The sequence below is a fragment of the Pseudomonas sp. S3(2024) genome (assembly GCF_036861315.1).
In the GTDB taxonomy this organism is placed as follows: domain Bacteria; phylum Pseudomonadota; class Gammaproteobacteria; order Pseudomonadales; family Pseudomonadaceae; genus Aquipseudomonas; species Aquipseudomonas putida_A.
In genome coordinates this window covers 310,053-425,129 of the sequence record NZ_JAZAQQ010000004.1, presented here as the reverse complement: position 1 = coordinate 425,129, position 115,077 = coordinate 310,053, and the positions used below count along the sequence as shown (strand labels likewise).

103 protein-coding genes, 2 tRNA genes, 1 pseudogene and 1 riboswitch (1 of these 107 cut by a window edge) are annotated in these 115,077 nt (G+C 60.7%); of the genes and pseudogenes, 44 read left to right on the top strand and 62 right to left on the bottom strand.

The genetic code is table 11. The features are described 5' to 3' along the window. The 7 genes from VLA07_RS13665 to VLA07_RS13635 all read left to right on the top strand — a co-directional run. Nucleotides 1–37: the end of an urease accessory protein UreD gene (locus VLA07_RS13665; RefSeq protein ID WP_333989443.1), read on the top strand. Its footprint begins 803 nt before the window's first position; only the last 37 of its 840 coding nucleotides appear in the window; the start codon falls outside the window, past its left edge; its stop codon occupies nt 35–37. A gap of 147 nt (nt 38–184) precedes the next feature. Then, a complete protein-coding gene (gene ureA / locus VLA07_RS13660) occupies nt 185–487 on the top strand; it encodes an urease subunit gamma (RefSeq protein ID WP_007915951.1) in 303 nt (100 codons plus the stop codon). A gap of 9 nt (nt 488–496) precedes the next feature. Then, nucleotides 497–1,030, top strand: coding sequence for a GNAT family N-acetyltransferase (locus VLA07_RS13655; RefSeq protein WP_047600616.1), 534 nt, complete (start codon nt 497–499; stop codon nt 1,028–1,030). 6 nt (nt 1,031–1,036) lie between these two features. Continuing rightward, nucleotides 1,037–1,573, top strand: coding sequence for a GNAT family N-acetyltransferase (locus VLA07_RS13650; protein WP_027613558.1), 537 nt, complete (start codon nt 1,037–1,039; stop codon nt 1,571–1,573). After that, complete coding sequence (locus VLA07_RS13645) at nt 1,570–1,875, top strand: urease subunit beta (protein ID WP_098966985.1); 306 nt, start codon at nt 1,570–1,572, stop codon at nt 1,873–1,875. The genes VLA07_RS13650 and VLA07_RS13645 overlap by 4 nt, the downstream gene beginning before the upstream one ends. Before the next feature lie 160 nt (nt 1,876–2,035). After that, nucleotides 2,036–3,736: an urease subunit alpha gene (ureC, locus tag VLA07_RS13640; RefSeq protein ID WP_115988317.1), complete on the top strand. Its 1,701-nt coding sequence runs from the start codon at nt 2,036–2,038 to the stop codon at nt 3,734–3,736. A gap of 147 nt (nt 3,737–3,883) precedes the next feature. After that, nucleotides 3,884–5,011, top strand: coding sequence for a sensor histidine kinase (locus VLA07_RS13635; protein ID WP_333989440.1), 1,128 nt, complete (start codon nt 3,884–3,886; stop codon nt 5,009–5,011). 124 nt (nt 5,012–5,135) lie between these two features. Here VLA07_RS13635 and VLA07_RS13630 read toward each other — a convergent pair whose 3' ends face one another. Both VLA07_RS13630 and VLA07_RS13625 read right to left on the bottom strand, forming a co-directional pair. After that, nucleotides 5,136–5,441 carry a chaperone modulator CbpM gene (locus VLA07_RS13630; RefSeq protein WP_027613554.1) on the bottom strand — a complete coding sequence of 102 codons (306 nt, stop codon included), beginning with the start codon at nt 5,439–5,441 and terminating at the stop codon, nt 5,136–5,138. A 23-nt stretch (nt 5,442–5,464) separates the two neighbouring features. Beyond that, entirely contained in the window at nt 5,465–6,412 is a 948-nt protein-coding gene (locus VLA07_RS13625) for a DnaJ C-terminal domain-containing protein (protein WP_027613553.1), read from the bottom strand. A 291-nt stretch (nt 6,413–6,703) separates the two neighbouring features. On the opposite strand from VLA07_RS13625, the gene VLA07_RS13620 reads away from it, so the two are divergent. Continuing rightward, the gene (locus tag VLA07_RS13620; RefSeq protein ID WP_047600627.1) at nt 6,704–7,978 is read left to right on the top strand and encodes an Hsp70 family protein; all 1,275 of its coding nucleotides are present in this window, start codon (nt 6,704–6,706) and stop codon (nt 7,976–7,978) included. Between the two features lie 115 nt (nt 7,979–8,093). Here the strand turns inward: VLA07_RS13620 and VLA07_RS13615 are convergent, their stop codons facing one another. The 3 genes from VLA07_RS13615 to VLA07_RS13605 all read right to left on the bottom strand — a co-directional run bounded on the left by VLA07_RS13615 (nt 8,094) and on the right by VLA07_RS13605 (nt 10,470). After that, nucleotides 8,094–9,107: an AI-2E family transporter gene (locus VLA07_RS13615; protein WP_333989437.1), complete on the bottom strand. Its 1,014-nt coding sequence runs from the start codon at nt 9,105–9,107 to the stop codon at nt 8,094–8,096. 199 nt (nt 9,108–9,306) lie between these two features. Further along, nucleotides 9,307–9,612: a PsiF family protein gene (locus tag VLA07_RS13610; protein ID WP_007966973.1), complete on the bottom strand. Its 306-nt coding sequence runs from the start codon at nt 9,610–9,612 to the stop codon at nt 9,307–9,309. A gap of 63 nt (nt 9,613–9,675) precedes the next feature. Then, nucleotides 9,676–10,470, bottom strand: a complete 795-nt coding sequence (locus VLA07_RS13605) for an AraC family transcriptional regulator (protein WP_285375194.1) — start codon at nt 10,468–10,470, stop codon at nt 9,676–9,678. Between the two features lie 96 nt (nt 10,471–10,566). Between VLA07_RS13605 and VLA07_RS13600 the strand changes: the two genes are divergently transcribed. Beyond that, complete coding sequence (locus VLA07_RS13600) at nt 10,567–11,454, top strand: DMT family transporter (RefSeq protein WP_247268706.1); 888 nt, start codon at nt 10,567–10,569, stop codon at nt 11,452–11,454. A 118-nt stretch (nt 11,455–11,572) separates the two neighbouring features. On the opposite strand, the gene VLA07_RS13595 is transcribed toward VLA07_RS13600, so the two are convergent. The 3 genes and pseudogenes from VLA07_RS13595 to VLA07_RS13585 form a co-directional block, all read right to left on the bottom strand. Then, nucleotides 11,573–12,463: an esterase/lipase family protein gene (locus VLA07_RS13595; RefSeq protein ID WP_247268705.1), complete on the bottom strand. Its 891-nt coding sequence runs from the start codon at nt 12,461–12,463 to the stop codon at nt 11,573–11,575. A 91-nt stretch (nt 12,464–12,554) separates the two neighbouring features. Next, nucleotides 12,555–12,860: a DMT family transporter gene (locus VLA07_RS13590; RefSeq protein ID WP_097089887.1), complete on the bottom strand. Its 306-nt coding sequence runs from the start codon at nt 12,858–12,860 to the stop codon at nt 12,555–12,557. Then, nucleotides 12,861–13,498 (bottom strand): annotated as a pseudogene (locus VLA07_RS13585) (FMN-dependent NADH-azoreductase). Nucleotides 13,499–13,618: 120 nt separating this feature from the next. On the opposite strand from VLA07_RS13585, the gene VLA07_RS13580 reads away from it, so the two are divergent. After that, the gene (locus VLA07_RS13580; protein ID WP_150369544.1) at nt 13,619–14,536 is read left to right on the top strand and encodes a LysR substrate-binding domain-containing protein; all 918 of its coding nucleotides are present in this window, start codon (nt 13,619–13,621) and stop codon (nt 14,534–14,536) included. Between the two features lie 90 nt (nt 14,537–14,626). Next, on the top strand, nt 14,627–15,160 hold the full coding sequence (locus VLA07_RS13575) for a ferritin-like domain-containing protein (protein ID WP_027613544.1): 534 nt from the start codon (nt 14,627–14,629) through the stop codon (nt 15,158–15,160). 100 nt (nt 15,161–15,260) lie between these two features. On the opposite strand, the gene VLA07_RS13570 is transcribed toward VLA07_RS13575, so the two are convergent. Then, nucleotides 15,261–17,336, bottom strand: coding sequence for an AsmA family protein (locus VLA07_RS13570; RefSeq protein ID WP_333989431.1), 2,076 nt, complete (start codon nt 17,334–17,336; stop codon nt 15,261–15,263). Between the two features lie 386 nt (nt 17,337–17,722). Here VLA07_RS13570 and VLA07_RS13565 point away from each other — a divergent pair, with 386 nt between their 5' ends. The 7 genes from VLA07_RS13565 (at nt 17,723) to VLA07_RS13535 (ending at nt 23,057) form a co-directional block, all read left to right on the top strand. Further along, nucleotides 17,723–18,229, top strand: coding sequence for a hypothetical protein (locus VLA07_RS13565; RefSeq protein WP_247268700.1), 507 nt, complete (start codon nt 17,723–17,725; stop codon nt 18,227–18,229). 173 nt (nt 18,230–18,402) lie between these two features. Then, a complete protein-coding gene (locus VLA07_RS13560) occupies nt 18,403–19,035 on the top strand; it encodes a TetR family transcriptional regulator (protein ID WP_027613541.1) in 633 nt (210 codons plus the stop codon). 297 nt (nt 19,036–19,332) lie between these two features. Further along, on the top strand, nt 19,333–19,833 hold the full coding sequence (ureE, locus tag VLA07_RS13555) for an urease accessory protein UreE (RefSeq protein ID WP_003221180.1): 501 nt from the start codon (nt 19,333–19,335) through the stop codon (nt 19,831–19,833). Continuing rightward, nucleotides 19,830–20,504 (top strand): urease accessory protein UreF, encoded by a 675-nt coding sequence (locus VLA07_RS13550; protein WP_027613540.1) that lies wholly within the window; start codon nt 19,830–19,832, stop codon nt 20,502–20,504. Before ureE ends, VLA07_RS13550 begins: the two co-directional genes overlap by 4 nt. Nucleotides 20,505–20,527: 23 nt before the next feature. Further along, on the top strand, nt 20,528–21,142 hold the full coding sequence (gene ureG, locus VLA07_RS13545) for an urease accessory protein UreG (RefSeq protein WP_007966946.1): 615 nt from the start codon (nt 20,528–20,530) through the stop codon (nt 21,140–21,142). A 27-nt stretch (nt 21,143–21,169) separates the two neighbouring features. Beyond that, nucleotides 21,170–21,742, top strand: coding sequence for a HupE/UreJ family protein (locus VLA07_RS13540; protein ID WP_247268699.1), 573 nt, complete (start codon nt 21,170–21,172; stop codon nt 21,740–21,742). Nucleotides 21,743–21,923: 181 nt separating this feature from the next. Then, nucleotides 21,924–23,057, top strand: coding sequence for an AGE family epimerase/isomerase (locus VLA07_RS13535; protein ID WP_333989429.1), 1,134 nt, complete (start codon nt 21,924–21,926; stop codon nt 23,055–23,057). A 122-nt stretch (nt 23,058–23,179) separates the two neighbouring features. Here VLA07_RS13535 and VLA07_RS13530 read toward each other — a convergent pair whose 3' ends face one another. Both VLA07_RS13530 and VLA07_RS13525 read right to left on the bottom strand, forming a co-directional pair. Further along, nucleotides 23,180–24,085 (bottom strand): cation diffusion facilitator family transporter, encoded by a 906-nt coding sequence (locus tag VLA07_RS13530; RefSeq protein WP_027613537.1) that lies wholly within the window; start codon nt 24,083–24,085, stop codon nt 23,180–23,182. Between the two features lie 198 nt (nt 24,086–24,283). After that, nucleotides 24,284–25,048 (bottom strand): SDR family oxidoreductase, encoded by a 765-nt coding sequence (locus tag VLA07_RS13525; RefSeq protein WP_027613536.1) that lies wholly within the window; start codon nt 25,046–25,048, stop codon nt 24,284–24,286. A gap of 871 nt (nt 25,049–25,919) precedes the next feature. Between VLA07_RS13525 and VLA07_RS13520 the strand changes: the two genes are divergently transcribed. Genes VLA07_RS13520 through VLA07_RS13510 form a run of 3 tightly spaced genes read left to right on the top strand, consistent with a single transcriptional unit; the run spans nt 25,920 to nt 28,207 of the window. Beyond that, nucleotides 25,920–26,522: a hypothetical protein gene (locus VLA07_RS13520; protein ID WP_333989427.1), complete on the top strand. Its 603-nt coding sequence runs from the start codon at nt 25,920–25,922 to the stop codon at nt 26,520–26,522. Nucleotide 26,523: 1 nt separating this feature from the next. Then, nucleotides 26,524–27,225, top strand: a complete 702-nt coding sequence (locus VLA07_RS13515; protein ID WP_333989426.1) for a dCTP deaminase domain-containing protein — start codon at nt 26,524–26,526, stop codon at nt 27,223–27,225. Between the two features lie 25 nt (nt 27,226–27,250). Continuing rightward, on the top strand, nt 27,251–28,207 hold the full coding sequence (locus VLA07_RS13510) for a nucleotide kinase domain-containing protein (RefSeq protein ID WP_333989425.1): 957 nt from the start codon (nt 27,251–27,253) through the stop codon (nt 28,205–28,207). A 398-nt stretch (nt 28,208–28,605) separates the two neighbouring features. Here the strand turns inward: VLA07_RS13510 and VLA07_RS13505 are convergent, their stop codons facing one another. From VLA07_RS13505 to amaB, 7 genes are all read right to left on the bottom strand, one after another. Further along, nucleotides 28,606–29,322 carry an ABC transporter ATP-binding protein gene (locus tag VLA07_RS13505; RefSeq protein ID WP_047600666.1) on the bottom strand — a complete coding sequence of 239 codons (717 nt, stop codon included), beginning with the start codon at nt 29,320–29,322 and terminating at the stop codon, nt 28,606–28,608. Beyond that, nucleotides 29,319–30,191: an ABC transporter ATP-binding protein gene (locus tag VLA07_RS13500; protein WP_027613534.1), complete on the bottom strand. Its 873-nt coding sequence runs from the start codon at nt 30,189–30,191 to the stop codon at nt 29,319–29,321. The genes VLA07_RS13505 and VLA07_RS13500 overlap by 4 nt, the downstream gene beginning before the upstream one ends. Further along, nucleotides 30,188–31,489, bottom strand: a complete 1,302-nt coding sequence (gene livM, locus VLA07_RS13495; RefSeq protein WP_096794779.1) for a high-affinity branched-chain amino acid ABC transporter permease LivM — start codon at nt 31,487–31,489, stop codon at nt 30,188–30,190. Before livM ends, VLA07_RS13500 begins: the two co-directional genes overlap by 4 nt. A 3-nt stretch (nt 31,490–31,492) precedes the next feature. Beyond that, the gene (locus VLA07_RS13490) at nt 31,493–32,407 is read right to left on the bottom strand and encodes an ABC transporter permease subunit (RefSeq protein ID WP_027613532.1); all 915 of its coding nucleotides are present in this window, start codon (nt 32,405–32,407) and stop codon (nt 31,493–31,495) included. 238 nt (nt 32,408–32,645) lie between these two features. Continuing rightward, nucleotides 32,646–33,779: an ABC transporter substrate-binding protein gene (locus VLA07_RS13485; protein ID WP_027613531.1), complete on the bottom strand. Its 1,134-nt coding sequence runs from the start codon at nt 33,777–33,779 to the stop codon at nt 32,646–32,648. Between the two features lie 368 nt (nt 33,780–34,147). Further along, on the bottom strand, nt 34,148–35,431 hold the full coding sequence (amaA, locus tag VLA07_RS13480) for an L-pipecolate oxidase (protein ID WP_247268696.1): 1,284 nt from the start codon (nt 35,429–35,431) through the stop codon (nt 34,148–34,150). 154 nt (nt 35,432–35,585) lie between these two features. After that, a complete protein-coding gene (gene amaB / locus VLA07_RS13475; RefSeq protein WP_247268695.1) occupies nt 35,586–37,076 on the bottom strand; it encodes an L-piperidine-6-carboxylate dehydrogenase in 1,491 nt (496 codons plus the stop codon). 165 nt (nt 37,077–37,241) lie between these two features. On the opposite strand from amaB, the gene VLA07_RS13470 reads away from it, so the two are divergent. From VLA07_RS13470 to nadE, 3 genes are all read left to right on the top strand, one after another. Beyond that, nucleotides 37,242–38,153 carry a LysR family transcriptional regulator gene (locus tag VLA07_RS13470; RefSeq protein WP_247268694.1) on the top strand — a complete coding sequence of 304 codons (912 nt, stop codon included), beginning with the start codon at nt 37,242–37,244 and terminating at the stop codon, nt 38,151–38,153. Nucleotides 38,154–38,366: 213 nt separating this feature from the next. Further along, nucleotides 38,367–39,590, top strand: a complete 1,224-nt coding sequence (gene pncB, locus VLA07_RS13465; protein WP_003221154.1) for a nicotinate phosphoribosyltransferase — start codon at nt 38,367–38,369, stop codon at nt 39,588–39,590. Nucleotides 39,591–39,594: 4 nt separating this feature from the next. Next, nucleotides 39,595–40,422, top strand: a complete 828-nt coding sequence (gene nadE / locus VLA07_RS13460; RefSeq protein ID WP_098966951.1) for an ammonia-dependent NAD(+) synthetase — start codon at nt 39,595–39,597, stop codon at nt 40,420–40,422. Nucleotides 40,423–40,594: 172 nt separating this feature from the next. Here the strand turns inward: nadE and azu are convergent, their stop codons facing one another. Next, nucleotides 40,595–41,041, bottom strand: coding sequence for an azurin (gene azu / locus VLA07_RS13455; protein WP_098966950.1), 447 nt, complete (start codon nt 41,039–41,041; stop codon nt 40,595–40,597). Nucleotides 41,042–41,381: 340 nt separating this feature from the next. Between azu and VLA07_RS13450 the strand changes: the two genes are divergently transcribed. After that, the gene (locus VLA07_RS13450) at nt 41,382–41,969 is read left to right on the top strand and encodes a TIGR00730 family Rossman fold protein (protein WP_223007144.1); all 588 of its coding nucleotides are present in this window, start codon (nt 41,382–41,384) and stop codon (nt 41,967–41,969) included. A gap of 68 nt (nt 41,970–42,037) precedes the next feature. Next, nucleotides 42,038–42,223, top strand: a complete 186-nt coding sequence (locus VLA07_RS13445) for a hypothetical protein (protein WP_007967464.1) — start codon at nt 42,038–42,040, stop codon at nt 42,221–42,223. A 212-nt stretch (nt 42,224–42,435) separates the two neighbouring features. Here VLA07_RS13445 and VLA07_RS13440 read toward each other — a convergent pair whose 3' ends face one another. The 11 genes from VLA07_RS13440 to rnr all read right to left on the bottom strand — a co-directional run bounded on the left by VLA07_RS13440 (nt 42,436) and on the right by rnr (nt 59,311). Continuing rightward, entirely contained in the window at nt 42,436–43,326 is an 891-nt protein-coding gene (locus VLA07_RS13440; RefSeq protein ID WP_247268692.1) for a transglutaminase family protein, read from the bottom strand. Further along, nucleotides 43,326–45,812, bottom strand: a complete 2,487-nt coding sequence (locus tag VLA07_RS13435) for a circularly permuted type 2 ATP-grasp protein (protein WP_333989424.1) — start codon at nt 45,810–45,812, stop codon at nt 43,326–43,328. Before VLA07_RS13435 ends, VLA07_RS13440 begins: the two co-directional genes overlap by 1 nt. Nucleotides 45,813–45,900: 88 nt before the next feature. Further along, nucleotides 45,901–49,176, bottom strand: a complete 3,276-nt coding sequence (locus tag VLA07_RS13430) for a transglutaminase family protein (protein WP_333989423.1) — start codon at nt 49,174–49,176, stop codon at nt 45,901–45,903. Between the two features lie 338 nt (nt 49,177–49,514). Next, nucleotides 49,515–51,818 (bottom strand): YgiQ family radical SAM protein, encoded by a 2,304-nt coding sequence (locus VLA07_RS13425; protein WP_330207435.1) that lies wholly within the window; start codon nt 51,816–51,818, stop codon nt 49,515–49,517. Between the two features lie 192 nt (nt 51,819–52,010). Next, entirely contained in the window at nt 52,011–53,408 is a 1,398-nt protein-coding gene (gene dnaB / locus VLA07_RS13420) for a replicative DNA helicase (protein WP_003221138.1), read from the bottom strand. A 120-nt stretch (nt 53,409–53,528) separates the two neighbouring features. Next, complete coding sequence (rplI, locus tag VLA07_RS13415) at nt 53,529–53,975, bottom strand: 50S ribosomal protein L9 (RefSeq protein ID WP_003221136.1); 447 nt, start codon at nt 53,973–53,975, stop codon at nt 53,529–53,531. A 19-nt stretch (nt 53,976–53,994) separates the two neighbouring features. Next, nucleotides 53,995–54,888 carry a hypothetical protein gene (locus VLA07_RS13410; protein ID WP_333989422.1) on the bottom strand — a complete coding sequence of 298 codons (894 nt, stop codon included), beginning with the start codon at nt 54,886–54,888 and terminating at the stop codon, nt 53,995–53,997. 36 nt (nt 54,889–54,924) lie between these two features. Next, on the bottom strand, nt 54,925–55,155 hold the full coding sequence (gene rpsR, locus VLA07_RS13405) for a 30S ribosomal protein S18 (protein ID WP_002551829.1): 231 nt from the start codon (nt 55,153–55,155) through the stop codon (nt 54,925–54,927). 28 nt (nt 55,156–55,183) lie between these two features. Continuing rightward, nucleotides 55,184–55,606, bottom strand: a complete 423-nt coding sequence (rpsF, locus tag VLA07_RS13400) for a 30S ribosomal protein S6 (protein WP_003221133.1) — start codon at nt 55,604–55,606, stop codon at nt 55,184–55,186. 307 nt (nt 55,607–55,913) lie between these two features. After that, nucleotides 55,914–56,681 (bottom strand): 23S rRNA (guanosine(2251)-2'-O)-methyltransferase RlmB, encoded by a 768-nt coding sequence (rlmB, locus tag VLA07_RS13395; protein WP_007967448.1) that lies wholly within the window; start codon nt 56,679–56,681, stop codon nt 55,914–55,916. Beyond that, a complete protein-coding gene (gene rnr / locus VLA07_RS13390) occupies nt 56,678–59,311 on the bottom strand; it encodes a ribonuclease R (RefSeq protein ID WP_333989420.1) in 2,634 nt (877 codons plus the stop codon). The genes rlmB and rnr overlap by 4 nt, the downstream gene beginning before the upstream one ends. 225 nt (nt 59,312–59,536) lie before the next feature. On the opposite strand from rnr, the gene VLA07_RS13385 reads away from it, so the two are divergent. The 4 genes from VLA07_RS13385 to VLA07_RS13370 all read left to right on the top strand — a co-directional run bounded on the left by VLA07_RS13385 (nt 59,537) and on the right by VLA07_RS13370 (nt 62,795). Further along, nucleotides 59,537–59,623: transfer RNA gene (locus VLA07_RS13385), tRNA-Leu, on the top strand. Nucleotides 59,624–59,803: 180 nt separating this feature from the next. Next, a tRNA-Leu gene (locus VLA07_RS13380) sits at nt 59,804–59,890 on the top strand. A gap of 329 nt (nt 59,891–60,219) precedes the next feature. Then, entirely contained in the window at nt 60,220–61,230 is a 1,011-nt protein-coding gene (locus VLA07_RS13375; protein ID WP_003221127.1) for an iron ABC transporter substrate-binding protein, read from the top strand. Continuing rightward, entirely contained in the window at nt 61,230–62,795 is a 1,566-nt protein-coding gene (locus VLA07_RS13370) for an ABC transporter permease (RefSeq protein WP_115985404.1), read from the top strand. Before VLA07_RS13375 ends, VLA07_RS13370 begins: the two co-directional genes overlap by 1 nt. 109 nt (nt 62,796–62,904) lie before the next feature. Here VLA07_RS13370 and VLA07_RS13365 read toward each other — a convergent pair whose 3' ends face one another. The 12 genes from VLA07_RS13365 to VLA07_RS13310 all read right to left on the bottom strand — a co-directional run bounded on the left by VLA07_RS13365 (nt 62,905) and on the right by VLA07_RS13310 (nt 77,897). After that, complete coding sequence (locus VLA07_RS13365; protein ID WP_247268687.1) at nt 62,905–64,839, bottom strand: methyl-accepting chemotaxis protein; 1,935 nt, start codon at nt 64,837–64,839, stop codon at nt 62,905–62,907. A gap of 139 nt (nt 64,840–64,978) precedes the next feature. Further along, a complete protein-coding gene (locus VLA07_RS13360; protein WP_003221122.1) occupies nt 64,979–66,268 on the bottom strand; it encodes an adenylosuccinate synthase in 1,290 nt (429 codons plus the stop codon). A 54-nt stretch (nt 66,269–66,322) separates the two neighbouring features. Continuing rightward, a complete protein-coding gene (locus tag VLA07_RS13355) occupies nt 66,323–67,510 on the bottom strand; it encodes an ATP phosphoribosyltransferase regulatory subunit (RefSeq protein WP_333989418.1) in 1,188 nt (395 codons plus the stop codon). A gap of 313 nt (nt 67,511–67,823) precedes the next feature. Then, a complete protein-coding gene (gene hflC / locus VLA07_RS13350) occupies nt 67,824–68,693 on the bottom strand; it encodes a protease modulator HflC (protein WP_027611416.1) in 870 nt (289 codons plus the stop codon). Further along, nucleotides 68,693–69,868 carry an FtsH protease activity modulator HflK gene (gene hflK / locus VLA07_RS13345; RefSeq protein WP_007967435.1) on the bottom strand — a complete coding sequence of 392 codons (1,176 nt, stop codon included), beginning with the start codon at nt 69,866–69,868 and terminating at the stop codon, nt 68,693–68,695. The genes hflC and hflK overlap by 1 nt, the downstream gene beginning before the upstream one ends. Nucleotides 69,869–69,964: 96 nt before the next feature. Beyond that, nucleotides 69,965–71,266 carry a ribosome rescue GTPase HflX gene (gene hflX, locus VLA07_RS13340; RefSeq protein WP_003221114.1) on the bottom strand — a complete coding sequence of 434 codons (1,302 nt, stop codon included), beginning with the start codon at nt 71,264–71,266 and terminating at the stop codon, nt 69,965–69,967. Nucleotides 71,267–71,278: 12 nt separating this feature from the next. Beyond that, nucleotides 71,279–71,539, bottom strand: a complete 261-nt coding sequence (hfq, locus tag VLA07_RS13335; RefSeq protein ID WP_003221112.1) for an RNA chaperone Hfq — start codon at nt 71,537–71,539, stop codon at nt 71,279–71,281. A 94-nt stretch (nt 71,540–71,633) separates the two neighbouring features. Next, nucleotides 71,634–72,605, bottom strand: coding sequence for a tRNA (adenosine(37)-N6)-dimethylallyltransferase MiaA (gene miaA / locus VLA07_RS13330; protein ID WP_096794765.1), 972 nt, complete (start codon nt 72,603–72,605; stop codon nt 71,634–71,636). Next, nucleotides 72,605–74,503 carry a DNA mismatch repair endonuclease MutL gene (mutL, locus tag VLA07_RS13325; RefSeq protein ID WP_333989489.1) on the bottom strand — a complete coding sequence of 633 codons (1,899 nt, stop codon included), beginning with the start codon at nt 74,501–74,503 and terminating at the stop codon, nt 72,605–72,607. Before mutL ends, miaA begins: the two co-directional genes overlap by 1 nt. 5 nt (nt 74,504–74,508) lie before the next feature. Beyond that, on the bottom strand, nt 74,509–75,888 hold the full coding sequence (locus VLA07_RS13320; protein WP_371260346.1) for an N-acetylmuramoyl-L-alanine amidase: 1,380 nt from the start codon (nt 75,886–75,888) through the stop codon (nt 74,509–74,511). A gap of 51 nt (nt 75,889–75,939) precedes the next feature. Beyond that, the gene (tsaE, locus tag VLA07_RS13315; RefSeq protein ID WP_007967425.1) at nt 75,940–76,410 is read right to left on the bottom strand and encodes a tRNA (adenosine(37)-N6)-threonylcarbamoyltransferase complex ATPase subunit type 1 TsaE; all 471 of its coding nucleotides are present in this window, start codon (nt 76,408–76,410) and stop codon (nt 75,940–75,942) included. After that, a complete protein-coding gene (locus VLA07_RS13310) occupies nt 76,398–77,897 on the bottom strand; it encodes an NAD(P)H-hydrate dehydratase (RefSeq protein WP_247268686.1) in 1,500 nt (499 codons plus the stop codon). Before VLA07_RS13310 ends, tsaE begins: the two co-directional genes overlap by 13 nt. Nucleotides 77,898–77,960: 63 nt before the next feature. Between VLA07_RS13310 and queG the strand changes: the two genes are divergently transcribed. Then, entirely contained in the window at nt 77,961–79,031 is a 1,071-nt protein-coding gene (gene queG / locus VLA07_RS13305) for a tRNA epoxyqueuosine(34) reductase QueG (protein ID WP_247268685.1), read from the top strand. Nucleotides 79,032–79,033: 2 nt separating this feature from the next. Here the strand turns inward: queG and VLA07_RS13300 are convergent, their stop codons facing one another. From VLA07_RS13300 to orn, 3 genes are all read right to left on the bottom strand, one after another. Continuing rightward, a complete protein-coding gene (locus VLA07_RS13300; RefSeq protein WP_027611410.1) occupies nt 79,034–80,080 on the bottom strand; it encodes a Fic family protein in 1,047 nt (348 codons plus the stop codon). A gap of 154 nt (nt 80,081–80,234) precedes the next feature. After that, on the bottom strand, nt 80,235–80,846 hold the full coding sequence (locus tag VLA07_RS13295) for a trimeric intracellular cation channel family protein (RefSeq protein ID WP_003221099.1): 612 nt from the start codon (nt 80,844–80,846) through the stop codon (nt 80,235–80,237). 204 nt (nt 80,847–81,050) lie between these two features. Further along, nucleotides 81,051–81,593 (bottom strand): oligoribonuclease, encoded by a 543-nt coding sequence (gene orn, locus VLA07_RS13290; RefSeq protein ID WP_003221098.1) that lies wholly within the window; start codon nt 81,591–81,593, stop codon nt 81,051–81,053. 107 nt (nt 81,594–81,700) lie between these two features. Between orn and rsgA the strand changes: the two genes are divergently transcribed. From rsgA to VLA07_RS13270, 4 genes are all read left to right on the top strand, one after another. Next, nucleotides 81,701–82,732: a small ribosomal subunit biogenesis GTPase RsgA gene (rsgA, locus tag VLA07_RS13285; protein WP_123585491.1), complete on the top strand. Its 1,032-nt coding sequence runs from the start codon at nt 81,701–81,703 to the stop codon at nt 82,730–82,732. Between the two features lie 212 nt (nt 82,733–82,944). Next, nucleotides 82,945–83,352 (top strand): TIR domain-containing protein, encoded by a 408-nt coding sequence (locus VLA07_RS13280; protein WP_027611408.1) that lies wholly within the window; start codon nt 82,945–82,947, stop codon nt 83,350–83,352. A 2-nt stretch (nt 83,353–83,354) separates the two neighbouring features. Beyond that, nucleotides 83,355–84,314, top strand: a complete 960-nt coding sequence (locus VLA07_RS13275; RefSeq protein WP_098966926.1) for a caspase family protein — start codon at nt 83,355–83,357, stop codon at nt 84,312–84,314. Continuing rightward, nucleotides 84,314–84,799, top strand: coding sequence for a toll/interleukin-1 receptor domain-containing protein (locus tag VLA07_RS13270; RefSeq protein WP_027611406.1), 486 nt, complete (start codon nt 84,314–84,316; stop codon nt 84,797–84,799). Before VLA07_RS13275 ends, VLA07_RS13270 begins: the two co-directional genes overlap by 1 nt. Nucleotides 84,800–84,851: 52 nt before the next feature. On the opposite strand, the gene motB is transcribed toward VLA07_RS13270, so the two are convergent. Next, nucleotides 84,852–85,928, bottom strand: a complete 1,077-nt coding sequence (gene motB, locus VLA07_RS13265; RefSeq protein ID WP_098966924.1) for a flagellar motor protein MotB — start codon at nt 85,926–85,928, stop codon at nt 84,852–84,854. A 3-nt stretch (nt 85,929–85,931) separates the two neighbouring features. Further along, on the bottom strand, nt 85,932–86,783 hold the full coding sequence (gene motA / locus VLA07_RS13260; RefSeq protein ID WP_007952169.1) for a flagellar motor stator protein MotA: 852 nt from the start codon (nt 86,781–86,783) through the stop codon (nt 85,932–85,934). 166 nt (nt 86,784–86,949) lie between these two features. Here motA and VLA07_RS13255 point away from each other — a divergent pair, with 166 nt between their 5' ends. Genes VLA07_RS13255 through asd form a run of 3 tightly spaced genes read left to right on the top strand, consistent with a single transcriptional unit; the run spans nt 86,950 to nt 90,224 of the window. Further along, nucleotides 86,950–88,488, top strand: a complete 1,539-nt coding sequence (locus VLA07_RS13255) for an HDOD domain-containing protein (RefSeq protein WP_333989415.1) — start codon at nt 86,950–86,952, stop codon at nt 88,486–88,488. Between the two features lie 42 nt (nt 88,489–88,530). Further along, nucleotides 88,531–89,364 (top strand): thiosulfate sulfurtransferase, encoded by an 834-nt coding sequence (gene rhdA, locus VLA07_RS13250; RefSeq protein ID WP_027611403.1) that lies wholly within the window; start codon nt 88,531–88,533, stop codon nt 89,362–89,364. Then, nucleotides 89,364–90,224, top strand: coding sequence for an archaetidylserine decarboxylase (gene asd, locus VLA07_RS13245; protein ID WP_027611402.1), 861 nt, complete (start codon nt 89,364–89,366; stop codon nt 90,222–90,224). Before rhdA ends, asd begins: the two co-directional genes overlap by 1 nt. Before the next feature lie 60 nt (nt 90,225–90,284). Here the strand turns inward: asd and VLA07_RS13240 are convergent, their stop codons facing one another. Next, nucleotides 90,285–90,686 (bottom strand): lectin OAA family protein, encoded by a 402-nt coding sequence (locus VLA07_RS13240; RefSeq protein WP_027611401.1) that lies wholly within the window; start codon nt 90,684–90,686, stop codon nt 90,285–90,287. A gap of 220 nt (nt 90,687–90,906) precedes the next feature. On the opposite strand from VLA07_RS13240, the gene VLA07_RS13235 reads away from it, so the two are divergent. Beyond that, nucleotides 90,907–92,661, top strand: coding sequence for a molecular chaperone (locus tag VLA07_RS13235; RefSeq protein WP_333989414.1), 1,755 nt, complete (start codon nt 90,907–90,909; stop codon nt 92,659–92,661). Nucleotides 92,662–92,763: 102 nt separating this feature from the next. Here the strand turns inward: VLA07_RS13235 and serB are convergent, their stop codons facing one another. Further along, nucleotides 92,764–93,978 (bottom strand): phosphoserine phosphatase SerB, encoded by a 1,215-nt coding sequence (gene serB, locus VLA07_RS13230; protein ID WP_007967407.1) that lies wholly within the window; start codon nt 93,976–93,978, stop codon nt 92,764–92,766. Between the two features lie 134 nt (nt 93,979–94,112). Here serB and VLA07_RS13225 point away from each other — a divergent pair, with 134 nt between their 5' ends. Then, complete coding sequence (locus VLA07_RS13225; protein ID WP_027611399.1) at nt 94,113–95,621, top strand: AhpA/YtjB family protein; 1,509 nt, start codon at nt 94,113–94,115, stop codon at nt 95,619–95,621. 253 nt (nt 95,622–95,874) lie between these two features. Here VLA07_RS13225 and VLA07_RS13220 read toward each other — a convergent pair whose 3' ends face one another. The 9 genes from VLA07_RS13220 to VLA07_RS13180 form a co-directional block, all read right to left on the bottom strand. Next, nucleotides 95,875–96,585, bottom strand: a complete 711-nt coding sequence (locus VLA07_RS13220; protein ID WP_095138104.1) for a PqiC family protein — start codon at nt 96,583–96,585, stop codon at nt 95,875–95,877. A gap of 186 nt (nt 96,586–96,771) precedes the next feature. Continuing rightward, nucleotides 96,772–99,036, bottom strand: coding sequence for a DNA topoisomerase IV subunit A (gene parC, locus VLA07_RS13215; RefSeq protein ID WP_027611397.1), 2,265 nt, complete (start codon nt 99,034–99,036; stop codon nt 96,772–96,774). Between the two features lie 7 nt (nt 99,037–99,043). Continuing rightward, the gene (locus VLA07_RS13210) at nt 99,044–99,568 is read right to left on the bottom strand and encodes a retropepsin-like aspartic protease family protein (RefSeq protein ID WP_027611396.1); all 525 of its coding nucleotides are present in this window, start codon (nt 99,566–99,568) and stop codon (nt 99,044–99,046) included. Beyond that, nucleotides 99,565–100,554: an esterase-like activity of phytase family protein gene (locus VLA07_RS13205; RefSeq protein WP_333989413.1), complete on the bottom strand. Its 990-nt coding sequence runs from the start codon at nt 100,552–100,554 to the stop codon at nt 99,565–99,567. The genes VLA07_RS13210 and VLA07_RS13205 overlap by 4 nt, the downstream gene beginning before the upstream one ends. Then, nucleotides 100,554–102,461: a DNA topoisomerase IV subunit B gene (parE, locus tag VLA07_RS13200; RefSeq protein WP_095138100.1), complete on the bottom strand. Its 1,908-nt coding sequence runs from the start codon at nt 102,459–102,461 to the stop codon at nt 100,554–100,556. The genes VLA07_RS13205 and parE overlap by 1 nt, the downstream gene beginning before the upstream one ends. A gap of 42 nt (nt 102,462–102,503) precedes the next feature. Beyond that, the gene (locus tag VLA07_RS13195) at nt 102,504–103,112 is read right to left on the bottom strand and encodes a YqiA/YcfP family alpha/beta fold hydrolase (protein ID WP_096794752.1); all 609 of its coding nucleotides are present in this window, start codon (nt 103,110–103,112) and stop codon (nt 102,504–102,506) included. 170 nt (nt 103,113–103,282) lie between these two features. After that, nucleotides 103,283–104,098, bottom strand: coding sequence for a 3',5'-cyclic-AMP phosphodiesterase (cpdA, locus tag VLA07_RS13190; RefSeq protein ID WP_027611393.1), 816 nt, complete (start codon nt 104,096–104,098; stop codon nt 103,283–103,285). A gap of 99 nt (nt 104,099–104,197) precedes the next feature. After that, nucleotides 104,198–104,650 (bottom strand): DUF1249 domain-containing protein, encoded by a 453-nt coding sequence (locus VLA07_RS13185; protein ID WP_007967395.1) that lies wholly within the window; start codon nt 104,648–104,650, stop codon nt 104,198–104,200. Further along, a complete protein-coding gene (locus tag VLA07_RS13180; RefSeq protein WP_027611392.1) occupies nt 104,641–105,258 on the bottom strand; it encodes an NUDIX domain-containing protein in 618 nt (205 codons plus the stop codon). The genes VLA07_RS13185 and VLA07_RS13180 overlap by 10 nt, the downstream gene beginning before the upstream one ends. Nucleotides 105,259–105,487: 229 nt before the next feature. On the opposite strand from VLA07_RS13180, the gene VLA07_RS13175 reads away from it, so the two are divergent. Continuing rightward, on the top strand, nt 105,488–106,234 hold the full coding sequence (locus VLA07_RS13175; protein WP_027611391.1) for an RsiV family protein: 747 nt from the start codon (nt 105,488–105,490) through the stop codon (nt 106,232–106,234). Here VLA07_RS13175 and cytX read toward each other — a convergent pair. Together cytX and thiC are read right to left on the bottom strand one after the other, a co-directional pair. Then, nucleotides 106,203–107,495 carry a putative hydroxymethylpyrimidine transporter CytX gene (cytX, locus tag VLA07_RS13170; RefSeq protein WP_225137265.1) on the bottom strand — a complete coding sequence of 431 codons (1,293 nt, stop codon included), beginning with the start codon at nt 107,493–107,495 and terminating at the stop codon, nt 106,203–106,205. The two genes, VLA07_RS13175 and cytX, sit on opposite strands and share 32 nt — an antisense overlap. A gap of 186 nt (nt 107,496–107,681) precedes the next feature. Next, the gene (gene thiC / locus VLA07_RS13165) at nt 107,682–109,571 is read right to left on the bottom strand and encodes a phosphomethylpyrimidine synthase ThiC (protein WP_330207451.1); all 1,890 of its coding nucleotides are present in this window, start codon (nt 109,569–109,571) and stop codon (nt 107,682–107,684) included. Nucleotides 109,572–109,717: 146 nt separating this feature from the next. Further along, a riboswitch (TPP riboswitch) is annotated at nt 109,718–109,823 on the bottom strand. A gap of 205 nt (nt 109,824–110,028) precedes the next feature. Here thiC and VLA07_RS13160 point away from each other — a divergent pair. After that, a complete protein-coding gene (locus tag VLA07_RS13160) occupies nt 110,029–111,462 on the top strand; it encodes a TolC family outer membrane protein (RefSeq protein ID WP_333989412.1) in 1,434 nt (477 codons plus the stop codon). A 168-nt stretch (nt 111,463–111,630) separates the two neighbouring features. Here VLA07_RS13160 and waaA read toward each other — a convergent pair whose 3' ends face one another. Beyond that, nucleotides 111,631–112,905, bottom strand: a complete 1,275-nt coding sequence (waaA, locus tag VLA07_RS13155; RefSeq protein ID WP_247269725.1) for a lipid IV(A) 3-deoxy-D-manno-octulosonic acid transferase — start codon at nt 112,903–112,905, stop codon at nt 111,631–111,633. An 11-nt stretch (nt 112,906–112,916) separates the two neighbouring features. Continuing rightward, entirely contained in the window at nt 112,917–113,819 is a 903-nt protein-coding gene (locus tag VLA07_RS13150) for a LysR family transcriptional regulator (protein WP_202369967.1), read from the bottom strand. Nucleotides 113,820–113,921: 102 nt separating this feature from the next. On the opposite strand from VLA07_RS13150, the gene VLA07_RS13145 reads away from it, so the two are divergent. Further along, the gene (locus tag VLA07_RS13145) at nt 113,922–114,254 is read left to right on the top strand and encodes a DMT family transporter (protein ID WP_003221050.1); all 333 of its coding nucleotides are present in this window, start codon (nt 113,922–113,924) and stop codon (nt 114,252–114,254) included. A gap of 204 nt (nt 114,255–114,458) precedes the next feature. After that, nucleotides 114,459–115,077: FAD-dependent oxidoreductase (locus tag VLA07_RS13140; protein ID WP_333989411.1), on the top strand; the 619-nt coding region annotated here is incomplete at its 3' end.

Genomic DNA, 115,077 nt, shown 5'->3' with positions numbered 1-115,077 from the left:
CCGCGAAGCCCAGCCCCCGCGAATCTGGAACACCTGAAATGCAATCCAACTGTGGGAGCGGGCTTGCTCGCGAAAGCGGTGTGTCATTCACACAGATGCTGGCTGACCTGCCGCTTTCGCGAGCAAGCCCGCTCCCACAGGAAATTTGTGCACATTTTTCAAACTGCCCTGATGGATACCCGCAATGGACCTGACCCCACGCGAAAAAGACAAGCTGTTGATCTTCACCGCCGGCCTCGTCGCCGAACGCCGACTGGCCCGAGGTGTGAAGCTCAACTACCCGGAAGCCATGGCCTATATCTCCGCCGCCCTGCTCGAAGGCGCCCGTGATGGCCAGACCGTGGCCGAGCTGATGCACTTCGGCACCACCCTGCTCAGCCGCGAGCAGGTGATGGAAGGCATCCCGGAAATGATCCCGGAGATCCAGGTCGAAGCGACGTTTCCCGACGGCACCAAACTGGTCACCGTCCACCAACCGATCGTCTGAGGTCGCGCCATGACTTACACCATTCGCGATGCCCTGCACGCCGACCTGCCTGCAATCCGCGACATCTACAACGACGCGGTGCTCAACACGACGGCGATCTGGAACGAATCGGCGGTCGACCTCGGCAACCGCCAGGCGTGGTTCAGCGCCCGGCAGGCCCAGGCCTACCCGATTCTGGTGATCGTCGACGCCGACAACGTTGTGCTCGGCTACGCTTCCTTTGGCGACTGGCGGCCGTTCGACGGTTTCCGCCATACCGTCGAACACTCGGTCTACGTCCGTAGCGACCAGCGCGGCAATGGCCTTGGCCCGCAATTGATGAGCGTGCTGATCGAGCGGGCCAAAGCCTGCGACAAGCATGTGATGGTCGCCGCCATCGAAAGTGGCAACGCCGCTTCCATTCGTCTGCATGAACGCGCCGGTTTCAGCATCACCGGACAAATGCCGCAAGTCGGCACCAAGTTCGGCCGCTGGCTCGATCTGACCTTCATGCAACTGACCCTCAATCCTGGCGCCCAGCCGCCGGTCGCCAACAAGGAGTGACACGCGATGAACCCCGCCCAACTGCGACGCGTCAATGCGGAAAGTTTTGCGCACTATCGTCAGGGCCTGATTGATCTGCTGCTCGACGCCGTGGGTTATGGCGCCAGCGTCGGTTTCATGGCCGACCTCGATGCCGCGCAGGCCCGCGCCTATTTCGATGAAGTGCAGCAACAAGTGAACAAGGGCAGTGTGTTGCTCTGGGTGGTGGTCAAGGATGAAGAGGTGCAGGCCAGCGTGCAGTTGGGCCTGTGCCAGAAGGCCAACGGCCTCAATCGCGCCGAAGTGCAGAAGCTGCTGGTGCGCGAACAGGCGCGTCGACGCGGCCTCGGTCAGCAATTGATGAATGCGCTGGAGCTCGAAGCGGCCAAGCACAAGCGCGGCATGCTCTACCTCGACACCGAGGCCGGCTCCCCCGCCGAAGATTTCTACAAGGCCCTGGGTTACACCCGCGCCGGCGAAATTCCCGACTACGCCTGCGACCCGCACGGTACCTATCGCCCGACCGCCCTCTACTACAAGATTCTGCAAGGAGCCCGGCCATGATTCCCGGCCAGTACCAGATCCAGCCCGGCGACATCGAATTGAATGTCGGCCGCCGCACCCTCAGCCTGAAAGTCGCCAACAGCGGCGACCGACCGATCCAGGTCGGTTCGCACTATCACTTTTTCGAAACCAACGACGCGCTGACCTTTGATCGCGCGGCCAGCCGTGGCATGCGCCTGAATATCCCGGCCGGCACCGCGGTGCGCTTCGAGCCGGGGCAAAGTCGCGAGGTCGAGCTGGTGGAGTACGCCGGGCATCGGCGGGTGTTCGGCTTTGCCGGGCGGGTCATGGGTGATCTCTAAGTAATGCGGTGTCTGCTCTGGCCCCTTCGCGAGCAAGCCCGCTCCCACATTAAACCGAGTTCCTTCAGTTGAAATGCGGTCAATTGTGGGAGCGGGCTTGCTCGCGAATCTGTGAGCGCAGCGAACAGCCTCAAAGACCATTGAATTCCAAGGCGAACACATGAAGATTTCCAGACAAGCCTACGCCGACATGTTCGGCCCCACCGTCGGCGACAAGGTGCGCCTGGCGGACACCGAGTTGTGGATCGAAGTCGAAAAGGACTTCACCACCTACGGCGAAGAAGTCAAATTCGGCGGCGGCAAAGTGATCCGCGACGGCCAGGGCCAGAGCCAGTTGCTGGCCGCCGAAGTGGTCGACACGCTGATCACCAACGCGTTGATCATCGACCACTGGGGCATCGTCAAAGCCGACGTCGGCCTCAAGGACGGGCGTATCGCCGCGATCGGCAAGGCCGGTAACCCGGACGTGCAACCGAACGTGACCATCGCCATCGGCGCCAGCACCGAAGTGATCGCCGGCGAAGGCATGATCCTCACCGCCGGCGGCATCGACACGCACATTCACTTCATCTGCCCGCAGCAGATCGAAGAAGCGCTGATGAGCGGCGTCACCACCATGATCGGCGGCGGCACCGGGCCGGCGACCGGCACCAACGCCACCACCTGCACCTCCGGCCCGTGGCACCTGGCGCGCATGCTCCAGGCCGCCGACGCATTCCCGATGAACATCGGCCTCACCGGCAAGGGCAACGCCAGTCTGCCGGAGCCGCTGATCGAGCAGGTCAAGGCCGGCGCCATCGGCCTCAAGCTGCACGAAGACTGGGGCACCACCCCGGCGAGCATCGACAACTGCCTGAGCGTCGCCGACCAGTACGACGTGCAGGTGGCGATCCACACCGACACCCTCAACGAATCGGGTTTCGTCGAAACCACACTCGGCGCGTTCAAGGGCCGCACCATTCACACCTATCACACCGAAGGTGCCGGCGGCGGCCACGCGCCGGACATCATCAAGGCCTGCGGCTTTCCTAACGTGCTGCCGAGCTCGACCAACCCGACCCGGCCGTTCACCCGCAACACCATCGACGAACACCTCGACATGCTGATGGTCTGCCACCACCTCGACCCGAGCATCGCCGAAGACGTGGCGTTCGCCGAAAGCCGTATCCGCCGCGAAACCATCGCCGCCGAAGATATCCTCCACGACCTCGGCGCGTTCTCGATGATCAGCTCCGACAGCCAGGCCATGGGCCGCGTCGGCGAAGTCATCACACGCACCTGGCAGACTGCCGACAAGATGAAAAAGCAGCGCGGCCCGCTGCCCCAGGACGGCGCAGGCAACGACAACTTCCGCGCCAAGCGCTACATCGCCAAATACACGATCAACCCGGCAATCACCCATGGCATCAGCCATGAAGTGGGTTCGATCGAAGTCGGCAAATGGGCCGACCTGGTGCTCTGGCGTCCAGCGTTCTTCGGTGTGAAACCGACGCTGATCCTCAAGGGCGGCGCGATCGCCGCCAGCCTGATGGGCGACGCCAACGCGTCGATTCCAACCCCGCAACCGGTGCACTACCGCCCGATGTTCGCCAGTTACGGCGGCTCGCTGCACGCCACCAGCCTGACGTTCATCAGTCAGGCCGCGCAGGAGGCCGGGTTGCCCGAGGCATTGGGCCTGAAGAAGAAAATCGGCGTGGTCAAAGGCTGCCGCGACGTGCAGAAAACCGACCTGATCCACAACGATTACCTGCCGAACATCGACGTTGACCCGCAGACCTATCAGGTCAAGGCCGACGGCGTGCTGCTCTGGTGTGAACCGGCGGAGACTCTGCCGATGGCTCAGCGTTACTTCCTGTTCTGACGCACGGCAAAAGGCCCCGAAGCCATGTCTTGCACACGGTTCCGGGGCCTTTTTCATGGTGCTGGAAAAGCACCGTGCAAACGGTCGTGTATTTCCCGCCAAAGGGACTAATATTCGATTCGCTCCGCCTTTTTTCAGGAACTGCCCATGCGTCTTTCCGAGTTCATCGTGGCCAATATCGACCCTATCGTCGATGAGTGGGAACAGTTTGCCGCGACCATCACGCCGGCCGCCGACTATCTGGATTCCACTGCGCTGCGCGATCACGCCAGCGAGATTCTGCGGGCCGCCGCCCGCGACATGAACAAGCCGCAAAGCCCCGCCGAACAAGCTGCCAAAGCCAAGGGCGAAGGCCCGGAAAAGACCCCGAGCCTGGACGAGGCCGGCGCCAGCCATGGCGAACTGCGCCACACCGTCGGTTTCGATCTGGTGCAGATGACCAGCGAATTCCGCCATTTGCGTGCCTGCGTGATCCGTCTGTGGGTTGATAGCCTCGAATCGCCGGACGTGACCTATTTCCAGGACATGATCCGCTTCAACGAGGCCATCGACGAAGCCCTCGCCGAATCCACTGCGGCCTATGCCGAGCAGGTCAATCGCTCGCGGGACATTTTCCTCGCCATCCTCGGCCATGACCTTCGCGCACCGCTGCAGGCGGTGAGCATGTCCACCGAACTGCTGCTGCGCAAATCCAGCCTTGAAGGCGATGCCCTGGCCTGCGCCCAGCACATCAAGCGTGGCGCGCGGCACATGGCGACGATGGTCAGCGATCTGCTGGAACTGGTGCGCAGTCGTCTGGGCCGTAGCCTGCCGATCGAGCCGGCACCGATGGATCTGGCCGTTGCGGCGCGAGCGGCGATCGCCGAAGCCTGCGCCGGTCAACCGCAATCCGATCCCAGGCTCACCGTGCACGGTGACACCAGCGGCGTGTGGGACGCCGGACGGATCGACCAGTTACTGCAAAACCTGATCGGCAATGCCTTGCAGCACGGTGCCAACCAGCGCGACGTGACCGTCGATCTGCGTGGCGAGAGCGACCACGTGTGCCTGTCGGTGCACAACTACGGCACACCGATTTCCGAAGAGGCGATCGGCACCATTTTCGACCCGCTGGTGCGCAGCGCCGACGAAGAACTCGGGCAACCGTCGACCAGCCTCGGGTTGGGCTTGTTCATCGTCAAGGAAGTGGTGAACGCCCATGGCGGGACGATCGATGTCAGCTCGAGCGAGGCCGACGGCACGCTGTTCAGTGTGGTGTTGCCAAGAAAGGTTTAAGCAGGCCAACCGCGTAATCGTTCTTCGCGAGCAAGCTCGCTCCCACATTCAGATCGCGATCCACTGTGGGAGCGGGCTTGCTCGCGAAGGGGCCGGCAAAGACACTCCAGAACCAACGGTAAAACTACTCGACCACCAAACGCCCCAACCGCTGGCGCAGCATGCGATTCTCGGCTCGCAGTTCCTTCACTTCATCCAGCAGATCAAGTGCCAGCGCGACGCCCTCCCACTCAAGCTCCAGCTCGCGCCGCAACTTCGCGGCGCGCTTGGCCAGGCTCAACTCGTAGTCGGTGAACCGCCATTCCCGGGGCTGCGCGCCCTGAGGTTCGAGGATGCCGTGTTCGACGATTTCGATCACGTAGACGTCCGACAGATCGGCCGCCTCACAGAATTCTGCCATGTCCAGTTGAACGATCAGGGGGCTGCTCATGATGGGCTACTCCGTCGTCGGATTCAGAAGTTCTCTCGTGGGTTGAACGCAGCTTTCTTCGCCAGTTCCTGCCACAGCGCCTTGACCTCGTCGTCGGAGGTTTTCGGCATCACGGCCTTGAGCTGCACGAACAGGTAACCGCGCTCACCAGCCTTGTTCTTCAAGCCATGCCCCTTGGCGCGCATGCGCTGACCGTTCTGACTGCCGGCCGGAACCTTGAGGTTGATCTTGCCGGTCAGGGTCGGCACCGCCACTTCAGCGCCCAACGCCAGCTCCCACGGTGCCAATGGCAAGGTGATGATCAGGTTTTCGCCTTCGACATCGAATTTCGGGTGCGGCGCAAAGCGAATGGTCAGGTATAGATCGCCATTGGCCCCGCCACCGATGCCCGGTGCGCCCTGGCCTTTGAGGCGGATGCGCTCGCCGTCGGTGACGCCCGCCGGGATCTTCACGTTCAGGCTCTTGCTGGTGTTGCTGACGTGCTGACCGTTGGCGTTGTATTGCGGAACCTGAAAGCTGACCTTCTTCGACTCGTCCGACAAGGTCTCCTCAAGGAAGACCGGCAGTTCCATTTCCACGTCTTGCCCTCGGCGCCCTGCACTGCGTTGTTGCCGACCGTCGCCACCGAAACCGGCGCCGCGATTGCCGAAGATCGAACTGAAGAAGTCCGAAAAGTCGCCGGTGTCGCCACCGCCGCCGCCAAAACCGCCACGGCTCTGCCAGCCCGGCGGGCCCTGGAACGGCTGACCGTGCTGGCCATAACGGCGCAGCTCGTCATATTCGGCGCGTTTGTCGGCGCTTTTCAGCGCTTCATAGGCTTCCGAGGCGTCCTTGAACTTGGCCTCGGCGTCTTTTTCCTTGCTGACATCGGGGTGGTATTTGCGCGCCAGCTTGCGATAGGCAGCCTTGATCGCCTTGTCGTCCGCTGTCGGCTCCACGCCGAGTATCTTGTAATAGTCTTTGAAGTCCATCGAAGGAATCACCATCCGTTATCGATTTCGCGCCGAGGCCAGCATGCGCTCATTCGCGCGTGCCGGGTTGACCGATCTCAACTTTGTGACCGGGTGGCGCAGCAGAAGTTTATCGGCAGTGGACGACGGTTCTTGCGACCGCCGGTATGTCTGCCGGCCCATGCCAGCAAGTTTGGGGCGAAGCTGCGACTTTCAAGAAGCTTAGTCGTGAAATAGCAGATGACCGGCCTTCGAATCTGCCGCGCACTGACATACACTGCGCGGCCGTTTTTTGACCGGAACCCGAAAGACATGAACAACGCCTCTCCAGCCCGTGCCTGCGGTATCGACTTCGGCACCTCCAACTCCACCGTCGGCTGGCTGCGCCCCGGCATGGAAACGATGATCGCGCTGGAAGACGACAAGATCACCCTGCCGTCGGTGGTGTTCTTCAACATCGAGGAGCGCCGTCCGGTTTACGGTCGTCTGGCCCTGCACGAATACCTGGAAGGCTACGAAGGCCGGCTGATGCGCTCGCTCAAGAGCCTGCTCGGTTCCAAGCTGATCAAGCACGACACCAGCGTCCTCGGCACGGCGATGCCGTTCAAGGATCTGCTGGGTCTGTTCATCGGTCAGCTCAAGAGCCGTGCCGAAACGGCCGCCGGTCGCGAGTTCGAACAAGTGGTGCTGGGGCGTCCGGTGTTTTTCGTCGATGACGACCCGCTGGCTGACCAGGAAGCCGAAGACACCCTGGTCGAAGTGGCACGCAAGCTTGGTTTCAAGGACGTGTCGTTCCAGTACGAACCGATTGCCGCCGCCTTCGACTACGAGTCGACCATCGAAAAAGAAGAGCTGGTGCTGATCGTCGACATCGGCGGTGGTACCTCGGACTTCTCGCTGGTGCGCCTGTCGCCCGAGCGTCGCGGCATGGACAACCGCCACGATGACATCCTCGCCACCGGCGGCGTGCACATCGGCGGGACCGACTTCGACAAACAGCTGAGCCTGCAAGGCCTGATGCCGCTGTTCGGCTACGGCAGCCGGATGAAGAGCGGCGCCTACATGCCGACCAGCCACCACATGAACCTGGCGACCTGGCACACCATCAACTCGGTGTACTCGCAAAAATCCACCCTGGCGCTGGGCAGCATGCGCTACGACATTGAAGACACCGGCGGTATCGACCGTCTGTTCAAGCTGATCGAACAGCGCGCCGGGCACTGGCTGGCGATGGAAGTCGAAGAAACCAAGATCCAGCTGACCCACGCCGACAGCCGCCACGTACCGCTGGACCGTATTGAGCCGGGCCTGAGCGTGGAACTGAGCCGCGCGCTGTTCGAATCCTCCATCGACGCGCTGCTTGAGCGCGTACGCGGCAGCGTCACGCAGCTGTTGAACGATGCCAACGTGTCGGTGGCGCAGGTCGATACGGTGTTCTTCACCGGCGGTTCAAGCGGCATTCCGGCGCTGCGCAATAGCGTCTCGGCGATGCTGCCGAACGCGCGACATGTGGAAGGGAACATCTTTGGCAGCATTGGCAGCGGTCTGGCGATTGAGGCGATGAAGCGCTACGGTTCGATGGTCTGAATCCAGAATCAGCGGCGCGCCCTTCGCGAGCAAGCCCGCTCCCACAGGATCACACTGAACCTGTGGGAGCGGGCTTGCTCGCGAAAGGGCCCTTTCAAACGCTACAAGGCTTGAATCAAACCATCCCGCCCAGCTTCAACTCACTCTTCAGGTACGCGTAATAAATCGGCCCCGCCACCACTCCCGGCAGGCCGAACGCGGCTTCGAACACCAGCATCGCCAGCAGCAACTCCCACGACTTGGCACTGATCTGCCCGCCGACGATGCGCGCGTTGAGGAAGTATTCGAGCTTGTGGATAAAGATCAGATAGCCCAGCGCCGCCACCGCCACCCAGATCGACAGCGACAGGCCGACGATGGTGATCAGCGTGTTCGACATCAGGTTGCCGATCACCGGCAGCAGGCCGAGCAGAAAGGTCAGGACGATCAGGGTCTTGGTCAGCGGCAGCTTGATACCGAACAGCGGCAAGACCACCACGAGGAAAATCGCGGTGAAGAAAGTGTTCAGCAGGGAAATCTTGATCTGCGCGAAGACGATGTTGCGAAAGGCTTGAACCACCAGGTGCAGACGGTCGAACAGGGCGGCGGCCAGCGGTTTGCGCTTGGTCAGATCCGGTACTCGCTGCAGGGCAATGATCGCGCCGAGGACCATGCCGATCAGCAGGGTGACGAACATGTGCGCCGCGTCCTTGCCCACCAGTTGCAGCTCGGACAGGTGCTTGCTCGCCCATTCGCCGATGGCCACGCGAAATTCCGCAGCGCTGGCCGGCAGGTAGGCATCGAGAAACGGCGGCAGTTGCCCGCGCGCGCGATCGACCACGCCCATGAATTTGTCGAGCGAGGCGCCCGGGTTTTCCGCTTCGTGCAGCAGGAAACTGATGGCGCCGGCAAAGATCAGCGCCAGCACACTGACCACCAGGGTGCCCAGCAGCGCCACCGCCAGCCAGCGCGCACGCCGACCTTCGATCAGCCGTTGCAGTTGCGGGGTGAGCATGTTGACCAGCTCGAACACCAGCAAACCGGCCAGCAGGCTGGGCAACAAGCGCAGCGGCAATGCCAGCAGCAAGCCGCCGCAGATGATGATGCAACTGGCCCAAAACACAACATGACGCTCAGAAAACGTTGGCATACAGCCTCAAAACGAACGGCGTAAAAGGATTGGCAGTCTGCCAGCGATCCGGGGAGAGCACTAGGGATATGCAGGGGCTATTGTCGTGCTCAATGGCCCCTTCGCGAGCAGGCTCGCTCCCACAGGGGGGTACGCATTTCAATGTGGGAGCGAGCCTGCTCGCGAAGAGGCCGGCCCGTTCACCGCAAATCCTTGCTGATTATTTTTTCTTCAGACAATCACTCATGAAGGTCTTGCGCGCATCGCCGGTCAGCGCCTTGGTTTTCGCATCGGCGTTGCAGGTTTTCATTTTTTCCTGCTGCGGGGTCAGCACTTTGCCGTCATTGGCGGCCGGTGCTGCCTTGAGGCAAGTGCTCATGAAAGTCTTGCGCTCGTCGCCCTTGAGGCTCTTGGCGGTAGCATCAGCATTGCAGGTGGTCATTTTGTTCTGTTGCGCCGTGGCGGCGAAACCCTGGGAACACAGGAGCAGACCGATCATCAACAAAGGGACACGCAACATCTTCATGGAGTTTTCTCCTTGTCGCCGCATCGATGGATGCGGCCTCCGCTGAAGTGTAGCCAAATCTTGTTACACCTTCCTGCCTTCCAGGTGGCTACGCCGATACTGTTCCGGCGTACACCCGGCCTGCCGGGCAAACATGGCAATGAACGCCGAGCCGCTGCTGTAGCCGAGATCGAAGGCGATTTCCTGCACGCTGCGGGTACCTTCCAGCGCCTCGATGGCCGCGAGATAACGCAGGCGCTGACGCCATTCTCCGAAACTCAGTCCCAGTTCGCGCACGAACTGCCGGGCTAGCGTGCGTTCACTGACGTGCACTTGCGCCGCCCAGTGCGCCAGCGGGAGGTTATTGCCCGGATCAGCCTGCAAGGCGTCGAGGATCGCCAGCAACCCGGGATTGCTTGCGTACGGCAGATAACATTCATGCACCGGCGCCTGTTGCAATTGATCGACCAACACCTGGGCCAGACGCTGGTCGGCATCCAGTTCGGGGATTTTCACGTCGCGGGCGGCGAAGTCCTTGAGAATCGCCTTGAGAATGTCGCTGATTGCCAGCGTGCAGGCGCGCGGCGGCAGGTCGGCGCAAACCTTCGGATCGAGGCACACCGCGCGGTAGTTGACCGGTTGATGGCTGTAGAAACTGTGCTCGACCTGCGGCGGCACCCACACCGCGTAGTGCGGCGGCGACATGAAGCGGCTGCCGTCGACGTCCATGTGCAGCACACCGTGGGCCGCGTACTCCAGCGTGCCCCACGGATGACGGTGCGGCGCCGCGTATTCATGGGTGTTGAAATCGGCGTAGCGGAAGTACACCGCCGACGGCAGTTCGCTGAAATCCAGCAGATCGATATGTTTACTGTTCATGCTGTCCTGTTGCAGAGGCAGGTTGTCTGGTTCGCAGTATAGGCCTGCGTCCAGACAGGGGATAATCAGCGTTCATCAACGTTCTGGTTTTAACCCATGCAATACGCGTTTCCCCTGCTGGCGATTTTCATCTGGGCCGGCAATACCGTGATCAACAAACTGGCGGTCGGGGCGATCTTCCCCGCCGAGATCGGTTTCTATCGCTGGCTGCTGGCCGGCCTGCTGTTCACCCCGTTCATGCTCAAAGCGGTGATCGCGCACTGGCCGCAGATCCGCCCGAATCTGGGCAAGATCTTCATCCTCGGCGTGCTGGGTATGGCGGTCTATCAAAGCCTCGCCTACTTCGCCGCGACCCTGACCACGGCGACCAACATGGGAATTATTCTGTCGTTGATGCCGCTGATGTCGCTGGCCATGGCCATCATCAGCCTCGGCCAGCGTCTGACCGCCGGGGCATTGTTCGGCGCAGTGCTGTCGTTCGCCGGGGTGCTGGTGGTGGTGTCGTCAGGCAGCCTCGGCGCGCTGCTGCAACACGGAGTTAACCTGGGTGACGCGATGATGCTGATCGCCACCCTGGCCTACGCGATCTACAGCACCTTGCTGAAAAAATGGCAGCTGCGTTTGCCGCCGCTGGTGTTGTTGTACCTGCAAGTGCTGGTGGCGATTGTGGTGCTGTTTCCGCTGTACGCCGCCTCGCCGAAAACCGGCTTCACCGCGCAGAACATTCCGCTGGTGCTGTACGCGTGCCTGCTGGCCTCGATGCTCGCGCCGCTGGCGTGGATGCAGGCGGTACAGCGCCTGGGACCGAGCCGCACGACCTTGTTCTTTAACCTGCTGCCGCTGATTACCGCGCTGATTGCGGCGGTGGTGTTGAAGGAAGAGCTGGCGATGTATCACCTGGTGGGTGGGGTGTTGACGTTGGGCGGGGTGATTCTTTCCGAGCGCTGGACCACCGTGCTAGGCCGCAGAATCAGCGTTGCCTGATCTGGCCCTTTCGCGAGCAAGCCCGCTCCCACATTCGACCGGGTTCCAACAGGTGGAATGCGAACCACTGTGGGAGCGGGCTTGCTCGCGAAGAACGATAACGCGGTGTAACTGACATTCACACGCCGGCGGCCTTTAGCCGCGCCGCATGCTCGACAAACAACCGCACCGGATCCGCACCCTTCCCCACCAGCCCCAGCGACTGATTGACGATGTCGAAGTGATCCAGCGGATAGTCGTCGCCAATCACCGTGCCGAGGTGCGAGCTGTAACGCCCGACCATCCCGTCACACTGCCCCGGCTCACGCACGAAGGTTTTCGCGAACAAGCGGCAACTGCGGTTGGTGCCGTCGAACAGGTTGCCACCGCGATCAGTTTTGCCCGGTTGCAACGTCCCCGACCACGAGTAATAACGCACGCCATTGACCTCTTCCGGCCCGTGACCGCCCCATGTCTCGGGCAGGCCCTGTGGATAACGCTGATTGAACAGCGCCACGCCTTCGCTGGTCAGCGATTGATGCGAAGCGTGGATGTCCACCGGCAGTTTCGGCCCGTGGTAACCGGTTTCCAGCAACGCCATCAGCCAGCCGACAAAACGCAACAGCACCTCCAGCACGCGGCCCTTGGCGCTGTTCGCTGGGTAGTGTTTCTGCAGATAGTCGGCCAGTTCAGAACCGTGATTGGGCCCGGCCACGGAGGTTACCGAGGCGACCAGATCCGGCCGTTTCGCGGCGGCATAACGTGCGGTCAACGAGCCCTGGCTGTGGCCGAACAGATTGACCCTGGCGGCGCCGGTCTCGCGCAGAATTTCGTCGATGCGCGCCAGCAACTGCTCGCCACGCACCTCGGTGGAATTGAGCGGCGATACCTGCACCGCAATCACCGTCGCCCCGCCACGGCGCAACGCCTTAATGATCCCGTACCAGTACGGATACAGCAGCAGCCGGATGAACCCGAGCATGCCCGGCACCAGCACCAGTGGATAACGTGTCGCCGAACCTTGTGACATGGGCAAACATCCTTGTGGTCGCTGAGTGGATGCCAGACGTGCAAAACGCCCGCCAAGCCTCCTCCCTGATGATGACAACTGCACCATCAGCCTACTTCAGGCCCACCACCCCCGCCACAATCAGCCCCACCGACAGCAGTTTGACCAGGGTCAGGCTCTCGCCGAGCAGGGCAAAACCGAGAAACACCGTGCCCAGCGAGCCGATCGCCGTCCAGATCGGATAGGCGATGCTCACCGGCAACTCGCGCAGCGCCAACGTCAGGAAGTAAATCCCGCCAATCGCCGCCACCACCGTGATCAGCGACGGCCACAAGCGGGTGAAGCCTTCGGCGTACTTCATGCCCATGGCGAAAGTCACCTCGAAACCGGCGGCGATCAGCAGGCACAGCCAGGCCACTTAGAACGTCCGGGCGAGGTCGAGCAAACGCTGCTCGGCCTCGCCCACTGATACCGCGAAGGTGCGCTCGGCCGATTCCTCGCCCTCGGCCGCGACCACGCTGACGTCGTTGATGCCGATAAAGCCCAGCGCGGTGCGCAACCACGGATCGGCATGATTCAACGCTTCCAGTTCGCCGCCGGGGCGAAGCCGAAACCGCCACGGCTGGTGACAATCAGCGCTTTCTTGCCTTGCAGCAACGGCGTGTATTGAGCGATGCCGTTGTCCAAGGTGTGGTCGAACGTCAGGCCCAGACGCACGATCTGATCGACCCAGGCCTTGAGGCCGCTGGGCACGCTGAAGTTGTACATCGGCGTGGAAATCAGCAGCAGATCGTGCTCGAACAACTCGCCGACCAGTTGATCGCTGAGCGCCAGATCGGCCTGCATCGACAGCGGGCGTGCTTCGGGTTCAGGGTAAAACGCCGCCGCCACAAACGCTTCGTTGACCGCTGGAATCAGCGCCCGTCCGACTTCACGGCGGGTGACCTGCGCCTGCGGATGACGTAATTGCCAGGCACTGAGAAAGCTTTCCGCGAGGCGCCGTGAATGCGAACGCTCACCCCGTGGACTGGCATGGATCGCAAGAATCTTGCTCATCTGAATCTCCTTGGGACTAGACTTGAGTGGCTGTGTGGCGCCAGATTGGCGTCGACCCGCCGCTGTCTCAAATGAGCAAAAATCAGTCGGGATGAATTTGTTTCATCCATGGAGTATTGAATGTTCGCCTCGTTGCCGCTGACCGCCCTGCGCGCCTTCGAATCCGCTTCGCGGCTGTTGAGCTTCAAGGCCGCTGCTGAAGAGCTGTCAGTCACACCGACGGCGATTTCCCATCAGATCCGAGCGCTGGAAGACTGGCTCGGCGTGGCGCTGTTCGAGCGTTTGCCGCGTCAGGTGCGCCTGACCGAAGGGGGCGAGCGACTGTTTCGCAGCCTGCACGGCGCGCTGCTGGAAGTCGCGCAAAGCGTCGACACCCTGCGTCCGCAACGCAGCGGCAGCAACCTGACACTGTCGACCACCGCCGCGTTTGCCGCGCTGTGGCTGGTGCCGCGCCTCGGAAGGTTTTATGCGCAACACCCGAACATCAACGTGCGCCTCGATACCCACTGCGAAGTCATCGACCTGCATCAGGACGCCAGCGTCGATCTGGTGCTGCGCTATAGCCTCGACGATTACCCCAACCTTTACGGCTTGTGCCTGTTCGATGAGACCTTCGGCGTGTATGGCTCGCCGGAACAGGTGGCGCTGGCCGCCCGGCGCACGCCGGCGCTGATCAGCGTGCGCTGGCACAACTCGAAGCTGTATGCCCATGGCTGGGAAGCGTGGTGCGCTGGCTCCGGCGAGTCGTGGCTGAACCAGCATCCGGCGATCCGTGAATACGATGAGGAGCATTACGCTCTGCAAGCGGCGATTGCCGGGCAAGGTCTGGTGCTGGCGAGCAATATTCTGGTCTCGCAGAGCGTCGCCAGTGGGTTGCTGGTGCCGTACAAGGGGCAGGTGCAAGTCGATGGTGCCGGGTACAGCGCGCTGTGTGTGCCGGGACGGGAGCGGCATCCGCCGGTGCGGGCGTTTTTTGCCTGGTTGCGCGAAGAAGCGCAGTTGTCCGGGCTGGTACCAAGGTCGCCGGAAATCTCATAAAACTTTTTGCGTCGCTCAGGACTCACAACTTGGGTAATCGATCACGCCTGTAGAGCGTGGCGCCATTGGATTAGCCTCCTGGAGATCAACATGAGCGACGACCTGCACTTGTCAGATGTCAAAACCCTGCGCGAACGTGCGCGACAACACGTCGAGAACGGCGCGGTAACCGAGAGCTACAGCGCCGACCGTGACGAGGTGCTGCGCTTGCTCAACGAGTCGCTGGCCACCGAGCTGGTCTGCGTGCTGCGTTACAAGCGTCATTACTTCATGGCCAACGGCGTCAAAGCCCACGTGGCCGCGGAAGAATTCCTCGAACACGCGACCCAGGAAGCGCAACATGCCGACCGTCTGGCCGAGCGCATCGTGCAACTGGGTGGCGAACCGGAGTTCAATCCGGACCTGCTGTCGAAAATGTCCCATGCCCAATACGTGGCCGGGAACACCTTGAAGGAAATGGTCTACGAAGACCTGGTGGCCGAACGGATCGCCATCGACAGCTACCGCGAGATCATCCAGTACATCGGCGAAAAAGACCCGACCACCCGGCGCATCTTCGAAGACATCCTCGCGCAGGAAGAAGAGCATGCCGATGACATGGCCGATATCCTGAAGGACCTGTAAGCCCTTCTAAACCGCCTTCGCGAGCAAGCCCGCTCCCACAGTTTTTTCACTAAACCTGTGGGAGCGGGCTTGCTCGCGAAGGGGCCCTGTCAGTCACCGATCATTTTGTTGGCTTGACGGTCACTGGCGCCTTGCCCGCCTTCATCTGCTCAAGCAGAGGCGCGCACTGGTTCGGCTCCCCGCCACTCGGCGCCACCAGCGCCAACAACCCCGCAGCCGGTGCGGCAATCACGCCCAGTGCCACCATCCCCGCGCCACGCAACATCAACGGCACGGCCTTGACCCCGGCGTCCGGCTTGATGAACTTGCCGCGCACGTACAGCGGTGAACGCAGCGAAATCAGACGCCAGCCCTTGGACTCCGGTGTCACCGTCAGGTCCAATTGCTCGGTGGCCATGTTCGCGGTGCCGTCGATGTAGATGATCGCGTTCTCGGTATCGAACACAAACAGCCGTGTGGTCGCCAAGCCAGTCTTGATGTCGAAGTCCGCCGCCGCGCAGTTGATCTTCACTTCCTTGTCGCCAAAGATCTTGCCGACCACGTAGTTGCCGACGTTGAGCCCTGCCAGTTCCATCAGCTCACGGCTGATCGCACCGTCGTTGATCAGCATCTTCAGGTTGCCGTTGGCGCCGCCGAGCAGCTTGGCCACCGAGTTGCCGCGACCGCTGATATCAGCATCACCGTTGAGCTCACCGAAGCTGGTTTTCATCGGTTCGAAGGTCGGGAACAACTGCTTGAGCTTAAAGCCGCGCGCGGTCAGTTTGGCCCGGCCTTCCAGCGGTTCGGCGCGACCGTTGAGGCGGATCTGCGCGTCCAGATTGCCGCCGGCCACGCCGAAGCGCAGCGGTTCTAGGCTGAGTTCGCCGTCGTTGAGTTTCAGGTGGGTATAGAGGTCGGTGAACGGCAGCTTTTCGCTGTGGACGATGCGCTTGCCGGTGAACTCGACGTCGGCATCCATCGCGCGCCAGCGGTCGGTCTTGAATTCTTCCACCGGCAGCACTTTGTCGGTCGGCTGCTTGCTCTCGCCGCCGCGGGCCTTTTGCTTGTCATTGGAGTCGGCGCCGATCAGCGGCGCGAGGTCGGCGAACAGCAATTGATTGGACAGCAACGCGCCGCTGAGCTTGGGCCGTGGCTGGCTGGCGACGTAGGTCAGATCGCCGTGAATGTCACTGCCGCCGATCTTGCCGTTGAATTGTTCATAGGTGAATTTCGCACCGGCGGCATCATGCAGCTTGGCAATCAGATGGCCGTCGGTGGAGTACGGCGGCGTGTCCGGCAGGGTCACGCCGGTCAGTGGATAGAGGTTGCCGAGGCTGGCGCCGGCCAGTTTCAGACGCAGATCGAGGGCGCCAAGGTTCAGCGGGTCGGTCAAGGTGCCAGCGAGTTCGATGCTGGTGGCGCCGATCTTCGCCTGCGCCTGCAGCGGGAACGGTTTGTTCGCGTCCTGCAACGCCAGCAGCCCGCCGATCTTGCCCTGGCCGGTGAGGTTCTGGCCGTGGTATTGGCCTTTGACCTTCAGCGCGAATGCATAGTCCTGCGGCGCGGCGCCCTTGTCCTGCGCGGTTTTCGCGGCTTTGGCGCCGACGATATCGCTGAACGGAATCGGTTTGCCCAGCGGATCGATCAATACGTCGAGATTAGTCTTCAGCGTCTGGTCATCCAGGGTGACGTGGCCCTTGTCGAAGCCAATCGCACCGATGTCCACCACCCAGTTCGACGGTTCGGCATTCGGGTCTTTCGGGTCGAACTTGAAGGTCCAGTTGGCGCGGCCATCAGCCAGGCGTTGCAGTTGCGCGTTGGGTTCGGTCAGGTCGATGCGCGGGATCGTCACCCGTTGCGCCAGCAGGGCCAGCGGCGAGATGCGCAGCTCCACGCGTTTGAGTGTGACCATCTGCGGCTGCTTCGACCAATCCGGGTTGCCCAGCGTCAGGTCCTCAGCCACCACGTGCGGCCACGGCACCCAGGCCCGCCAGCCGCCCTCGTCCGGCTCACGCTGCCAGATCACCGCGAGGTTGCCATTGATGGCGAACGGACGATGCAATTCTTCCGAGACTTTGGCGTTGAGCGGCGGTTTGATCCGGTTCCAGTCGAAGAACACGATGATCAGAACCAGTACCGCCAGCAGCAGTACGAGAGTGGCGAAGGTCCAACTGAAGATTTTTCCGGTGCGCGTCATGCACAAAACTCCTGATGACGACCGCACGCCGATTTCGCGACGCACAGCTGAAACGGCGGGCCAAAGCGGCCCTCATGAATTCTACGACTGGCAAACAGTGCGCAGGTTTAATCGGAATATAGATTGCGCGGCAAAAAATCGCCCCGAATGCTGACCGATTGGTCGAACAGCGTTACCGCTGCCCGCACATTTGCGAGGCGCGAGTGAGTCGAAAATACCCACTGCGGTGCAAAACCACCGCCCGCAAACGCCCGAGCTAGAGCGCCTCGGCAGAACAATCAATTCTGTTGATTATTACCATTGCGTTTATGAACTTTTATATCGACTTATCGAGAGTAGCATTGGCTTCGTACCCACTTTATCGCCCTCCCAAGGAGCAACCCATCATGAAACGCCAATTACTGCTCAGCCTTACCCTGTCGATGCTAGCCAGCACTGCTTTCGCCCTGCCCGCTGCCGATCAGGCTACCCCACAAGTGAAAGCCAGCCACTCTGTGTTCAGCCAGACAGTGGCTGCTGACGGCGGCGACCGCACGCCACAAGGTCAGACTCTGGCTGAAAACGGTCGTCATCGTCTGGAAGAAAAAGGCCTGGTACAAGATGGCTACGACAAGACTCCACAAGGTCAAGCTGTAGCAGAAGGCGGCCGTGATCGTCTGGAAGAGAAAGGTCTGGTGCAAGACGGCTATGACAAGACTCCACAAGGTCAGACCCTGGCTTCCGATGGCGGCGACCGCACTCCACAAGGGCAAACCCTCGCTGAAGGTGGCGGCGACCGTACTCCACAAGGCCAGACCCTGGCTGAAGACGGTTTCGACAAAACCCCACTGGGACAGGCCGTTGCCGAAGGCGGTGGTGACCGTGTGATCGAACGCAACAGCGCTTTGAGCTAAGCCCATGGCGGCCTGGAAAAAAAGCCCAATCACCGGATTGGGCTTTTGACTTTTTCAGTACCGACATTCTGCGAAACCTTTTTTCCTGCTGACTTTTCCCCCTGCCGTTCGACGCCAGCAAAGCCGATTTGCTAGAGTGCGGCGCTTGTCCCGCTCAAGAAAACGCCTTTGCGATGCTGCCCCGCGCCGAACAGAAACAACAGACCCGCAACGCCCTGATGGACGCTGCCCGCCATTTGATGGAAAGCGGCCGAGGTTTCGGCAGCCTGAGCCTGCGCGAAGTGACCAAGACCGCCGGCATTGTGCCCACCGGTTTCTATCGGCATTTCGCCGACATGGACGAGTTGGGGCTGGTGCTGGTCAGTGAAGTCGGTCAGACCTTCCGCGAAACCATCCGACTGGTGCGCCACAACGAATTCGTCATGGGCGGCATCATCGATGCGTCGGTGCGGATTTTCCTCGACGTGGTCAGCGCCAACCGTTCGCAGTTCCTGTTTCTCGCTCGTGAGCAATACGGCGGCTCGCAGCCGGTGCGTCAGGCGATCGGTCGTCTGCGCGAGAACATCAGCGCCGACCTTGCGGCCGATCTGACGCTGATGCCCAAGCTGCAACATCTGGATGCAGCCGGGCTGAGCGTGATCGCCGACCTGATCGTCAAATCGGTATTCGCCACTCTGCCGGACATCATTGACCCGCCCGCCGAGGCCCTGCCGGAGCATCTGACGCCGCAGGCGAAGATCACCCAGCAATTGCGCTTCATCTTTATCGGCCTCAAGCACTGGCAAGGGTTGGGCAGTACCGAGTAATTCCCTTTCCCAAAACCTCACAAATCCCCTGTAGGAGTGAGCCTGCTCGCGATAGCGTCCGTTCAGTCAGCCGAGAATTGACTGGAAGACCGCTATCGCGAGCAGGCTCACTCCTACATTGCTTTGTGTGACAGCCACAAATTGGTGCATGTAAAAATCTTCACGCACCAAAACCTTCCAAAATTCTGCAACATCTTGAAACATCCTCTACGCTCCGACAGGGATTTCCTACATCTCGTCCGGTTGGCAAGCCCCTTGCTCTAGCCCTCCTACAAGTCCACTGCTGGAAGCTTTCCGATGCTGGTGATTCATCGCAGAATCGACCCTCAACCTGTCTGGTCCGCCGAGTTGCACCTGACCTTCGAAGCGCGGAGCAAAAGCCGTCTGCGCTGTTTCAGTGCCGATGGCGAAGACGTCGGGTTGTTTCTGGAGCGCGGTCAGGCACCGTTATATGACGGCGAATGCCTGCAGGCCGAGGACGGCCGCATCGTTCGCGTCTGCGCCCGCCCCGAGCAACTGCTGCACGTCACCTGCGCCAATGCCTTCGAACTGACCCGCGCCGCCTATCATCTGGGCAATCGCCACGTCGCCTTGCAAGTCGGCGATGGCTGGCTGCGTTTGCTCGACGATTACGTGCTCAAGGCCATGCTCGAACAGCTCGGCGCCCAGGTCGAGGCGATAGAAGCGCCGTTCCAGCCGGAACACGGTGCCTACGGCGGCGGCCATCACCATTCGCGGCATGGCGACGAAGATTTCAACTACGCGCCCAAACTCCATCAGTTCGGCGTACGCCTGTGAATCCGGCCTGGGCGCTGCTGCGCCTGGCCAGTCCGCAACTGCCGATTGGCGGCTACAGCTATTCGCAAGGCCTGGAAATGGCGGTGGATAACGGCCGCGTGAACAACCCGGACAGCGCCCGGCGCTGGATCAGCGATCAACTACTGCTCAACCTCGCCCGTTTCGAGGCGCCGCTGCTGCTCGCCCATTGTCAGGCCGCGGCCGAGGAAAACTGGCCCGAGTTGTTGCATCTCTGCGAAACCCACCGCGCCAGCCGCGAGACCCGTGAGTTGCACCTGGAGAGCCGGCAGATGGGTTACTCGCTGCAGCAATTGCTCAACGGTTTGCCGGAACTCGACGCGCCAGCCCGTAGCTTTCTTGAGCAATGCGCCGAACCGCACCTGGCTCTTGGCTGGGCACTGGCTGCTCGCGCCTGGCAAATCAGCCCACAGGATGCGCTCGCCGCGTGGCTGTGGAGCTGGCTGGAAAACCAGCTCGCGGTACTGATGAAAACCCTGCCGCTAGGCCAGCAAGCCGCCCAGCGCCTGACCAGCGAACTGCTGCCGCTGCTGCAACAGGCACAGCAGGACGCCACCCGCATCAATCCCGAACACATTGGCAGCGCCGCATTCGGCCTGTCCCTGGCGTGCATGGCGCATGAGCGCCAGTACAGCCGTCTGTTTCGCTCTTAGGGCCTGTCATCTTGGAGAAGCACATGAACACACAACCCCTGCGCGTCGGCATCGGCGGCCCGGTCGGTTCCGGCAAGACCGCATTGACCCTGGCCCTGTGCCTGGCATTGCGCGATCGCTACAACCTGGCCGTCGTCACCAACGACATCTACACCCGCGAAGACGCCGACTTTCTGGTGCGCAACGAAGCACTGGCGCCGGAGCGGATCATCGGCGTGGAAACCGGTGGCTGCCCGCACACGGCGATCCGCGAAGACGCTTCGATCAACCTCGAAGCCGTCGATCAACTGAACCGGCGCTTTCCGGGGCTGGACCTGATTCTGGTGGAATCCGGTGGCGACAACCTGTCGGCAACCTTCAGCCCGGAGCTGTCAGACCTGACCATCTACGTGATCGACGTCTCCGCCGGCGACAAGCTGCCGCGCAAGGGCGGCCCGGGGATCTGCAAGTCCGATCTGCTGGTGATCAACAAGATCGACCTGGCGCCGCTGGTCGGTGCTTCGCTGGAAATGATGGATAGCGACACCCAGCGCATGCGCAACGGCAAGCCATTCGTCTTCAGCAACCAGAAAACCGGCCAGGGCCTTGAAGAGATCATCGCCTTCATCGAGCGCCAGGGCCTGCTGAACGCCGCCTGACTTATTGACCAACAAGGAAGCTTATCCATGACACTCAAACGCATTCTCGGCGCCGTGGCGCTGCTGCTGACCCCAGCACTCGCCTTCGCCCACCCGGGCCACGGCGACAGCGGTCTGGTCGCCGGCATCAGCCACCCGATCGGTGGCCTCGACCATTTGCTGGCGATGGTCGCGGTCGGCCTGTGGGCCGCGCAGCAACAAGGCGCGGCGCGCTGGGCGCTACCGTGCACGTTTGTCGGCACCATGCTGATCGGCGGCATGCTCGGTTTTGAAGGGCTGGAGTTGCCGGCGCTGGAAAGCGGGATCGCCGCTTCGGTGCTGGCGCTGGGTCTGGCAGTGGCACTGACGGTGCGTCCACCGCTGGTGATGGCGGTGGCGGCAACGGCGCTGTTTGCGCTGTTCCATGGCGTGGCGCATGGCCTGGAGCTGCCGGACATGAGCAGCCCTTGGGCGTATGCCGCCGGCTTCGTGGCGGCGACTGCTGCCCTGCATGCGGCGGGTTATGGCCTGGTGCGCGTGTTGCCTCAGGCTGCTGCGCCATTGGTACGAGTGGCAGGGGCTGCTTCGGCGGTGACAGGCGCCTGGTTGCTGGCCGGCTGATCTCTATCGCCTGAACCGGCCTCTTCGCGAGCAAACCCGCTCCCACCCTGGATTTGCGGTGTACACAAAACCTGTGGGAGCGGGCTTGCTCGCGAAAGCGGTCTGACAGACACCGCGTCTCTAAAGGACGCCGCTCTGCTACCATGTCGCGCAATCGCCCCAGCCGTGACGACGTCCGCCAATGCCCCATGCTTGCCGCTCCACCTCCCTGCCCGAATTGACCGCCCTGTTCAGCGATGTGCAACAGCACTTTCTGAACGTGATCGTGCCGCTCTGGCAAGGCCCGGGCTGGAACGCCGACATGGCGCTGCCCTACGAGGCACTCGACGCGGCGCATCAACCTTTGCCACCGCAACGCTATCGGGCGATGGCCTGCGCACGGCAGCTGTACCTGTTTTCCAGCCTGATCGGGATTGTGGATAACGCCGAGGTGCGCGCCGCGGCGCTGTTCCGCTCGCTGCAACGGCATTTCCACGATGCCGAGCACGGCGGCTGGTTCTACAGCATCGACGCGCAAGGCAAGCCGCTGGATCAGCGCAAAGATCTCTATACCCACGCCTTCATCCTGTTCGCCTGCGCCCATTACTGGGCCAAGTCCCGGGAGCCGCTGGTGGAATCCACGCTGAACGCCGCGCTGGAAGTCATCGGCCGACGCTTCGCCACCGGCGATGGCTTGTACGAAGCCTGCCTGGACCGCGACTGGATCACCCTGCAAACCGGGCCACTGCAAAACCCGCTGATGCACCTGGCCGAAGCGTTCCTCGCCACCTTGGCGGTGCGTGAAGACGCGCCGACGCAGCAAGCGCTGCTCGAGTTATGCACAGCTATGCACAAGCAGTTCGTCGACCCGCAACATGGCGTGTTGATGGAAAAACCACTGGGGGCTGTGGATAACTGGTACGAGCCAGGGCATCAGTTCGAATGGTATTTCCTGCTTGAATCTTCAGCCCTGCTGCGCGGCTCGAAACTGCACGCGGCGCTGGAGCGAGCCTTTGCTTTCACCGAGCAATTCGGTGTTGAACAGCCTTCAGGGGCGGTGCGGGCGATGCTCGATCTGCAACTGGACGGTCGCCCGAAAGATTCGACGCAACGGATCTGGGCTCAGGCGGAATACCTGCGCGCCCTGACCTTGCGCCCGGACAGCGAAGCCACCGTGCTGCGCCAGTTGCGGGCGTTGCAGCAGCGGTTTCTGCACGCGGGCGGGTGGCATGAATGCCGAGATGAGCTGGGAGAGGTCAGCCGCAAGGACATGCCTTCAACGACGCCTTATCACTTGGCGACGTGCTACAGCGGGCTGGCTGAATACCTGCGTTGATTGAAAAATAGCTTTCGCGAGCAAGCCCGCTCCCACATGGGAATTTCGGCGAACACATAATCTGTGAACAGCCTGGATCCCTGTGGGAGCGGGCTTGCTCGCGAATAGCCGTTACACGGTCTCTAGGCAATCCACTTCTTGTCACCGGTAAAGCTGATCGTCAACCAGCGTGCCGCATCCGGCTCGCCGAGCTGCGCCGAAATTTCCTCACGCAACGCATCCAGTTGCCCCACGCTTTGCAGCCGGTAATCCGCCGGCAACACCACATGAATCTCGATAAACCGCGCCCGCCCGTGCTTCTGCACGTAGGTCACGTAATCATCGAAACCATGCTCGACCTTCGCCGCTTCCATGACCTGACGCACCTGATCATCCAGGGTGTCCGGTGCAATACCCAGTACATCACGCAGTGCCGGGCCGAGGATCTTGAACGCCGGTGGCAACATGGTCAGCGCCAGCACGATCAGGATCAGCGGGTCGACAAATTTCGCCCACTCGTCAAAGCCCTGGGCCTTGAGCAGCAACGCGGCGAGAAAACTGATCAACAGGCCGACCGAGAGCATCGCGTCCACCAGCCAACTGATGTTGTCGAACTGGATTAGGCTGGACTTGAGCTTGCGATTGCGCCGACGCACGTAGAAGAAATAGGCGAATTCGACGACGGTGAACACCGCCGCATAAATGATCACCAGCCCCAGCTCGATCTCGCGGCCGCCGTTGATGATGCCGAATACACCGTTTAGAAACGCATAGATGGCGATCAACAGCAGGAAGCTGCCTTCGATCAGCAGCACCATTGGCTCCAGATGCCAGAAACCGAACTGGAAGCGGTGATTGCTCTCTTTAGCGATCAGCCTGGCGGTGATCAGCATCAGTACTTTGATGAACGTTGCGATCAGCGAGAAAAAACCATCGAAAAGGATGGATTGCGAACCTGAAACAAAACCGGTGACGATCCCGGCAATCGACACCGCGAACATCAGGATGGTCGATTGTTTGAGCAGTGACTGCTCACCTCGGTTACTCACTTTAACTCCTCGAAAACCTTAAAAACCGCAGGGTGCGGTGGGGTTATTGGGGGATGAGTTTACCTTATCGCCGGTTATGCCCGGTTTTGTGGCGAGGGAGCTTGCTCCCGCTGGGGTGCGGAGCGCCCCCGCTCTTCAGTTCAAAAAAGCGGGCCTGCTGCGCAGTCCAGCGGGAGCAAGCTCCCTCGCCACAGGGTCTTACGCCTTGTTACGCTCGATCGCAAACCCCGCCCAGGTCTGGCTCACCGGCATCAGCTCCAGGCTGTTGATGTTGATGTGCGCCGGGGCGTTGAGCACCCAGAAGATGGTCTCGGCGATGTCCTGCGGCTGGATCGGCTCGGCACCGGCGTAAGTGGCGTTGTAGCGTTCCTGGTCACCGGCAAAGCGCACCAGCGAGAACTCGCTTTCGCACAGACCCGGCTCGATGTTGCTGACACGCACGCCGGTGCCCTGCAGGTCGCAACGCAGGTTCAGCGAGAATTGCTTAACGAACGCCTTGGTGGCGCCATACACGTGGCTGCCCGGGTACGGGTAGTTGCCGGCGATGGAGCCGAGGTTGACGATACCGGCGCCACGGCCGTGAGCGATCAACCGCGGCAGCAGCAGACGAGTGCTGTACATCAGGCCCTTGACGTTGGTATCGACCATGGTGTCCCAGTCGTCGAGGTCGCATTTCGGTGCGGGGTCAACGCCCAGTGCCAGCCCGGCGTTGTTGATCAGGCCACGCAATTTGGCGAACGACGGCGGCAGATTGGCAATTGCCTCTTCCATCGCCTTGCGGTCACGCACGTCGAGCACCAGGCCATGCACTTCGGTCTGCTTCGACAACTCGGCGCACAGCGCGTCGAGACGTTCTGCACGACGGCCGGTCAACACCAGTTTCCAGCCAGCCTCGGCGAAACGACGGGCACAAGCTTCACCAAAACCGGAGGTTGCGCCGGTAATAAACAGGGTGTTGGACATCGTGTTCTCCTTGCGTCGGCCGCCAGCGCAGCCATTGGAATAGAAAATCAGCAGCCAGCATGCCCGGCCCGGCATTTACGAGCAACACCCGCACCGGGACATCTTCCGATCAAAATTTGATCAATCGTCGCTACACCGTATGTGGCTTGGCCTGTAGCCATGTGCACGCACGTTATCCACAGTCCCTTCCACAGTTTCCGGGGGCAAGTGGAAACGCGCAAAGCCGCGCCATACAAGGCTTTGCGCGGGAAACAGAAAGTTTTTTGCTTGACCCTGAAGCCGCTGTTGTGCCGGAGATGGCATTTTGCACGACCGACCGGTCAGCGCAGTGATTGCGCGAGGCCAGTAATTACGGCCCTCAGCGGAGTCTTTCCAGAGTTTAGTCACAGACTTATCCACAGGCTTGCTCACACGTAATTGTCTCCACAGCACACCCTAGAAAAAGGTTGACAACAGCGTCTTCAGCTCCAGCAAAAACGCCTGATCAAAAAGCGATCACCAGCCTGCAAGCCACGGAAAACAAGGGCTTCAGCCAGCTACTCCCACGTTATTCACAGCCAGCTCCACAGTAAACGGGGACAAGTCAAAACTGTGGAAAAACAGCCATTTGCAGCGTCTATATGTCGCGCTTTGGCAGCTATGGGAATTTGTTTTCCACAGCGACTGCCGCCGGGCGCATCCACCAGTCGCCTGAATACCTTGAATCAGAATATTCGGCTACATTTAGGCCAAATGCTCTCTCATTTATTCAGCTTACCGATAGCTCTATCTGAACAGTTTGGGTATAATTTTTTTATTTTATTTGACTAATACTACAATTGTGATAGGTGCTTGAAAGTCGCAATTGAACGCTAAACTATAGGAAATGACCATGTCACTTCTCATCCAGCTAGAAGAACTTCAGTGGAAACAGTTGCAGCACGATGAAAAGTACCATAAGGAAATTTGGATACTTAATGTGCAGCAACGTATTACCCATATGGTTTTACATCTGTCAAAATATAGCGCAAAGTTAACTCTTTCCGCGCTTGAGCACAACATTGAAGAACTAAGAAAAGCAACGATTGATTCACTAATAATCGTCACATCATCAACGAATATATTTAACAAACTATTAAGCGACATTTCCATTGAAGAGTCAGAAAAAACACTACCGTGCATTAATACGCTTGCAGCTAAGCTATTGAAAGAGGAGAAATTTGACGGCTACGAGCCAAACATATCTATGGCAATAAAAATCAATAGCTTGACCGGGAAAATGTGCAAAGCAGTCGAATCTTTAGACCATCTCGAAGCCTATCCATTTAAAGAGGTCATCCTCTCTTCTTTAGCATCTATCTTCAGGATATTGCTTGCGCTAGCCTGCCATTTAAAGGTCGAAGACATTGAGACTCCAATTGGAGACCGGCTCTACTCCGTAGAAAAAAACAATATATTTTTCAATAGGTTAGGTAATTACAAATCAGGATATTAAAATGTTTTGGAGCGGTGACAAACTCAAGGAAAATCTTGCTGATCTAATAGAAAACGCTGAAGGCAACACGGTGGGAATCGAAGTTGACTGTGCAGCCATATCCCTCACTGTTGGAAATGAAGTCTATATTACACCAAGCAATGAAAAAGACCCGAATGTCAAACAGATACTAGATGATAAAAAGCCTCAGTTCGTAATTCCCAAAGGCCAGTTTGCTCTTCTTCTGACATCAGAAGTACTGTATGTCCCTACCACTGCGCTGGCCTTCATCTCCTTCAAGGCAAAGTATAAATTCAAAGGTCTTATCAACGTATCAGGCTTCCATGTAGACCCAGGATGGAAAGGGCAGCTAACTTTCTCCGTATACAATGCCGGACCAACTGACATTGTATTGGAGCGGGGAAAGCCATTTGCACTGATTTGGTATGCTGACCTTGATCCCTCAGCAACAGACGAAAACGCAAAAAAATATAAATCCCCAATAAAAAAGTTAAACAGCGATAAAATCTCTGATATGACTGGTGAGGTTTTCTCCCCTTTCAAGTTGAAGCAGGAAATAGACGACCTTAAAAAAGAGCTTCTTACATTAGAAAGTAAAATAATCGCGAGATACTCAACGGTAATTTTTGCAGTTTTTACTGCCATTCTGGGTTTCGCAATAAAGGATCATGTGATCAAATTTTTTAACAATCTAATCGGCTAACTTAAACATTCCGAGTCGCGCGCCTTTGAGCAACTTAAATTTCAAGCCTAATTACGCCTATGACGACTACTGGGTATTTGCTCATGCGCGACAAGAGGCCTTCCTTTCAAGGCTCTCCCCGACAAAACCTCAAGACTCTATCATTTCAAAATACAAATTCACCAACTGCTACAGAGTTCTTGACCGCACATCTCAATATCTAATAAAAAACGTAATCTACGATACAGACCATAGTGCAGAAGACACTTTTTTCAGAATAATACTTTTCAAGCTATTCAATAGAATTGAAACATGGGAGCAGCTAGAAAAACAATTAGGAACAATATCAGTTGAAGATTTCTCGATCAAAAACTATTGCGATGCCATAGCCAAAATAAAGCTGCAAGACGTGAAAATCTACTCTGCCGCATACATCATGCCTTCTGGAAAAGCTGAATACGGACATGCTTCCAAACACATGAACAATCTGGAAATGATACAGCTCATGTTAAATCAGGAAATGCATAAATCCATCTGGGACAGAAAAAATCTATCTAACATATATCAGTCTCTTCTTACTCTCCCATCAGTGGGTAAGTTCCTAGCGTACCAATATGCAATTGACCTTGCATACAGCAACCATTGCAACGCTGACGAAAGCCAATTCGTAGTCGCCGGACCTGGCGCAGAGCGCGGAATTAAAAAGATTTTCCCAAACGCAAAAAAAACCGAATACGAACACATAATAAAACACATGACCGAGATTCAGGAGCAAGAATTTAGTAGGCTCAATTTACCATTCAGCTACCTCCCCAATAGAAATCTTCAGCTTATAGACTGCCAAAATTTATTCTGTGAGCTAGACAAATTTTTGAGAGTAAAACGCCCGGAGTTAGGAAAACCCGGATCACGAATTAAGCAAAAGTACTCACAAAACAAGACTCCTATAGACTACGTTTTCCCTCCAAAATGGAACGTACCTGAATTCAGAGAAAAATTCTAAACATGAAAATTTACTTCGAAAGAAGCTTTACAAAAAAAGAAAAGCGCAGAATTGCTTGGTCCGCACTATTCTTCCTCCTATCTTCAATAATAATTTTCTGCACACTTCCACAAAAAAACAAAGCAAAGGACTGTTTTCTTATTCCCAACTCTCAGAACACAGCAGATCTAAGCTACACCTTAAACAAGGAGTGCGTGGAGTACATTATAAATTCAATCACTCTATTCGATCAATTTATGCACATTGTCAAACTCACCACTATATTCATCCCCATATTTCTCGCTGCATGGCTAACGATTCACTTCATAGGCTGGATCAATGAAAACCCATAACTTAAATTTACCTTAAGACGAACGGGTTGTAGTTGCAGCCGCTACTTATGTAGCGGCCGTGACATTTCAATGACCGCCGAGGTAAGCGTTACGCACCTCCTCATTCACCAACAACTCCTTGCCGGTACCGGTCAGACGAATCTCGCCGTTGACCATCACATACGCCCGGTCCGACAGCTTCAACGCATGGTTGGCGTTCTGCTCGACGAGGAAAATGGTCATGCCGGTTTTCGCCAGTTCCCGCAGGGTGGCGAAGATCTGTTTCACCACGATCGGCGCCAACCCCAGGCTTGGCTCATCGAGCAGCAGCAATTTCGGCCGGCTCATCAATGCGCGGGCAATGGCGAGCATCTGCTGCTCGCCGCCGGACATGGTCATCGCCCGCTGGGTACGGCGCTCTTCGAGCCGCGGGAACAGCTCGAACATGCGCTGCATATCCTCCTTGGCATATTTGTCGCCGATCGGGATGGTGCCCATCAGCAGGTTCTCCTCGACGGTCATGTCGGGGAACACCCGCCGCCCTTCCGGCGACTGTGCGATGCCGTTGGAGGCGATGTAGTGCGAGGACTTGTGGGTGATGTCGACGCCTTGATAGAGGATCTGCCCACCCGCCGCGCGCGGCTGGCCGAAGATCGACATCAGCAGCGTCGATTTACCCGCGCCGTTGGAGCCGATCAGGCTGACGGTCTCGCCTTCGTTGATCTGCAGCGACACGCCCTTGAGGGCCTGGATCGGGCCGTAGAACACGTCCAGGTCTTTCAGTTCGAGGATCGGTTTGCTCATACCAGCTCCTCTTCGTCGGCGCCCAGGTAGGCGGCAATCACTTTCGGATCGTTGCGAATGGCTTCAGGCCCGCCTTCGGCGATGACCACGCCGTGATCCAGCACCACGATGTGGTCGGAAATGCTCATGACCATGCCCATGTCGTGTTCGATCAGCACCACGGTCAGATCGTGCTCGTCGCGCAGCAGCCGGATCATCGCGCTCAGTGCTTCGGTTTCCTGAGGGTTGAGGCCGGCGGCCGGTTCGTCGAGGCAGATGATCTGCGGCCGCGTGCACATGGCCCGGGCGATTTCCAGACGGCGTTGCTGGCCGTAGGACAGTTCACCGGCCAGACGGTTGGCGCAGTCCACCAGATCCACCACTTCCAGCCAGTAGAACGCGCAGTCCAGCGCATCACTTTCGGCCTTGCGGTAGCCCTTGGTGTTGAGGATGCCGGCGAGCATGTTGCGGTTGACCCACATGTGCTGCGCCACCAGCAGGTTCTCCAGCACCGACATTTCCTTGAACAGGCGAATGTTCTGGAATGTCCGGGCCAGGCCGGCGCGGTTCACCAAGTGGGTGCCGCCGAACATCTTGTAGTACAGGCGACTGAGGAAGCTTTTCGGCGAGACGAAGTCGGTCGGTTTGAACGACTCGCCCAGCAACTGGATGACGTTGGTCTGCTTGCCGCGCACGTTGAGTTCGATCTTGCCGCCGGAGGCCTTGTAGAACCCGGTCAGACAGTTGAACACCGTGGTCTTGCCGGCGCCGTTCGGCCCGATCAGGGCGAAGATCGAGTTGCGTTTGACCTTGAGGCTGACATCGCTCAGGGCCTTGATGCCACCGAAGTGCATCATCAGTTTTTCCACAGAGAGTACGACTTCACTCATGGCGCAGTCCTCTCATAGTGAATAGCACCTTTGCGTGGAGTGACCCCGGTACGGCTGATGCGAATCAGCCCGCGTGGTCGCCAGATCATCATCAACACCATCAGGATGCCGAACAGCAGCACGCGGTATTCAGCGAAGCCGCGCAGCAGTTCCGGAGCAACCGTCAACACGAATGCCGCAATCACCACGCCGATGGTCGAGCCCATGCCGCCGAGCACGACGATGGCGAGGATCAGCGCCGATTCGAAGAAGGTGAACGAGGTCGGGTTGACGAAGCCTTGATAGGTGGCGAAAAACACCCCGGCCAGCCCGGCGGTGGATGCACCGATAGTGAACGCCGAGAGCTTGACCAGCACATGGTTGAGGCCCATCGAGCGGCAGGCGATTTCATCTTCGCGCAGCGCTTCCCAGGCGCGACCCACCGGCATTTTCACCAGACGATGCTTGATGTACAGCACGGCCAGTACCACCAGGAACAACACCGTGTAGATGAAGTAATACTTCACATCGGGGTTGTAGGCGATGCCGAAGAACTCGTGGAACGGCACCCCGCCATCCTTGGCCCGCTTGCCGAATTCCAGACCGAAGAATGTCGGCAGTGGCGCCGGCATGCCGTTCGGCCCGCCGGTCAGCGACAGCCAGTTGTTGAGGATCAGGCGGATGATTTCACCGAAGCCCAGAGTCACGATCGCCAGATAGTCACCGTGCAGACGCAGCACCGGGAAACCGAGGATGCAGCCGGCCAAACCGGCAGTGATTGCCGCCAGTGGCAATACGGTCCAGAAGCCCAGCCCGAGATATTGATAACCGAGCGCGAGACCGTAGGCACCGATGGCGTAGAACGCCACGTAACCGAGATCGAGCAGACCGGCCAGCCCGACCACAATGTTCAGCCCCAGACCCAGCAGCACGTAGATCAGCCCGAGGATGACCACGCCCAGCAGGTACGAGTTGGAGACAAACGGCACGATGACCGCGAGCACGATCAGCAGCGGAATGATCCAGCGCAAGCGTGATTTGTGATCGGCAGGCAGCACATGCACACCGGAGCCGGTGCTCTCGAATCCGTCGAGAATCTTCAGGCCCTTGGGCGTCTGCAGAAACAGACTCAAGGCAAAGCGGCCGATCATCACGATGCCGATAAGCCACGCCACGCGGGTTGGTTCGAGGTTGAAGCTGTAGCCTTCGAGCACGACGCCGACAATCGGGCCGAACACGATCAGGGCAATCAGGCCGGCCAGAATCGCCTCAACCAGGCTTTTTTTGATATCGATATTTTTTTGAGTGGTTGAAGACATCGCTTACACCTTCGACACAAGAGGACGGCCCAACAGGCCCTGAGGCCGGAAGACCAGAACAAGTACGAGCAGCGAGAAGCTGAACACGTCTTTGTAGTCGGAGTTGACCAGGCCCGAGAACAGCGACTCGGAGATCCCGAGAATGATCCCGCCGAGCATCGCGCCGGGCAGTGAGCCGATCCCGCCAAGCACGGCGGCGGTGAACGCCTTGATGCCGATGACGAAGCCTGCGTAGAAGTCGAACGTGCCGTAGTTCATGGTGATCAGCACGCCGGCCAGCGCCGCCATTGCTGCACCGATGATGAACACGTAGGAAATCACCCGGTCGGTGTTGATCCCGAGGATCGAAGCCATCTTGCGGTCTTGCTGGGTGGCGCGGCACATGCGGCCGAGCTTGGTGTACTTGATCACGTAGGTCAGCAGGCCCATGCCGACAAATGCGGCGACCAGAATGAAGATCTTGGTGTAGGTCAGTTGGACGAAACCGCTGCCGACGTCGATGCGCCAGGCACCGGTGAGCAGCGTCGGAACACCCTGTTGACGGGCGCCCTGGCTGATCTGGGCGTAGTTCTGCAGGATCAGCGAGATACCGATAGCACTGATCAGCGGTGCCAGTCGAGTGGAGTTGCGCAGAGGTTTGTAAGCGACGCGTTCGATTACCCAGCCATAAACGCCGGTGACGACGATAGTGAAAACCAGCGTGCCAAGCATCAACAGCGGGAAGGATTCGATACCGAAGTAAGCCAGCAGAGCCAGACTGATTGCCGCGAGGTACGCGGAAATCATGTAAACCTCGCCGTGGGCGAAGTTGATCATGCCGATGATGCCGTAGACCATTGTGTAGCCGATGGCGATCAGGCCATAGACCGACCCGAGGGTCAGGCCGTTGACCAGTTGCTGCAGGAAAATACCATCCATAACGCAATCTCACGCAATGAGAACCTGCCCACCGGAGCGGGCGGCTCTTCTAGGAAAAATACAGATTTACGTCGGAGCAATGCAGACACGTTCCCCCGGAACACCATCGCCTCCTGTGGGAGCGGGCTTGCTCGCGAAAGCGGTGTATCAGCTACCGTTGATGGCGACTGACATCCCGCATTCGCGAGCAAGCCCGCTCCCACAGGGGTTCATGGTGTTCGGATGATCACGTCAGCCCTTACTTCTGTTTTTCCAGCTGATGGTATTTGCCGTCCTTGTCCCACTGGTAAACCACATAGTCAGAGACTTTCAGGTCGCCCTTCTTGTCCCAGGCTTTCTCGCCCATGACGGTTTTCACCGGGTTGGCCTTGAGCCACTCGGCGGCTTTTTCGCCACTGTTGGACTTGGCGCCGTTGAAGGCAGCCGCCAGGGTCTGAACCGACGCGTAGGCGTACAGGGTGTAGCCTTCAGGCTCGGTGCCGGCCTTGCGGAACGCGTCCACTACCGTCTTGCTGTCTGGCAGCAGGCGAGGGTCGGCGCCGAAGGTCATCAGCACGCCGTCAACGTATTGCGGGCCACCGGCGGTGGTCACCAGTTCGTCGGTGACGATGCCGTCATCAGACATGAACTTGACGTCTTTCAGGCCTTCGGTACGCAGTTGCTTGACCAGCGGGCCGGCTTCCGGGTGCAGGCCGCCGAAGTAGACCACGTCGGCACCGGCTGCACGAATCTTGGTGACCACGGCGCTGAAGTCTTTCTCGCCGCGGGTCAGGCCTTCATACAGCACCGGCTTCACGCCACGTTTTTCCAGTTGAGCCTTGGTCGCATCGGCCAGGCCCTGACCGTAGGTGTCCTTGTCGTGCAGCACGGCGACTTTCTTGCCCTTGAGCACGTCGACGATGTAATCGCCCGCGACGATGCCTTGCTGGTCGTCACGCCCGCACATACGGAACATGGCGCTCAGGCCGCGCTCGGTCACTTGCGGGTTGGTGGAACCCGGGGTGATCGCGATAACGCCGGCTTCGTCGTAGATTTCCGAGGCGGGAATGGTGGAAGAGGAGCAGAAGTGACCGACCACGCCGGCTACCTTCTGGTTGACCAGATCCTTGGCGACTGTCACTGCCTGTTTCGGTTCGCAGGCGTCATCGCCCTTGACCAGTACGATTTTCTCGCCGTTGACGCCGCCCGCCGCATTGACCGCGTCCGCCGCTGCCTGTGCACCCTTCATGTACTGCTCGCCAAATGCCGCGTTGGCGCCAGTCATTGGACCCGCTACACCGATTTTCACATCGGCTTGAGCAAACGCAGAAACACCCAACGCAGTAGCTACTGCGAGGGCCAGAAAGCCTTTCTTGTAAAACGTCTGGGACATGAGGTGGTGCTCCAAGGTTTTTTTTAGTTGGCACTGCGACTTCACTTCACTGAATGCTCTGAGCAAGCGCCGTGCCATCGGTTTTTTATTCTTCAAAAAGTCGCTGCTTTCTTGTTATTTCGACTGTTTCGTTCCCATTTTCATTGGGCGTGCAACCGTCTAAACCGCGGAAGGTGAAACCTTTTTAAATCTGAGGCGCAACCCGCTTGCGCCATCATTGCAACCGCGGCACCAAACGACGTGCAACCAGCCTGTAACAGCTCGCGTCACCGAACTGCACACTGCTGGTGCGGGACTGCTACAACCCGCACCATTAGAGGCTAGTCGCTACGCCGAAAAGCGCCGCTTCCGGCAACATATTTCAACACTCAAATGACGATGCGCAGGCACTGGCCCGCGTGATACAGCGAGAAGCCGGCCTCGTACAGGCAACTGCGCAGGCCGACGCCGGCCAGGGGCTGCATCGGTGCGAAGGGGATCGGCAGGGCTTGAGGATTTCCGTCACACAGGTAGTCGGCGAAGGCTTTGCCGACCACAGTGCCGGTGGTCACGCCACGACCGTTGTAACCGGTGACGGCCACCAGTCCCGGCGCCGGTTCGAACAGGCGCATCAGGTGATCGGGGGTGAAGGCGATGCGCCCGGTCCAGGTGCATTCCCATTCCACCGGTTTCAGGTTGGGGAAGTAGTGTTGCTGCACCCGGTCGGCCCAGGCCTTGAGGAACCAGGTGGGTTTCTGATTGCCGTTGCCCAGACTGCCGAGCAACAACCGGCCGTCCTTGTCACGACGGATGCTGCTCAGCACTTGGCGCGTGTCCCACGAGCCCTGCCCGCCGGGGAGGATGTCATGGGCGGCGTCTTCGGTCAGCGGCACCGAAGCGACCTGATAGTAGTAACCGGGGAAGAAGTTGCGCTTGAGTTCGGTCCAGTCGCCCTCGGTGTAGGCGTTCGAGGCTATCACCACTTGCTCGGCGAGTACCGAACCTAGCTCGGTCTGCACCGACCATAGCTGGCCCACGCGTTCGAGACGGGTCACTGCCGAGTGATCGAACATCTGCCCGCCCAGGCCCTTCACCGCGTTGGCCAGGCCGGTGACATAGGCCATCGGGTTGAGCGTACCGGCGCGGCGATCGAGCAGCGCGGCGGCAATCTTCTGCGTGCCGGTGGCTTGCTCGCAGGCCTTGCCGGTGAGCAACTCGACCGGCGCCCCGCGGCGCTTCCATTGTTGCTCGCGACTGCGCAGATCCGCTTCGCCCTTGGCGTTGTGCGCCATGTGCAGGGTGCCTTCGCGGCGCAACTGGCAATCGATGTTGTATTTATCCACAAGGCTGAACACCAGCGCCGGCGCCGCCCCGAGCATGCGGTTGAGTTGACTGCCGACCGCTTCGCCGAATCCGGCCTCGATCTCGTCCGGCGGGATCCACATGCCGGCGTTGACCAGCCCGACGTTGCGTCCGGAACCGCCATGCCCGGCACGATGCGCTTCGAGCACGCAGACGCTTTTGCCTTTTTCCAACAGATGCAGCGCCGCCGACAACCCGGTAAACCCGGCGCCGATCATGCAGACATCGACTTTGACCTCACTCTTGAGCGCGGTGTTATCCGGGCGCTGCGGCGTGAGCTTTTCCCACAGACATTCTTCGCGTAACGGCATTGCCAGACTCCAACAGAAACCTGCCAAACACACTGTTGATCCTGTGGGAGCGGGCTTGCTCGCGAAAGCGGTGTTTCAGCCAACATCTGTGTCGACTGACCCACCGCTTTCGCGAGCAAGCCCGCTCCCACAGGGGATCTGCTTCATTCCAAACTCAGTCGAAGGTAATGCCCTGCGCCAGCGGCAACTCCAGCGAGTAGTTCACGGTATTGGTCTGGCGGCGCATGTACGCGCGCCAGGCGTCGGAGCCCGACTCACGACCGCCGCCTGTCTCCTTCTCGCCACCAAACGCGCCGCCAATTTCCGCGCCGCTCGGGCCGATGTTGACGTTGGCGATGCCGCAGTCGCTGCCAACCGCCGACATGAACTGCTCGGCCTCGCGCACGTCGGTAGTGAAGATGCACGACGACAGGCCCTGCGGCACCGCATTGTTCAAGCGCAGCGCTTCCTGGAAGTCGCTGTAGCCGACCACGTAGAGGATCGGCGCAAAGGTTTCGCTGCAGACCACGTCGCTCTGCTCTGGCATTTCGACAATGGCCGGCGACACGTAGTAGGCGTTGGGGAACTGCTCTTCGAGCTGACGCTTGCCGCCGAACACCCGACCGCCCTCGCTCAGTGCCTGCTCCAGCGCGTCCTGCATGTTTTCGAAGCTGTGTTTGTCGATCAGCGGGCCGACCAGATTGCCTTCCAGCGGATGACCGATGCGCACTTTGGCGTACGCGGCTTTGAGGCGGGTGACGATTTCTTCCTTCACTGATTCATGGGCAATCAGCCGCCGCAGGGTGGTGCAACGCTGCCCGGCAGTACCGACCGCACTGAACAGAATGGCGCGTACAGCCATGTCTAGGTCGGCGCTCGGGCCGAGGATCATCGCGTTGTTGCCGCCCAGTTCGAGAATGCTGCGGGCGAAACGTGCGGCGACTTTCGGCGCCACTTCGCGGCCCATGCGGGTGCTGCCGGTGGCGCTGATCAGCGCAACACGCGGGTCATCCACCAGCGCTTCGCCAGCGTCACGGCCACCGATGATCACTTGGCACAGGTGCGCCGGCGCATCGCTGAAATTCTTCACCACACGGTCGAACAGCGCCTGACAGGCCAGTGCGGTCAGCGGGGTTTTCTCCGACGGCTTCCACACCACCGGGTTACCGCAGACCAGCGCCAACGTGGTGTTCCACGCCCACACCGCGACCGGGAAGTTGAACGCGCTGATCACGCCGACCACGCCCAGCGGATGCCAGGTTTCACGCATGTGGTGGCCCGGGCGCTCGGAGGCGATGGTCAAACCGTACAACTGACGCGACAGGCCGACGGCGAAGTCGCAGATGTCGATCATCTCCTGCACTTCACCGAGGCCTTCCTGAGTGATCTTGCCCGCCTCCCACGACACCAGTTCGCCGAGGTCAGCCTTGTACTCACGCAGCACTTCGCCGAACTGACGCACCAGTTCGCCGCGACGCGGGGCCGGCACCTTGCGCCACAGCTCGAAAGCATGATCTGCGCGACTGATGTGCTGCTCGACTTCGGCCGGGCCTTCCCAGTTCACGGCGGCGATGCGGCTGCCGTCGATGGGCGAATGCACCGGCACTTTGCCGTTCTGGTACAGGGCCGGGTTCACACCAAGACGATCAAGCAATGCGGCAACCATGGGTCACTCCTCAAGCGAAAAACAGAATGTGTGCGGACGCATTTTCGCGACCGGGCAGGCCTTTAGTTGTAGCTTCCCGAAGGCGAGGCAACAAACGACCTTTACGCGAGATATCATTCCGTTTATTCATGCTGCGCACAGAAAGACAAGAAAAAGGGATCACCCATGCTGAATAAACGCCACCTGCCATCGATCACCGCGTTGCAGTGCTTCGAGGCCGTGACCCGGCACCTGAGCTTCACCCGGGCCGCCGAAGAGCTGAACCTGACGCAGAGTGCCGTCAGCAAACAGGTCGCGCAGCTTGAGGAATTGTTGCAGCACTTGTTGTTCCGTCGGGTGCGTCGGCGTTTGCAGATGACCCCGGCCGGGGATTTGTACCTGGTGGAAGTCCGAAAAATCCTCACTCAGGTGGAAATGTCCACGCATTACCTGCGTTCCTACGGCGGCGAGACCGAAGTCCTGCGTGTCTCTACACCCTCGACCTTCGGCGCTCGTTGGCTGGTACCGCGTCTGAAGGGCTGGCGTCTGCGCCATCCGTCGATCCATCTCGACTTGTGCAACGAGCAGGAGGCCGATGACTTGCTGCAGGGTCGCAGCGATCTGGCGTTCTATTTCGGCCAGAGCTCACGGCCCGGCACCGAATGCCTGAAGCTGTTCGGCGAAGAGCTGGTACCGGTCTGTGCGCCCGGCAGCCTGCCGGATCAGCCCTTCACCGACCCGACGCAACTGACCGATCTGGTGCTGCTGCAAAACGCCTCGCGCCCACAGGCCTGGCATGACTGGTTCGACAGTCAGGGTTACCACACCGAACACAGCTATCACGGCCCGCGTTTCGAAACCTTTTACATGTGCATCCGCGCCGCTCAGGTCGGCTGCGGCGTCGCGTTGTTGCCACGGTTTCTGGTGGAAGAGGAATTGGCCGACGGCAAACTGGTCATTCCCTGGCAGCATGCAATGCCCAGTTCCGACGCCTATTACCTGGCCTACCCGGAACATGCGGCGGAAGTGCCGAAGGTGCGGGATTTTGTGAAGTGGATGCTGGAGCAGATCGACAGCCCGGATCTGACGCCGATATAGAGTTTTCACGACCCTGTGGGAGCGGGCTTGCTCGCGAATGCGGTGGGTCAGTCAATTCAAATGGGACTGATGCACCGCATTCGCGAGCAAGCCCGCTCCCACAGTTGATCTCGACGCTCTTAAAAAATGCTGGCAATCCCCACCGCTGATATGCGCCACTAGCGTCATTGATTGATCCCGCGCAACCGCGCGGTGCACCTGGAGACCCCGTTTATGAGCGAGAGTGTGTTTGCCGATCGCATCGTGCAGAACCTGCTCGACACCGACTTCTACAAACTGACGATGATGCAGGCGGTGCTGCACAACTACCCCAACGTCGAAGTCGAATGGGAGTTTCGTTGCCGTAACAGCGAAGATCTGCGGCCGTATCTGGCCGAGATTCGCTACCAGATCGAGCGGCTGGCCGAGCTGAGCCTGAGTGCCGACCAGTTGAGCTTTCTCGAGCGCATCACCTTCCTCAAACCGGATTTCCTGCGCTTTCTCGGCCTGTTCCGCTTCAACCTGCGCTACCTGCACACCGGCATCGAGAACGGCGAACTGTTCATCCGTCTGCGTGGCCCGTGGCTGCATGTGATCCTCTACGAAGTGCCGCTGCTGGCGATCGTCAGCGAAGTGCGCAACCGCTATCGCTACCGGGAAATCGAACTGGTGCAGGCGCGGGAACAGCTGTATCGCAAGTTCGACTGGCTCAGCGCCAATGCCTCGGCCGACGAACTGGCGCAATTGCAGGTCGCCGATTTCGGCACCCGCCGGCGCTTCTCGTACCGCGTGCAGGAAGAAGTGGTCAACGTGCTCAAGCACGATTTCCCCGGGCGCTTTGTCGGCACCAGCAATGTGCACTTGTCCCGCGAGCTGGACATGAAACCGCTGGGTACCATGGCCCATGAATGGATCATGGCCCACCAGCAACTCGGCCCACGCTTGATCGACAGCCAGATCGCCGCGCTCGACTGCTGGGTGCGCGAATACCGTGGCCTGCTGGGGATTGCTCTCACCGATTGCATCACCACCGACGCGTTTCTCGGCGACTTCGACCTGTTCTTCGCCAAGCTCTTCGATGGTCTGCGCCACGATTCAGGGGATCCGGTGCAGTGGGGCGAAAAATGCATCGCCCACTATCACAAGCTCGGCATCGACCCGATGAGCAAGACCCTGGTGTTCTCCGACAGCCTGACCCTGCCGAAGTCGCTGGAGATCTTCCGCGCGCTGCACGGGCGGATCAACGTCAGCTTTGGCATCGGCACCAACCTGACCTGTGACATTCCGGGTGTCGAACCGATGAGCATCGTGCTTAAAATGACCGCCTGCAACGGCCAGCCGGTGGCGAAGATCTCCGACGAGCCCGGCAAGACCCACTGCAAAGACCCGAATTTCGTCGCCTATTTGCGACATGTGTTCCAGGTTCCTGCCGATTCCAGTCTATCTAGCAAGGAGTGAATTCATGCAAGCCGTACAGCGTGAGATTGCTGAACAGCTCAAGGTGCAACCGCCATTCGCCGGGCATCAGGCCCTCGAAGCGGAAGTCGCCCGGCGCATCACCTTTATCCAGGATTGCCTGGTCAATTCCGGCCTCAAAACCCTTGTGCTGGGCATCAGCGGCGGTGTCGACTCGCTGACCGCCGGCCTGCTGGCCCAGCGCGCCATGCGTGAGCTGCGCGAGCGCACCGGCGACGACGCCTACAAGTTCATCGCCGTGCGCCTGCCGTACGAAACCCAGTTCGACGAGCACGACGCCCAGGCGTCGGTGGACTTCATCGCTCCGGACGAACGCCACACGGTGAACATCGGCCCGGCGGTCAAATCACTGGCCAAGGAAGTGGCGGCGTTCGAAGGCAAACATGCGGTGTCGGTGGATTTCGTCCTCGGCAACACCAAGGCGCGGATGCGCATGGTCGCCCAGTACACCATCGCCGGCGCCGCGCACGGTCTGGTGATCGGCACCGACCACGCGGCGGAAGCGGTGATGGGCTTCTTCACCAAGTTCGGTGACGGCGCCTGCGACCTGGCCCCGCTCAGCGGTCTGGTGAAAAACCAGGTCCGGGCGATCGCCCGCAGCTTTGGCGCACCGGAATCGCTGGTGGAAAAAGTGCCGACCGCGGATCTGGAAGACCTGTCGCCGGGCAAACCGGACGAAGCCTCGCACGGCGTAACCTACGCCGAGATTGATGCCTTCCTGCACGGCGAGCCGGTGCGTCAGGAAGCGTTCGACATCATCGTCAGCACCTACAACAAGACCCATCACAAGCGGGTCATGCCGTTCGCGCCTTGATCGGCGACCGAATGAAAAAGCCCGCTGAGGAGCGATCCTCAGCGGGCTTTTCTTTGGCCAGTTCACCTGTCGATGCTCATGGCCTCTTCGCGAGCAGGCTCGCTCCCACATTGACGGCGCGAACCTGTGGGAGCGAGCCTGCTCGCGAAGAACGATAACGCGGTGAACCTGCTTACTTCACAGCAATGGTGCCTTTCATCATCGAGATGTGGCCCGGGAAGGAGCAGAAGAAGCCGTAATCGGTACCGGCAGTCAGCTTCGATACATCAATGGTCAGCGTGTCTTTCTCGCCGGCACCGATGATCTTGGTGTGAGCGATAACGCGCTCGTCGCCGTCTTTCAGGTAGTTCTTGTCGATGCCAGCGGCCAGGCCGTCGGTGGCGATCGGCTGCATGTCAGCGGTTTTGCTGACCACCAGGTTATGACCCATGACGTTCTTCGGCAGGCTGCCAGAGTGGGTCAGTTCGACGGTGAAGGTCTTGCAGCTCTTGTCGATCACGATCTCCTTGGTGTTGAAGGACATCTGGTCGGTGGAATCAACGGTGGTTTTGCACTCGGCAGCCATCAATTGGCTGCTGGCCAGCGCCAGCAGGGATACCGCAACAACTTTGGAAAACATGGTGAATCTCCAAGGCAGGGTTAACAAAAACACTAATGGTGGAAAGACTGCCTGAAATCTTCGCAAGTTCCTATGACTTGAGTCAAAAATTGTATACAACTTTCAGGCTATGACACTCATCGAAACAATCTACCGGCGATAATCCCGGGTCGGGCCTATGATCGGCGCATCTACTGAAACGGAGTGCCTGTCATGTTCTTTAACGGTCTGTTGTGCAGTTTGCTCGCCGCCTACGCCTGTGGCGCAAGCGGTACCTTTGAATCGCCAGAACGCGAAGCTTAGCCCTTGGATCAAGACGTGCCAGCCATTACCCTGTGACGGATTGACCCAGGAGGAAGGCATGTCTCTCAAATCCGTTTGTGTATTTTGCGGTGCCAACGCCGGCACTGATCCGGCTTATACCGAAGCCGCCCAAGCCCTTGGCCGGGCACTCGCCGAGCGCCAGCTGACGCTGGTTTACGGCGGTGGTGCCGTGGGCCTGATGGGCCTGGTGGCGGACGCCGCACTGGCCGCCGGCGGCGAGGTGATCGGGATCATCCCGCAAAGCCTGATGGACAAGGAAATCGGCCACAAAAGCCTGACCCGTCTCGAAGTCGTCGATGGCATGCACGCGCGCAAGGCGCGCATGGCCGAGTTGAGCGATGCGTTCATCGCGTTGCCCGGCGGCCTCGGCACGCTGGAAGAGCTGTTCGAAGTCTGGACCTGGGGCCAGCTCGGCTACCACGGCAAACCGCTGGGGCTGCTTGAGGTGAACGGTTTCTACAGCAAACTCACGGCTTTTCTTGACCATATCGTCGGCGAAGGCTTCGTTCGCGCCCCACACCGTGACATGCTGCAAGTGAGCGAATCAGCACAATCGCTGCTCGACGCCCTGGATAACTGGAAGCCGACCGTCACGCCCAAGTGGGTCGACCAAAAACCCGGCTAACCGCCGGGCACCGATACAGGGCAGAATACGCGCCGCTCAACCTCACCTTCGACCCCAGAGGATCGCCCATGGCCAAACCCAATTACTCCTTCGCCAAACGTCAACGAGACCTGGAAAAGGAAAAGAAGAAAGAGGAAAAGCTTCAGCGCAAGAAACAGCAGGCTGAAGAAGCGGCACTGAACCCTGACGGGGAAGTGGCGACTGATGACGATGTTGATGTTGATGCACCGAAAGACCAGGCGCCCGACGCCTGAGCCCCACCGGGTTTGATGATCGAGTCAGACCCTGCGGATTTGTGACGGGGCTGGCGGCTCAGCCGCTGGCTCTCACAGCCCTCCCCGTTTTCCGAACACGATACGACCTCCTGTGGGAGCGGGCTTGCTCGCGAAGGCGTCTTCACCTTCAACATTGATGTAACTGACACATCGCCTTCGCGAGCAAGCCCGCTCCCACATGGGGTGCTGTGTTATTCCAATGGCATCACCGTGACGCGGACCTCCGGGTCGTGACTGCCGCCCCCCAGAATCACCCCGCGCAACGGCGACACATCGGAAAAATCCCGACCCCACGCCAGGGTGATGTGCTCCAGCGCCGGCTGCACATTGTTGGTCGGATCGAAATCCACCCACCCGAGTACCGGACAGAACACCGACACCCAGGCATGCGACGCGTCGGCGCCGATCAGCCGTGGCTGTCCCGGCGGCGGTTGGGTCAGCAGATAACCACTGATGTAGCGCGCTGCCAGCCCTCGCGAGCGCACGCAAGCGAGCATCAGATGCGCGAAGTCCTGACACACGCCACGCCGGCGCTCCAGCACCTCGACCAGCGGCGTCGCCACTTGCGTGGCCTCGGCATCGAAGGTGAATTCGCTGAAAATCTTCTGCATCAACGCCTGCACGCCCAGCAACAAGGGCCTTCCCGGTGGAAAACAGCTTTCCGAAAATTCGACGAAACTGCGTTTCAAATGCACGTAGGGTGACTGAAACCGATAGCGACAAGCCTCGAGCATTTCGGCGGACAACGGCTGACTGCTGTAGGTCAGCGCGTTGCGCGTCTGCTCCCACGCCGGGGACAGACTGAAATCCGCCAGTGGCCGCGCCAGCACCTCAACCGTGAGCCGGGCGTTGACCTGCAACTCATCATGCGGGCGCTCGAAGGCCAGTCGGGTCAGCGGATTGCCGAACACGTCCAGCTCATCCCGCCGCGTCGTCGGCTGCGGGCTGATCAGCAATTGCTGCTCGATGCAGCGTTGCCACGTGCACTCACGCGGCCATAGGTGCGCCAATTGCTGTGCCAGCGAAACCGGGCTGTCGTAGTGGTAACAGGTGTCGTGGAAGATCTGGTAATGGGCGCTCATCAGACGGACACCGTGCGCTGGCTGACATCATCGACATGGGCAAAATGGCGCAGCGCCAGACGATCGGACACCTGACCGCTGGCTTCGGCAATCTCTTGCAGCAGATCCGCCAGACCATCGAGCGCGGCACGCACGCTGTTTTCCCCGAACAGCGGGTTCTCCAGACAGCCCAGATCGAACCGCGCCAGACGCTCGACCAATTGCGGCAGCCCGGCCTCGCGAGGTACGCCGAAATCATCGTTCAAGCGTTTCAAAGTGCGGGTCACCAGTTTCAACTGGAACAACACCGCGTGCGGGTTCTGCTCATCCAGCAGCAACAGGTCGAGCACCGGAACCAACTGCGCCACCGCCAGATACCGCGAACGGTAGGTGATGCTGCTGTTGCCCAGCTCCAGCAGCCATTCCAGCCCCGCCTGATCGAACGCCCCGGCGCCGCGCAGAAACGCCGCCAGACTGCTGCTGAGAAACTGCAACCGCTCGATGCGCCGGCCGATCATCAAAAAGCGCCAGCCTTCGTCGCGAGTCATGTCGTCGAGCGCGAAACCCGAGAGCGCCGCCAGCGACATCACCAGCCGATTGAGGAAATCCAGCAACTCACCGAAATCCGGCTCTTCGGTGTCCAGCTCCATTGCCTCGCGCTGCAACTCGACCAACGCCTGCCAGTTTTCCCGTGAAAGCTTGCCGCGCACCTGCGAGGCCGCCCACTGCAAGCGCTGCAGGTTGGAGCGCAGGCTGAACGACCAGTCCTCGCCGAGCAGCGCCGCCAGCAGCCGCTCCGGCAGCTCACCCTCCTCCGGCAGCAACATCAGCCGCTCGCCCAGCTCCACGGCCGCCTGCAAGGCTTGCGGATCATCGCCATCGACATACCGCGCGAGCATGATCCGCAGCAGTCGCGCACTGTCGTCACAACGCTCGCAGTAACGACCGAACCAGAACAGGTTTTCCACCACCCTCGAGGGCAGATAAGGATCGCGGCGCACCAGATCGTGTACGCCGACGTTGCGCTGGGTTTTCCATTGTTCGCCGCTCGGCGCACGCTCGCCCAGCACCCAAGTGTCCTTGCTCGCGCCACCGCGCTGCATCGACACCACTTCGGCATCGGCATCGGCGGCGACCCGGGTCAGCCCACCGGGCAATACGCGATAGCCGTCACCACTGGCCACCGCGTACACGCGCATGCCGATCGCTCGCGGTTGCAGTTGGCCGTCTTCGGCCTGCCAGATCGGCGCCTGGGACAGCTGCGCCAACTCTTGCGCGACATACGCGTATGGCCGCGCCTGCATGCGCTCGGCGAGTGCCTGGCGCTGTTGTTCACTCAGATCGCGGCCGAATACCGGGGCGAAGCTTTGCGAGGGAAAAGCCGGTTTGATCAGCAGCTCGGGAAGCTTTTCCAACGCCTGCGCCAGCACTGGCGCCTCGCCGCACCACCAGGTGGCGATGGACGGCAGCAGCAGTTCTTCGCCGAACAGGTACTGATTGATCTTCGGCAGAAATCCAAGCAACCCCGGCGACTCCAGCACGCCGCTGCCCAACGCATTGGCCACCAGCACCCGGCCCTGACGCACCGCTTCCAGCAGGCCAGGCACACCAAGTGCCGAATCGGTGCGCAGCTCCAGCGGGTCGCAGAAGTCATCGTCGAGCCGGCGCATGATCGCGTGCACCCGGCGCAGACCACTGAGGGTTTTCAGGTACACCGTGGCATCGCGCACGGTGAGGTCGCCGCCCTCCACCAGCGGGTATCCGAGCTGGCGTGCCAGATAAAGGTGTTCGAAATAGCTTTCGTTGAAGCGCCCGGGCGTGAGCAACACCACCAGCGGCGCGTCGTCAGCACACGGTGCCTGACGCGCGAGGGTTTCCTGCAGGGTGCGGAAGAACCCAGCCAGATGCTGCACTTTCAGATCGCGGTACAACTCGGGAAAGGCGCGCGACACAATGGTGCGATTTTCCAACGCATACCCCGCGCCCGACGGCGCCTGAGTACGATCCGCCGTGACCCACCAGCGCCCGTCCGGTGTGCGCGCCAGATCCACGGCGTATAGATGCAGAAAGGCATCTTCCGGTGGCGCGATGCCCTGACACGGCCAGAGAAAATTGTTGTGGCCGAACACCAGCTCCGCCGGTAACAACCCTTCGCTGATCAGCCGCTGCGGCCCGTACAGATCGGCCAGTACCGCATTGAGCAGGCGTGCTCGCTGGGCAATCCCCGTCGACAGTTGCTGCCACTCGTCAGCAGCGATCACGTGCGGCAGAAGGTCCAGCTCCCACGGACGGTCGGCGCCCTTGGGATCGGCATAGACGTTGTAGGTCACGCCGTTTTCCTGAATCTGCCGGGCCAGCAACGCCTGCCGCTGCACCAGTTGCGCCGGGGTGCTGCGCTGCAATTGATCGAACAGCCGCCGCCAGTGCGGGCGCACTTCCCCGCTGTCATTCAGCAGTTCGTGATAAGTGCCCGCGGTCAGCGGGTAGCGGTCTAGCAGGTCAGGCATGGAAAGCTCGGCAGACAGCAGGGAACGGTCAGACTAACGCAGGCACATGACGTGCGGATATACGAAAAATCCGCATGTCGTGCAGGACTTAGAAACGTCGCAAATCGAGCGTCATCGGCAGCTCGTCGGAGATTGCCAGGTTCGGTATCGGAAGTTTCCCCGGCGTGTGTCCGATGCGGAAAAACCGCGCCATGCGCCGGCTCTCAGCTTCGTTGGCATTGACCGGTAACGTCTCGTAATTGCGCCCGCCCGGGTGCGCCACGTGGTACTGGCAACCGCCCAGCGAACGCTGCATCCAGGTGTCGAGCAGGTCGAACACCAGCGGCGCGTGCACCGGGATGGTCGGTTGCAGGCAGTTGGCCGGTTGCCAGGCCCGAAAGCGCACGCCGGCGACGAACTCACCGATGCGCCCGGTCGGTTGCAGCGGCAGCGGAATACCGTTGCAGGTCAGCAGATAGCGCTGCGGCGGCAAGCCGCTGAGCTTGATCTGCAAACGCTCCAGCGACGAATCGACATAACGCACCGTGCCGCCCGCCGTACCCTCCTCGCCCAGTACATGCCAAGGTTCCAGCGCCTGGCGCAGCTCCATCTCGATGCCGCTGACCGCGTAATCGCCGACCTTGGGAAAACGGAACTCCAGATGCGCAGCGAACCACTCGGCGCGCAATGGATAACCGGCGTTGTTCAGTTCAACGATGACGTCGGCGAAATCCTGCTCGATAAAGTGCGGCAGCATGAAGCGGTCGTGCAGCTCGGTGCCCCAGCGCGCCAGTTTCGGCGGCGCATAGGGCTCGCGCCAGAATCGCGCAACCAGCGCACGCAGCAACAACTGCTGAGCCAGGCTCATCCGCGCATGCGGCGGCATTTCGAAGGCGCGCAGCTCCAACAGGCCAAGGCGCCCGGTAGCGCCATCCGGCGAATACAGTTTGTCGATGCAGAACTCGGCACGATGGGTGTTGCCGGTGACGTCGATCAGCAGATTGCGCAGCAGGCGATCCACCAGCCACGGCGCACACGCTTCGCCCGGTTCAGGCATCTGCGCGAAGGCGATTTCCAGTTCGTACAAGGCGTCGTTGCGCGCTTCATCGACCCGCGGCGCCTGCGAGGTCGGGCCGATGAACAAGCCGGAAAACAGGTAGGACAGCGACGGGTGGTTGTGCCAGTAACTGATCAGGCTGCGCAGCAGGTCCGGGCGGCGCAGGAATGGTGAGTCTGCCGGGGTCGCGCCACCGAGGACGAAATGGTTGCCGCCGCCGGTGCCGGTATGGCGCCCGTCGATCATGAATTTCTCGGTGGTCAGGCGGGTCTGCCGCGCCTGTTCATAGAGAAACTCGGTGCGTTCGACCAGTTCGTCCCAAGTCGCCGACGGCTGCACGTTGACCTCGATCACGCCCGGGTCCGGGGTGATGCGGAAGTTGCTCAGGCGCGGATCGCTCGGCGGCTCGTAACCTTCCAGCAGCACCGGGCAATGCAGCTCTTCGGCGGTGGCTTCGATGGCCGCCACCAGTTCCAGATAGTCCTCGACCCGCTCCAGCGGCGGCATGAATAGATACAGACGCCCTTCGCGGGCCTCGGCACAGAAGGCGGTGCGGGTCAGCCAGTCGGCGGACTCGTCGATTTTCGGCGCACGTTCGGCGGCTGCGGCGGGTTCGGCATGACTGTTGAGCTGCGCGGTGTCCGGCAGCTCGGGAAAGTCCTGATTCGGATCGTTGGGATGAATGAACGGATACTCGGCGGCCTTCACCCACGGCTGTGAACCGAGTGGCAAGCGATAACCCAACGGCGAATCCCCCGGCACCAGTCGGCAATGCTCGTCGCGCAGATACCAGCGCCCGCTCTGCCATTGATCACCCTTGGCAGTGCGGGCCAGCGGTAGCACCTTGCCGATTACTTTATCCAGCCCCTGAGCGAAAACCTTGCGCAGACGCGCACGCTCCAGCGGTTCTTCAAGACGCGAGTCTTCAGCGCTGACGTTGCTCGGCAATGCGCCCTCACGCCAGAGGTAATAAAAATTGTCTTCGTAGGCTGGAAACACGAAACGAGCAGGCAGTTTCAGGCGTTCGGCAACACTCGCGAGAAAGCGTCCCGCCAGTTCGCCATCGGCGCCGTAGTCCTGCTGCTCATCGGCGATCAGCGCGCTGTTGTGCCAGATCGGCACGCCATCGCGGCGCCAATAGCAGTTGAGCGACCAGCGCGGCAATTGCTCGCCCGGGTACCACTTGCCCTGACCGAAATGCACCAGACCTTTCGGCGCATAGTGCTGGCGCATGCGCTGGAACAGTTCGGCGGAGAGGCGGCGCTTGTCCGGGCCCAGCGCGGCGGTGTTCCACTCGGCGCCATCGGGGTCGTCGATGGAGACGAAGGTCGGCTCGCCGCCCATGGTCAGGCGCACATCGTCTTTGAGCAGGTCGGCATCGATCTGTCGGCCCAGCGCCTGAATCGCCAGCCACTGCTCATCGGTATAGGGCTTGGTCACCCGTGGCGCTTCCCAGATGCGCTCCACCGACATTTCGTGGCTGAACTGGCATTCGCACGGCTCGACCAGACCACTGATCGGCGCGGCTGAGGATGGATCGGGGCTGCAGGCCAGCGGGATATGCCCTTCGCCGGCGAACAATCCGGACGTAGCATCCAGACCGATCCAGCCAGCGCCCGGCAAGTACACCTCGCACCACGCGTGCAGATCAGTGAAGTCCACTTCGGTACCGGACGGACCGTCGAGGCTCTTCACGTCGGCGGTCAGTTGAATCAGATAACCGGAGACGAACCGCGCGGCCAGCCCGAGGTTGCGCAGCAGTTGCACCAGCAGCCACGCCGAGTCGCGGCAGGAGCCGGACGCATGTTCGAGGGTGTGTTCCGGGGTCTGCACGCCCGGCTCCATGCGAATCAGGTAGCGAATGTCTTCGCTGAGACGCTGGTTGAGCATCACCAGGAAATCCACGGCGGGCAGCGGCGTACGGTCGATCCCGTCCAGATAGGCTTTGAATGCCGGGGTCAGCGGCAGAGTTTCGAGGTACGGCGCCAATTCCTTGCGTTCATCTGCGGCGTAAGTGAAGGGGATTTTCTCGGCATAGGGTTCGAGGAAGAAGTCGAACGGATTGAACACCGCCATCTCGGCCAGCAGGTCGACCTCGATGCGCAACTCGTCGGTTTTCTCGGGGAACACCAGACGCGCGAGGTAGTTACCCTGCGGGTCTTGCTGCCAGTTGATGAAATGCTGCTCGGGCGAGACCTTCAGCGCATACGAAAGAATCCGCGTGCGGCTGTGGGCGGCCGGACGCAGGCGTACGATCTGCGGGCCGAGTTCGACAGCGCGGTCGTAGCGGTAATGCGTGACGTGATGCAATGCGACATGAATCGACACGGCGTGCCTCCTGCGAGCCTAAGCGTATTCGAAAGCGCGCAAGACTTATGCCATGCAAGGGCTTGGGCGCTTTCCCGGAATGCTCAGGGCAGTACAGCACCAAAATCGGGCGATGCGGGGAAATGGTTCGAGGAAGTTGCGCCTAAATGTGGCGGCAGTGGTAGATGCGGCGCCTGAGATGACGCCTTCGCGAGCAAGCTCGCTCCCACAGGAGACCGCATTCCAACTGTGGGAGCGGGCTTGCTCGCGAAAGGGCCAGTCGTTTCAGCACACTTCTTGAACCCTGAAATGCAAAACGCCAACCCGAAGGTTGGCGTTCTGTTGAAACAAAAAGCGACTTAGCGCGGAACGACTGGCTTGCGAGCCGGTTTCGGCCCCTTGCCCTTGGCTGCTTCCTTGCGCTCCTTGGCCGCCTGCTGGTTGCGGGCGAATGCCGCAGCCTTGGCTTGTTCACGCTTGTCCCAAGGATTGCCACCGTCGCTGGCACGCGGCGGCAGGCCGTTGTGCTGGGTGAGAATCCTGGTGGTCTTCTCTTTCGCGACCTTGTGGCTGCCGGCCGGCGTCGAGTTCTTGCGACGGGCGCTCTGGTAGCTGTCGGTGGCCGGTTGATGCAGCGGAATCAACTGATCCTTGCCCGGACCGATCAGGTCACCACGTCCCATGCGAATCAACGCTTCGCGCAGCATCGGCCAGCCTTTCGGGTCGTGATAACGCAAGAACGCCTTGTGCAGACGACGCTGCTCTTCGCTCTTGACGATGGTCACGCCGTCGCTCTTGTAGGTGACCTTGCGCAGCGGGTTCTTGCCCGAGTGGTACATCGCGGTGGCGGTGGCCATCGGCGACGGGTAGAACGCCTGCACCTGGTCGGCACGGAAACCATTGCCCTTGAGCCACAGCGCCAGGTTCATCATGTCTTCGTCGGTGGTGCCCGGGTGCGCGGCGATGAAGTACGGGATCAGGTACTGCTCTTTGCCTGCTTCCTTGGTGTACTTCTCGAACATGCGCTTGAACTTGTCATAGCTACCAATGCCCGGTTTCATCATCTGGTTGAGCGGACCTTCCTCGGTGTGTTCCGGGGCGATCTTCAGGTAACCGCCGACGTGGTGGGTCACCAGCTCTTTGACGTACTCCGGCGATTCAACCGCGAGGTCGTAACGCAGGCCGGAGGCGATCAGGATCTTCTTCACACCCGGCAGGGCACGGGCACTGCGGTACAGCTGAATCAGCGACGAGTGGTCGGTGTTCAGGTTCGGGCAGATGCCCGGGAACACGCAGGACGGCTTGCGGCACGCGGATTCGATTTCCGGGCTCTTGCAGGCGATGCGGTACATGTTCGCGGTCGGGCCACCGAGGTCGGAGATGACGCCGGTGAAGCCCGGGACCTTGTCGCGGATCTCTTCGATTTCGCGAATGATCGACTCTTCGGATCGGTTCTGGATGATCCGGCCTTCGTGCTCGGTGATCGAGCAGAAGGTACAGCCGCCGAAGCAGCCACGCATGATGTTCACCGAGAAACGGATCATGTCGTAGGCCGGAATCTTCTCCTTGCCGTACGCCGGGTGCGGAACCCGTGCGTAAGGCATGCCGAACACGTAGTCCATTTCTTCAGTGGTCATCGGAATCGGCGGCGGGTTGAACCAGACGTCGATCTCGCCATGTTTCTGCACCAGCGCGCGGGCGTTACCCGGGTTGGTTTCCAGGTGCAGCACGCGGTTGGCGTGGGCGTACAGGACCGGGTCGTTACGCACCTTTTCCATCGACGGCAGGCGGATCACGGTCTTGTCGCGGGTCATGCGCGGGCTGGCCAGGATCTGTACGACCTTGGCTTCCTCGGGATCATCCACCGGGCCCTTCTCTTGCTCGATGGCGCAGGCCTGGGTGTCCTGGGTGTTGACGTACGGGTTGATGATCTTGTCGACCTTGCCCGGACGGTCGATGCGCGTGGAATCGACTTCGTACCAGCCCTGCGGCGTGTCACGACGGATGAACGCGGTGCCGCGCACGTCGGTGATGTCTTCGATCTTGTGCCCGTAGGACAGACGCTGGGCCACTTCGACGATGGCGCGCTCGGCGTTGCCGTACAGCAGAATGTCGGCGCTGGCGTCGATCAGGATCGAGTTGCGTACACGATCCTGCCAGTAGTCGTAGTGGGCGATGCGGCGCAGCGAAGCTTCGATGCCGCCGAGGACGATCGGCACGTGTTTGTAGGCTTCCTTGCAGCGCTGGCTGTAGACCAGACTCGCGCGATCCGGACGTTTGCCCGCCATGCCACCCGGGGTATAGGCGTCGTCGGAACGGATTTTCTTGTCCGCGGTGTAGCGGTTGATCATCGAGTCCATGTTGCCGGCCGCGACGCCGAAGAACAGGTTCGGCTCGCCGAGCTTCATGAAGTCGTCTTTGGACTGCCAGTTCGGCTGGGCAATGATCCCGACGCGGAAGCCCTGGGACTCCAGCAGCCGGCCGATGATCGCCATGCCGAACGACGGGTGATCGACGTAGGCATCACCAGTGACGATGATGATGTCGCAGGAATCCCAGCCGAGCTGATCCATCTCCTCCCTGCTCATCGGCAGGAATGGCGCTGGCCCGAAACATTCGGCCCAGTACTTTGGATAGTCAAATAACGGCTTGGCTGCTTGCATGTCGATAACCGGTGTTGGCTTTCATTGAATTTCGCGGGCGCGGAATATAGCACAAATTTTGACCAATTCCGACGGCTGTGGTCGGAAATTGCGCCACGCCCATTCGCGAGCAAGCCCGCTCCCACATTTGAATGCATTCCAGGTGTGGGAGCGGGCTTGCTCGCGAAGGCGTCAGCTCAAACGATGAAGAATTTACTCGTCGTCGTCGAAGTTGTAACTGCCCGGCGCAAGGTTTTCGAAGCGGGTGTACTTACCGATAAAGGCCAGGCGGATAAAGCCGATCGGGCCGTTCCGCTGCTTGCCGATGATGATTTCGGCGATGCCCTTGTGCTCGGTCTCCGGGTGATACACCTCGTCCCGGTACACGAACATGATGACGTCGGCGTCCTGCTCGATCGCTCCGGATTCCCGCAAGTCGGAGTTCACCGGGCGCTTGTTGGGACGTTGTTCCAGGGAACGGTTGAGCTGCGACAGCGCCACCACCGGGCAGTTGAATTCCTTGGCCAGGGCTTTCAGGGATCGGGAGATCTCGGAAATCTCGTTGGTCCGGTTGTCACCGCTCGAACCCGGAATCTGCATCAACTGCAGATAGTCGATCATGATCAGACCGATGTCGCCGTGCTCGCGCACCAGGCGCCGGGTCCGCGCACGCATTTCCGACGGGCTGATGCCGGCGGTGTCGTCGATGAACAGCTTGCGATCGTTGAGCAGGTTGACCGCTGAGGTCAGGCGCGGCCAGTCGTCGTCTTCGAGTTGGCCGGAACGCACCTTGGTCTGATCGATACGACCGAGGGACGAGAGCATACGCATGATCAGCGATTCACCTGGCATCTCGAGGGAGTACACCAGCACCGCCTTGTCGCTGCGCAGTACGGCGTTTTCCACCAGGTTCATGGCGAAGGTGGTTTTACCCATCGACGGACGGCCGGCGACGATGATCAGGTCGGACGGCTGAAGGCCACTGGTCTTCTCGTCGAGGTCGGTATAACCGGTGGACAGACCGGTGATTGCGTCGGCGGTGTTGAACAAGGTGTCGATGCGATCGATGGCCTTGGTCAACAGTTCGTTGACCCCCACCGGGCCGCCGGTCTTCGGCCGCGCCTCGGCGATCTGGAAGATCTGCCGTTCGGCTTCGTCGAGGATCTCTTCGGCTGTACGGCCTTCAGGGTTGAAGGCGGCGTCGGCAATTTCGGTGCTGATACCGATCAACTGGCGCAACGTCGCCCGCTGGCGAACGATCTGCGCATAGGCCTTGATGTTGGCGACGGACGGCGTGTTTTTCGCCAGCTCGCCGAGGTAACCGAGGCCGCCGACCTGAGACGTCTGACCTTCCTTGTCCAATTGCTCGGCCAGGGTCACGACGTCGATCGGCATGTTCTGATCGGCCAGTTTGGCGATCGCACGGAAGATCAGACGGTGGTCATGTCGGTAAAAATCGCCATCGGAGACTTGATCGAGCACGCGTTCCCAGGCGTTGTTGTCCAGCATCAGACCACCGAGTACGGCCTGTTCGGCCTCGATGGAATGCGGCGGCACTTTCAGCGCGGCGGTTTGCAGATCGTATTGCTCGGGAGCGGTGATTTCGTTCATGGCCACTTGGAGTCAGGTTTGAAAACGGGATTACCAGAAAGACAAAGGGCACGACCTGTAAACAGGATCGTGCCCGATGTTACCGGCAAGCACCCGAGGGTGCCAGCCGACAAGTATTGCTTAAGCTGCTACCACGACAACGCGTACGGTGGCTTCAACTTCGGCGTGCAGGTGCACAGCCACGTCGAATTCACCCACGTTGCGGATGGTGCCGTTCGGCAGACGAACTTCGCTCTTCTGCACTTCAACGCCGGAAGCGGTCAGTGCGTCAGCGATGTCGTGAGTACCGATCGAACCGAACAGCTTGCCTTCGTCGCCAGCGGTGGCAGTGATGGTCACTTCCAGCTCGGCCAGTTGGGCAGCACGGCTTTCAGCCGATGCTTTACGGTCTGCGGCAGCTTTTTCCAGCTCGGCACGACGCTCTTCGAACGCAGCCAGGTTGGCAGCGGTCGCAGCGGTAGCCTTGCCGAAAGGCAGCAGGTAGTTACGGCCGTAACCGGCCTTAACGTTTACTTTGTCGCCCAGGTTGCCCAGGTTGGCGATTTTTTCCAGAAGGATCAGTTGCATGTGGAAATCCTCTTAACTTTTAACCTTCACCGTTCGCGTTATCGGTGTCTTTCGACGCGTGACGACCGCGAAAATCAATCAGGCTGTCGACAATGGCCAGAACCACGAGCAACGGATAGAGCAGCTGCATGAACAACAGCAGCGTGACGTACAACCCCACCAGCCAGAAACCGGCCAGTCGCTTCTGCCCGACCAGCCCGTGAATCAGGGCGAGTCCGGCGAACACCAGCGGTACACTGCACAACGGCGTCAACATGGCCATCTGTGCACCGAGATTCGGGCCCAGAAGCATCAACGCCAGCAGCAACATCGCCGGCCCCAGCGGGATCCGGATGGCGCGAAACTCGCGACCAAAACCACCCGGGTTGTACAACAACGCCTGCCAATGCCGCCCGACAATCAGGCTCAGCACGCTGACGATCTGCAACAGAGCCGCAATCAGTCCGGTCAGGACTGGTGCAATCAGGGACGCGAAGCGCGCTTGCTCATCGACCGACAATTGCTTGTAGGTTTCACCAAGAAGCGCCGGCATGACCTTTATCAAGGCCTGCGCGAGCATCTCGATCTGGGCCGCAAACGCTGCCCCGAGCACCACTGAAAACACCACTCCAATCACTACGCTGACCAGCAGCGTGCGAACCCAGGATTCGCTTGCGCGCAACACCAACGCAAGCCCCGAAGACCCCAGCAGCACCAGAAGTGCCCGTGGATCATCGGCATACAGCCACCAGATCAATGCCGGCAGCAGCCCTAGGGACAGGACGCCAATGGCGTCCGTCAGTCCGCGCCGCAGAAGCACCAGGCTCCCGGCGGCAGCACCCAACCAATACAACAACGGCAATGTTGCACATCCGGCCACCACGAGAGTGGCCTGCATACGGCCTCGCATGATGAACTCAGCTAAGGCACGCATGCATTCAATCCTTTGCTACTTGTCGACTGCCCGGTCTCAGCGGCCGTGGCTGTCGGTGTAGGCCAGCAGGGCCAGGAAGCGGGCGCGCTTGATAGCGGTGGCCAGCTGACGCTGATAACGAGCTTTGGTACCGGTGATGCGGCTTGGAACGATTTTGCCGGTCTCGGATACGTAGGCTTTCAGAGTGTTGAGATCTTTGTAATCGATCTCTTTCACGTCTTCAGCGGTGAAGCGGCAGAATTTACGACGACGGAAGAAACGTGCCATTTGATAGGCTCCTTAAAAGGTCCGTGGATTACTCGTCAGCGTTATCGCTGTTGTCGCTGTCATCACCCTCAACGCCATCAGCGTCGGAGTGCTCAGGACGGTCGCGACGCTCACGGCGCTCACTGCGGTTTTCTTCAGCCTTGAGCATCTCGGACTGGCCGGTAACGGCTTCGTCGCGACGGATGACCAGGTTACGGATCACTGCATCGTTGTAGCGGAAGTTGTCTTCCAGCTCGGCCAGGGCCTTGCCAGTGCACTCAACGTTCAGCATCACGTAGTGAGCCTTGTGAACATTGTTGATTGCGTAGGCCAGTTGACGACGGCCCCAGTCTTCCAGACGGTGGATTTTGCCGCCGTCTTCTTCGATCAGCTTGGTGTAACGCTCAACCATGCCGCCGACTTGCTCGCTCTGGTCAGGGTGGACCAGAAAGATGATTTCGTAATGACGCATGAATGCTCCTTACGGGTTGTAGCCTGCCGCTCAAAAACGGTCAGACAAGGAGTGAATGACACTTATGGACTTGCTGGCGCGGGGCACATGCGTGCCTGCCGTCACAGCAAGGGGCGCAATTGTAGAGAAGGGACTGCGCAGGTGCAAGGCAATTGGTGATTATTTGAACAATCACCGGATACAGGCCACACCACAAAACAATGTAGGAGTGAGCCTGCTCGCGATGAGGGCGCAACATTCAACTTTGATGCTGAATGTAACTCCGCTATCGCGAGCAGGCTCACTCCTACAGGGGATTTGCAACAGGTCAGGCTTTCTTGGCAGCAGCCTTGGCCTTGGCGCCGCGTTGACGCTGTGCTTCGAACAGGCACACACCGGTGGCCACGGACACGTTGAGACTGCTGACGCTGCCGGCCATCGGCAGGTTCACCAGATAGTCGCAGTGCTCGCGAGTCAGGCGACGCATGCCTTTGCCTTCGGCGCCCATGATCAGGATGGTCGGGCCGGTCAGGTCCTGGTCATAAATGCTGACCTCGGCCTCACCCGCCGTGCCGACCACCCACAGACCGCGCTGCTGAAGCTTTTCCAGAGTGCGCGCCAGGTTGGTCACCGCCACCAGCGGAATCACTTCCGCCGCGCCGCAGGCCACTTTACGCACCACCGGCGTCAGGGTTGCCGATTTGTCCTTGGGCACGATCACCGCCAGCGCGCCGGCAGCATCCGCCGAACGCAGGCAGGCGCCGAGGTTGTGCGGGTCGGTCACGCCGTCGAGCACCAGCAACAGCGGTGCGCCTTCGGTACGGTCGAGCAGCTCATCGAGCATCGCCTCGCCCCAGACCTGGCTCGGACTGACGTCCGCCACCACGCCCTGGTGTACGCCTTCAACCCAGGCGTCCATTTCGCGGCGCTCGGCCTGACCGATCTGCACACGATTTTCGTTGGCCAGCTCGATCAGGGTCTGCACACGCGGATCGTTGCGGCTTTCGGCCAGCCAGATCTGCTTGACGCGTTTCGGGTGGTGACGCAGCAACGCTTCTACCGCGTGAACGCCGTAGATTTTTTCCAACTGACTCATGACTTCGCCTTCGGTTTACGCGACCCGCCACTTTTGGCTGGAGCCGAACCCGCTTTTGGCGGGCCTTTACGGTGTTTGCTCGGTTTGGCTGGCTTGCCGCCGACGGCCTTCTCAGGCGCCGACCGTCCGGTCTTTCCCCCAGACGCCGCTTTACCACCGCTTTTGGCTTCGGCCAGCAAGGCCTTCTTCAATTCACGGCTTTTGCGCAGCTCGGCGTTTTTCGCCACAGCATCGCTCGGGCGATAGGCCTCGACGGCTTTCTCTTTGGCTGGACGACGGCTGGCGGTTTTCGCCGGAGCCTTGTCTTCCACAGCCTTGATCGCTGCCGGAGCAGTGCTTTCGCTGCCGCGCTTCTTGCGACCAATCGGCGCGCTGATGGTTTTTTCGGCCATCTCGAAGTCGATCTTGCGCTCGTCGAGGTCGACGCGCATCACGCGCACTTCAACGGTATCGCCAAGACGGAAGCTGCGACCGGTGCGCTCGCCCGCCAGGCGGTGATGCACAGGATCGAAGTGGTAGTAATCGCCCGGCAGCGCGGTAACGTGCACCAGGCCTTCGACGTAGATATCGGTCAGCTCGACGAACAGGCCAAAACCGGTCACGGCGGTGATCACACCCGGGAACGATTCGCCGACGCGATCCTTCATGAACTCGCACTTGAGCCAGTTCACCACGTCGCGAGTGGCTTCGTCGGCACGGCGCTCGCTCATCGAGCACTGCTCGCCGAGTTGCTCCAGCGCCGCTTCGTCGTAGGGATAGATGCGCGCCTTCGGAATGGTCATCGCCCCGGCACGACGAACGTGCGGAGTGTCCTGTTTCGAATGGATCACGCTGCGGATGGCGCGGTGCGTGAGCAGGTCCGGGTAACGACGGATCGGCGAGGTGAAGTGGGTATAGGCTTCGTAATTCAGGCCGAAGTGGCCTTCGTTCTGGGCGCTGTACACCGCCTGGCTCAGGGAGCGCAGCATCACGGTCTGGATCAGATGGAAATCCGGACGATCCTTGATGCTTGCCAACAGGGCCTGATAGTCCTTTGGCGACGGGCCGTCCTTGCCTTTGTGCAGGGACAGGCCGAGCTCGCCGAGGAACGCGCGCAGTTTTTCCAGACGCTCCGGTGGCGGGCCGTCGTGGACACGATACAGCGCTGGGATTTCGTGCTTCTTGAGGAATTCGGCGGTGGCCACGTTGGCCGCCAGCATGCATTCCTCGATCAGCTTGTGCGCATCGTTACGGGTGGTCGGACGGATTTCGGCAATCTTGCGCTCGGAACCGAAGATGATCCGGGTTTCCTGGGTTTCGAAATCGATCGCGCCACGCACGTGACGGGCAGCCAGCAACACTTTGTACAGCGCATAGAGCTGCTTGAGGTGCGGCACCACGTCGGTGTATTCGCCGCGAAGCTTGCGCGCTTCGGTGGCTTTCGGGGTTTCCAGCATCGCGCTGACCTTGTTGTAGGTCAGGCGGGCGTGGGAATGGATCACCGCTTCATAGAAGCAGTAGTCGGTCATTTCGCCGGACTTGGAGATGGTCATCTCGCAAACCATGGCCAGACGATCGACGTGCGGGTTCAGCGAGCACAGGCCGTTGGAGAGCTGCTCAGGCAGCATCGGCACCACGCGCTCGGGGAAATACACCGAGTTGCCGCGTACCTGGGCTTCGTTGTCCAGCGCCGAACCGATCTTCACGTAGCTGGAAACGTCGGCAATCGCCACGTACAACTTCCAGCCGCCAGAGAACAGGCGCAACTTGCCCGGCTTGGCTTCGCAGTAGACCGCGTCGTCGAAGTCGCGGGCATCTTCGCCGTCGATGGTGACGAACGGCAGATGGCGCAGGTCGACACGCTTCTCTTTGTCTTTCTCTTCGACTTCCGGCTTGAGCTTGGCGGCTTCTTTGAGCACCGCTTCAGGCCAGACGTGCGGAATGTCGTAGGTACGCAGCGCGACATCGATTTCCATGCCCGGCGCCATGTAGTTGCCGACCACTTCGACCACATCGCCTTGCGGCTGGAAGCGCGGCGTCGGCCAGTGGGTGATTTTCACCTCGACGAACTGACCGATCTGCGCGTTGGCGTTGCGGCCTGGCGTAACCAGCACTTCCTGCTGGATCTTCGGATTGTCGGCAACAACGAAACCGATACCGCCCTCTTCGAAGTAGCGACCAACAATCGTTTCGTGGGCACGGGACACCACTTCGACGATCACGCCTTCACGGCGGCCACGACGGTCGAGACCGGAAACACGGGCCAGCGCACGGTCGCCATCGAACACCAGACGCATCTGCGCCGGGCTCATGAACAGGTCATCGCTGCCGTCGTCCGGCACCAGGAAGCCGAAACCGTCACGGTGACCGCTAATGCGGCCGAGGATCAGGTCGAGCTTGTCCACCGGCGCATAGGTGCCACGGCGGGTGTAGATCAATTGAGCGTCGCGCTCCATGGCACGCAGGCGGCGGCGCAGGGCTTCGATCTGGTCTTCTGTGGTCAGACCAAACTCTTCGACCAGTTGCTCGCGGGCAGCAGGCGAACCCCGATCGGCGAGATGCGCCAGGATCAGTTCGCGGCTGGGAATAGGGTTTTCATATTTTTCCGCTTCACGAGCGGCCTCGGGATCGAGGGACTGCCAATCGGCCATTAGAGAGTTTTCACCTTGTCTATATGCGGGTTAGTTTGGCATAGGCGCCATCAAACGGGAAATTTCCGACTATATAAGGCCCTTCTGGAGCCTTGTATCGACGCCTGAAAGCCCTTTTGAACACCGCTGGTAAAAAAATTCATTTTTTTTGCTGACAGGGGTTTACAGTTAAAAAGGCGCTCCGTATAGTGCGCGCCATCGACGACGTACACACGTTGACGAGATGCCCAGGTGGTGAAATTGGTAGACACGCCAGCTTCAGGTGCTGGTGACCTTACGGTCGTGGAAGTTCGAGTCTTCTCCTGGGCACCAATTTCGAGTTTGAGACTAGATCAGTTTCAAGGCTCACACAAAACCCGCGAAAGCGGGTTTTTTGCATTCTAAGGAACGGGTTTGTTAAAACTGATTAATTAAAATTAAATCAGGGGTTTACAGATCAAAAAGCGCTCCGTATAGTGCGCCACATCAACAGCGGCAACGCTCGCGATGAATGCCCAGATGGTGAAATTGGTAGACACGCCAGCTTCAGGTGCTGGTGACCTTACGGTCGTGGAAGTTCGAGTCTTCTTCTGGGCACCAATTCAAACTCAAGGTTACGACGTTGAGTTTCCCAAAAAACCCGCGAAAGCGGGTTTTTGTGTTTCTGGCGTTTGAAAACCTGCAAGCCTCTGTGGCGAGGGAGCTTGCTCCCGCTGGGATGCGCAGCATTCCTCGCTTTTACATCAGTCATGCCCTCTCTCAGGATTAACGACTGCTATGCAGCCGAGCGGGAGCAAGCTCCCTCGCCACAAATGATCACCAGATCATGCTCTAGCAAACCTCCGCCCTCCTCGCAAGGCGCACTTGAGAAACAATATCGTTTATCATTGTTGCAAGTTTTTGCAATGCGACAGTGAGGAACCCTGCGAATGATGTTTCGAAATACCCTGCGCCGCGGCTTGACCTTCACCCTGCTCGGCCTGGCACTCGCCACTCCCCTCACCCAGGCAGCCGATGCGGTTTCCCTGACGCTCTACAACGGTCAACACAAGGAAGTCGGCGATGCGATCGCCAAGGCTTTCGAGGCCAAGACCGGCATTCACGTCAACGTACGCAAGGGCAGCAGCAACCAGCTCGCCAGCCAGGTCATCGAAGAAGGCGACCGCTCCCCCGCCGACGTGATCTACACCGAAGAATCTCCCCCACTGAACAACCTCGGCGAACAAGGTCTGCTGGCCAAGACTGACGACGCCACGCTGGCCGTGCTGCCCAAGCAATACGTCGCTGGCAACGGCACCTGGATCGGTGTCACCGCGCGGGTTCGCGTGGTTGCCTACAACCCGAAACTGGTCGATGAGAAAGACCTGCCGAAGTCGGTGATGGAATTCTCCGATCCGAAGTGGCAAGGCAAAGTCGGATTCGTCCCGACCAGCGGCGCATTCCAGGAACAAGCCGTGGCGATCATCAAGATGCACGGTCGCGACGCCGCTGAGGAATGGCTGACCGGGCTGCGCGCTTTCGGTAAAACCTACAGCAACAACATGGTCGCCCTCAAAGCCGTGGAAAACGGCGAAGTCGCCACAGTGCTGGTGAACAACTACTACTGGTTCGCCCTGCAGCGTGAGAAAGGCAAACTCGACTCGAAACTGCATTACTTCACCGGCGGCGACGTCGGCGGACTGATCACCGTATCCAGTGCTGCCGTGCTGAAATCCAGCAAACATCCAAAAGAAGCCCAGCAATTCCTTGCCTACATGGCCAGTGAGGAAGGCCAGCGCGTGATCACTCAGACCACCGCCGAATACCCGCTGCACAAAGGTATGGAATCGGATCGCGGGCTCAAGCCGTTCAGCGAACTGCAAGCGCCAAACGTGACCCCGGCCGATCTGGGCAACGCCGAAGAAGCCTTGGACCTGGAACGTGAAGTTGGCCTGAACTGATGGCCACATCGTTATCCGCCCCCGCCGCGCGCGGGGGTTACGTGCCACGGCGCAAACGACCGTCGATCTGGCTGGTGCTGCCGGTGTTATTGCTGGTGGTCATGAGCCTGTTGCCACTGGCCTATGTCGGCCTGAAAGCCTGGCAGGCCGGCTGGGCCGAAGCGCTGCACCTGTTGTGGCGCCCTTACGTATTCGGTCTGCTGCGCAACACCCTGGCGTTGATGGTCGGCGTAACGCTGACTTGCGGCGTGATCGGCCTGTCACTGGCGTGGCTGCTGGAGCGCAGCAATCTGCCGGGACGACGCCTGTGGGGGGTGATTCTGTGCCTGCCGTTTGCGGTGCCGGCGTTTGTCAGCAGCTTCACCTGGGTATCGTTGAGCGCGCAGTTCGAAGGCCTCGGCGGGGCGATTCTGGTGATGAGCCTGTCGAAGTATCCGCTGATCTTTCTGCCGGTCGCGGCGACCCTGCGCAACCTCGATCCGTCCCTTGAAGAATCCGCCCGCACCTTGGGACAGAATCGCTGGGGCGTGTTCTTCCGCGTCACCCTGCCGCTGCTCTGGCCGTCGCTGCTGGCCGGTTCGCTGCTGATTGCCCTGCACATGCTGGTCGAGTTCGGCGCGCTGTCGATCATCGGCCTGCAAACCTTCACCACCGCGATCTATCAGCAATTCGAACTGGAATTCAGCAACGCCAATGCAGCGATGCTTTCGGCGGTGCTGCTCGCGCTGTGTCTGATGCTGCTGTGGCTGGAGCTGCGGGTGCGCGGTAAAGGGCGCCATGTGCGCACCGGCCAGGGTGCAGCGCGTCAGGCCGAGCAAGTGCGGTTGGGGCCGTGGGCGGTTGCCGGTCAGTTGTATTGCCTGTTGCTGGCGATCGTCGGCAGCGGGATTCCGTTGGGCATGCTGGCGTACTGGCTGGCGGTCGGCTCATCGGCAGCCTTCCCGGTCGCGGCGATCACTGAGGCCCTGCTGTCGTCGCTGGCCTTGTCGCTGGGTGGCGCGGCGCTGTGCCTGCTGCTGGCGGTGCCGGTCGGGCTGCTGGTGGTGCGTTACAAGGGCCAACTGGCGATCTGGGCCGAACGCTTGCCGTATCTGCTCCACGCCTTGCCGGGCCTGGTAATCGCGCTGACGCTGGTGTATTTCGCCCTGCACTACGTGCCGGCGCTGTACCAGACCTCGGCGTTGCTGCTGATCGCTTATGCGCTGCTGTTCCTGCCATTGGCACAGGCGCCGATTCGCACGGCACTGAACAAGGCTGCGCCGCAGCTGGAGGAAGCGGCACGCACGTTGGGGGCATCGTCATTCACCGCGTTTTGCCGGGTGACCCTGCCGATCATCTTCCCGGCACTGGGTGCGGCGTTTGCGCTGGTGTTTCTGGATGCGATGAAGGAATTGACGGCGACGCTGCTGCTCAGTCCGACCGGGCTGAACACGCTGGCGACCGAGGTCTGGGCGCATACGGCAAATGTCGAGTTCGCGGCGGCAGCGCCTTATGCGGCGTTGTTGATTGTGGTGTCGGGGTTGCCGGTGTATCTGCTGACGACGCGGATGTATCTGAGCCGCTGAAATCGCCTTCGCGAGCAAGCCCGCTCCCACAGTTTGACCGAGCTCCCACCTGGGAATGCGATCGAATGTGGGAGCGGGCTTGCTCGCGAAGAGGTCCGCCCGGACACCTTTAAGCCCTGAACTGCCCCAGGCTGGCTTTCAACTGCGCCGCCAGCCCATCCAGCACCTTGCCACTGGCCGTGGTTTCCACCACCGCCTGCGCCGCTTTCTCGGCCTGGGCATGAATCGTTTCGACCCGCCCACGCACTGCCTGCGCGCCCTGCGCCTGATGCGCCGCTGCCTGCGTTGCCAGACCGATCGCCGCATGCACCTGCTCGACCGAGGCCTGCACTGACTGCTGCAACCGTGCGCTGTCGCGTAACACCAGCAAACCTTCGCTGGCCTGACGCCCCGCCTGGCCGATCGCTTCTACCGCTTCACGCGCGCCCTGCTGCAACGCGACGATGTGCGCCTGAATGTCACCGGTCGAGCTTTGCGTCTTGCTCGCCAAGGCGCGCACCTCGTCCGCGACCACGGCAAAACCGCGTCCCGTCTCACCGGCCCGCGCCGCTTCGATCGCCGCATTCAGGGCCAGCAGGTTGGTCTGCTCGGCTATGCCGTGAATCACCGTCAGCACCACTTCAATCTGTTCGCTCTGCTGCGCCAGTCGCTCGATGACTTTCGCCCCGGTATCAACCTGCCCTGCCAGCGCCTCGATCAGGCTGCCGACTTTCGCCGAGGTACGAGTGTTTTCATCGGTGGCCTGACGAATATCCACCACCTGCTTCAACGCCGCCTGCATGGCATGGCTTTCCGACTGCGCCTCATCAGCCATTTGCGACAGCGCGCGCAGGCTTTCCGCCACTTCGTCACGCTGCATCCCGGCCGCTGCGTCGGCACCGGCATTGCGCAGGGTCATGGCGCCGATTTCCACTCCGGTCCGCTGGGCCACGTCGCCCGCCTCGCGCACGATCGGCTGCAACTTATCCACAAAGCGATTGACCGCCGAGGCCATGTCGCCGATCTCGTCCTTGCTGTGGATCTGCACGCGCTTGGTCAGATCGCCCTCGCCTGCCGCCAGATCGTCCATCGCCGCATTGAGCATCTTCAAGCGATTGACCACCCGGTGCCCCAGCACCACCGCCAGCAACAGCAGCACGCCGCAACCGACGAGTGCCAGGCCCATGCCGATGCGCCAGCGCAAGGTCGCGGCGGCTTCCTGCACGGTGCTGCTGGTATTGGCTTTCATCTCGGTCGCGGTGGATTGCGCCGACTGCAGGCGCGCCTGCATTGCCGTCGCGCTATCGGCAGCGGCACCCTTGAGGCTATCGCCGACCAGTTGATCGCTGCTGGCGATCAGCGCCGAGAAGCGCTGGTCGAGCGCCGCCAGATCGGTGTCCACCGAAGCCGTCGATACGCCCATCAGCACCTTGCCGATTTCCACGCCGTTGGGATTGATCGAGGCCTCGAGGTAGTAGACCGACGGATCGTTTTTCGCCGCGTCCAGCACCTTGTCCAGCGCGCGCTCGCCCTGGCCTTTTTCCAGCAAGGCCTTGTTGATCGGATTTTCGCGGTTGAGGTAACGCGTCAGGTGTTGACCGGTGGCATCGTCGTAAACCACGAACAACACGTTGGGATTGCGCTGGGCGCGACGAGCAAATTCGGACAGGGTCGGCACGTCGCTGTCCCACATGGCGCGCGGCGCCACCGAGGCGAGCAACTGAGCCATGTCATTGGCCGAGTCCTTGAGATCTTTTTCCAGTGTCGTACGCAGTTGCGCCTGCTCGTCCTTCAGACGCGCGGACAGGCCGGCGGTCAGACGCTGCCGGGTACTGGAGGAAAGGTTATCGAGGCTTGAGGTGACTTCACGCCCGGCCTGCTCCAGCTCGCTGGAGAGCTTTTGGCTGTCAGCGCCCAGACGAGTGCCGAGATCGGCTTCCAGCGCCGTGACCGTGCTTCGTGTCAGGGCGACTGCCACCAGCACTTGCACCAAAAGGGCGATACCAAGGGTAACGAACACGGGCCGCAACAAACGGCTTTGTAACAGTGAGAGAACGGCCGACACTGTGAATCCCTCTACTTCTGACGCCATTAATTTGATGGCACTCTTGTAGGAAGATTTACAGCAAAGGTCATGCCGTCCAACAGGCATAAACGACAAAGGCCCCGATTAAGGGGCCTTTGTTTTTTACATCAACGACTTATCAAGCGAACGGATGACGCAGCACGATGGTTTCGTTGCGATCCGGGCCCGTCGAAATAATGTCGATCGGCGCGCCGATCAACTCTTCAACGCGTTTGATGTAGGCACGAGCGTTAGCTGGCAGCTCTTCCAGGGTTTTGGCACCCACGGTCGATTCGGTCCAGCCCGGCACTTCTTCGTACACAGGCTGCAGGCCCACGTAGCTGTCAGCGTCAGTCGGCGCCACGGCATTGCCTTGCGCGTCCTTGTAGCCGGTGCAGATGTTGATGGTTTCCAGACCATCGAGTACGTCCAGCTTGGTCAGGCAGATGCCCGAGATGCTGTTCACATCGATAGCGCGACGCAGGATGACGGCGTCGAACCAGCCGCAACGACGGGCACGGCCGGTGGTAGCGCCGAACTCGTGACCTTGCTTGGCCAGGTGCGCACCCACGTCGTCGAACAGCTCAGTCGGGAATGGACCCGAACCGACGCGAGTGGTGTAAGCCTTGGTGATGCCCAGGATGTAGTCGAGGAACATCGGGCCAACGCCCGAACCGGTCGCCACGCCACCTGCGGTGGTGTTGGAACTGGTCACGTACGGGTAGGTACCGTGGTCGATGTCGAGCAACGAACCCTGAGCGCCTTCGAACATGATGTCTTTGCCGGCGCGACGCAGGTCGTGCAGCTCGGCAGTCACGTCGAGCATCAGCGGCTTGAGCAGCTCGGCGTATTCCTTGCACTCGGCCAAGGTCTTTTCGAACTCGATGGCCGGCTCTTTGTAGTAACCGACCAGCATGAAGTTGTGGTAATCCACCAGTTCACGCAGCTTGTCTTCGAAGCGCGGCATGTTCAGCAGGTCGCCCACGCGCAGGCCACGACGGGCAACCTTGTCTTCGTAAGCCGGGCCGATGCCGCGACCGGTGGTACCGATCTTCAGCTCGCCACGGGCTTTTTCACGGGCCTGGTCCAGCGCCACGTGGAAGGACAGGATCAGCGGGCAGGACGGGCTGATACGCAGGCGCTCGCGCACCGGTACGCCTTTCTCTTCCAGCTTGGTGATCTCACGCAGCAGGGCGTCAGGTGCAACCACCACGCCGTTGCCGATCAGGCACTGCACGCCTTCGCGCAGCACGCCCGACGGGATCAGGTGCAAGACGGTTTTCTCGCCGTCGATCACCAGGGTGTGGCCAGCGTTGTGGCCACCTTGGTAGCGCACTACGGCGGCAGCATGTTCGGTCAGCAGATCAACGATCTTGCCTTTGCCCTCATCACCCCATTGGGTGCCCAGGACTACGACATTCTTACCCATAACACTTGTCCTCATTCGCGCAAACTTGGTGCCGGCGATGGCCGGCAGGAAAACTCAAGAAGCCAGTGGCGATACTTGCCAAAGCCCGTTCTGCTGAATCAATTGCCGGTCGCAGTCCGCATCACGGGCGGCGGCCAAAGGTTGTCCAGGCAATGCCTGAACGACACGCTGACCCTCACTGCGCAACTGGCAAACCTGCTGCCAGAGTGCCGCATCCGTACTGTCAGGCATCCAGATACCGCCAGACGGTAGCTCGATCTCAGCACGCCCCAGGGTCACCAGGGTTTTCAAATCGGTAGAGAAGCCGGTCGCCGGACGGGCACGACCGAAGTCGGCGCCGATGTCGTCGTAGCGACCGCCCTGAGCGATGGACTGGCCCACGCCCGGGACAAACACCGCGAACACCACACCGGTGTGGTAGTGGTAGCCGCGCAGCTCGCCCAGGTCGAAGTACAGCGGCAACTCCGGGAAACGCGTCGCCAGACGATCGGCGATCTCCAGCAAATCTTCCAGCGCCGCCAGCACCGGCGGCGGTGCATTGGCCAGACGCTCACGGGCCGCACTCAGTACTTCACGTCCGCCACACAGATCGACCAGCGCCCGCAGCATGCGGGACAGATCGGCCGGCAGGCCTTCGGTCAAGGTAATGACCTCGTCGATGGCCTTGCGTTGCAACGCATCGAACAACTGCTGCTCGACTTCACCGGACAGACCGGCGGCACGCGCCAGACCACGGTAGATGCCGACATGGCCAAGGTCCATGTGTACATCCGGCACATCGGCCAGTTGCAGCATGGCCAGCATCAGGCTGATCACTTCAACGTCGCTGCTCGGGCTGGCATCGCCGTACAGCTCGGCACCCAACTGGATCGGGCTGCGCGAGGACGACAGTGCACGCGGCTGGGCATGCAGCACGCTGCCGGCGTAGCACAGACGGCTCGGACCTTCGCGACGCAGGGTGTGCGCATCGATCCGCGCCACTTGCGGCGTGATGTCGGCACGGAACCCCATCTGCCGACCCGATTGCGGGTCGATGACCTTGAAGGTACGCAGATCCAGGTCCTGGCCCGCACCGGTCAGCAGGGATTCCAGGTACTCGATATGGGGAGTCACGACAAACTCGTAACCCCAGCTCTGGAACAGATCCAACACCTGACGACGCGCGACTTCAATGCGCGCCGCTTCCGGTGGCAGTACTTCTTCGATGCCATCTGGCAGCAGCCAGCGGTCTACCGTTGCCATTACGCCATTCCCCTTTGATCCGGGCGGCCAGCCTGCGGGCGAGCCTTGAGTGAAGCAGAAAATGACCGATCCGTTCAAAACGCACGCGCATGAACGACGCGGCGAAAGGCCTGTTACCGGCTTCGCCCATCACTTTCCTCGAAAAACGCTCGGGCCATTCAACCCGATGCCTGCAACAAAAAACAGCAATCAAACGTGCAGACGCAAAAAAGCCGGGAATTTCCCGGCTGCCGCATCATACACACGTTTTCCCAAAGGATCACCCCGCCCGAGGTTTTAGCCGCCGGGCGGAATGATTCAGGTCAACGTCGTATCAAGGCTTGGACTTTTCCAGGTAACGGAAGAAGTCGCTGCTTGGGTCGAGAACCATGACGTCGGATTTGTTCGCGAAGCTTTCACGGTAGGCACGCAGGCTACGGTAGAAACCGTAGAACTCCTGATCCTGGCCGTAGGCCTTGGAGTAGATCGCAGCGGCCTGGGCATCGCCATCACCGCGAATCTCTTCGGACTCACGATAGGCTTCAGCCAGCAGCACGCGGCGTTGACGATCGGCGTCGGCACGGATGCCTTCGGCCAGCTCGTTACCCTTGGCGCGGTGCTCGCGAGCTTCACGCTCACGCTCGGTGCTCATACGTTCGAACACGCTGCGGTTCACTTCTTTCGGCAGATCGATGGCCTTGACCCGGACATCGACGACTTCGATACCCAGCTCTTTTTCCGCCATCTTGTTCAGCGACGCGGTGATGTCAGCCATCAGCGCATCACGCTCACCCGACACCACTTCGTGCAGGGTGCGCTTGCCGAACTGGTCACGCAGACCGGATTCCAGACGACGGGACAGACGCTCGTCGGCGATCTGCTTGAGGCCGGAAGTCGCGGTGTAGAAGCGCTCGGCATCTTTCACCCGCCACTTGGCGTAGGCATCGACCATCACGGCTTTCTTTTCCAGGGTCAGGAAGCGCTGTGTCGGTGCATCCAGCGTCATCAGACGTGCGTCGAATTTACGCACCTGGTTAACGTAAGGCACTTTCACATGCAGGCCCGGCTGGACATCGGCCTGAACCACACGACCGAATTGCAGCAGCACCGCGCGCTCGGTCTGAGCCACGATATAGAAGCAGTTCCAGCCCACCAGCACCACGACAACGCCAACGATCAGGGCGATCAGCGATTTATTGCTCATCAGCGGGTCTCCCTTGTACGTGTCTGCGGCAGGTCAGTGACATGCGGCGCGACGTCCGTGTTGTTGCTGGCGGCGGCAGAACCGGTGACCGGTGCATTGCTGCCCGAACTGTTCTGGATCATTTTGTCCAACGGCAGGTAAAGCAGGTTGCTCTGGCCGTTTTTGTTGCCGGTCACGAGTACCTTGCTGGTATTGCTGAAGACTTCCTGCATGGTGTCCAGGTACAGACGCTGGCGGGTGACTTCAGGGGCCTTGCGATACTCGGCGACCAGTTTGGTAAAGCGATCCGCCTCACCCTTGGCGCGCGAGACCGTTTCGTCGCGGTAACCGTTGGCATCCTCGAGGATACGCTGGGCCTGACCACGGGCTTCCGGCACGACGCCGTTGGCGTAGGTTTCCGCCTGGTTGCGCGAACGCTGCTCGTCTTCACGGGCGCGGATCACGTCGTCGAAGGCTTCCTGCACTTCACGCGGTGCCGCTGCGCTCTGTACGTTGACCTGGGTGACGGTGATACCGGTGCGATAGGTATCGAGGAAACGTTGCAGACGCTCCTTGATTTCGCTGGCCATCAATTCACGACCTTCGGTCAGCACCTGATCCATGGCGGTCGAACCCACCACGTGGCGCAGGGCGCTGTCGGTCGCATGCTGCAGACTGATTTCCGGCTGATCAACGTTCAGCACGAAGTCCTGCAGGTTGCTGATCTTGTACTGCACGGTCAGCGGCACTTCGACGATGTTCTCGTCTTCAGTCAGCATCTGGCCCTGCTTGGTGTAGGCACGCTCACGCGTGACGTTTTCCATGTACTTCTTGTCGATCGGCGGGAAGTAGATGTTCAGGCCGGGGCCGACGGTCTCGTAGTACTTGCCGAAGCGCAGCACCACGGCTTGCTCCTGCTCGTCGACCACATAGACCGCGCTGTACAGCCAGACAGCCGCCAGCACGACAAGGCCGATGCCGAGCAGACCGCCAAAGCCGCCACCACTCCTGCCCGAACCACCGCCGTCATCACCACCGCGTTTCTTACCACCACCGAACAACCCGTTCAGGCTTTCCTGCAGCTTTCGGAAGGCCTCGTCGAGATCCGGTGGCCCCTTGCGGTCGCCGTTATTGCGGCGCTTGCCACCCCAAGGATCCTGATTATTCGAGTTGCCACCCGGCTCATTCCAAGCCATAGCGCTCTCCATCTGATAAAGCAAAGACGCACCCACGGCGCGCCGACCAATGCTACAGAATGCCTGCCGTTGCGGCACAACCGCTTTGCCAGGCTTTTATTGCAAAGTGTGTTGCTCGATGAATTCCATCGGCTGCAATCCTTCGCGGCTTACCAGTCGATTCAACTCGACACGGGGCAAACGAACGGCCAGCAGGCAGATGCCTTCTTCGTCATGCTCTTCTTTCTGTACCGCACCAAGTTCGAAGAACTGCGCACGCAGTCGAGCGAACCGTTGCGGCAAGCGCAATGTCCCCACAAACAAATCACTGCCCAGCAACTCGGCAATGGCTTGCTCAAGCAATTCCAGCCCCGTGCCATCGCGCGCCGACAGCCAGACCCGCTGCGGTTTGCCATCGGCATCGCGCTGGATCTGAGGCTCAACGCCTTCAAGCAAATCGAGTTTGTTGTATACCTCGAGGATCGGCAAGTCCTGGGCTCCGATCTCGCCCAGTACCACCATCACCTGCTCGATCTGCAACATGCGATCCGGTTCGGCCGCATCGATCACGTGCAACAGCAGGTCGGAATTGCTCGACTCTTCGAGCGTAGACCGAAATGCCTCGACCAGCTTGTGCGGCAAGTGCCGAATGAAACCTACCGTGTCCGCCAGAACGATCGGCCCCAGGTCGTCCAGTTCCAGACGGCGCAGGGTCGGGTCCAGCGTGGCGAACAATTGGTCGGCCGCGTACACCTCGGACTTGGTCACGTTATTGAACAGCGTGGATTTGCCGGCGTTGGTGTAGCCCACCAGAGAAACGGTAGGGATATCCGCACGGGAGCGGCCGCGTCGCGATTGCTCGCGCTGGCTGCGCACTTTTTCCAGACGACCCTTGATCTGACGCAGACGAACCCGCAGCAGACGCCGGTCGGTTTCGAGCTGGGTTTCACCCGGGCCACGCATGCCGATACCGCCACCCTGACGCTCAAGGTGAGTCCAGCCGCGAACCAGGCGGGTGCTCATGTGATCAAGCTGGGCCAGTTCTACCTGGAGCTTGCCTTCATGGGTACGGGCGCGCTGAGCGAAGATATCGAGAATCAGGCCGGTACGGTCGATCACGCGACACTCGAAAACACGTTCGAGGTTACGTTCCTGACTGGGCGTGAGGATGTGATTGAAAATCACCAGATCGGCCTTTTCGGCATGGACCAGGTCGCGTAATTCCTCGACCTTGCCGCTGCCAATCAGGAATTTGGCGGTTGGCCGATGACGCGGTACGTTAAAAAACGCAACGGTCTCGGCGCCCGCCGAATTAGCCAATTCCTGAAACTCCTGCGGATCTTCGCGCGCCTCAGGGTCCTGACCTTCCAAGTGAACGAGAATGACTCGCTCACCACCACCGTGGCGCTCAAAGAACAAAGGAGACTCCTATCAGGCGTTACCTGGCTCAGCGTCACCCGCATCGGATTCGGTTGCGCTAGGCAGACGAATTGGACGTACTGGCACGACTGTCGAGATAGCGTGTTTGTAAACCATCTGGCTGACGGTGTTTTTCAGCAGGATAACGAACTGGTCGAACGACTCGATCGTGCCTTGCAGTTTGATACCGTTGACCAGGTAGATGGAAACCCCAACTTTCTCTTTACGTAAAGTATTCAAGTAAGGGTCTTGTAGCGAATGCCCTTTTGACATGTGCCGCACTCCTTTAAGGATTCAATAATAAAAATAGGTAATTCAGATGGCTTTGGCCGCCACACCCCCAAGGATAGACGGCAATTGCAAGGACTCAGCTCAATATGGAGATGGTCCCAAGGTATTTCAAGGCGCGTGGCAGATTGTCGCAATCAAGACTGTCCAGCCAGTGCAGTTCTTCCCAGCTGCGCAGCCAGGTGAACTGGCGCTTGGCCAATTGACGCGTGGCAATGATGCCGCGTTCCTGCATTTCAGCTAACGACAGCTTGCCATCCAGGTAGTCCCAGACTTGGCGGTAGCCTACCGCACGTATAGACGGCAACCCGGAATGCAGGTCACTTCTTTTACGCAGGGCTACGACCTCGTCGATGAACCCCTGTTCCAGCATATTTGTGAATCTTTGTTTAATGCGCTCATGCAGTACCTGGCGATTTGCCGGAGCAATGGCCAAGTTCGCGACAGTATAGGGCAATTGTTGCCGTCCCGAAGCGGCTGCTTCAGTACTTTGCGCAGATTGTTGCTGACGCAGGGCAGTCATGCTCTGACCGCTGACCCGATAAACCTCCAGCGCCCGACTCAGGCGCTGCGGATCGTTCGGATGAATGCGTGCCGCCGATACCGGATCGATGCTCGCCAGTTGATCATGCAAGGCTTGCCAGCCAAGGCGTGCAGCCTCTTCTTCGATCTGCGCACGGACCTCGGGATCCGCCGCCGGCATGTCGGCCAAGCCATCAACCAACGCCTTGTAATAGAGCATGGTGCCGCCAACCAGCAGCGGAATTTTCCCGCGTGCGGTGATTTCAGCCATGGCTTGCAGGGCATCGCGGCGGAAATCCGCAGCCGAATAGGCCTCGGCCGGATCAAGAATGTCGATCAACCGGTGCGGAAACTCGGCCAGCAATTCTTTGGAAGGTTTGGCGGTGCCGATGTCCATGCCGCGATAGACCAGCGCCGAGTCGACGCTGATCAGCTCGCACGGCAGCACCTTGGTCAGCTCTATGGCCAGGTCGGTCTTGCCCGCAGCGGTCGGGCCCATCAGAAAAATCGCTGGAGGAAGCTGGCTCATCAACGACCGCGCAGGAACAGTTTGTCCAGATCGTCCAGGCCCAGTTGGGTCCAGGTCGGTCGGCCATGGTTGCATTGACCGCTGCGTTCGGTGTTTTCCATGTCGCGCAGCAGGCCGTTCATTTCCGGCAGGGCCAGGCGCCGGTTGGCACGGATCGCGCCGTGGCAGGCCATGGTCCCGAGCAGTTCGTTCAGGTGCGCCTGAATCCGGTCGCTGGTGCCGTATTCCATCAGGTCCGACAGCACGTCACCCACCAGACGATTGGCCTCGGCCTGCTTGAGCAGCGCCGGAATCTGGCGGATTGCCAATGTTTCCGGGCCCAGACGCTGCAGCTCGAAGCCCAGTTTCTGGAACCATGCAGCGTGTTCTTCAGCGCAATCGGCCTCTCGCTGACTGACCGCCAGCGACTCCGGCACCAACAGCGGCTGACCGCTGAGACCTTCGCTGGCCATGGCGATTTTCAGGCGTTCGTACATGATCCGCTCGTGCGCGGCATGCATGTCCACCAGCACCAAACCCTGAGCATTCTCGGAGAGAATGTAGATGCCCTTGAGCTGCGCCAGCGCGTAACCGAGCGGCGGAATGTCTTCCTGGCCGGCTGGCAGCGCGTTGGCATTCGCTTCCGGCAACGGTGCGAAGAACTCGCGGTAAGCAGCTTGTGCCTCGGCGGCCGGCACAGCCGACTGCGGACGCGGCGTGTACTGATATTGATAAGCGCCGCCAGCGCTGGCGCCCGACGAAGTATTGAACGCCGGTTGCGCCTGCGGCTGTTCCAGCAGCGCGTTGGCCGCCAGACGCATTTCGCCCTGTGGGCCGAACTCGCCGGCCTCGATGCCGCTTGGACGGACCACAGCGGTGGTGACAGAGCCGGCCAACTGATCTTCCGGACGCACATCGCCCAACGCGCGGTGCAACGTGCCGTAAAGGAAGTCATGCACCATGCGCCCGTCACGGAAGCGCACTTCGTGCTTGGTCGGGTGCACATTGACGTCCACCGCCGCCGGATCGACTTCGAAAAACAGCACAAAAGTCGGATGACGACCGTTGAACAGCACATCGCGATAAGCCTGACGCACCGCGTGGGCCACCAGTTTGTCGCGCACCGCACGGCCGTTTACGAAGAAATACTGCAAGTCCGCCTGGCTGCGGTTGAAGGTCGGCAACCCGACCCAGCCCCACAAGTGCAGGCCATTGCGCTCGATCTCGATCGGCAGCGCCTGCTCGAGGAAGCCCGAACCACAGATCGCCGCCACACGCCGAGCGCGGGCTGCATCATCGTGGGCCTCGTGCAGGCTGAGGATGGTCTTGCCGTTGTGGCGCAGATGGAAGGCCACGTCGAAACGCGCCAGCGCCAGACGCTTGATCACTTCTTGCAGGTGATCGAATTCGGTTTTTTCGGTCTTGAGAAACTTGCGCCGCGCCGGCGTATTGAAAAACAGGTCGCGCACTTCCACCGAGGTACCGACCGGATGCGCCGCCGGCTGCACCCGAGGCGCCATGTCGCGACCTTCGGTTTCAACCTGCCAGGCCTGATCAGCATCGCGTGTGCGCGAGGTCAGGGTCAGGCGCGCCACGGAGCTGATCGACGCCAGCGCCTCACCACGGAAGCCCAGGCTCATCACCTGCTCCAGGTCTTCAAGATTGCGAATCTTGCTGGTGGCGTGACGGGCCAGGGCCAGCGGCAGGTCATCGGCGGAAATGCCGCTGCCATCGTCACGCACCCGCAGCAGCTTGACGCCACCCTGCTCGACATCGACATCGATGCGCTTGGCACCGGAGTCGAGACTGTTTTCCAGCAACTCCTTGATCACCGAAGCCGGGCGCTCGACCACCTCGCCGGCGGCGATCTGGTTCGCCAGCCGCGGGCTGAGCAGTTCGATGCGTGCGGCGTTCAACACCTGATTCATTCTTTGGACGCCAGTTCGGTGCCGGGAATGGTCAGGTGCTGGCCGATCTTCAGCTCATCGCTACTGAGGTTGTTGGCACTGCGCAGCGTCGCGGGGGACACCTGATAACGCACGGCGATCATCGCCAGCGTCTCGCCCGGGCTCACGCGGTGATCGCGCGGGCCTTGGGCGATCTTGCCGGAATCACGCAGCCAGGCAATATAGGTGCCCGGTGGCGGATTCTGCTGGAAGAACTGGCGCACGCCGCTGCTGATCGAACGCGCCAGCGCCTGCTGGTGGCTCGATGCCGAGAGCTTGTTCGCCTCGTTGGCGTTGGAGATAAATCCGGTTTCGACGAGGATCGACGGGATGTCCGGCGACTTCAGCACCATGAATCCGGCCTGCTCCACGCGCTGTTTGTGCAGCGGGGTCACGCGGCCGATGTTGGTCAGGACTTTCTGGCCGACGTTGAGGCTGGAGGTCAGCGAAGCGGTCATCGACAGGTCAAGCAGTACGCCGGCGAGCATGCGGTCCTTGTCGTCGAGGCTGACGTTGCCGGCACCACCGATCAGGTCGGAACGGTTTTCGCTGTCGGCCAGCCAACGGGCGGTTTCCGATGTCGCGCCGCGATCAGACAGGGCAAACACCGAGGCACCGAAGGCTGCCGCAGACGGCGCAGCGTCGGCGTGGATCGAAACGAACAGGTCAGCGCCCTTCTTGCGGGCAATTTCGGTACGGCCGCGCAACGGGATGAAGTAGTCACCGGTACGGGTCAGCTCGGCGCGGAAACCTTTCATGCCGTTGACCTGACGCTGCAGCTCGCGGGCGATCTGCAGCACCACGTCTTTCTCACGCTGGCCGCGCGAGCCGGACGCACCCGGGTCTTCGCCGCCGTGACCGGCGTCGATCACCACAATGATGTCGCGCTTGCCGGCCGGGGCCGGTGGCAACTTGATCGCCGGTTCAGACGGTGTCACAGGCACTGCCGGCACGGTGGCGACCGATGGCGTTGGCGCAGGCGGCGGCGCGGCATCGGCCGGGTTGTCGAACAGGTCGACCACCAGACGGTTGCCATATTGCGCGTTCGGCGCCAGCGAGAAACTTTTCGGGGTGACGGCTTTTTTCAGGTCGATGACCACTCGCAGATCGGTCGGCGTGCGCTGGGCCGAGCGCATCGCGGTGATCGGCGTGTTAGCAGTCGAGACCTTTAACGGCGCCCCCAGGGTGGCGCCATTGATGTCGATCACCAGCCGATCCGGTGCGGTCAGGGTGAAGACGCTGTGCTGCACCGGACCGCTCAGGTCGAAGACCAGTCGCGTGTTGTCCGGCGCCCGCCACAGGCGCACGCTGTTGACCTTTGTCTCGGCCACAGCGTTGACGGTTACTGCCATCAACATCAGTCCAACGGCAGCCACCAACGCGCGAAAGCGCATACCTAACCCCATCATTTAATTGGATTCCAATGCCAAAGCGGCACACCAGGCCTCGCCACGCGAGCCCTGGGATAAAATTTTCAGCGAACGCCCGCTGTCTTGCGGGCTAATGGTAATGGTCAGGTCAGGCTTTGGCAAAAAGCCTGCACCTTTATCGGGCCACTCGATCAGGCACAGTGCGTCGTCTTCGAAATAGTCGCGGATGCCGAGGAACTCCAGCTCCTCCGGATCGACCAGGCGATACAGGTCGAAGTGGAAGGCGCGCACGTCGCCGATCTCGTAGGGTTCGACCAGGGTGAAGGTCGGACTTTTTACCGCGCCAACGTGCCCCAGCCCACGAATGATGCCCCGCGACAGGGTGGTTTTGCCCATGCCCAGATTGCCTTCCAGGAAAATCAGGCCGTGACCCTGGGTAACGCGGGCGATCCGTGCGCCAAAGTCGCTCATGGCCTGTTCATCGGCCAGGTACAGGGTTACTTCAGACACGGTGCATGCTCCTCCAACAACTGACGAATGACTGGAATCAGATCACTGGCCGCCAGTCCACGGCCGAATTTACCTTGTTGCGCGCCGGCATTGGCGTGCAGCCAGACTGCCAGGCACGCGGCATCGAAGCCATCCATGCCTTGGGCCAACAACGCGCCAGTCAAGCCGGCGAGTACGTCGCCCAGGCCGGCGGTGGCCATGGCCGGATGGCCTTGATGACACAGCGCCAGACGCCCATCGGGGTGGGCGATCAGGCTGCCGGCGCCTTTGAGCACGACGACGGCCGAGTATTTTTTGCTCAACGCCCGCGCGGCGGCCGGGCGATCTGCCTGCACCTCAGCGGTACTCACACCCAGCAGGCGTGCCGCCTCGCCCGGATGCGGGGTGATCACGCATTCCTTGGGCAGACTGACAAATCCGCTCGCCAGCAGATTCAATGCGTCGGCGTCCCAAACCTGTGGCAGCGGCGCATTGGCGGCAGCGGACAACAGTGCCCGCCCCCAACTCGCCTGTCCGAGTCCCGGACCAACCACCAGCACCGAAACCTTTTCCAGCAGCCCCATCAACTGATTGGCCGACGACGTGCCGAGCACCATGACTTCCGGCATCCGCGTCAGCGCTGCCGGGACATGTTCCGCACGGGTTGCCAGCGACACCATGCCCGCGCCGCTGCGCAAGGCCGTTTCGCTACTGAGCAGAATCGCCCCGCCAAAACCCTGATCGCCACCGATCAGCAGCAAATGCCCGAAGCGCCCTTTGTGTGCCGCGGGCGCACGCGGGGCCAATCGTGGAAGATTAGCCGCCGAGAGACGCAGAGCGCTGACAGGAATGTCACGGTAGATGTCGGCGGCGGCTTGTAGATCGTTAAACACCAACGCCCCGACCTGATCCGCCGCATCCCCGGTGAACAGGCCGAGCTTCAAGCCGATGAAAGTCACGGTAAGGTCAGCGTGAACCGCAATGCCGAGGACATGTCCAGTATCGGCAGACAGCCCGGAAGGAATATCCACCGCCACCACCGGCAGGCCACTGGCATTGATCGCCTTGATCGCAGCGGCATACGGCTCACGGACATCGCCGGCCAGCCCGGTGCCGAGCAAGGCATCGACAATCACCCCGCGCAGCTCGCTTTGCGAAGTCCAACCCTGCACGGCGACGCCATCGTTGATGGCCTGCGCGTAAGCCTGTGCTGCATCGCCCTGCAAACGTTGCGGATCACCGACGGCCAGCACCCGCACCGCCCACCCGGCCCGGTGCGCCAGTGTGGCGATCAGAAAACCATCACCGGCGTTGTTGCCATGCCCGGCAAGCACAGTCATTTCGCTCGCCGACGGCCATTGCCGCACCAATGCACGCCAGGTCGCGTGCGCGGCGCGCTGCATCAATTCGAAGCCCGGCGTGCCCGCAGCGATCAGCCGCGCATCGAGTGCTCGCACCTGTGCGGCGCCATACAGCGCGTCGGGTAATTGATCTTTCGTGTGCGGCATGCGTCTTCGGGCTCCGATGTCTGGCAGAATTATACGCACCTCAGCTCCGGTTTCTCTCGCCTCATGTCCGCCATCACCACAGATCTGCCCGCCCTCGCCCAATCGATCAAGGATTGGGGCCGCGAGCTGGGCTTCCAGCAAGTCGGCATCAGCGGTCTGGACCTGGCCGAGCATGAGCAGCACCTGGAGCGCTGGCTCGCCGCCGGCTACCACGGCGAAATGGATTACATGGGCGCCCACGGCAGCAAACGCTCGCATCCGGAGCAACTGGTTCCGGGTACGTTACGCGTGGTTTCGCTGCGCATGGACTACCTGCCCGGCGACACGCAAATGGCGCAAATGCTCGCCCAACCGGAGAAAGCCTACGTTTCGCGTTATGCCTTGGGCCGCGATTACCACAAATTGATCCGTAAACGTGTGCAGCAATTGGCCGACAGGATTCAATCGGAGATCGGCCCGTTCGGTTTTCGCGCTTTCGTCGACAGCGCCCCGGTGCTGGAAAAAGCCATCGCCGAGCAGGCCGGGCTGGGCTGGATCGGCAAAAATACCCTGGTGCTGAACCGCAAGGCCGGCAGCTATTTCTTCTTGAGCGAACTGTTCGTCGATCTGCCGCTGCCGGTGGACGAACCGCACAGCAGCGAACATTGCGGGCGCTGCACGGCGTGCCTGGACATCTGCCCGACCAACGCCTTCGTCGGCCCGTATGTGCTGGACGCCCGACGCTGCATCTCCTACCTGACCATCGAACTGAAAAACGCCATCCCCGAAGACCTGCGCCCGCTGATCGGCAACCGCGTGTTCGGCTGCGACGACTGCCAGATCGTCTGCCCGTGGAACCGCTTCGCCAAGCCATCCGGGGAAAGCGATTTCAAGCCACGGCACAACCTGGACAACGCCGAACTGGCGGAACTGTTTCTGTGGGACGAGGATAAATTTCTCAGCAGCACCGAAGGCTCACCGCTGCGCCGTGCCGGTTACGAGCGCTGGCTACGCAATCTGGCGGTCGGGCTGGGCAACGCGCCGTCGAGCATTCCGGTGCTGGAGGCCTTGAAGGCGCGCCGTGACTACCCATCAGAGCTGGTGCGTGAACATGTTGAGTGGGCGCTGAAACAGCACGCTGAACGCCGTACTTGAGGCTATGCCGGCTTTCTCCACTTGGCTGTGCGCCCCTTACCTGTCGGCTCAATCAGCCCTTCTGCTTTCAGTGATCGTAAAACCAGGCGCACTGTATCGCGACTGACTCCCGGACAGGACTCTTCAATTTCCGAGATGGAAAAAGGGAGGACTCGCTTCAAGGCTTCGTCTCTGATTCGGTCGCTTTTACCCCCTCGACGCTTCTCAATCGTACCCACTCGCTCTTCGAACTCTTTGTACGCTCTAAGCAATGCCCCCCAAAAATAATCCATCCATGGCCGAACATCATGCGTGCCCTCGTGCCATCCCTGAGAACTCAGTTCGAGTGTTGCGTAATAGCCCTCCTTTGACTCCTCGAATATCCGTTCAAGACTGATAAATCGCCCGACTCGGTAATCAAATTGATAGAGCAGCAGCAATGTCAGCAGACGAGCGACGCGACCATTTCCGTCAGAGAAGGGGTGTATGCAAAGGAAGTCGAGGACCGTAAGCGGCACTAAAACCAAAGGGTCAGCCAGATTCAATGCCAGCGCCCGGTGGTAATGCCCCAGGGTTTCAGTCACCGCAATAGGGGTCATATGAGCAGGAACAGGTTGGAAGCGAATCCGCGATGAACCATCGGCATGACGCTCGATGATGTCGTTGTTCATCGCCTTCCATTCACCACCATCCTGAGGTAGATAGCGGTAAAGAAGACTGTGTAATTGTCTAAGAACACCTTCGGAAAATGGCATCCCATCGGCAGATTCATGGATGAGTGACAGTGCGTCCCGATAGCCAGCAATTTCCTGTTCGGATCGGCTCTTGGGATCAGTGTTTTTGCTCATCAGTGACTTCAGCCGCGCTGGCGCGACAGTTACACCCTCCAGTCGGTTAGATGACTCCGTGGATTCGATTACGGCTATCTGCGTAAGCCCTTGGAGGACCTGCGGCGATTGAGCAACGAACAGTTGTTGCTTACCCCGAAACTCTCCCAATGCACGAAGCGTCGCAATCTGAAGACCGTCGAAGCGCAAGGCGTCAAGAAATTCCGGGGTGAGTGAGTGCATGATTCAGGCAGCCGTCTAAATGAGGTAAAAAGACTTAAATAGGGTATTTCAGGACAAAATACCCCTTTTAGGCTTTATTTTTTACCCTATTTAGAGGCGCGGCATCTATTCAACATTCCCGACAGAATATTTCCACTCGCCCGCCAGCGTGAGGTCAAGGTGCGTCGTTATAAACGAACTTGGGCATTTCCCAGTGGAAACGGATTGCCAGCAACCGCAACAGAAAACCGCCGAACAAGGTAATCAGAATCGCCTGTTCGCTCGGCACATTCAGGTACAGGCAGAGCATGTAGCACCACGCGGCGGCGAACGAGACGCTGGCGTACAGTTCGCGGCGGAAGATCAGCGGGATGTCGTTGCAGAAGATGTCACGCAGGATGCCGCCGAAGACGCCGGTGATCACACCGCTGACCGAGGCCACCAGCATGCCGTGGCCCATTTCCAGAGCGGTCATGCAGCCGATCAGGGTGAACGCCACCAGGCCGACCGCATCGAGCACCAGAAACAATGAGCGCAGGTGACGCATCCAGCGTGCGGTGAACACAGTGAGCATCGCGGCGGCCGAGGTCAGCACCAGGTATTCCGGGTGCTTGACCCACGTCAGCGGATAGTGCCCGAGCAACACGTCACGTACCGAACCGCCGCCCAATGCCGTGACGCAGGCGATCAACACCACCCCGAACCAGTCCATGCCGCGCCGCCCGGCAGACAGCGCGCCGGTCATGGCTTCAGCGGTAATGGCGATCAGATAGAGCATCAGCAACATGGCGGCGGTCCTGGCAGGAAGGCGCGCAGTCTAGCCATTTCAGCGCCGCACCAGAAGGGGGCGCGCTCCGGGATGCATTTCTGACTTGAATCTTACGGGACTCTGACGCCCTCTTCGCGAGCAAGCCCGCTCCCACAGGGGGAACGCATTCCAAATGGTGGGAGCGGGCTTGCTCGCGAAGACGTCAGGGCAGACACCCCTCAATCAGAACTTGATGAAATGCTTGCGGTAGTGCTGCAGCTCGGCGATCGACTCGCGGATGTCGTCCAGCGCCAGGTGAGTGCTGCCCTTCTTGAAGCTGTCGCGCACGTCCGGTGCCCAGCGTGCGGCCAGCTCTTTGAGCGTCGACACGTCGAGGTTGCGGTAGTGGAAGTAGCTTTCCAGTGCCTTCATGTGGGTATAAAGGAAGCGACGATCCTGGCAGATGCTGTTGCCGCAGATCGGCGACTTGCCTTTTGGCACCCACTTTTCCAGGAAAGCGATGGTTTCGGCCTCGGCCTCGGCCATGCTGATACGGCTGTCACGCACGCGCTGGGTCAGGCCCGAGTTGCCGTGGGTGCGGGTGTTCCACTCGTCCATGCGGGCGAGCACTTCGTCACTGTGGTGAATGGCGATCACCGGGCCTTCGGCCAGGGTGTTCAGGTCACTGTCGGTGACGATGGTGGCCATTTCGATGATGACGTCGTTTTCCGGATCCAGACCGGTCATTTCCAGGTCGATCCAGATCAGGTTCTGCGGGTTTTGCATATTCGGGCTCCTAGGCAATGCTGCGCAGTTTAGCCTAGGCCGGTGCCCGGGCGTGCTAAACTCGCGGCCGTTTTACCTAATCGCTGCATTCTTCAGACGGAACACCCATGGCCAAACGCCAACTCAATCGTCGTCAAAACTGGCGCATCGAAAAGATTCAGGGCGAGCGCGCCGCCCGCGCCGCCAAACGCGAGTCCTCGGCGGTCGAAGCCCTCGAGGGCGGCGACCTCGGCCCCGAGCAGCACGGTCTGGTGATCGCCCACTTCGGTGTGCAGGTCGAAGTCGAGGCCGTGGACGGCGAACAGGCCGGCCAGGTTTTCCGTTGCCACCTGCGCGCCAACCTGCCGGCGCTGGTAACCGGTGATCGGGTGGTCTGGCGCGCCGGCAACCAAGGCATCGGGGTGATCGTCGCGCAACTGCCGCGCACCACCGAACTCTGCCGCCCCGACAGCCGAGGCCAGCTCAAGCCAGTGGCCGCCAACGTCGACATGATCGTCATCGTCTTCGCACCGCTGCCCGAGCCGCATGCCAACCTGATCGACCGCTACCTGGTCGCTGCCGAACACGCCGGCATCCGCCCGTTGCTGTTGCTGAACAAGTTCGACCTGATCGACGAGCAGAACGCCCCGGCACTCAACGCCCTGCTGGCGGTGTACCGCACGCTGGGTTATCCGGTGCTGGAAGTCTCGGCGCATCACGGCAATGGCATGGAACAGTTGCAGAAGCAGCTCGACGGGCGCATCAGCGTGTTCGTCGGCCAGTCCGGCGTCGGCAAGTCGTCGCTGGTCAACAGCCTGCTGCCGGAAGTCGAAACCCGCGTCGGCCCGTTGTCGGAGCTGTCCGGTCAGGGCACGCACACCACGACCACCGCACGCCTGTTCCACTTCCCGGGCGGCGGCGAGTTGATCGACTCCCCGGGTATCCGTGAGTTCGGTCTGGGCCACGTCAGCCGCGCCGACGTCGAAGCCGGTTTCATCGAGTTCAACGACCTGCTCGGCACCTGCCGCTTCCGCGACTGCAAACACGATCGCGAACCCGGTTGCGCACTGCTCAAGGCCCTGGAAGACGGCCGCGTGCAGCAGCAGCGGATGAACAGCTACCGCTCGATCATCGCCAGCCTGCCGGAAAACGGCTACTAAACATCTGCACCGGCAGCCTCTCGCCCGAGGGCTGCCGGATGTCGGACCGCGCCTGACAAATCCTCGATTCCGTTAAACGTCAGACTCTTCTGACAGACTCGTTCGCACCTGTTTGCAGGACATTTCTCTTTCACCGCCCAGCCCTTGTAGGCTCGCGTCAGATGCCTAGATTGGGGTCCTCCTTCGTACCTTCGCGACCTTCGAGGAACCCCATGCAGACCTACCATTTGTTCATCAGCCATTCGTGGAACTACGCCCACGCTCACGACAATCTGGTACGCCTGCTCGGCGCCAGACCGGATTTCAGTTTCAAGAATTTTTCCGTGCCGCCGCACAACCCGATCATGGGCGCGCAGACCGACAAGCAACTCGAAGAAGCCATCGAGAACAAGATTCGTCCGTGCTCGGCGGTGCTGATCATGGCCGGGATGTATTCGACTTACAGCAAGTGGATCAACAAGGAAATCGAGATCGCCAAGCGCATGGGCAAAGTGATCATCGCGATCAAGCCGTTCGGCGCCGAGCGTATTTCCAGCGTCGTGCGTGAGGCGGCGCACGCCGAGTGCGCGTGGAACACCAACAGCATCATCGGTGCGATCCGTCAGCACACGGCGGTGTAACCATGCGCAAGGGACTGTTTATCGGCATCAACCACTACGACCACGTCTCGCCCTTGAGCGGCTGTAACAACGACGCCATGGCCATGGCGTCGGTGCTGGAGCGTCATGCCAACGGGCGACCGAACTTCAGCAGCAAAGTGCTGACTTCAGCCGAAGAAAAACTCACGCTCAGCCACATGAAACAGCAGATCCAGAGCCTGTTCTCAGGCGATTGTGACGTAGCACTGCTGTACTTCGCCGGCCATGGTCAGTTTGACACCAGCATCGACGAAGGGCTCCTGATTCCCCAGGACTATCAGCCTGGCGGAGACGGGATCCGCATCAGCGACATTCTGGAGTGGGCGGACAAGGCCCCGCACATCAAGAACAAAATCATCATTCTCGATTGCTGCCAGGCCGGCGCAGCAGGCGCCATGCGCAATCTGCGTGGCGGCAGCAGTGTGATCGGCGAAGGCGTGACCATTCTCACGGCCTGCAAAAAAGAACAGTACGCCCTGGAAAGTCGCGGTCATGGCGTATTCACGGATCTGTTGCTGCAAGCGCTGCACGGTGGCGCTGCCAACGTACTCGGCAAGGTCACCCCCGGTAGCGTTTACTCATTTGTCGACAATGCGCTGGGCGCCTGGGAACAGCGTCCGGTATTCAAGACCAATGTCTCGCAGTTCGTACCGCTGCGCGAGGTCGCGCCGCTGATTGCCGAGGAAACCCTGCGCAAACTCAAGGACTGGTTCCCGGAGCCGAGCTTCGTTTTCAGACTCGATCCCAGCTACGAGCCCACCGAAGCGCTGTTCGACCCCGAGCACGGCGACATTTTCAAGCAACTGCAAATGTGCAATCGCCACAGCCTGATCGAACCGGTGGATGCCGAGCACATGTACTACGCCGCCATTCACTCCACTGGCTGCCGCCTCACGGCGCTCGGCGCCTATTACCGTGAACTCGCCCTCAAAGGACACTTCTGATGCCCGTATTCATCAGCTACCGCCACATGGATCGCCCGCAGGCCATGGCGATCAATGCGCAATTGATGCAGGCCAACATCAAGACTTACCTCGACGTACTCGACCCGGAGTCGCAGACCACCGACGACATCACCGGGGTGATCACCCGCAACATCACCGAATGCACGCACCTGCTCGCGGTGGTTTCAGAGAAAACCGCTCTGTCGTGGTGGGTGCCGTTCGAAATCGGCGAAGCGACGATCAGCAACCGCCGGATCTGCTCGTTCCGCACCGGACCGGCAAAGCTGCCGGAGTATCTGGACAAGTGGCCGAAGCTGAGCACGGCCAGTGATTTGAATTTCTTCATCGATGCCTATCGTGAAGAAGTATCGAGCAAGCGCTCGATGACGCTGGATTCGAGCAACGAATCCTTCAGCGGCACCTATAAGCGCAACGCCGATCTTTTCCATGAACAACTGAAGAACCGGATTCGGCGCGGTTTCTGAGGCCAATCGACAGCCACAAAAAAGCCGACATCACTGTCGGCTTTTTTGTCGCTCACTGCTTCGGCGCAGGGGCCGGTGCAGCGGCTGGCGGAGCTGTTGGCGCTGGCGCCGCAGTCCCCGGCACTGCCGGTTTTGGTGCAGCGTCATCGAACAGGTTCAAACGTTCGCGCAACTCGTGGGCCGGCACAGGTTGCTGATCCGCCGGCAGCGCGTTCGGATCGACCGGCGTCGCCGGAGCGGCGCCGTTCTGACCTTCGGCGGCTGGCTTGGCCGCGTCGGCACCTTGCGAACCTTCGATGGCGGCCTGGGCCTTTTTGGTCAGGACCACGATGTCGATGCGGCGGTTGACCGGGTTGAACGGGTTTTCCTTGTCGAACAGCGCCGACGAGGCATAACCGACAACCCGCGCCACCTGCGAATCCGGATAGCTCCCGGCCACCAGCGCACGCCGCGCGGCGTTGGCACGGTTGGCCGAGAGCTCCCAGTTGCCGAAATCGCCGGTGCCGATGTACGGCTTGGCGTCGGTGTGGCCGCTGATGCTGATCTTGTTCGGCACCGCTTTGATGGTGTCGGCCATGGCCAGCAGGATGTCTTCGAAGTACGGCTTCAGACGTGCCGAGCCCGAGTCGAACATCGGCCGGTTTTCCGCGTCCATGATCTGGATGCGCAAGCCGTTCGGGGTGATCTCGAACAGGATCTGATCCTTGAACTTCTGCAACTGCGGGTTCTCGTCGACCTTGTTCTGCAGTTCTTGCAGCAACAGCTCCAGGCGTTCTTTCTCGACCTGTTCGGCCATGCCTTCGACCTGCTCGGTGTCGACCGTGACCTTGTCCGGTTGCGGCTGGGATTTCACCTCAGGGTTGAGGGTGTTTTCCGGTGCCAGGGTCGGCGTGCCGCCCAGATCAATGATGTACGGCGTGCCGCTTTCGGAGAAGCCGACCGGATCCTTGAAGTAACCGGCGATGGCGATCTTCTGCTCCGGTGTCGCGGTGGACAGCAGCCACAACACCAGGAAGAACGCCATCATCGCCGTGGCGAAGTCGGCGAAGGCGATTTTCCACGCCCCGCCGTGGTGCCCACCGGCTATGCGCTTGACGCGCTTGATGATTATCGGCTGATTATTTTCCATGGCTTAGCGACCGCGAACGGCTTGTTCCAGCTCGGCAAAGCTTGGACGGTGCGCCGGATACAGAACCTTGCGCCCGAACTCCACGGCCAGCGATGGCGGCATGCCGGAAGCCGAAGCCACCAGCGAGGCCTTGATGGCTTCGTAGACGTTCAGTTCTTCCTTGGCATCGTGCGCCAGGGAATGCGCCAACGGCCCGAAGAAACCGTAGGCCGCGAGAATACCGAAGAAGGTACCGACCAGTGCCGCACCCACGTGCAGGCCGATGGATTTCTGATCGCCTTCACCCAGGGACGCCATGGTCACCACGATACCCAGTACCGCCGCGACGATACCGAAACCGGGCATGGCGTCGGCGATGCCGTTCACCGCATGGGACGGGTGCTCGAGGTCTTCCTTGAGGCTGTAGAGTTCCATGTCGAACAGACCTTCCAGCTCATGCGGAGCCATGTTGCCGGAGGACATGATGCGCAGGTAATCGCAGATGAACGCGGTCATGCGCTCGTCTTTGAGTACCGCCGGATACTTGGCGAAAATCGGGCTCGCGGCAGCGTCTTCGATGTCGCCTTCGATGGCCATCATGCCTTCGCGGCGGCTCTTGTTGAGGATCTCGTAGATCAGGCCAAGCACTTCCAGATAGAACGTGTGGCTGAAGCGCGAACTGAACATGCTCAGGGATTTCTTGAGCACGTGCATCGTCATGTAACCGGGGTTGGCCTGGAGGAATGCACCGAGGGCCGCACCACCGATGATCATCACCTCGAAGGGCTGGATCAGGGCGGCAATTTTGCCGTGGGAGAGCACGTATCCGCCGAGCACGCTCGCGAATACGACGATGATGCCGATAATTTTAGCCATAGGTAGAAAGTACTTATTTAAGTCGGGTTCAAGGTCATATTCGGAAGTTAAAAAATCTCTTCTTCTACTTATCGGCAAAACTGCGCCAGACTATAGCCAGTTCAGGCGAAAAGCCAATTTAGCCCATGCCGGGCGCGTCTACAGTCAGTGAAGATCTCGTCCAGACATGGCTAATGAAACGAACGTCCCACACGCAAAACCGACCACGCTCGAGGGCTGGGTCAAACTGCTCGATGGCGTGCGCCTGCCCGTGCCGCAAGAGGCTCACGACAAGGTTTGTCGGGCGATCCGCGACAACCGCAGCTCGTTGCGCGATATCGCCGACCTGATGCAGGACAGCCCGGCGCTGGCCTTGAGCATCATCCGTGAGGCAAATCGTCACACCCACGGCACCATGGCCGCTCCGGCGGAAAATCTCGAGGTGGCGATCAACCGTCTGGGCCTGGCGCGTACCGAAGAATTGCTCGCGCGTCTACCGGTGGAACCGCAGATGCAGATCCCCAAAGCGTTGCGCCAACTGCAGATGATCAGCCAGCACGCGACACAACAGGCCAACGGTTTTTTCGCCAGCCGCCTCGCACGCCTGTGGCAGGACATTCACTGGGGCAGCCTGTTGTTTCTGTCGCCGTTATGGCCGCTGGCGCTGACGTTTCCCGAATTGCTCGAAGAGTGGGAGCTGCGGGTTATCCACAAGGGCGAATCGGCGCGCACAGTCGAGAAGCAACTGTTTGGCGTGCGCCTGCTGAAGATCGCCGAAGCGCTGGTACAAGTCTGGCACCTGCCGATCTGGGTGCAGCAGGGTTATAAACTGCTGCTCAGCGAACAGCGCGAACTGGTGAAAGTTCTGCGCATCGCCCGCGACAGCGAACATCCGTTGCGCCAGCAGAATCGCCTCGACGACGATCCGACCCTGCGCCGCTGGCTCAACCAGCCGGCCAACACCGTGTTGCTGGCCAACGGCCTGGCGCTGTCGGCACAACAGGCCTGGGACAGTCCGCACAGCGAGCGCTGGCAGTACCTGACCAGCCTTTATCTGCAAATCTCGATGGACGAAGTGCAGCAGCAACTGCACCAGCAAGCCGCCAACAGCGCGCGCCAGCATGCCATGCCCGATCTGTGGCACCCGGCCGTTTCATTATTATGGCCATGGGGCACCCATCGCTTGCCGGCCGGGATGCTGCCGGCGGCGGCGCCGAATGCCGAGGATCTGACTCAATGGCGCCGGCAATGCGCCGAACTGCTGGCCGAGCCGAGCCGCTTCACCAATGCCATGAGCCTGACCGTCGCCGCCCGTGATGCGCTGGTCGCCAGCGGCATGCGCCGGGTGATGATTCTGATGGCCGACCGCACGCAATCGAATCTGCGAGTGAACCAGACCTTCGGTTTGCCGAAGGAAGCCGGCGCGCTGAACTTTGTCGTCAGTCAGAGCAAAGTCTTGCAGCGCCTGCTCGCACAACAGGCACAGGTGCGGATCAACCCCGAGAACAACGCACAATTTTCCGCATTGTTGCCGCCGGGCCTGCGTGCGCTGTTCCGTGGCGAGCATCTGTTCCTGCGTTCGCTGGTCAATAACGGCCGGGTGATCATGATCGTCGTCGCCGACCAGGGCGGTGGGCCGTTCGCCGACATCAGCGTGCAGGCTTTCGGCAAAACCGCGCAGTGCATCGAAAAGGCCCTGCACAGCTTTAGCAGCCGTAGCCGATGAGGCTGCGCTACAATCCCCCCCTTTGTGCTCTGGAGACCTCACATGTCTGACTTCTCTGGCTTGCCGCTCGTCATCGAGCCGAGCGACCTGCTCCCGCGTCTCGATTCCCCTGAACTGATTCTGGTGGATCTGACCAGCCCTGCCCGTTATGCCGAAGGTCACCTTCCCGGCGCACGCTTTGTCGACCCCAAGCGCACCCAGCTCGGCCAGCCACCGGCGCCGGGGCTGCTGCCGGCCAAAGCCGATCTGGAGGCGTTGTTCGGTGAGCTGGGGCATCGTCCGGACGCGGTTTACGTGGTCTACGACGACGAGGGTGGTGGCTGGGCCGGGCGTTTCATCTGGCTGCTCGACGTGATCGGTCATGACAAATACCACTACATCGACGGCGGTTTGCCGGCATGGCTGAAAGCGGGCATGCCGATGTCGATCCAGGTACCGCCTGCAGTGGGCGGCCCGGTGGCGCTGACCCTGCACGACGAGCCGACGGCAACCCGTGAATATCTGCAAAGTCGTCTCGGCGCCACCGATCTGGCGATCTGGGATGCCCGTGGGCCACTGGAATATTCCGGTGAGAAAGTGCTGGCCGCCAAGGGTGGACACATCCCCGGTGCGGTGAACTTCGAGTGGACCGCCGGCATGGACAAGGCGCGTCAATTGCGAATCCGCACGGACATGCCGCAGATCCTCGAAGACCTCGGGATCACCAAGGACAAAGAAATCATTACCCACTGCCAGACCCATCACCGGTCGGGCTTCACTTATCTGGTGGCCAAGTCCCTCGGTTATCCGCGGGTCAAGGGCTACGCCGGTTCCTGGGGCGAATGGGGCAACCACCCTGACACGCCTGTCGAGATTCAAGGTTCTAAGGACAACTAATGAAAGAGCGTCTGTTTATCCTCAGCCAGTACCTGCTGCCTCATCACCTGCTGTCGCGCCTGGCCGGCTGCGTCGCCGAGTGCCGCGTGCGCTGGTTCAAGAATGCCTTCACCCAGTGGTTCGCCAAGCGTTATCAGGTGGACATGTCGCAAGCGCTGGTCGAAGACCTGACCGCCTACGAGCATTTCAACGCGTTCTTCACCCGAGCCCTGAAAGACGGCGCGCGACCACTGGATCAGACGCCGGGCGCGATCCTCAGCCCGGCCGACGGTGCGGTCAGCCAGCTCGGCCCGATCGAACACGGTCGGGTGTTCCAGGCCAAGGGCCACAGCTTCAGCGTGCTGGAACTGCTGGGCGGTGACACGGCGAATGCCGCGCCGTTCATGGGCGGCGACTTCGCCACCATTTACCTGTCGCCGAAGGATTATCACCGCGTGCACATGCCGCTGGCCGGCACTCTGCGCGAGATGGTCTACATCCCGGGCCGAATCTTTTCGGTCAACCAGACCACCGCGGAAAACGTTCCGGAGCTGTTCGCCCGCAACGAGCGTGTGGCGTGCATTTTCGACACCGAACGCGGGCCGATGGCCGTGGTGCTGGTCGGCGCGATGATCGTCGCTTCGATCGAAACCGTGTGGGCCGGTCTGGTCACCCCACCGAAGCGCGAACTGAAAACCTTCCGCTACGACGAAGCCGCCCGTGCGCCGATTCATCTGGAAAAAGGTGCGGAACTGGGGCGCTTCAAACTGGGTTCGACGGCGATCGTGCTGTTTGGCCCGGATCAAGTGAAATGGGCTGAAGAACTGGTGGCGGGTTCGCCAGTGCAAATGGGCCAGGCCCTGGCCCTGCCGACGGCCTGAGCCGGCTGATCCGCCCTTTCACACGTCTGTGAAGGGGCGGACACGACCTGGGAGGCGCCGTTACTCTATCTGCCCACGGAAGCCGATCGGCCCTTCGTTGGCGTAGGTATTGGTGCCACTGAGGTTTTTCCCTCCATCGCTGGAAGTGACGCTCAACGCGACAACGTTCTGATTGTCCCGGCCACCGATCACCCACTTGCCGCCCGGATGCCATGGGGCATCATTGCCACCCCACTGGTTCTCGACGTTGTATTGATTCTGACCGGTGCGCTGCGCCTTGAAGCCAATCGGGCCTTCGCCGGCGTAAGTCATGGTGCCGGTGAAGCTTTTGCCGCCATCGCCCGACTTGATCTCGATGGCGACGACTTGCTGGTTGTCCCGCCCGCCCAGCACCCAGGTTCCACCCGGATGCCACGGTGCCGAACTACCGCCCCATTGATTTGCCACTGCATATTTAGACATGAACCTCATCTCCTTGAAGTTTCGGGAGACCTGCCCGAGGTTGACGGCAGGCCGTGCAACCGTGCGTTTCCGATCGCACGTCTGAGAGACTAGTAGGGCTTGTTGAATGGCATCCGGCCAGTAGACCAGCGGTCAAAAAGCCTGACGCCATCCGGCGAAACAGACCACAGCTGCTAGAGTTCTTGGTGTTGCCAATTTCGCCGCTGGAGCCAGTCACGGCATGAGTGAGTCACGCCCCCAACCCTCCCTGCGCGCCCCGATCCCGACGCAAACGCGCCTGTCGTTCTGTGAAGCCACCCCGCGCGACCTCAAGCGCTGGATCGCCGGCCTGCCCAAGGCCAACATCGGCGAAACCGCCCGCCAGTTGTACCAAGGCCTGGGCGAACTTAACCAATTGCTCACCCCTAGTGACAATCGCCTGCAACTCCTCGAACTGCTGCGCCCTGAGGTTTACTTCGTCTGCCAGCATCTGGAGCGGCACTTCCTGCATCAGGCGATCATGCTCGATGACCGTTCGCGCAAGATCAGCAACCTGTGTCAGGCGCTGCAAAGTCATCTGGCTATCGGCTACAAGCAGATCGTTCTGCGCATTGTCCCCAAGTATCACAAGGATCGTGCGGCGCTGGTCAGTCAGGCCCTGCAACGGGCCGCGCATGCGCTCAAGGGGCAACTGCTGCGGGCGACGCAGCTGTACAGTCCGCCGCCGGAACATCTGTGGTTCGAGCTGCATCAGTTGTATCGCTGCGCTTGCGCCTTGCAGTTGCAACAGCGTCGGGTGCATGACGATCTGGCGAGCCTGAGCAGCGAACTGAGCCTGGAACAGACCTACATCGCCGCCCTGCTGCTGGGCAGCGCCCGTTGCAATCAACTGCGCCAGAACCAGATCGCCCGGCTGGCCGAAGTGCTGGAGCCGTGGAGTGCCCTGCTCAAGCTGCATCCCGGCAGCCCGCAGGATGGACTGTTCGCCATCAGCGCTGAACTGGACGCCGGCCCGCGCTACCGCAGCATGTTTCGCAAAGAACAACAGGGCGCATTGCTGGGCTTAGATCCGCAACCGCTGGTGAACATGATCGAAGCGCATTTACTGCAGCAAGAGACGTCGACGCCGCTGCCGGTCCCGGCAGGACTGAGCCTCGACACCCTGCAACATGTGCACGCCAGTTGGGGCCAGGCCGCTGAGCGCAGTTTTCAGCGCACCGCCGGTCAAGGCAGCCTGACCGTGTGCGTCGGCATGAGCGCCCTGCACTTTTACCTGGGCGGCGAACGCAGCTTCAGCGAACTGCTGAAACATCCCGGTGCTCGCGCGGCCAATTTCAGTCGCGTGGTGGTCCAGGGCGAAAAGGACAGCTGGAGCCAGGCCTTCTACGCCGCACCGCAGGGCGCAACTGAAGAGTTGCTGCCCTACGAGGAAATCCAGTACGACCATCTGGGCGAGGACGAAAGCAACACGGACAGCCCTCCACACTATCCGACCTACAGTTTGCCGGTGATCAACCACAGTCCCGGCGGCTATTGTCTGGCGTGGCCAAGCGAAGTACCCGTCGAATTGCAGGCCGGGGAAATGCTCGGGATTCAGGACAGTGCGAATCAGGGCTGGAGCATCGCGGTGGTGCGCTGGATTCGTCAGGTACGCGGCAGCGGGCCGCAAATGGGCATAGAACTGGTGGCGCCACACGCCGAACCCTGCGGCTTGCAACTGGTGCGCTCGCGAGATGATCACAGTCAGTATTTGCGCGGTCTGCTGCTACCGGAGATCAGCGCCATCGACTTGCCCGCGACCTTGCTCGCCCCGCGCCTGCCGTTTCAGGAAGGCAATAAAGTGCTGATCAACACCCACGGCGAAGAACACCGCGCCGGGCTGGATCGACGGGTGGCGAGTACGCACAGTTTCAATCAGTTTGCCTATCGCTCGCTGGAGGCCGCGCAGAATGGCGGGGGCGAGGAGGATTTCGATTCGTTGTGGAAATCGCTTTAGATCGGGTTGAGCCCTTCGCGAGCAAGCCCGCTCCCACAGGAGACCGAGTTCAATGTGGGAGCGGGCTTGCTCGCGAAAGGGCCCGCTCAGACAACCGAGATTTCAGAGCTGCCCATCGCGATCGCGAAAGCCCAGCAGATACAGCACACCATCCAGCCCAAGGGTGGAAATCGCCTGCTTCGCCGACTGCTTGACCAGCGGCTTGGCGCGGAACGCCACACCCAGCCCGGCAATCGCCAGCATTGGCAGGTCATTCGCGCCGTCGCCCACAGCGATGGTCTGCTCCAGACGCAAGCCTTCCTTGTGCGCCAGTTCCTTCAGCAGATCCGCTTTACGCTGCGCATCGACGATCGGCTCGATGGCCACGCCGGTGCACTTGCCGTCGACCACTTCCAGTTCGTTGGCGAACACGTAGTCGATGCCGAGTTTGGCCTGCAACTGCTTGGCGAAGTAAGTGAAGCCGCCGGACAGGATCGCGGTCTTGTAGCCCAGGCGCTTGAGTTCGGCGAACAGGGTTTCCGCGCCTTCGGTCAGGCGCAGCGAAGCGCCGATCGAGTCCAGCACGCTGACATCCAGACCTTTGAGCAACGCCAGGCGCTCTTTGAAGCTGGCGCGGAAGTCCAGTTCGCCGGCCATCGCGCGCTCGGTGATGGCCGAGACCTGCTCACCGACACCGGCGGCCTTGGCCAGTTCGTCGATGACTTCGGCTTCGATCAGCGTGGAGTCCATGTCGAACACCGCCAGACGCCGGTTGCGGCGGAACAGCGAATCTTCCTGGAAGGCGATGTCGACGTTCAGCTCCTGCGCAACGCTGAGGAATTCGGCACGCAGCGCCTGCGGATCAGCCGCTTCACCACGCACGGAGAACTCGATGCAGCCCTTGCCCTTGTCCGCCGGAGTGTCCAGCGGCATGCGACCCGACAGACGGTCGATATGGTCGATGTTCAGGCCATATTTGGCGGTGATCGAGCTGACCGCCTGCAATTGGCCGGCGGTTACTTTGCGGGTCAACAGGGTGACGATGTGGCGTTTTTTGCCCTGATTGCCCACCCATTGCTGGTAATCCTCTTCGGACACCGGGGTGAAGCGCACCTGCTGGTCGAGCTCGTAGCCCTTGAACAGGATGTCCTTGAGCACGGCTTTGCCTTGCTCGGAGTCGGGAATCTCGACCAGGATGCCGAACGACAGGGTGTCGTGGATCACCGCCTGACCAATGTCGAGAATGTTCACACCACCTTGTGCCAGAACGCCGGTAATGGCCGCAGTCAGACCCGGACGGTCGACTCCCGTGATGTTAATCAGGACGATTTCGCGCAACGCGCACCCCCGCAACTGGAAAAAAACCGCATTCTACCCACTTTCAGTGACCATCGGGCACCGCGAGCGCTTTGCCGGTCTAGGGCCTGTCGCTATACTGCGCGTCAACTTCACGGACAAAAGAGCCGAGCTCAGTGAACCGGCCCACGCCAGTTAAAACCGATAACTTCTTCCTGCTGATCTTCCGTGCACTGCGCCACCGCCGTGTGCCGATTGCATTGCGCATTGCCAGCCATAACGTGATCCTGGTCGCTCTGGCCCTGGTGATCTATGCCGGGGTGATGGGCTTGCAGTTCAAGCAGGCCATGCACGAGCAGGCCGATGCGCTGGGCGAAAGCCTGACCACGCAGACTGCCACCTCCGCCACTGAACTGTTGGTGTCCAACGACATCCTCAGCCTCAACGTGCTGCTCAACAACCTGACCAAGAACAAGCTGGTGGCACACGCCGCTATCTATAGCGTGGACAACCGCATCCTCGCCGAATCCGGTCAGCGTCCCAAGCACAGCCTGCTGGGCGAAGCCGAGGGCATGTACGAGAGCAAGATCACCTTCCAGGACGTGACTGCCGGGCAACTGCGCATCAGCCTGGACATGGATCAGTTCCAGCAGCCGATGACCATCAGCCTGCAGAGCATGGGCATTCTCAGTGCGATTCTGCTGGCCCTGTCGCTGGCCCTGAGCCTGCGCATGGGGCGCTATCTATCGACGCCGTTGCTGCAATTGCGCGTCTGGCTGCGGCGCATCGACGAACACACGCCGGGCATAGATCGTCAGGACGAAATCGGCGATCTGGCGCGTCAGCTGCACGCCAACTACGCTCCGGAGCCTGCGCCTGAACCTGAGCCAGAACCCGAGTTCGAGGAAGAGGATGAGCCAGAGTTCGAAGTGCGCAACCTGCGTGACCCGAGCTTTGACGAAACCCGCCCGATGGCCGCGCAAAAACCGGCGCCGCGCCACGTGGTCAGCACCGTTGAAGACGATGATGACGACGAAGACCCGTTTGCCGATCTGCGCGACGAGTCGCTGACCGAAGCTGTTCCGGCTCCGCGTAAAGCGACACCAAGCGTGCCGCAGCACAGCGCGGTGCTGGCGATTCAGCTGGGTTCGCAAGAGCAACTGCGGCGCCTGCCGCGCGCCCGTCTGGAAGAGTTGCTGGAGCGCTATCGCGATTGTCTCGATCAGGCCGCTTCGCTGTATCAGGGCGAAATCGAAACCCTGAACGATGGCAGCACACTGATGCTGTTCCACACCGAAGACAGCGGTGACGACTACCTGACCAACGCCATCTGCTGCGGCGAGTTGCTGCGGGCGCTGGGCCATCAGTTGCAGATCGAAGTCGCCGACAGCGGCATCACCCTGCAATTGCAACTGGGCCTGACCCTGGGCGACGAGCTGTTCGGCCTGAGCCAGATCGACCTGCTGCTGACCGATTCGGCTCAGGATGCCCTGGCCCTGTCGCAACACAGTCGCAACCTGCTGCTGGTCGAGCGCAAGATCGGAGACGATGCGCTGATTCGTCAGCGTGCGCGGATCCGCCCGATCGCCAGCCCTGAGGGGGCCTGCTGTGTCGAGCGGTTGATGGAGCCTTATCCGTCGATGCTCGAGCGGCAACTGGCGCGGATGCATGAGCGCCGGGCGTAAGCCTTAGGCCAGATGCACAGAAGCCCGCAGACAAGTGATTGTCTGCGGGCTTTTTTGTTGCCTGCGATCTTTTATGGCGCCTGTTCCGGCCCCTTCGCGAGCAAGCCCGCTCCCACAGGGTACGTGCCCGCCGCTGATCAAATGTGGGAGCGAGCTTGCTCGCGAAGGCGTCAGCACTGACGACAACTGTCCTCCAGCCCCCGGACACAACAAAGCCCGCACAAGGCGGGCTTTGTTTTGACTCAAACCACACTCAGAAGCGGAACACTTCCATATCGGTACGAATCGGCGAAGCCATCGGAATCTTCGGCTGCTTCTCTGCATCCGCCGCCGGCGCTGCCGGTTTAGGCGCTGCCTTACGCGGTGCTTCGGCCACCGGAGGCTGGTTGGCCAATGGCTTGAGCGCCACCGACAACTGCTCGGCCAGACGCTGCAGCAGAATCCCCTGCGCCTGCACCTGCGAAGCCGTGGTGCCGGCATGCAGCTCCTGCAGATGAACGATGCGGTTATCGCGCACCTGACCACGACGGTCGATCAGGCGCCATTGTGCATCGAGGATCGCCGGTTGCTTCTCACCGGAGTCCAGACGCGTGATGGTCAGCAATACCTGCACATCCGGGGCAAATCCCAGAGTGGCGGGTGCCAATACCACACGCTGGCTGTCCAGATGACCGGCCACCTGACGCATCAGCAATTGATCGATATCCGACGAAAGGCTGCCCGCCCAGCGACCGTCGGTCGAGGCTTGCAGGCTGCCGTCCGGTTGACGTTGCAGCAAAGTTTCACGTTGCAGGTAATCAGCAATGACTACCGGACCCAACAAAACCGCCATGCCTGTGCTTTGCGCAGGCTGAGCCGGACTTCCGCTGTCCAGCTGATACAGCGACACCGGCTGGTGAACGCTGCAACCCGCCAGGCCCAAAACGCCGGCGAGCAGGAAAATAAGGGGGCGCAGAGCAGTCATCATCCCGTCCAGGTGGCCGCCACAAGGCTGACCACAGTGAAAATACTCAATAAATATGAAGAACGCTCGGCCACGCCGGCGCTTGGAAAGGCCATATCATCCGTGAATATGCGTTCCGACTCCAGCGCCAAAGCGTCGATCTACGCGTTAAATCGTAGATCGACGCCTCTAGATGGGCGTTTTCGCCTAATTGAGGTTTTCGACGAGCAGTGCATCGACCCGCTGGAAGCCACGTGGAAGCTTGTTGCCACGCCGTCCACGCTCACCTTTGTAGTGTTCGAGGTCTTCAGCTTTCAGTTTATACGGACGTTTGCCTGCTTGCAGGATCAAGGTTGCACCCGCGGGAATCACAGCAATGTCCGTGACAAACTCTTCACGGCTGGCGACACGGTCACCCGGTACACCGATGATCTTGTTGCCCTTGCCCTTCGCCAACTGCGGCAAATCGCTGATATTGAAGACCAGCATCCGCCCCTCGCTTGTCACGGCGGCAAGCAAGTCATTCTCGCGATCAGTCACCGGACGCGGCGCGATCACCTTGGCGTTGTTCGGCAAGCTCAACAGGGCTTTACCGGCCTTGTTCTTGGCTTGCAGGTCTTCGCCCTTGACCACGAAACCGTAACCGGCGTCGGAGGCGATCACGTACAGCGCATCGTCTTCCGGCATCAGCACGCACTCGAAGGTCGCGCCCGGTGGCGGGGTTAGACGCCCGGTCAACGGTTCGCCCTGGCCACGCGCTGACGGCAACGTATGCGCGGCGACCGAATAGCTGCGGCCAGTGGAGTCAATTACCACGGCAGACTGGTTGGAACGTCCCGCCGCCGAGGTTTTGAAGCCGTCACCCGCCTTGTACGACAGGCCGGTGGCATCGATGTCATGGCCTTTGGCCGAACGGATCCAGCCTTTTTCCGACAGCACGACGGTAACTTTCTCGTTCGGCAGCAGATCGTGTTCGGTCAGCGCCTTCGCTTCAGCACGTTCGACGATCGGCGAACGACGGTCATCGCCATAGGTTTCAGCGTCTTTCAGCAGCTCGGTGCGCACCAGCTTCTTCAGCTTGGCTTCGCTGCCCAGCAGGGCTTGCAGCTTGGCTTGTTCCTTGAGCAGTTCGTCCTGCTCGTCGCGCAGCTTCATCTCTTCCAGACGCGCCAACTGCCGCAGGCGGGTGTCGAGGATGTAGTCGGCCTGGATCTCGCTGAGGGCAAATCGCTCGATCAGCTTGGCTTTCGGGTGCTCCTCGGTGCGGATGATGTGGATCACTTCATCCAGGTTGAGGTAGGCGATCAGCAAACCGTCCAACAGGTGCAGGCGACGCTCGACCTTGTCGAGGCGGAATTGCAGGCGGCGGCGCACGGTCAGCACGCGGAACTCCAGCCATTCGACCAGCAATGCACGCAGGTTCTTCAGTTGCGGCTTGCCATCCAGACCGATGATGTTGACGTTGACCCGGTAGGTCGACTCCAGCTCGGTGCTGGCGAACAGGTGCTGCATCAGCGCTTCGTGATCGACGCGGCTGTTGACCGGAATGATTACGATGCGGCACGGGTTTTCGTGGTCGGATTCATCACGAAGGTCAGCGATCTGCGGTGCTTTCGACGGCTTGGCCTGCATCAGCGCGGCGATCTGCTCCAGCACTTTGGCCCCGGAGACCTGGTGCGGCAGCGCGGTGACGATGATGTCGCCGTCCTCGACGTGGTACACGGCGCGCATGCGCACCGAGCCCTTGCCGGTTTCGTACATTTTCAGCAGGTCGGCACGCGGCGTGATGATTTCCGCTTCGGTCGGATAGTCCGGGCCTTGAATGTGTTCGCAGAGCTGTTCGACCGTGGCTTTCGGCTCATCGAGCAAGCGCACACAAGCGGTGGCAACTTCGCGCAGGTTGTGCGGCGGCACGTCGGTGGCCATACCGACAGCGATGCCGGTGGTGCCGTTGAGCAGGATGTTCGGCAAACGTGCCGGCAACACCAGCGGTTCCTGCAGGGTGCCGTCGAAATTCGGGCCCCAGTCAGCGGTGCCTTGGCCCAGTTCGCTGAGCAGCACTTCGGAATAGCGCGACAGGCGTGCTTCGGTGTAACGCATGGCGGCGAAGGATTTCGGATCGTCCGGCGCACCCCAGTTACCCTGGCCGTCGACCAGCGTGTAGCGATAGCTGAACGGCTGGGCCATCAACACCATCGCTTCGTAACACGCCGAATCGCCATGCGGATGGAACTTGCCGAGCACGTCACCGACGGTACGCGCCGATTTCTTGTGCTTGGAATCGGCGTCCAGCCCCAACTCGCTCATCGCATAAATGATGCGCCGCTGTACCGGTTTCAGGCCGTCGCCGATATGCGGCAGGGCACGGTCCATGATCACGTACATGGAGTAGTTGAGGTAGGCATTTTCGGTGAAGTCAGCCAGCGAGCGGCGTTCTACACCGTCCAGGCTGAGATCAAGGGAGTCGCTCATGCGGGCCTCATCGGTTCGTTGTCTGGCGCAGCAGCATGGTGCCACCGCGCTGGGTAAATTCAAGTTTGTTCAGGGCGCTCATGCCGAGCAGCACCTGATCGCCATGCAGCCCCGGCGCCACCAGCGCGCGGACATCCCGCAGCACAATGTCGCCCAGTTGCAGACGGTCGATCTTTGTCCGGTAGCCCTGGCTCAGGCCGTTGGCCGTGCTCAGGGTCACACCGAAACCCTCTTCCAGTTTCAAGCGCTTGGCCAGATCCGCCGGGATCGCCACATCGGTCGCGCCGGTGTCGAGCATGAACTCCACCGGCTCACCGTTGATCTGACCGCTGGCGACAAAATGCCCTTGGGCGTTGCCGGCCAGCTTCACTTCGATCACGCCACCATGCTGCTCGGACGTGACCACCACGTTCGGATTCTGCTGACGTTCTTCCCACTGGCCGAAAAACCGCGTGGCCAGAAACAGCCCCGCGCACCAGGCCAGAATCATCAACACCCGGCCGGCGCGCTTGCCCGGCGGTTGCTGACTCACGGTTTGGCGCTCCAGCCACCTTCAGGCGCGGCGAAGCGCCAGACGATCGGCCGAACCTCACCGTCGGCGCGGGGGCCGAAATTATTGTCGACGCCGACCCACGCACCCTCAGCGTCAACGATCAATGCTTCTTCCAACCCGAAGTTCTGCGAGTAACGGCGGTTGGCCTGTAACAGTTCAGCGGCGTACGACCAGCAGCGCTCGACCTTGGCAGTCTGCGCGTCGCGCCGACAAATCTGGAAGGCGTTGCGTTCAAGGGTAAACAATTTGCCGTTGAACAACGAAAGGTCGGAAAAGTCGCGGTCGACCGCTTTGGCGTGCGGAAACTGCGGCGGCTGCATCTCCTTGCCGCCCTCGCTGAGCAGCACGCAACGACCGTCGCAATCCCACACCGTCTGCTGACGCTTGATCAGCAGCAGGCCGCGGTTTTGCCGTTCGCCGGCCAGCCACATCTGATCGCCCGCCGGGTTGATCGCCAGACCTTCGAAGATCGCATTGAAATGCAGGAGCATGCCACTGGCCCGCGCTTCGCGAACCATCATCGGCGAAATCTTCAGCCAGTTGACCGGGCCGCTGACGGGCACCTGCAAGACCGCCGCGTGGCCCTCGCTGACAATGTAGCGATTGCCGGCGCTGTCGCAGCTGATGCCTTCGAAATCGAGGTCGCCACCGCGCACGAACGACGCGGCCCAATTGCGCGAGCGCAATCCCCACGGCAAACCGGTCTCTGGCACCAGCGGCACGTCGATGTGCAAGGCCTCGGCCTGCCAGACCTGATCGGCGGTATTGAGCCGATAGATCAGATCGTCATCGCGGTCCGACACCGTCCACAACTCGCTGCCACACTTGGCCAGTCCCGACAGGTTGCCGCCACGCATGCCTTCGACCGGGTGTTCGGAGAGCACGCGCAACTCCTGCAGCGGCTCCGCCGACACGCCCATCGCACTCAGCAGCAACGCACCCGCCAAGGCCCAGCCAAACCGCATCAGGCCAGCACCTCGGCAAGGTTGCCCTTGGATTCGAGCCAGGTCTTGCGATCACCGGCGCGTTTCTTCGCCAGCAGCATGTCCATCATTTCCGAGGTTTCGGCAAAATCCTCGCCCAGCGTCAACTGCACCAGGCGCCGGGTGTTCGGGTCCATGGTGGTTTCACGCAGTTGCGGCGGGTTCATTTCACCCAGACCTTTGAATCGGGTGACCTGCGGTTTGCCGCGTTTCTTCTCGGCCACCAGACGGTCGAGAATCCCGTCGCGCTCGGCTTCGTCGAGGGCGTAGTAGATCTCTTTGCCGAGATCGATGCGGTACAGCGGCGGCATCGCCACGTAGACGTGACCGGCGTCCACCAGCGGGCGGAAATGCTGGACGAACAACGCGCACAGCAGCGTCGCGATGTGCAGACCGTCGGAGTCGGCGTCGGCGAGGATGCAGATTTTGCCGTAGCGCAGCTGGCTCATGTCTGCAGCGCCCGGATCGACCCCGATGGCCACGGCGATGTTGTGCACTTCCTGGCTGGCCAGCACTTCGCTGCCATCGACTTCCCAGGTGTTGAGGATCTTGCCGCGCAACGGCAGGATCGCCTGGAATTCCTTGTCCCGCGCTTGCTTGGCGGAACCACCGGCGGAATCACCTTCGACCAGGAACAGCTCGGACCGCATCGGATCCTGCCCGGCGCAGTCAGCCAGTTTGCCCGGTAACGCAGGGCCCTGGGTGACGCGCTTGCGCTCGACTTTCTTGCTCGCTTTCAGGCGGCGACCGGCGTTGTTGATCGCCAGTTCGGCCAGCGCCAGACCGGTTTCCGGGTTGGCGTTGAGCCACAGGCTGAATGCATCTTTCACGACGCCGGAAACGAACGCCGCCGCTTCACGGGACGACAGACGCTCTTTGGTCTGGCCGGAGAATTGCGGCTCCTGCATCTTCATCGACAGCACGAAAGCGATGCGTTCCCAGACGTCTTCCGGCGCCAGCTTCACGCCGCGTGGCAGCAGGCTGCGGAATTCGCAGAACTCGCGCATCGCGTCGAGCAGGCCCTGACGCAGACCGTTGACGTGGGTCCCGCCCTGCGCCGTCGGGATCAGGTTGACGTAGCTTTCCTGCACCGCGTCGCCACCTTCCGGCAACCACAGTAGCGCCCAGTCGACCGCTTCTTTATTACCGGCGAGGCTGCCGCAGAATGGCTCGTCCGGCAGGCGTTCGAATTCGCTGACCGCGTCTACCAGATAGGAGCGCAGACCGTCTTCGTAATGCCACTCGACCTTTTCGCCGGTGCCTTTGTCTTCGAAGCTGACCAGCAGCCCCGGGCACAACACAGCTTTGGCCTTGAGCACGTGCTTGAGGCGGCTGATGGAGAATTTCGGTGAATCGAAGTATTTCGGATCCGGCGCGAAGTACACGCTGGTGCCGGTGTTGCGCTTGCCAACGGTGCCGACGATTTCCAGCTCGGTGGCCTTGAAGCCATCCTTGAAGGTCATCTGGTATTCGTTGCCGTCACGCTTCACGCGCACCCGGACTTCGGTCGACAAGGCGTTGACCACGGAAATACCCACCCCGTGCAAACCGCCGGAGAACTGGTAGTTCTTGTTGGAAAACTTGCCGCCCGCATGCAGCTTGGTGAGGATCAGCTCGACACCCGACACACCCTCTTCCGGGTGAATGTCGACCGGCATGCCGCGACCGTCGTCGCTGACTTCCAGCGAGTGATCGGCGTGCAGAATGACCTGCACCGATTTGGCGTGGCCGGCCAGGGCTTCGTCGACACTGTTGTCGATGACTTCCTGGGCGAGGTGGTTCGGCCGACTGGTGTCGGTGTACATGCCGGGGCGTTTGCGCACCGGGTCGAGGCCCGAGAGGACTTCGATGGCGTCGGCGTTATAAGAGCTAGCGCTGGGAGTGGCCATAGGGTCTCGTCGTCAGTGATTCAATGAAAAAGGGGCAAGACTTCACAGTGCGGTGAAATCGATTGCCTGATACAAATCGGCGCCAATGCCGGCAAAACTCAACAACGCCGGTAATTGTTCGGCAAAACCCTGGTAACCATGGTCGCCGCCGGCCTGAATGCGCAAGGCGCAGGCCCGGTAATACTGCTGGGCGAGGCGATAATCCAGTGTTTCATCGCCGGTCTGCAACCACACCTGATAACGCTGTGCATCCACGGGTGCCGGCACTTCCAGCTCGGCCAGGGCCGTCACATGGTCGTGGGTCAATTCCCAGGTCTCATCGGTATACAGGTTTTTCTGTGTGCCCAGGTAGCCGTCGAACATCCGGTGCGGGCTGACCGCCGGGTTGACCAGCAGGGCTTTCAAGCCGTGGCGCTCAGCCAGGTGAGTCGCATAGTAGCCGCCGAGTGAGCTTCCCACCAGCAACGGCCGGCCCAGCTCGGCAATCGCCTGCTGCAACTGACCGATGGCTTCACGCGGGTGGTGATGCAGCGCCGGGACACGCAATTGGTCGCTCAAACCCAGCCGTTCCATCACCTCGACCAGCTGACAGGCCTTTTTCGAGGCCGGCGCGCTGTTGAAACCGTGGATATAGAGGATCGAACCGGACATTTGAGCTCCCTGGGTGTCGGCGAAAGATAGCGGAGTTTACAGGGAGTCAGGGAAGTCGTGGGTGTTTGTAGGGACGCCTTCGCGAGCAAGCCCGCTCCCACAAGGGATTTGCGAACGGCACAGATCCTTTGTGGGAGCGGGCTTGCTCGCGAAGGGGCGCAACTCGGTTTTCAGTAGCCTTCGGAGCCGTAATCGACGGTGAATTGGAAGTCGGTAACGCGCTCGACACCGGTTTCCAGCCGCCCGTCCGGCAACAGCCGCAACCAGCGATAGCCCGGCGCCTGCTCACCGACCTTGAAGTCGTGACTGCCCGGCTCGAACTGAATGCAGGTCGAAGGCGAGGCCATCAGCCGTACGCCGTTGCGTTCGCGGTCGATCTCCTGATGCACATGCCCCCACAGCACCGCGCGAGCCTGAGGAAAACGATCGAGCACGTCGAAGAATGCTTCGGGATTGCGCAAACCGATCGGCTCCGCCCAGGCACAACCCACCGGCACCGGATGATGGTGGAAACACACCAGATGATGGCGCTCCGGCGCTTCGCTCAGCGAGCGCGCCAGCAGTTGCAACTGATCATCCTGCAGATACCCCGGCACAGAGCCCGGCACCGCCGAGTCGAGCAAGGTCACGCGCCAGTTGCCGACATCGACCACTGACTCCAGCAACGCACTTTGCACCGCGGCCTGAGCCATGATTTGCGGCTCATCGTGATTGCCGGGAATCCAGCGCGCCGGCGCATCGATCTGAGCCGTCATCTCACGAAACTGTTGATACGACTCCAGAGTGCCATCCTGGGAAAGGTCCCCCGTGGCCAGAATCAAGTCGATCCGAGGTTGCTGCCCCAGCACCAACTCGATGACCTTTTGCAGGCTCTCGCGGGTGTTCATGCCCAGCAGTGTGCCGTCCGCCTCGGCGAACAGATGACTGTCGGATAACTGCACCAGCAGCGCCGGATCGGCGGTGGTCAATGTGGATACGCTCGGCAAGGCGTTCTCCCAGGGCAAAAGCACGGAATCGGTTGAGTGCCGCAATTATGCTGGGGGATGACGCAAAGGGGAAACCGGCGAACCGGACGCAGTTCACAACTAGCGTACGACTTCGTACTCGTGCCCCAGGGCCAGACAATGGCTCAGCCATTCCCCCAGGAACAGATTGAGCTGGGCCTTTTCATCCGGCTGATGCATCGCGGCGTTCGGGTAAGGATAGATGCCGCGAAAGCGTCGTGCATGTTCGGCGCTGATCACCTCGGCCATGCGCGCGTCGTGATAGACCTGCACTTCCAGTTGCGGCACCGGCAGCCACGGCAAACTGTGTTCCTGACGCACCTGCAAAGTGGTGGTGTAGGGGCAGGTCTGCAGCACTTCGAGGGCCAGCACGCCGAGCATCTGCTCGCCCTGGGTCACGGCGATCCGCCGCGCCTCGGGGTCGTTGCGCATGTCCGGCACCAGTCGCATCAGGCGCGCGTAGTTGGCCTCGCAGGCGGCTTGCAGCCCGGCGAGGTCGACTCGATAGCGATCGCGCAGCTTGTTTACGACCATAACCCCCTCACTTCGGCGCGGTTCAGCGCCAGCCATTGCAAGGCGATGATGCTCGCCGCGTTGGCAATGCGTCCGTCACGGACGGCCTGCAAGGCATCTTCAAAGGCCCAGACCGTGACACGGATGTCTTCTGCTTCTTCCTCCAGCCCATGCAGGCCGCCTACGCCTTCGGTGCTGCAGTGCCCCAGGTACAAATGCACGAATTCGTTGCTGCCGCCCGGCGACGGGAAATATTTGGTCATCGGCCACAGGGCCTTGATGTCCAGCCCAGCTTCCTCCTGCGCCTCGCGGTGAGCAACTTCTTCCGGCACTTCGGCCTTGTCGATCAGACCGGCGACCAGCTCAACCAGCCACGGGTTGTCGGTCTTGCCCATGGCACCGACGCGAAACTGCTCGAGCAGCACCACTTCATCGCGCTTTGGATCGTAAGGCAGCAGGCACACGGCATCGTGACGCACGAAGACTTCGCGGTTGATCTCGCGGCTCATGCCCCCGGCGAACAGTTCATGGCGCAGGTGCAAACGGTCGAGCTTGTAGAAGCCCTCGTAGCAGCGCTCGCGCTTTACGACATCGACGGTGGCCGGAGTGGCGTTGGCAAAATCTGTCATGAGCATCCTCTCTTGCTGCAAATCCAATACGAGGCTGCTTTTGGTTACTGGCGACCTCGACTTCGCGCCATCCTAACGCGCCCGCGATGATTGATGCAGCCCCTTTACCGTCAGCGGGATGGACGGTGGCGGCGAAACCCACTCTAATTAGCTTAGTGGCGAACTGACTGCTTCGGCGAGAGTCGAAGCGGATAACTTTTTGCCTTCCCCTGTTTCAGAAAGGACGCCCATGTCGCTTTTCAAAATTGCCTCCGTGGCCGCCATCGCCCTGACCCTGGGCGCCTGCGCCAACCTGTTCCAGCCCAACTACCGCACGCCGCTGGAAACCACTCGCGATGCGTCGGAAACCCTGAAACCCGGCTGTTCCAACCCGGACTGCCCGCTGGTGAATATCGATACCGTGCACTTCGCGGCCGAGCCTGCGCTGGACGGCATTATCGAAAAACGCCTGCTGCAAATGACCCGCACCGAGCAGAACGCAGCGGTGGCGCCAACCCTGGCTGCCTATCGTGATCAATTCCTGCGCAACGCCGGCCCGCGCAACAGCAGCTATTTGCAGGCCAAGGTACGCGAGCAGCATGACGGCTTGGTGATCATCGAACTGTCGAGCTACCTCGACACCGGCGGCGCCCATGGCACGCCGGGCCGCGGTTTCATCAACTATTCGCGTCAGCAGCATAAAGTGCTGAACCTGTCGGACATGTTGCTGCCGGGTCAGGAAGAGGCGTTCTGGAAAGCGGCGCAAGTGGCGCATAACAGCTGGCTGATCAGCACCAAGCTCGATCAGGAAGCGGATTTCGTGAAGAGCTGGCCGTTCGTCAAAACCCCGAACGTGGCGCTGACCTACGGTGGCGTGATCCTCAAGTACGACGTGAGCACCATCGCGCCTTACGCGCTGGGCCACGTCGAACTGAAGATCCCTTACCCGCGTCTGAACGGCATTCTCAAACCCGAGCTGTTTCCCGGCCGTAACTGAACGCCCGACCGAGCACCAGTTGCAACAGCCCTGCCAGCACCAGTGCCGGCAGGGTCGCGCCGACATCCGGATACAGATTCGCCAGCAAGTGGTAGGTGCTGATCCCGCCCAGCCACGCCAACAGCGCCGGCCAGCGCAATGCGGCTGACGCCACCTGAGCGCTGCGCTTGCGCAGGATGAAGTGATCCACCAGCACCACGCCGAACAGCGGCGCAAACACCGAGCCGATCAGCAACAGGAAGTTCTGGTACTGCGCCAATGGCGCCAGCAGTGCAATCAGGGTGCAGATCACGCCGATGGCCAAGGCCAGATGCTCGACTTTCAAGCGCAACAGAATCCCGCTCGACACCGCTGCCGAATGAATGTCGGCGAAAGCGTTTTCCGACTCATCCAGCAGAATCAGCAACAGCGGAATGCCCAGACCGGCCCCGGCCAGTGCCAGCAGTAACGCATTGACTTCACCGCTCGGCGCAAAGGCCAGGGTGTAAGCCACGCCGAGGCTCATCAGCCAGAAATTGCCGATGAAGAAACCGATGGCGGTGCCGCCGAAGACGTTCTTCGCACGCTTGCCGAAACGCGAGTAATCGGCGATCAGCGGCAGCCACGACAACGGCATGGCGATGGCAATATCGAAGCCCACGGCGAACGGCATCGAACCGTCCCCGGCACGCGCCCAGAGTGCCGCCAGATCAGCCTTGGCGAACAGATTCCAGGTCAGCCAGATGCACGCGGCCAAGATCAGCCAGATACCCCATTTACGCAGGATCTTGCGCACGAACGTCAGCGGCCCGCTGACTGCGAGCAAAGTCGCCAGTGCGCCGAAGCACAAGGTCCAGAGCATCGGGCTGGCCCACAGCGAACCTTCGCTGAACGCACGGCTGCCGAGCAGGCTGGCAGCGTCACGCATGACGATGATTTCGAACGAGCCCCAACCGATCAGTTGCAGCAGGTTGAGCAGCGCCGGCAGGCTCGCGCCTTTGTGGCCGAGGCTCAGTTTGAGTGCGGCCATCGACGACAGACCGGTATCGCTGCCGATCACGCCGACCGCGGCCAACAGCAGCACGCCAACCAGTGTGCCGAGGAAAATCGCCAGCAGCGAACCGGAAAGGCCCAGACCCGGCGCGAGCAAGGCACCGGTTTGCAATACCATCAGGCCGATGCCGAGGGAAAACCACAGGGAAAACAGATCGCGACCGCCGAATACTCGCTTGTCGGCGGGTACGGCGAGGTCGGGGGAATAAGTGCCGGGTTGAATGCTCAAGGTGTTATCTCAGAGGAGTATTTTTGTCATTGAGATCCCTGGCGCCTGTTCTGACGCCTTCGCGAGCAAGCCCGCTCCCACACTGGATCGCCTGTGAACACAAGTTTTGTGAACAGCTGGATTCAAATGTGAGAGCGGGCTTGCTCGCGAAGGGGCCAGCACAGACACCGCAGACTTCAGGTCAGATCAAACCTTCTTGTACAGCTGACTGCCTTCCTTCTTGAACCGCTCGGCCTGCTCCGCAAGACCCTGGGCGACGTCCACGTCGACCGCGTCGATCCGCTGGTTGGCCGCGTATTCACGGACTTCCTGAGTGATCTTCATCGAGCAGAATTTCGGCCCGCACATCGAGCAGAAGTGCGCGACCTTGGCCGAGTCCTTCGGCAAGGTTTCGTCGTGATACGAACGCGCGGTGTCCGGATCGAGACCAAGGTTGAACTGGTCTTCCCAACGGAATTCGAAACGCGCCTTGCTCAAGGCGTTGTCGCGAATCTGCGCGCCCGGATGCCCTTTGGCCAAGTCCGCTGCGTGGGCGGCGATCTTGTAGGTGATGATCCCGGTCTTCACGTCATCCTTGTTCGGCAAGCCGAGGTGTTCCTTCGGCGTCACGTAGCAGAGCATGGCGCAACCGAACCAGCCGATCATCGCCGCACCGATACCCGAGGTGATGTGGTCGTAACCCGGCGCGATGTCGGTGGTCAGCGGGCCGAGGGTGTAGAACGGCGCCTCGTCGCAGCACTCCAGCTGCTTGTCCATGTTCTCTTTGATCAACTGCATCGGCACGTGGCCCGGGCCTTCGATCATGCACTGCACGTCGTGTTTCCAGGCGATCTTGGTCAGCTCGCCGAGGGTCTCCAGCTCGCCGAATTGCGCTTCGTCGTTGGCGTCGGCAATCGAGCCCGGACGCAGGCCATCGCCCAGCGAGAAGCTGACGTCGTAGGCCTTCATGATTTCGCAGATTTCGTCGAAGTGGGTGTAGAGGAAGTTCTCTTTGTGGTGCGCCAGGCACCACTTGGCCATGATCGAACCGCCACGGGAAACGATGCCGGTCACGCGCTTGGCGGTCAGCGGCACGTAGCGCAGCAGCACGCCGGCGTGGATGGTGAAGTAGTCGACGCCCTGCTCGGCCTGTTCGATCAGCGTGTCGCGGAACAGCTCCCAGGTCAGGTCTTCAGCGACGCCGTTGACCTTCTCCAGCGCCTGATAGATCGGCACGGTACCGATCGGCACCGGCGAGTTGCGGATGATCCACTCGCGGGTTTCGTGAATATGTTTGCCGGTGGACAGGTCCATCACCGTGTCCGAACCCCAGCGAATGCCCCACGTCAGTTTCGCCACTTCTTCTTCGATGGACGAACCCAGGGCGCTGTTGCCGATGTTGCCGTTGATCTTCACCAGGAAGTTACGGCCGATGATCATCGGTTCCAGTTCGACGTGGTTGATGTTGGCCGGAATGATCGCGCGACCACGGGCGATTTCTTCGCGGACGAACTCGGGGGTGATTTCTTTCGGAATGCTCGCGCCGAAGCTGTGGCCGGCGTGTTGCTGGGTCAACAGGCCGGCGGCGCGGGCCTCTTGCAGCTTCATGTTTTCGCGGATGGCGACGTATTCCATCTCGGCGGTGATGATGCCTTTGCGCGCGTAGTGCATCTGGCTGACGTTGGCCCCGGCCTTGGCCCGGCGCGGGTTGTTGACGTGGGCAAAACGCAGTTTGGTCAGCTCAGGGTCGGCGAGGCGCTCCTGGCCGAAATTGGAACTCAGGCCAGGCAAACGTTCGGTGTCGCCACGGTCGTCGATCCACGCCGAACGCACGTCGCCCAGACCTTTGCGCACGTCGATCACCACGTTCGGATCGGTGTACGGGCCGGAGGTGTCGTAGACGGTGACCGGCGCGTTGATTTCGCCACCGAAATCGGTCGGCGTCACATCGAGGGTGATTTCGCGCATCGGCACGCGGATGTCCGGGCGCGAGCCCTGAACGTAGACTTTTTGCGAACGGGTGAACGGCTGAACCGACTGCTCATCGACCTTGGCCGAGTCACTCAGGTTGATCGCGTTTTTTGCTTTTGTAGTCATCACGGGCTCTCCAGACAGCATCCAGGCAATGGATTGTCGGAGCAGAACCTGAAAGGCACGGACGCACCAGGACTGGTGCTGTGCATCGTCGTCGAGCGTTCGATTGTCGAACAATATCCCGGACGAAGCACAAGAGGACTCGCCGGGTGACGAGAAATCTTGTTCCCTACGCAGGCGCTAACCTGATCAGGTTCAACGGGATCCGAAATTATTCGATCTCAGCCTCATAGCAAGGCACCCCGACAAGAACCCGGCCAGTCTAGACACAACCGGCAAAGAACGCCAACACCGCGGCAAACACCATGATGAATGGCGCAATTACCGGGACTTGCAGGATTGTTGCCGCACGATTGCGCAACTACACTCGCTGTGCCCTGCGCGCCTTGACGCTGCCGGGGCCGCGCCGTAGCCTTGGCGCGCACATTATTTCCGTAATATTTTTGCTAGGGATCGCCTCATGCTGCGCAAACTTTCACTGGCTCTTGCCGTGTCTTGTGCGTCCAACGCAATGGCCTGGGCAGCAGAAGCGCCCTTGTCGACCAAGACCGATCTGGTCAGCGTCTATCAGGAAGCCGTCGACAACAACGCCGATCTGGCCGCCGCCCGCGCCCAGTACGGCGCCCAGAAAGAAGTGGTGCCGCAGGCCCGCGCGGGGTTGCTGCCTAACCTGTCCGGCGGCGCCGAAGTGGCGGACGTGCGCACCTCGATAGACCAGCCTTCAGCCATTGCCAATCGCAGCGCGCATTCCTATCAGGCGACTCTCGCCCAGCCGTTGTTTCGCGCCGACCGCTGGTTCCAGTACCAGGCCGCCAAGGACGTCAACGAACAAGCCGCCCTGCAACTGTCGGCCACCGAGCAGAACCTGATCCTGCAATCGGCTGAAAGCTACTTCAACGTGCTGCGCAGTCAGGACAACCTGGCCTCGACCAAGGCTGAAGAAGACGCGTTCAAGCGTCAGCTCGACCAGTCCAACGAGCGTTTCGATGTCGGCCTGTCGGACAAGACCGATGTCCTGCAATCGCAGGCCAGTTACGACACCGCGCGCGCCAACCGCATCGTTGCGCAGCGTCAGGTTGACGATGCGTTCGAAGCGCTGATCACCCTGACCAACCGTCAGTACAACTCGATTCAGGGCATCGTCCACACGCTGCCGATCCTGCCGCCGGCGCCAAACGACGCCAAGGCCTGGGTCGACACCGCGGGCAAGCAGAACCTCAATCTGCTGGCGAGCAACTTTGCGGTCAGCTCCGCCGAACAGACCCTAAAACAGCGCAAGGCCGGTCACCTGCCGACCCTCGATGCCGTGGCCAAATATGAAAAGGGGGACAACGACGCCCTCGGTTTCGCCAACCCGAACGCCTTCGGCACGCCGTACAGTGGCAACGTCGAGCAAAGCACCCTGGGCCTGCAACTGAACATCCCGATCTACAGTGGCGGGCTGACCAGTTCGCAAGTGCGCCAGTCCTATGCGCAACTGGATCAGAGCGAGCAACAGCGCGAATCCCTGCGTCGGCAGGTGGTGGAAAACACCCGCAACCTGCACCGCGCGGTGAACACCGATGTCGAGCAGGTACAGGCGCGCCGCCAGTCGATCATCTCCAACCAGAGCGCGGTGGAAGCCACGGAAATCGGTTATCAGGTGGGTACGCGCAACATCGTCGACGTGCTCGACGCGCAGCGTCAGCTGTACACCTCGGTGCGCAACTACAACAACACCCGCTACGACTACATCCTCGACAACCTGCGCTTGAAGCAGGCGGCAGGGACGTTGAATCCGGGTGACTTGCAGGACCTGGCGCGCTATCTGAAGGCCGACTACAACCCGGACAAGGACTTCCTGCCGCCGGATCTGGCCAAGGCAGCGGAAGCACAGCTCAAGGCGCGGCCCTAAACAATCTGGAAAATCCCCTGTGGCGAGGGGATTTATCCCCGATGGGGTGCGTAGCAGCCCCAAAACCATTCACCGCGGTGATTCAGTCTGATATGGCAAGCAGGGTTAACGACTGCTGCGCAGCCGATCGGGGATGAATCCCCTCACCACAATAAATGTTCCAGGCAACTACTTGATCAATCGGCCCAGCCCATCCAGCAACCGCTGCAGCGCACCCTGATTACGCCGCATCACCGCCAGCCCCGCCTCGGCCATGCGCTGGGCATCGCGCGGCAATTCGAACAAGCGCTGCACTTCCACCGCCAGCCCTTCGGCATCATCCACTTCGGCCAGCGCGCCGGCTTCGCGCAACTGCGCGGCGATGTCGAGGAAGTTGAACAGGTGCGGGCCGCTGAGTACCGGTTTGGCCAGGGCCGCCGGCTCCAGCAGATTGTGCCCGCCGTTGGGCACCAGGCTGCCGCCGACGAAAGCACTGTCAGCCAACGCATAGAGAAACAGTAGCTCGCCCATGGTGTCGCCGAGCAGCACTGAAGTGTCCGCTTCGACGTTGGCACCGGTGGAACGGCGCACCGTGGCAAAGCCTTCACGCTGGCACAATTCGAACACCGAGTTGAAGCGCTCGGGATGGCGCGGCACCAGGATCAGCAATGCATTCGGGTAGTTCGCCAACAGTCGGCGATGGGCGTCGAGCACCACTTCGTCTTCGCCTTCGTGGGTACTCGCAGCGATCCACACCGGGCGCTCCAGCGCCTGCCATTGGCCGCGCAACTCATGGGCGCGCTGCAGCAATTGCGGGTCGATGGTCAGGTCGAACTTGATCGAGCCAGTGACCTCGACCGTCTGCGGGCGCGCGCCGAGATCGCGGAAGCGCTGGGCTTCAGCCTCGGTCTGCACCGCGAAAAAACTCATTTCAGCGAGCATCGGCGCGGTCAGCTTAGTGAAACGGCCATAGCCCCGGGCCGATCGTTCGGACAACCGGCCGTTGGCCAGCGCCACCGGAATCCCGCGCTTGGCGCACTGATGGATGTGGTTGGGCCACAGTTCGGTTTCCATGATCACCGCCAGTTTCGGTTTGGCGTGATCAAGAAAACGCGCCGCTGCGCACGGCAAGTCGTAGGGCAGATAACAATGCTGGATGCGCGGTTCGCCGGCGAACAACGCCTGAATCCGTTCCGATCCGGTCGGGGTCATGCAGGTCACGGTGATCGGCAGCTGTGGATAACGCTGCAGCAAGGCGCGAATCATCGGCGCGGCGGCAATGCTTTCGCCCACAGACACCGCGTGCACCCAGATCCCGCCGGGTTGCAGTGGTGGCATCCCGTAGGAGAAGCGCTCGCCAATCCGTTTGGCATACGCCGGGGCCTTGCGCGAGCGCAGCCACAGCCGAATCGCCACCAATGGCAGCCCCAGGTAAAACAGCGCGGTGTAGAGAGTTCTATTCATGGCGGCGGAGTTTATCGACTTTTGTCGCCAATCGCCCGCAAGTGCACGGCAAAACGTTCAGCCAGCCAGCGCGCAGCCGGGCCGAGGGGTTCATCCCGGCGCCAGACCAGCTCCACCACCAACGCCGGCGGGGTCCATTCGCTGTCCAGTTCGACCATCAACCCCTGATAGGCCGAATACTGCACCACATGCCGGGGCAGCCAGGCCCAGCCCAGATCCCGCACCAGCCATTCGGCCATCACATAGAAACTGTCAGCGCGCCACACCTGCGGACTGGCCGGTTCGTTGCCGGGGTATACGCTGGTTTGCGTCGACATCAGCAATTGCCGATGCTGCGCCAGTTGCTGGCAGGTGACGTAGGACTGCGTTGCCAGCGGATGGTTGATCCCGCAGACCGTGACCATTTCCACCCGGCCCAATACCCGGCGCTCCAGTGCCTCGGGAATTTCATCGTGATAGAACAGCAGGCCGAGATCGGCGCGACGCTCCACCAGTTTGCGTGCGACTTCACCTTGGGCGGCGCTGGTCAGCTGCACTTCGAGGCTGGGAAATTGCTCGGCCAGCGCGTCGAAGCTTTCCACCAGTGCCTGATAGGGCATCGCCTCATCCTGAGCAACTCGAAGCTGCGCTTCCTGGCCGCGCATCATCGCCATTGCCCGACCATTGAGGCGCTCGCATTGGCGCAACACTTCCCGCGCCTCTTCGAGCAGCGCTTCACCGGCTTCGGTGAGCCGCGGCTGGCGACCACTGCTACGCTCGAACAGGCTGACGCCCAAATCGTCCTCCAGCATGGCAATCGCACTGCTGATCGCCGACTGCGCCTTGCGCTGCTGGCGCGCCACGGCAGAAAACGAGCGCTGTTCGGCGACGCTGACGAAGGCGCGCAGTTGTTCCAGATTCCACAGGGTATTCATGCTGCAACCCATCTTCAAAACAGATAGGTAATGACTTTACCCCATCTGGCGAGCGACTAGAATGCCGCCTCAGCAAGCAACGTTTTACATGAGGATCTACACATGAACGCCTACGCCTTTCTGGCCATCGCCATCTGCGCCGAAGTGATCGCCACCGTTTCGATGAAAGCGGTCAAAGGCTTGAGCACCCCGCTGCCGCTGATTCTGGTGATCGTCGGCTACGGGATTGCTTTCTGGATGCTGACGCTGGTGGTACGCACTGTGCCGGTGGGAGTCGCCTACGCCGTGTGGGCGGGCATGGGTATCGTCATGGTCAGCGTCGCAGCGCTGTTCATTTATGGGCAGAAGCTGGACGTGCCGGCGATGCTCGGGATGGCGCTGATCGTGCTCGGCGTGGTGGTCATCCAGCTGTTCTCCAAGACTGCCGGGCACTGATTTACAGTAACGCAAATCCCCTGTGGGAGCGGGCTTGCTCGCGAAGGCGGTGTGGCAACAATATTTCTGTTAACTGACACACCGCATTCGCGAGCAAGCCCGCTCCCACATTTGGTTTTGCATCTGCCCTGTTGATCATCGACAAATCCCGCTCTTTCCCGAGTCTGTATACTGCGCCCTCGTCTTGAACACTGAGGTCGTTGCATGCCATCCGTTATTTCCACCGACGTTCTGATTGTCGGCGCTGGTGTCGCCGGCCTCTGGCTGAACGCGCGTCTGCGCCGTCAGGGTTTTTCGACCGTGCTGGTGGAAAGCGCCAGTCTCGGCGGCGGGCAGAGCGTGAAGTCCCAGGGCATCATTCACGGCGGCGCCAAATATGCGTTGCACGGTGCGCTGACCGGCGCCTCGGAAGCCATCGCCGACATGCCGCGCCGCTGGCGTGAAGCGCTGGCCGGCAACGGCGAGCTGGACCTGTCCGGCGTGCGCCTGTTGTCCGAAGCGCATTACCTGTGGTCGCCCGGCACCCTCGCCGGCAACCTCACCAGTTTCTTCGCCAGCAAAGCCGTGCGTGGCCGGGTCGATCAGGTCAAGGGCGATCAACTGCCGCCGGCCCTGCAAGACAAGCGCTTCAAGGGCAAGGTCTATCGCCTCGCCGAACTGGTGGTTGACGTGCCGAGCCTGATCCAGCGCCTGGCCGATCTGGCCGGTGACGGCCTGCTCGCCGGGCAAACCATCGAGCCGCTGCTGGAAGCCGGTGTGCTGGTCGGCCTGAAGGTCGACGGTCGCGAAATCCACGCCCAACGCATCGTCCTCAGTGCCGGCG

Bases quoted from the DNA above. Each gene is read 5' to 3' on its own strand.
- ureA (WP_007915951.1), top strand. From the start codon at position 185: ATGGACCTGACCCCACGCGAAAAAGACAAGCTGTTGATCTTCACCGCC.
- VLA07_RS13655 (WP_047600616.1), top strand. From the start codon at position 497: ATGACTTACACCATTCGCGATGCCCTGCACGCCGACCTGCCTGCAATC.
- VLA07_RS13650 (WP_027613558.1), top strand. From the start codon at position 1,037: ATGAACCCCGCCCAACTGCGACGCGTCAATGCGGAAAGTTTTGCGCAC.
- VLA07_RS13645 (WP_098966985.1), top strand. From the start codon at position 1,570: ATGATTCCCGGCCAGTACCAGATCCAGCCCGGCGACATCGAATTGAAT.
- ureC (WP_115988317.1), top strand. From the start codon at position 2,036: ATGAAGATTTCCAGACAAGCCTACGCCGACATGTTCGGCCCCACCGTC.
- VLA07_RS13635 (WP_333989440.1), top strand. From the start codon at position 3,884: ATGCGTCTTTCCGAGTTCATCGTGGCCAATATCGACCCTATCGTCGAT.
- VLA07_RS13630 (WP_027613554.1), bottom strand. From the start codon at position 5,441: ATGAGCAGCCCCCTGATCGTTCAACTGGACATGGCAGAATTCTGTGAG.
- VLA07_RS13625 (WP_027613553.1), bottom strand. From the start codon at position 6,412: ATGGACTTCAAAGACTATTACAAGATACTCGGCGTGGAGCCGACAGCG.
- VLA07_RS13620 (WP_047600627.1), top strand. From the start codon at position 6,704: ATGAACAACGCCTCTCCAGCCCGTGCCTGCGGTATCGACTTCGGCACC.
- VLA07_RS13615 (WP_333989437.1), bottom strand. From the start codon at position 9,107: ATGCCAACGTTTTCTGAGCGTCATGTTGTGTTTTGGGCCAGTTGCATC.
- VLA07_RS13610 (WP_007966973.1), bottom strand. From the start codon at position 9,612: ATGAAGATGTTGCGTGTCCCTTTGTTGATGATCGGTCTGCTCCTGTGT.
- VLA07_RS13605 (WP_285375194.1), bottom strand. From the start codon at position 10,470: ATGAACAGTAAACATATCGATCTGCTGGATTTCAGCGAACTGCCGTCG.
- VLA07_RS13600 (WP_247268706.1), top strand. From the start codon at position 10,567: ATGCAATACGCGTTTCCCCTGCTGGCGATTTTCATCTGGGCCGGCAAT.
- VLA07_RS13595 (WP_247268705.1), bottom strand. From the start codon at position 12,463: ATGTCACAAGGTTCGGCGACACGTTATCCACTGGTGCTGGTGCCGGGC.
- VLA07_RS13580 (WP_150369544.1), top strand. From the start codon at position 13,619: ATGTTCGCCTCGTTGCCGCTGACCGCCCTGCGCGCCTTCGAATCCGCT.
- VLA07_RS13575 (WP_027613544.1), top strand. From the start codon at position 14,627: ATGAGCGACGACCTGCACTTGTCAGATGTCAAAACCCTGCGCGAACGT.
- VLA07_RS13570 (WP_333989431.1), bottom strand. From the start codon at position 17,336: ATGACGCGCACCGGAAAAATCTTCAGTTGGACCTTCGCCACTCTCGTA.
- VLA07_RS13565 (WP_247268700.1), top strand. From the start codon at position 17,723: ATGAAACGCCAATTACTGCTCAGCCTTACCCTGTCGATGCTAGCCAGC.
- VLA07_RS13560 (WP_027613541.1), top strand. From the start codon at position 18,403: ATGCTGCCCCGCGCCGAACAGAAACAACAGACCCGCAACGCCCTGATG.
- ureE (WP_003221180.1), top strand. From the start codon at position 19,333: ATGCTGGTGATTCATCGCAGAATCGACCCTCAACCTGTCTGGTCCGCC.
- ureG (WP_007966946.1), top strand. From the start codon at position 20,528: ATGAACACACAACCCCTGCGCGTCGGCATCGGCGGCCCGGTCGGTTCC.
- VLA07_RS13540 (WP_247268699.1), top strand. From the start codon at position 21,170: ATGACACTCAAACGCATTCTCGGCGCCGTGGCGCTGCTGCTGACCCCA.
- VLA07_RS13535 (WP_333989429.1), top strand. From the start codon at position 21,924: ATGCCCCATGCTTGCCGCTCCACCTCCCTGCCCGAATTGACCGCCCTG.
- VLA07_RS13525 (WP_027613536.1), bottom strand. From the start codon at position 25,048: ATGTCCAACACCCTGTTTATTACCGGCGCAACCTCCGGTTTTGGTGAA.
- VLA07_RS13520 (WP_333989427.1), top strand. From the start codon at position 25,920: ATGTCACTTCTCATCCAGCTAGAAGAACTTCAGTGGAAACAGTTGCAG.
- VLA07_RS13515 (WP_333989426.1), top strand. From the start codon at position 26,524: ATGTTTTGGAGCGGTGACAAACTCAAGGAAAATCTTGCTGATCTAATA.
- VLA07_RS13505 (WP_047600666.1), bottom strand. From the start codon at position 29,322: ATGAGCAAACCGATCCTCGAACTGAAAGACCTGGACGTGTTCTACGGC.
- VLA07_RS13500 (WP_027613534.1), bottom strand. From the start codon at position 30,191: ATGAGTGAAGTCGTACTCTCTGTGGAAAAACTGATGATGCACTTCGGT.
- livM (WP_096794779.1), bottom strand. From the start codon at position 31,489: ATGTCTTCAACCACTCAAAAAAATATCGATATCAAAAAAAGCCTGGTT.
- VLA07_RS13490 (WP_027613532.1), bottom strand. From the start codon at position 32,407: ATGGATGGTATTTTCCTGCAGCAACTGGTCAACGGCCTGACCCTCGGG.
- VLA07_RS13485 (WP_027613531.1), bottom strand. From the start codon at position 33,779: ATGTCCCAGACGTTTTACAAGAAAGGCTTTCTGGCCCTCGCAGTAGCT.
- amaA (WP_247268696.1), bottom strand. From the start codon at position 35,431: ATGCCGTTACGCGAAGAATGTCTGTGGGAAAAGCTCACGCCGCAGCGC.
- amaB (WP_247268695.1), bottom strand. From the start codon at position 37,076: ATGGTTGCCGCATTGCTTGATCGTCTTGGTGTGAACCCGGCCCTGTAC.
- VLA07_RS13470 (WP_247268694.1), top strand. From the start codon at position 37,242: ATGCTGAATAAACGCCACCTGCCATCGATCACCGCGTTGCAGTGCTTC.
- pncB (WP_003221154.1), top strand. From the start codon at position 38,367: ATGAGCGAGAGTGTGTTTGCCGATCGCATCGTGCAGAACCTGCTCGAC.
- nadE (WP_098966951.1), top strand. From the start codon at position 39,595: ATGCAAGCCGTACAGCGTGAGATTGCTGAACAGCTCAAGGTGCAACCG.
- azu (WP_098966950.1), bottom strand. From the start codon at position 41,041: ATGTTTTCCAAAGTTGTTGCGGTATCCCTGCTGGCGCTGGCCAGCAGC.
- VLA07_RS13450 (WP_223007144.1), top strand. From the start codon at position 41,382: ATGTCTCTCAAATCCGTTTGTGTATTTTGCGGTGCCAACGCCGGCACT.
- VLA07_RS13445 (WP_007967464.1), top strand. From the start codon at position 42,038: ATGGCCAAACCCAATTACTCCTTCGCCAAACGTCAACGAGACCTGGAA.
- VLA07_RS13440 (WP_247268692.1), bottom strand. From the start codon at position 43,326: ATGAGCGCCCATTACCAGATCTTCCACGACACCTGTTACCACTACGAC.
- VLA07_RS13435 (WP_333989424.1), bottom strand. From the start codon at position 45,812: ATGCCTGACCTGCTAGACCGCTACCCGCTGACCGCGGGCACTTATCAC.
- VLA07_RS13425 (WP_330207435.1), bottom strand. From the start codon at position 51,818: ATGCAAGCAGCCAAGCCGTTATTTGACTATCCAAAGTACTGGGCCGAA.
- dnaB (WP_003221138.1), bottom strand. From the start codon at position 53,408: ATGAACGAAATCACCGCTCCCGAGCAATACGATCTGCAAACCGCCGCG.
- rplI (WP_003221136.1), bottom strand. From the start codon at position 53,975: ATGCAACTGATCCTTCTGGAAAAAATCGCCAACCTGGGCAACCTGGGC.
- VLA07_RS13410 (WP_333989422.1), bottom strand. From the start codon at position 54,888: ATGCGTGCCTTAGCTGAGTTCATCATGCGAGGCCGTATGCAGGCCACT.
- rpsR (WP_002551829.1), bottom strand. From the start codon at position 55,155: ATGGCACGTTTCTTCCGTCGTCGTAAATTCTGCCGCTTCACCGCTGAA.
- rpsF (WP_003221133.1), bottom strand. From the start codon at position 55,606: ATGCGTCATTACGAAATCATCTTTCTGGTCCACCCTGACCAGAGCGAG.
- rlmB (WP_007967448.1), bottom strand. From the start codon at position 56,681: ATGAGTCAGTTGGAAAAAATCTACGGCGTTCACGCGGTAGAAGCGTTG.
- rnr (WP_333989420.1), bottom strand. From the start codon at position 59,311: ATGGCCGATTGGCAGTCCCTCGATCCCGAGGCCGCTCGTGAAGCGGAA.
- VLA07_RS13375 (WP_003221127.1), top strand. From the start codon at position 60,220: ATGATGTTTCGAAATACCCTGCGCCGCGGCTTGACCTTCACCCTGCTC.
- VLA07_RS13370 (WP_115985404.1), top strand. From the start codon at position 61,230: ATGGCCACATCGTTATCCGCCCCCGCCGCGCGCGGGGGTTACGTGCCA.
- VLA07_RS13360 (WP_003221122.1), bottom strand. From the start codon at position 66,268: ATGGGTAAGAATGTCGTAGTCCTGGGCACCCAATGGGGTGATGAGGGC.
- VLA07_RS13355 (WP_333989418.1), bottom strand. From the start codon at position 67,510: ATGGCAACGGTAGACCGCTGGCTGCTGCCAGATGGCATCGAAGAAGTA.
- hflC (WP_027611416.1), bottom strand. From the start codon at position 68,693: ATGAGCAATAAATCGCTGATCGCCCTGATCGTTGGCGTTGTCGTGGTG.
- hflK (WP_007967435.1), bottom strand. From the start codon at position 69,868: ATGGCTTGGAATGAGCCGGGTGGCAACTCGAATAATCAGGATCCTTGG.
- hfq (WP_003221112.1), bottom strand. From the start codon at position 71,539: ATGTCAAAAGGGCATTCGCTACAAGACCCTTACTTGAATACTTTACGT.
- miaA (WP_096794765.1), bottom strand. From the start codon at position 72,605: ATGAGCCAGCTTCCTCCAGCGATTTTTCTGATGGGCCCGACCGCTGCG.
- VLA07_RS13320 (WP_371260346.1), bottom strand. From the start codon at position 75,888: ATGTTGATGGCAGTAACCGTCAACGCTGTGGCCGAGACAAAGGTCAAC.
- VLA07_RS13310 (WP_247268686.1), bottom strand. From the start codon at position 77,897: ATGCCGCACACGAAAGATCAATTACCCGACGCGCTGTATGGCGCCGCA.
- queG (WP_247268685.1), top strand. From the start codon at position 77,961: ATGTCCGCCATCACCACAGATCTGCCCGCCCTCGCCCAATCGATCAAG.
- VLA07_RS13300 (WP_027611410.1), bottom strand. From the start codon at position 80,080: ATGCACTCACTCACCCCGGAATTTCTTGACGCCTTGCGCTTCGACGGT.
- VLA07_RS13295 (WP_003221099.1), bottom strand. From the start codon at position 80,846: ATGTTGCTGATGCTCTATCTGATCGCCATTACCGCTGAAGCCATGACC.
- orn (WP_003221098.1), bottom strand. From the start codon at position 81,593: ATGCAAAACCCGCAGAACCTGATCTGGATCGACCTGGAAATGACCGGT.
- rsgA (WP_123585491.1), top strand. From the start codon at position 81,701: ATGGCCAAACGCCAACTCAATCGTCGTCAAAACTGGCGCATCGAAAAG.
- VLA07_RS13280 (WP_027611408.1), top strand. From the start codon at position 82,945: ATGCAGACCTACCATTTGTTCATCAGCCATTCGTGGAACTACGCCCAC.
- VLA07_RS13275 (WP_098966926.1), top strand. From the start codon at position 83,355: ATGCGCAAGGGACTGTTTATCGGCATCAACCACTACGACCACGTCTCG.
- VLA07_RS13270 (WP_027611406.1), top strand. From the start codon at position 84,314: ATGCCCGTATTCATCAGCTACCGCCACATGGATCGCCCGCAGGCCATG.
- motB (WP_098966924.1), bottom strand. From the start codon at position 85,928: ATGGAAAATAATCAGCCGATAATCATCAAGCGCGTCAAGCGCATAGCC.
- motA (WP_007952169.1), bottom strand. From the start codon at position 86,783: ATGGCTAAAATTATCGGCATCATCGTCGTATTCGCGAGCGTGCTCGGC.
- VLA07_RS13255 (WP_333989415.1), top strand. From the start codon at position 86,950: ATGGCTAATGAAACGAACGTCCCACACGCAAAACCGACCACGCTCGAG.
- rhdA (WP_027611403.1), top strand. From the start codon at position 88,531: ATGTCTGACTTCTCTGGCTTGCCGCTCGTCATCGAGCCGAGCGACCTG.
- asd (WP_027611402.1), top strand. From the start codon at position 89,364: ATGAAAGAGCGTCTGTTTATCCTCAGCCAGTACCTGCTGCCTCATCAC.
- VLA07_RS13240 (WP_027611401.1), bottom strand. From the start codon at position 90,686: ATGTCTAAATATGCAGTGGCAAATCAATGGGGCGGTAGTTCGGCACCG.
- VLA07_RS13235 (WP_333989414.1), top strand. From the start codon at position 90,907: ATGAGTGAGTCACGCCCCCAACCCTCCCTGCGCGCCCCGATCCCGACG.
- VLA07_RS13220 (WP_095138104.1), bottom strand. From the start codon at position 96,585: ATGACTGCTCTGCGCCCCCTTATTTTCCTGCTCGCCGGCGTTTTGGGC.
- parC (WP_027611397.1), bottom strand. From the start codon at position 99,036: ATGAGCGACTCCCTTGATCTCAGCCTGGACGGTGTAGAACGCCGCTCG.
- VLA07_RS13205 (WP_333989413.1), bottom strand. From the start codon at position 100,554: ATGCGGTTTGGCTGGGCCTTGGCGGGTGCGTTGCTGCTGAGTGCGATG.
- parE (WP_095138100.1), bottom strand. From the start codon at position 102,461: ATGGCCACTCCCAGCGCTAGCTCTTATAACGCCGACGCCATCGAAGTC.
- VLA07_RS13195 (WP_096794752.1), bottom strand. From the start codon at position 103,112: ATGTCCGGTTCGATCCTCTATATCCACGGTTTCAACAGCGCGCCGGCC.
- VLA07_RS13185 (WP_007967395.1), bottom strand. From the start codon at position 104,650: ATGGTCGTAAACAAGCTGCGCGATCGCTATCGAGTCGACCTCGCCGGG.
- VLA07_RS13180 (WP_027611392.1), bottom strand. From the start codon at position 105,258: ATGACAGATTTTGCCAACGCCACTCCGGCCACCGTCGATGTCGTAAAG.
- VLA07_RS13175 (WP_027611391.1), top strand. From the start codon at position 105,488: ATGTCGCTTTTCAAAATTGCCTCCGTGGCCGCCATCGCCCTGACCCTG.
- thiC (WP_330207451.1), bottom strand. From the start codon at position 109,571: ATGACTACAAAAGCAAAAAACGCGATCAACCTGAGTGACTCGGCCAAG.
- VLA07_RS13160 (WP_333989412.1), top strand. From the start codon at position 110,029: ATGCTGCGCAAACTTTCACTGGCTCTTGCCGTGTCTTGTGCGTCCAAC.
- waaA (WP_247269725.1), bottom strand. From the start codon at position 112,905: ATGAATAGAACTCTCTACACCGCGCTGTTTTACCTGGGGCTGCCATTG.
- VLA07_RS13150 (WP_202369967.1), bottom strand. From the start codon at position 113,819: ATGAATACCCTGTGGAATCTGGAACAACTGCGCGCCTTCGTCAGCGTC.
- VLA07_RS13145 (WP_003221050.1), top strand. From the start codon at position 113,922: ATGAACGCCTACGCCTTTCTGGCCATCGCCATCTGCGCCGAAGTGATC.